The sequence below is a fragment of the Paenibacillus sp. J22R67 genome (assembly GCF_059692175.1).
In genome coordinates this window covers 461,373-576,715 of the sequence record NZ_JCAUAX010000002.1, presented here as the reverse complement: position 1 = coordinate 576,715, position 115,343 = coordinate 461,373, and the positions used below count along the sequence as shown (strand labels likewise).

The following is a 115,343-nucleotide window of genomic DNA, read 5'->3' as shown; positions in this document are numbered from 1 at the left end:
ATGCAAGTAAATCCTGAAACTGTCGAGGCGACTCGGCAGTTTTTTTATTGATAGAAAGAGGCTGAGAAAGCTTACTAACCTAAAGGTAAGTAAGACACGTTTTTTTCAGCTCTTTTTTTGTTGTCATGGTTCGCCTATACTGTACTAAGAAACCAAACTTTGGTGAAACTTTAATAGATACTTACAGAGTAAGTTTTCTATGGACATTTTGAAGGAGGACGTACGTACATGGTTTATCAAGCAAGTTCAACACGTTATGCAGAAATGAAATATAATCGTTCCGGAAAATCCGGACTTAAACTGCCAGCAATTTCATTAGGTCTGTGGCACAATTTCGGGGGACTAGACATTCACGAGAATGGACGAGCTATGCTGCTTCGTTCTTTTGACTTAGGAATTACACATTTCGATTTGGCGAATAACTACGGCCCACCTCCTGGATCGGCTGAAGAAATGTTCGGCAAAGTACTGAAAAGTGATCTTGGCGCTTACCGTGATGAAATGATCATCTCCACAAAAGCCGGTTACCACATGTGGGAAGGTCCGTACGGAGAGTGGGGATCTAAGAAAAATCTCATTTCTTCGCTGGATCAAAGCTTGAAACGTATGGGTCTAGATTATGTTGATATTTTCTACTCGCACAGACCAGATCCGAACACGCCTTTTGAAGAAACAATGGGCGCACTTGATCAAATCGTTCGTCAAGGTAAAGCCTTGTACGTTGGTCTTTCTAACTATACTGCGGAACAAACGAGAGAAGCGGTCACGATTCTGAAAGGTCTTGGAACACCGCTGTTAATTCATCAACCTTCTTACAGCATGCTGAATCGTTGGATCGAGGGTGGACTGCAAGATGTGCTGGATGAGTTCGGTGTCGGCAGCATTGCGTTCTGTCCGCTTGCTCAAGGCTTGCTGACGAACAAATACGTAAGTGGAGTTCCAAGTGATTCACGCGCTAGTGGGAAAAGTCAATTCCTGAATACGAAGGACATTACGGAAGAGAAGCTGAATCAAATTATTCAGTTGAACGAGCTGGCTGCTAGCCGTGGTCAAAGTTTAGCGCAAATGTCCTTGGCATGGGTACTGCGCGGCGGACGTGTCACTTCAGCGTTGATCGGCGCAAGCCGCGTATCGCAAATTGAGGAAAACGTTGCAGCATTGAATAACCTGGAGTTCGCTCCGGAAGAGCTCGAACAAATCGAAAAAATCCTGAAGTAAGCTTCAGGATTCCAATCGTTTATCAATCGCTTCGGACATGGTTCGATCGGTCAGATGCGCATAAATTTGCGTCGTCTCCGGTGAGGCGTGCCCAAGCTGCTCTTGCGTTTTGTACAAATCATTTTGTAAGTAGTAATCCGTGGCGAACGAGTGTCGCAGCTTATGAACGGACAAATAGGGTTTACCGAAACGCTTCGCGTATTTGATAACGAGCTCTTGTATGGCTCGCTTGGTCATACGAACGCCTTCTTTTTTGCCATTTGCAATGGCAAGGAAGAGGGCTTTTTCTTTTTTTAACGGCTTATATTGCGTTTGGCGAATAGCTAGATAATCCGATAGCGCCCCAATAGCATCCTGACGGAAGTAGACAGGCGTTTTGAACGTATCATCATTTTTACCTTTACGGTATACATGAGTGAGCTTCTTCTTCAGATCGATATCATCGACATTCAGATTAAAAACTTCTGACACGCGCAGGCCGGAATTCAAAATCAACGTAACGATGCAGATATCTCTAATTTTGTTGCGTTCATACGAGTAGATAGCCTGTTTATTGGACGCTACGTCATGCTCGTATCCGTTCTGGATATAGTCAATGAACTGGGCAATCTCCTCTTCCTGCAGCAGCTTACCTTCCAGCTTGGCGGCACTATCCTTGGGCCTATGGGACCGCTTAATTTCCACTTTGGCCATGACATTTCGTTTCAGCAGCGGGTAGAAATTCTCGTCTTCGGCAATTTGGCTTAAATAATGGAAAAGGGATCGGAGTGCGGAAAGCTTCCGGTTAATTGTCGTTTTGACATTAGCTTGTTCTCTCCGTGTAGCAAGGAACATGCGGAAGTTATCAACGCTGTCCATATGTAATTTCTCTAAATCTTCGATGGGTACTTGATTCATCGACGGGGCCGTGCTTAATCCTTCGGCTAGCAGCCAGGATAAGAAGATTTCATAATCGCGCACGTACTCCAGCAAGGAGGAAGGAGAAAGATCCGGCAGCTTATAATTAATAAATTTCTCTATATACCAAGGCATGGAGGGGATTCTTTTTTCTAATTCATGGCGGTCTTTGACTTTAATAATGTTCATAGGCTCTAGTCACCTCTCTTACGTATGCATGCTGTAAGTATAGCAGTGGGAGAAAGAAATTGGTAGAAGAAGGATGGCTCTGAGTCCTTACACCCTATGTTATGATAGCATGATCCAAACTTTATGACGCACTTATACGTCCTACCTCTTAGAAGACACATTTTAATTCGCGCGTATCAAAAGGAGCGTCTTTATACTCATGACCCTACATGCAAATCTGGAGAAATTGTTAATTACCTGTATAACGGAACATAAAGAACATGTCTACCGCTTGGCATACAGCTATGTGAAAAATCAGGAGGACGCGCTTGATATTGTTCAAGAAGCTATCCATAAAGCGTTTGCTTCGGCGGAATCGTTGAAAAGTACCGCATCCATGAAGAGTTGGTTTTATCGAATTGTCGTGAACACTTCGCTGGATTTCTTACGGAAGCACAAAAAGCTGCAAGTCGTGGACGAAACGATGCTGGAAGCGATGGACCCTGGCAGTGAAGATGTGTATGCCAATATGGACCTGGAAATGGCGCTGGAAGAACTTCCAACCATGTATCGCAGCGTGATTACGCTTAGGTATTTCGAGGATTTGAAAATCGATGAGATTGCCGAAGTGTTAAATGAAAATATTTCGACAATCAAAACCCGACTATATCAAGCGCTGCGGCTGCTTCGTATTCGTATGACCGAAGATAATCTAGAGGAGGTACTCTAAGATGGATAGGAAATTAGATGAGATGAAACAACAATATATGGATATCCCGATTCCAAATGAGCTTGATTTTATCGTAAATAAAGCCATCAAACAACATACGAAGAAAAAGAGTAGTCTCAAGTGGGTTACAGCTGCTGCAGCCGCGGTGATTATTCTGGTAACTAGCATCAATGCAAGTCCTGCTTTTGCTCATGCGCTGTCGGAAGTACCGCTGGTTGGAAATTTAATAAAGGTCCTCACGATTAGAGAATATATATTTAAAGAGCAAACTTATGAAGCTAAGCTGGAAGTACCTGTGATTACGGACATGAAAAATAAGGAACTACAGGAATCACTGAATAACAAATATCAGGAGGAAGCGAAACAGCAGTATCGTGATTTCATGACAGAAATGGATAGTATGAAAGCAGCAGGCACTGGAGGGCATTTGGGTGTAAACAGCGGTTATGTCGTGAAAACCGATAACGATCGCATTTTGTCCGTAGGGAGATACGTGGTTAACACGGTTGGATCATCTTCAACCACGTTTCAATATGACACGATTGATAAAAAGAATGAGATTCTTATTACGCTGCCCCGTTTGTTCACAGACGAACGTTATATCGATGTGATCAGCGAGAACATCAAGGCGCAAATGCTTGAGCAGATGAAACAGGATCAGCAAAAGATCTATTGGGTTGAAGGTTCTCCAGCACAAATGAGCGATGTCTTCCAGAAAATAAAAATGGATCAAAATTTCTATATCAACGAAAGCAGCCAACTTGTTATTTCGTTTCAAAAGTATGAAGTCGCGCCAGGTTATATGGGCGTTCCTGAATTCGTTATTCCGACCCAGGTGGTATCCGAACTTCTGGTCCATAATAACGAATATCTGCGATAAATCAAGTTGCTAAGGATGAGAGGAATAAGATCGGCCCATTTTACTAAAATTAATCTTGTATGGAAAATTCGAGCTGGGGGTTCTTTTATGCCACAACAAGGACAACAAAGTCAAGATAAGCAAAACATTGAACAAATTAAACAGTTTGCACAAAAAGCGGAGCAAGCGGCTGAACAAACCCTGCAGGTAGCTCAGGAGCTTCACTCCCAGGCTACCGCGGCTGCACTTTCGGAGGCGGAGCAGGAGATTCAGCAGCTGCAAACTCAAATTAAGGATGCGCAGCAGAAATCAGAGACCCTCAAGCAGGAGCTTGATACGCTACAGCAATCTGGGAATTAATTGAAAAAAGGTATTGTCGGTACATGACATGATGTGTTAAGATGTGGAAAATAAACGGAAGGGCTTCTAGGGATCCGAATCCACGCGGATGGCGAACCAAGCGAAGCCGACACGGATCAAGCCGTGTTACACCGTAAGGGATAAAAGACCTTCGGAAAGTTCCGCCTGCATAGGCGAAACTGACCGAAGGTCTTTTTTGCTGTAGTGAGAGAAAGGACGGTGGAGCTGATGGCGTCGATTCGCGTTGAGCAGTTAGGGAAGTCATTTCGCATGAAGAAGAAAGAAGAAGGATTTATTGGCAGTGTTAAGGCGCTCGTTAGACCGCAATACACGGAGAAAGTAGCCGTTGAAGGCATTACCTTCTCTGCTGCTCAAGGAGAAACACTAGCCTTCCTCGGTCCAAACGGAGCGGGTAAGTCAACGACGATCAAGATGCTGACAGGGATCTTGCATCCATCCACTGGGGAGGCGGAAGTGCTAGGCTGTTGCCCTTGGAAGGATCGAAACAAGCTTAGTTACCAGATCGGCTCCGTTTTCGGCCAGAAATCGCAGCTCTGGTATCACTTGCCGCCGATGGATACCTTTGAGCTGATGAGTCGTATTTATGAGCTGCGGCGAAGTGATTATATACAGCGGCGTGACGATCTGATCGAGCGATTCGAGTTAGGACCCTACTTGCAGACAACTGTTCGAAAGTTGTCTCTAGGCGAGAGGATGCGATGTGAAATCGCTGCTTCCTTGCTGCATCGTCCCCAGGTTTTATTCTTGGATGAACCAACTATCGGATTAGACGTTGTTGTGAAACAGCGCATTCGAGAGCTCATTCTAGAGTTGAAACGAGAAGAGGGGACAACGATCTTTCTGACCTCGCATGATGCTGGTGACATTGAGCGACTATGCGATAGAGCGATTGTGATCAATCATGGACGTATTGTGTTCGATGATCGTGTTCAAGTGATGAAGCAGCGCTTCATGACTCACAAGACTGTACGCCTTGTGTTTGAGGATGAACCAGGCGAGATGAATCTCGAAGGCGTGACTGTGCTGGAAAAGAGTGGCGCGAGGCTCTCCCTTTCGGTGGATACGGGACTAACGACGATTGAAACTGCCTTATCGCAGATCATGGCAGCTCACCGGATTGTCGATGTCACCGTAGAGGATCCGCCTATGGAGGATATTATCACTCGTATGTACGGGGACTATGGCAAGGGAGGGATGGAACATGAACTCCTGGAGCAAATCGGTTAAATATGTGTTTATCGGCAAAATCACACTGCGTAATCAATTTGCTTACATGGCGGATTTCCTAATTCGTTCGTTGTTCTTGATATTGATCCTATATATCTTCCTTCAGTTGTGGCAGACGACGTTCCATGGTGAAGGAACAGAAACGATTGCTGGCTATAGTTTCAAACAAATTATGTGGTATTTGGTCGTTACGGAATCGATGATTCTGGCTAGTCCCAGCTTGTGCACGCGGGTAGAAGAAGAAGTGAAAAGCGGCGATATTGTGTTTAAATTTGTTCGCCCGGTCAATTTTGTCGTGTTCCATTATGTCGAGTACATGAGTGAAGCAGCGATACGTTTTATAGTAAACTCCATACTTGGTGCCATTTTGGGACTGTTGATCATTGGCACACCACATTTCGGCTATGGTTTGTTATGGCTTCCGCTCATTGCGCTTTGCGGTTTAACCATCAATTTCTTGTTGAATATGGTATTAGCGCTCTGCGCTTTCTGGGTTGAAGAGACTCGGGGATTGGAGTTTGTGTACAATAAATTTCTATTTACCATTGGCGGCATGCTGATGCCGCTAGAGCTATTCCCTGATGCGCTGCAGCAGGTAGGACGCTGGCTCCCATTTCAAACGATTGTTTATCTCCCAGCCAAAACAACGGTCGATTTCGAAGCCTCCAAGCTGGCAGGAGCTATTACAACACAGCTTATTTGGATGCTAGTGATTGGTGTTATCGTCTTCCTCGTGTATCGGAAAGGAGTGACAAAACTTAATGTTAACGGTGGATAGCAGCAGTTTACCAACAATCAGTGAATATGGTCAGCCCGGGAAGATCAAGCGGATGCTTCGATTCGTGTGGGAGTGCTGGAAGCTCAATCTGGCGGGAGCTATGGAATTTCGCTTGAGCTTTCTACTTACAGCCGGGATGATGATCGTCAATAATGTGGTTTGGATCGTATTTTGGGGCATTTATTTTAGTCGGTTCCATGTTTTGAATGGATGGGGACTACAGGATGTGATGATGCTGTGGGCTATTGCAGCAGGTGGGTTCGGGGTGATGGCCACATTCTTCGGTAATGCGAGTCGGATATCGAATCTGATTGCAACAGGGCAGCTTGATATCTATTTAACTCAGCCAAAGCCTGTGATGCTGCATGTTCTCATAAGCCGTATGTCGGTTAGTGCCATAGGTGACGTGTTATTTGCACTGTTGATTTATGTTGCTTTCGGTGATAAATCGGGGCTTGGATTGTTTAAATTTGCACTGGCGATGGTGTTATCGACGCTGATTTTTTTATTTTTCACAGTCATTGTAAACTGCCTTGCTTTCTGGTTAGGGAATACGGAGGGACTTAGCTTTCAGTTGTATAATGCACTTCTAACTTTTACAACCTATCCAACCAGCATTTTTAAAGGTCTGGGTAAAGTAGTTCTATTCACCGTACTGCCAGCGGGATTCATTAGCTACTTGCCGATTGGTTTGTTACGCCAAGCTGACTTGCCGTTTATTTTAGCTGCCATTGGTATCGCACTTATACTTTGTATTGGCGCTATAAGCCTATTCTATGGGGGTCTAAGAAGGTACTCATCTGGTAATATGATGGGGCTTAGGCGATAAAAGGCATAGGATACGTTCGAGTTACGCATGCTAGTTAGGTGGCAGACATATTACGTAAAACAAAGGAGTCGATAGGAATGTCAAGACGCCGGCGCGGTCCCGTACCGAATCCGAATATGCAAAGCCAACCTAACGGTATGATGCAGTCATCGTTTCAACCATCGCCATCGTATCAGCCAAACATGCAACAAAACTTTATGCCGCAAGCGCGCAACGATCAATCTCAGTACCAGACTTATCAGGGCGGAATGCCTGTTCCCGGTTCTTCCGGCGACATGAATGCCCCTTATGGTCAACGAAACACTGGTATCAATCATGCGGATGCGCGCAATGTGGGGTTCCAAGGTGGATACACAGGTTATGGACCCAATGGTCAGCCTACACAGTACGGAACGTTCATGAGAGATGGGACGCAGTATGGGGCAGGACCTCATACCATTGATCCGAATAAGGCGATCATTCAGGCCGTTCATTATGGTGATGGAGCCATTAGCAGCGTACAATTTCAAGATGGCAGAGTCGTGGATATTGCGAATGCGATAGCGATGACGGAAGCTGGATTAATTGAAGATGTGAACACCGGGCGAAATCGAGAAGGGGAAAAGACGCTAAGGTCTTATCCTGATGGAGATCCAAGCAACAACTTATCGAATTTACCTCGGTTTTAAAAGGAATGGCATCAAGCAGTTTGCTCTCGAGCAAGCTGCTTTTTCATTTTCTTAAGATTTTTCCGAAAAAAATCTCTTGATGTGTCACATAATGTGAATGCCAGTTGTCTTAACAGTGGATGGTTCTGGACCGTTTTTTCATACAGAATGGTTTATTTGGATTTGTTTAATAATACTTAGAACAGATTGAATTCTATTCAAAGAGAAGAGGCTATTATGCAAAGTTATACCATGGACCCACAGATCAACAACATCGAAGATTTGTATATAACCTATAAACCTCATTTATTTTCAATTGCTTACCGTATGCTTGGTTCTAGCTCTGATGCTGAGGATATGGTTCAAGATTTGTTCATCGGCATGCATGGTTATCTGAATGAAAATATTAATAATATGAAATCGTACTTAAGCAAAATGATGATCAATCGGTGTTTGAATGAATTAAAATCTGCGCGTAAGAAACGCATAAGCTATGTAGGTAATTGGCTTCCAGAACCATTGGTACAACTGACCGAAGAAAGTCCACTTGATAGCGTTGAGCGTCATGACACGATTTCTTACGCCTTTCTCGTCCTTATGGAAAAACTTACGCCATTGGAACGAGCCGTGTTTATCTTAAGGGAAGTTTTTGCCTATGAGCATAGCGAAATTGCCGAAATGTTTAATAAAACGGAAGTTAATTGCCGTAAAATTTACAGCCGGGTCAAGAAAAAAGTGGATTTATCTACAGAAAAAAATGAATTCTTACGGACTCATCCCGTTGAAGAAAAGGAATTGGTAACTCGCTTTATCTCTGCACTTACGAATGGCAACGTTCAGTCCCTTGTGGACTTGTTAACGGAGGATGTCATCTTAATTGCCGACGGCGGCGGCAAAGTATCGGCAGCAGCTGTTCCTGTTTACCTAAAAGAACGTGTGCTTAAAATATTGCAGGCCCTATCTTCACGCTTTCCAGATACTAAGGCACAGCTGGTTGAAGTCAATGATCAACAGGGGATCTTGTTAACAAAAGACGGTTTGCCGACGGGCGTCATTTCTTTTGAGTGGGATTCCTATAAGACTGCCATCCAACGAATTTTCGTTATTGTGAATCCAGATAAGCTGAAACATTTATCGAATTTATCGATCTAAGTTTAGAAAAAAACAGCCAGGCGACTTAAGTTTGCCGTGGCTGTTTTTTGTGCTACCTTGAAAGCTTACGTCGCTGGCGTAAAGTGCTTAGTATCCATAAGATCAAGGGGATAAGAATATAGACGAAGGGGTACAAGAAAGCGTTAAGAAACGAATTTTTAAGCGTGTAGGAAATCCGAATATGATGTGTGCTGTAGATCACAAACAACAACAAGATGAAAGTCATTAGAGAAGCAATAAGCTTCCAATTCTTGATTCCAGTCCACTCGGATAAGCCATAGCTGAGGATAAATAAAGATACCGATAATTTAATAAAGGCACCAAGCAGCCAAAGTGGGATGAAAAAAGCATCGATATTCTGTACGAAATTTAATATGGACACAAACTTAGTTAGCGAGTAAACAGGGACTACCATTTCAGCTGCCATCTCGGGTCCAGTTATAAATAGAAGAACTAGCGTGGACAAGACACCCCATAACATAGATACTGCTGTTCCCCAAAGGATTGCTCTAGAGGCGGTTCGCTTATTCTCGGCGAAAAAGAACAGCATGAGAATGATGGAAGGATCTACCATGTAGTTGAACGAATTTAATGTACCTTTAAGGATTTGGGACCAGCCGGAGTCTGCATAGATAGGTAGTATTCTATTCAACTCCATGTCTTGGGGATTCAGGAATAACTGGACATATAGCATCAGTACGAAAATGGGACCAATGATCTCTGCACAGCGACTTACTGTCTTAATTCCCCCTGTGTATACAGCATATGCTACGAGAAATAACATACATAGCAGGATAGCTATCAAAGGTGTGTTATGTAGCAAAACTAAATTTACAAACTTAGACATTCCCATCGAGATCGTTGACATCTGCATGAACCAAACTAGGAAGTAAACCGTGACCATTATTTTGCCCAGAACAGTGCCTAGAAGATCTTTTATGAAATTGACTAACGTTTTATCCTTATTCTGCATACATATTCGCAACATCATCCAAGTGATGGCCATCATTATCAAGCCGCCAAGAAGGATCGAAATCCAGCAGTCCTGGCGCGATTGCTCCGCGGCTAACTGGATCGGAAGGTAGGAAAGCACAATGATGGAGGAGATAGTAACCAGCCAAAACATTTGATAACCGCTTACTTTCATACTTCGATCTCACTTCTTTCTCACATTCATTTTAACTTACCAGCTGTCACTCCGTTTGATATTAATTGAATATCTGATTGGATGGTAACCTCGATGCTCTTGAAATTCTCATCCCATTTATCTTTTTGTGACTTCCACCAGTATGGATTTTTACGGTGAAGATGAGCACCGATACCGAAAACGTCTGATCCCCACTGCTGTACTTTATCCATTGTATTCTGCAGTTCCTTTTGAACTTGATCGTTGAGATATTTCTGGACGGCATCCATATTATCTACCTCGGACATATCAAGTGAGGTTGTGTTCTCAAGAAGATAAGCTTGTGCTTTGACAGCTAATATAATCCGCTTAGGGTCATTATTATTAACAGAATGAATCTGGCGCTTAGCGTGGGCAAATCTAAATGATAAGGTGCCATTGCCATCCTTCCATGGAATTGTTATTCCTTGGAAAGTTTCTTTCCCCACCATCCAGCCTGCTTGCGACCCTTCAATATTATCGAGTAATCCGTTAACATTCAGATTTTTATTCAAGAGTGCGTACCCTGATAACATGGCAATCGGCTCCGTTTTTTTACTACTTATGTGGTGAGTTTTGATTTGGAGGATTGGGACCAGAGGCCTTATACCTTGACTAACACTTTCGACAATGAATTGCCTGGATGAGAACTTTCTCATGCCGTTGATATGAAGTTCTTTCCCAGCGGCAATAGTAGCCAGATGCTCCATTGGATGCTTAATCATTAGAAATTCCCTGGCACTATCGCCCCTTATCATTAGAATAATATCCCTTAGATTGTTCGCTGGGTCCCTGCCTAATTTATCAAATAACTTACTTACATCATTCTTATTGAAATATTCCTCGCTAATGGCTAGTAAGATCCGATGACTCGTCATTAATCTGCGGGACATTTCTCTTTGAATTTTCTGATTGGCTTCGAAAACATCTTTACCTATGGCCGACACAACTAAATAACTTTCAGAATCACCAGTGCTTCCTACTTTGCTCGGACCACTTAGTTTAGATGGGATTACGACCTGATGGCTAACTCGAATCGCTCCGTTCTCTGCATGATCAATCGCCGTGCCCAAAACGAAAGCCAATTGATTTGGTTCAACAAAATCCGTGCATCCAGAGGTAAATGAAATAAGAATTAGAGAGAAGATTGTTAAAAGGATCAATCGGATCATTTCTGACGCCCTTTCTTGTTTCGACCGTTCTTGATCCAGAAGGGATAACGGATGATTATGTCTTTAATTCGTTTTCCATTGAACGGAGCTATTGGGGTCAAGAATGGTGTCCCAAAGGATTCAAGATTTACAAGATGAATCAACAACAAAATAATTCCGAATGCAAAACCAACGAAGCCCAGAATACCAGTTATAAATAGCAAGAGGTATCGGATTATGCGAAAGGGGAGGGAAGCGCTATATTTCGGAATCGTATAGGTTGCAACGCCTGTTAAGGAAATAACGATGATGATTGGCGTGGAGATGATACCTGCTTCAACGGCGGCTTGCCCAATTACCAAAGCTCCAACAATGCTGACGAGCGGGCCAAGTTGGTTGGGAAGATGAACCCCAGCTTCTTGTAAGGCGTCGAATACAACCATCATGATAAACACTTCAATTACGGTTGGGAACGGCGAACTTTCTCTCGCCGTTGCGATGCCGATCATGAGGTAGCTTGGGATCATCTCTGGATGGAAAGTAGAAAGCGCAACATAGAGTGCCGGCAAAGCAAATGAAATGAAAGTCATAATGTAACGTATCATTCGTGTCAGAATGACGAAAACAAACCTCTCAAAGTAGTCCTCCGCCGATTGGAGTCCAGACCAGAAAGTAATAGGAAGAATTAAGGCATAGGGAGTTCCGTTCGTAATGAGAGCGACTTTACCCTCTAATAGAGAAGCCGTTACAACATCCGGACGCTCCGTATTATGGATTTGCGAGAAGAGGGAGAAGGAACTATTCTCTATCCACTCTTCGATATAGGCCGAATCGATAACGCCATCTAATTCGATGTCATCGAGTTTTTCTCGTACTTCGGATAATACTTTTTCATCGGCAAGACCCTTCATATAGGCAAGAATAACTTCCGTTTGTGTGTATTTGCCAATCGTAAAAGACTCCATCTTGAGAGAAGAGTGAATAATTCTTCTTCTAATCAACGAAGTATTCGTCCGTATATTCTCGACAAAGCCTTCCTTGGAGCCGCGCAAGGTCGCTTCCTTCAGGGGCTCTTGGATGCCTCTCGTCTCATAGCCTTGGACTTGTGCGATAAGCGCTGACGACTCACCATCCACCAATATCCCCAAGCAACCTTGCAAAATATGGTTGACCAGATCCTCTAGTGACACATCCGTTTTTACATTCGTTAATGGTAACCAATCGCGTCTGAACATCTCGGCAAGCGACTGTATTCGATCTATACCTTGTGGTAAGCCATTGAAAATAAGTGGCTTCAGTATGTTGTCCTCAATACTTTGTAACCGCGTCATCCCATCTAAATAAATGAGTAATAGGATGGTTTCATCATTTAGTTTGAAGGTTCGCAGGACAATATCTGAGCAATTATCAAACTGTTCTCTAAGATAAGCTTCATTCATTTTAATACTTCCACTTATTGAACCCATGTATGATCACCCCTGCACCAACGATCTCTTGGATATTATGGGCAAAGAGGATTATGGTTATTGATGCAGATTTTTGGAAATTCATATACACCTTATTTATGTCACACTTTGAGAACGCCAATTGTCTTCATTATGTCCAAACAAAACAGGAAGGAGTGATGACGAGGTGAGTCCCAGCAATTGTCCGGTTTGCTTGATAGGCGTTGTTGAGCCAATTGGATATGTCGAATTAAAAGAAGGCCCGCTTGTGTTCAAGACCGGACGAGTTCCTCCATCCAATAAATCGGCTATCACGATTACGATGTGCAGTAGCGAAACATGCAAGCATGTTGGTATGGGAACAGATCAGGGATCCCTGACTCAAGGTAAAAGATTATTACGCGAACTGATCTTATCGCTGCAAAAAAGAAGTCAAACCATCTCGCAATCTCCAATTAAAGAGACCCACATAAACGATGTCACACATTGAAGTCGCCAATTGTCTTCATAGTGTTAAGAAAATAACAAAACAACAGTGGAGGTACACAAAAATGACACAACGTATAAATTACATGCAACAATCACCGGAATTTACAAAAAAAATGATGGATTTCAGCAACGCAGAGAAGGAAAGTGCAATTGAAGAGAAGATTCTACATCTGGTTCACATCAGAGCTTCACAAATGAATGGATGCGGATTCTGCGTGGATATGCACGTCAAACAAGCCAAGATCCATGGTGAGAGTGAGCTTCGTCTCTATCACCTGCCGATTTGGCGGGAATCTACGTTGTTCGCGCCGCGTGAGCGCGCTGCGTTGGCATGGACCGAGATCCTAACCAAGCTGCCCGAACATGGTGTGCCTGATGAAGTCTATGACCGAGTTCGCGGCCAATATTCAGAAAAAGAGCTCTCAGATTTGACATTCTCGATCATGGCGATCAATGCGTGGAACCGAATTAACGTTGGTTTCAGAACAGTTCCAGGATCTGCAGACGCTGCATTTGGTTTAACGAAAGCTGGTCTTAACTAATTAATTCATATAAGTAGTTATTGTTTGTACGGACAACCCATCATTGAAATATTTGAGTCATAAAACTAGGAGGATATTAACATGAAAATTGTTGTAATTGGTGGTAGCGGACTTATTGGGAAAAAACTTGTAAACAACCTGCGTGAACTTGGTCATAACGTGGTTGCGGCATCACCTTCCTTAGGCATCAACTCCGTAACTGGTGAGGGATTGGCTGAAGCAATCAGCGGCGCGGAAGTTGTCGTTGACGTTTCCAACGCTCCTTCATGGGAAGATCAAGCGGTACTAGATTTCTTTGAAACGTCAACTCGTAATCTTCTTGAAGCTGAAGCTGCTGCTGGCGTGAAACATCACGTTGCGCTATCCGTCGTTGGTACAGATGGCCTGCTTGAAAGTGGTTATTTCCGCGCTAAGATGGCGCAAGAAGAAATGATTAAGTCATCCAAAGTTCCTTACACCATCGTTCGCGCAACTCAGTTCTTCGAGTTCGTTGAGAGCATTGCTCAATTCTCTACGGAAGGACAAACTGTCCGTATGCCGTCTGCCTTTATTCAACCGATTGTTTCCGATGATGTTGCTGCCGCGCTTGCGGACTATGCCGTCGAGGCCCCAGTGAATGGGCTTGTCGATCTAGCGGGTCCAGAACGCATGGGTCTAGACGAACTTGTACGTAGATTCCTGATCGCCAAAAAGGACACAAGACAGCTAGTCACAGACGAAAATTCACGCTACTATGGCGTGTTGTTGAAGCAGCATTCTCTCGTCCCACTGGGCGAAGCGCGCATCACTAAGACGCGTTTTGAAGATTGGTTAAATGCTTCGAACTAATCTGTCTAACTGCAGAAAAGGAGAACCGCTTGTAGGCGGGTCTCCTTTTTTTATTTTATCCAATAAATTGATCCTTCGATTATGTCACGTATTGTTGTCGCCAGTTGCCTTATAAGTGTCGATCCGAAATGCTTATACCATACACCAGGAGGATACCCAAATGAAAATAGCTATTATTGGCGGTGGATTAGCCGGATTAACAGCTGCGGCTTACTTAACTGAGAATCCACATATTGAAGGAACATTATTCGAACGCAGTCCACAATTAGGTGGTCGAGCTTTTACTTATGAAAAGAACGGATTTACATTGAACTATGGCGCACATACGATCTATGGCATAGACCGACATACATTGTCATCCATGGAACACGAGTTGCGTCTGACATTTTCCTCTAAGCAGGTTGATAAACGGAAAGTCGTTTATTCGAAACATAATCATCTGATAACGGCACCAATTGATGCTATTAATCTTTTAAAAACAGATTTATTAAGCACCAAGCAGAAAGTAAGATTTGTCGGCGAAATTACGGCGATTATTGCAAATATTCATAACTTGAAAAACTACAACACCCTCGGTGAGTATTTGGATGCATCCAAGGCGGATGATGATGTGAAAGAGTTATGGGAGCACTTGGTTTGTTCTAATTTCTTCATTGCTCCTGAAGATGCACGCCATGTATCCGGGGCGGTGATTAGTGAGTATTATCACAATCTCTTCCTATCAACCAAACCTGTCAATTATGTCCTAGGAAGTTGGTCCGTTATAACAAATCAATTGAAAGAGAAGATCACTAGTTCTGGACATTGGGAAATTGCCATGCAGGAAAGTGTTGAAGAGCTCCGATTTGAGGATCAGAAATTTATTCTGCAAACCAAAAATCGTCGTCAAGCCTTTGATAAAGTTATTTTTGCAATGCCGGTTCAACACGTCATTAAATTTCTCAAAGGCACAGCCTGGGAGCCATTCCTAGCTCCTTATGAATCCAATACGGCAACTGAAGTCATGATTTACGATGTTGGATTAAGTCAGGTTGTTGCTAGACCATTCACTTATATTAGCGACATGGACAACAAAGTTTTTATCAGCGATGTGTCCGCGACGGATCATACGCTTGTACCTGAGGGGGGACAGTTGCTGCAGGGAATCGCTTATTTGAAAGATCATTATGATAGCGAAGAGCAGCGTAAAACATACTTGGATGATAAGAACTCACAGATGGAAGCACTTTTCGATCAGCATTATCCAGGTTGGCGTGAAGTTACCTCGGTGAAACGCGTTTCCAAGAAAGCAATGGTCTCCAGCGTGAAAAACGTTACGACAAATACTTTACTGCCAACTCGTATAGATAATGTTCCTTTCTATTTTTGTGGTGACGGATGTGAGGGGAAGGGTGAGCTTGCAGAACGTGCTTTCTCCAGCGCTCGAAGTGTCGCATTATCTATCGTCAATGAAGTTCAAGAAGCCTTACAAACCGTTTGATCGTATCTGGTAATAGAAGATAGAGAAGAGATGTCACACTTCGAAGCTGCCAATTGTCTTCATAGTGTATATAAAAATGACACAACGTATAAATTATATGCAGCAATCACCGGAGCTTAACTAATGTACGGACAACCCATCATTGAAAAATTTGAGTCATAAAACTAGGAGGATATTAACATGAAAATTGTTGTAATTGGTGGCAGCGGACTTATTGGGAAAAAACTTGTAAACAACTTGCGTGAGCATGGTCATAACGTGGTGGCGGCATCACCTTCCTTAGGCATCAACTCCGTTACTGGTGAGGGCTTGGCTGAAGCAATCAGCGGCGCGGAAGTTGTCGTTGACGTTTCCAATGCTCCTTCATGGGAAGACCAAGCGGTGCTAGATTTCTTTGAAACATCAACTCGTAATCTTCTTGAAGCTGAAGCTGCTGCTGGCGTGAAACATCACGTTGCGCTATCCGTCGTTGGTACAGACGGCCTGCTTGAAAGTGGTTATTTCCGCGCTAAGATGGCGCAAGAAGAAATGATTAAGTCATCCAAAGTTCCTTACACAATCGTTCGCGCAACACAGTTCTTCGAGTTCGTCGAAAGCATTGCTCAATTCTCCACGGAAGGGCAAACCGTTCGTATGCCGTCTGCCTTTATTCAACCGATTGTTTCCGATGATGTTGCTGCCGCGCTTGCGGACTATGCCGCCGAGGCTCCAGTGAATGGCATTGTCGATCTAGCGGGTCCAGAACGCATGGGTCTGGACGAACTTGTTCGTCGATTCCTGATTGCCAAAAAGGATACAAGACAGCTAGTCACAGACGAAAATTCACGCTACTATGGCGTGCTGTTGAACCAACATTCTCTCGTCCCACTTGGCGAGGCGCGCATCACTACGACGCGGTTCGAGGATTGGTTAAAGCGCACTTCGAACTAAGATGGATAGCAGCAAATGAAATAACAAGGAGGCTCGCAGCTTGCGGACCTTCTTTTTTCATACCTCCTAAACCGGAACCAGCATTTATTTATAATTTAAAATTGACATCGAGTATACTCCAGGTACTATTCTTGGAACTGAGCGAAGGAGTTTACAACCTGCTGCTTAAAATTCTATGACCATGGAGGAATCTACAGATGCAGAAAAATATGAACGAAGTAACGATACAAGTTCCCTTACAATCAGGATTTGGCCCTAGAACTACGGCGCGAGAAGCGCTAGGGGGAGAAGATTTGAGTGGTAAAGTCGCCATTGTGACGGGTGGTTACTCAGGTCTAGGTCTTGAGACCGCACGCGTGCTTGCGGAAGCTGGGGCAACGGTTATTGTACCCGCGCGTACGCCAGAGAAGGCTCAAGCTTCAGTTTCCCATATCCCTGGTGTTGAATTAGAAACTTTGGATCTTCTAGATCCTGCTTCCATAGATGCTTTCGCCGAACGTTTCCTTGCTACCAATCGTCCCTTGCATATTCTTGTCGATAGCGCTGGGATAATGGCATCGCCGCTTGCGCGTGATGAACGAGGGTATGAAGCCCAGTTCGCTACAAACCATTTGGGGCATTTCCAGCTAGCAGCAAGACTGTGGCCGGCTTTAGTCAAAGCAGAGGGAGCTAGAGTCGTATCCGTATCTTCCCGTGGTCACGCGATTAGCGGCATTGACTTCGAAGATCCGTTCTTTGAAACTCGTGAATATGAAAAATGGACAGCGTATGGACAATCCAAGACAGCCAATGCCTTGTTTGCAGTCGAGTTGGATAAGCGAGGACAATCCTATGGCGTCCGTGCTTTTTCCGTTCATCCAGGTTCCATTGTAACTGATCTATCACGCAATTTATCCGATGATGAAATGCGTGCAATGGGTGCGCTGGACGAGCAAGGGCAGCGGGTCTTTAGCGAGTATAACGACGAGTTGAAAAATATTTCCGAAGGTGCAGCTACCATTGTCTGGTGTGCGGTGAACAAGCAATTAGAAGGCATGGGTGGCGTCTACTGTGAAAATGTAGATATTGCGCAGGCTGTTCCTGCTGATAACCCGCGGGGACCAGGAGTCAAGCCTTGGGCGACAAATCCAGAGTTCGCGAAGCAGCTTTGGCACCTTAGTGAAGAGCTGACAGGTATCAAGTTTCCGGTATAAGCAAAAATATATTGACCGTTCTCTGGTTTTCGAACCAAGAGGACGGTCTTTTTTGTCACAGAATGACACCCTCAATTGTCTTATTTATGTCTAGACCGTATAACTTTGCTCGATCTGCAACCATAAGCATACGGATCGGGAATAAACCATCTTAGAGAGGTGTCACATGAAAGGAAATTCCTATTACTGGCGCAAACTGCATTCATTACTCGGGGTGATCCCACTCGGAGGCTTCATTCTAGTCCATGTCCTGATTAACTTTCAATCATTCGAGCGCGGACCAGAAGGATTCATTAGCGGTGTACATTTGGTCAACAGCCTGCCCCTGAAACCTTTACTTGAAATCTTTGGAATCTACATTCCCATCCTGTTCCATGGCGTTTATGGACTGTATATGGCTTATCAATCCAATCTTAACCCTGGACAATACGCGTACAGCCGCAATTTGGCGTTTACCCTTCAACGAATAACTGGGGTGATTACGTTTATTTTCGTATTTTGGCATTTCTTTAATACGCGGCTTCAAGTCTACATGGGGACTATTACTCATGATGAACTTGGTTCTACGATGCATCAAATTGCCACAAATCCCACCTATTTCGTTCTATACGTCATCGGGGTATTGTCAGCGGTGTTTCACTTCAGTAATGGCTTATGGGCTTTTATGATTAGTTGGGGAATTACGGTTTCACCACGCGCGCAAAAAGTTTCTTCTAAAATTTGTATGGGAGTATTTGTCCTTGTTTCACTGCTGTTCCTTCTTTCACTCGTAGCATTCACTGGCGATGAATTTAAAGGAACAGCTAGTGCTGCTTTAGCTTTACTTTAAGCTGAAAAAAAGTAAAAATAGAAAGGGATGAAGGAGTGATTCGTAATGACAAGAGACGATTTGGCGAACCTAATCGAACGCCGTGAAGAAGGACGAGCCAAGCAAGACCAAGCGATCTTAAGCGAGGTCCGCGGTCAATTCATCGAATTGCTTGCCCATTACCCGAACGACGCCGAGATTAACTACCAAACTGGCATAGCACATGACAATTCGGGTTTAGGCCGCGAGGCTATTCCCTATTATGAGCGTGCTCTTGAATTAGGGCTAAGTGGTTCTGATCTAGAAAGATGTCTAATGGGTCTAGGGAGTACTTATCGGTACTGGGGAAATTATCAGAAAGCCGTGGAAACACTACAAAGAGGTATGAAAGAATTTCCTGAAAACCGAGCCATTCAAGTGTTTCTAGCCATGGCAATGTACAATAGCCAAAGCTACAAAGGAAGTGTTGAGCTGCTGATCCAAACATTAATGGAAACTACTACGGACGAAAAGTTGCAATATTTCAAACGCGGTATCTTAGCTTACAACGAAAACCTTGATGAAACAGCCGAATAACATCATAACGGGATAAAGTTGTTGTCACGGAACATGACAGCAAACTTTATCCCGTTTTTAATTCAAAATAATATAAGTTACGAGTTTTTACTTTGTACGATAGCGCGGTAAGGAAATGCTCAGTTTATGAATATTTAATATGTGGTTTAGAACTAGTTTATCTCCATTTATTATCTTATAGATACAACTATTACAGGGGAGATTACGGGATAATGAAATTGATAAACATGACACAGAAGAAGTGGCTACTGAGCTTGCACATACTTTTTTCGGCCATTATGCTCGGTACAAGTGTAACATTTCTTATTCTGAGCATAACGGCAGTGAGCTCCAGCGATTCAGGATTAATACTTTCCTGCTATAAAGCCATGCATGTTTTATCCAAAACTTCTGTGAGAGCCTCGTTTATTGGGACAATAGTGACAGGACTGCTTTTATCCGTATGGACTCACTGGGGTTTGGTGAAATATTATTGGATCATAGCCAAAGAAATACTTAGTTTGATTGCGCTTATCCTAGGACCGATCGGCATGTACATATGGACACTTCAAGGAATTTCGCTGATAACAGATGTGGGAGTAGGGGCAGCAAATCAAGGGGCTATGGTAGTAAACACGATATCGCTGTTCATAGGCATAGGTCTACAGATTGTTTCATTAGTTGCGATGTTTCTGCTTTCTGTTTTTAAGCCTTGGGGGAAGCGAAAACTAACGAAATAGCAATATGAGAATGTTGAACATTCATTTCATTTTTGTTGAATGTTGCAGCTGTTGTTGATCAGCTATCTGAAAATGAGATGTTCAATATCTGATTTTCGTATTATACAAGATAGAAGAATCGTTGTAAGATACATGAGCAGCCAAGAAACAAGAAAGTTCGATAGCGTCTAAGAAGAGGACGCATTTTTTTAACAAAATAAACTACCTTTTAATAGGTAGATACGGAGAGTGGAGAAAATGAGTATTCAAAGAAAAGTGGTCGTGATTACAGGTGGAAGCAGCGGAATTGGGAAAGCAGCAGCAATTGAATTAGTAAAAAGAGGAGCAAGCGTGGTCATCAATGGCCGTCGTGAGCAAGAATTAGTTAATGCTGCAAATGAAATCGATCCGACAGGTACGCATGTCGCTTATGTTGCTGGTGATATTTCAGATCCCAAAGTAGCTGAACGTTTAATCGGTGAAGGACTTTCGCGGTTTGGACGTATTGACACATTGATAAATAATGCTGGGATTTTTATAGCGAAACCATTCACCGAATACACGGAAGAAGATTTTGCATCGATACTTTCCGTCAATGTCGCAGGATTCTTCCACCTCACTCAGCGTGCGTTAATCGAGATGTTGAAAGAAGGTTCAGGCCATATCATCAACATTACAGCTAGCGGGTTTATTGAGCAGCCAATTAAAGCCATTCCAGCTGCACTGCCCGCTTTGACCAAAGGTGGCTTGAACGCGGCAACAAAATCGCTAGCTATTGAGTATGCGGACAAGGGTATCCGCGTGAACGCTGTTGCACCAGGGATTACAAAAACGCCAATGCATCCCGTTGAGACACATGATTTTCTTTCTAAACTACACCCTATGGGCCGGATGGGAGAAATGCAAGAAATTGTTGATGCAATTGTATATTTGGAATCAGCAAATTTCGTTACTGGTGAAATCCTTCACGTCGATGGCGGTCAAAACGCAGGTCAGTGGTAAGCAAGTCTAAGTAGCGAATCCGTGGATAGGATCGAACATAAAATATGAAGTTTGGAGCGATATCAGTGAATATATTTCAAAAATTGTTTAAAAAGGAGTCTACACAAGTGACAACATCAAAAGTGAATTTGGCAGTTATTTATTACAGTTCGAATGGTACCAATTATCAATTAGCGCAATGGGCCGCTGAAGGAGGACTTCAAGCAGGTGCAGAGGTCAAAGTTCTAAAAGTGCCAGAAACTGCGCCACAATCCGTTATTGATAGCAGTCCACCTTGGAAAGCTCATCTTGAGGAAACCAAGCATGTTCCTACCGTGTCTTTGGCAGACTTGGAGTGGGCAGACGCGATCATCTTTAGTATGCCCACAAGATTCGGTAATCTACCAGCTCAAATGAAACAGTTCATCGATACGACAGGAGGGCTTTGGGCACAAGGGAAAACAGTGAATAAAGTCGTGAGCGCAATGACTTCCGCGCAAAATCCGAATGCAGGACAGGAACAAACGATTCTTCAATTATACACCTCCATGTACCATTGGGGCGCGATTGTGGCTGCGCCAGGTTTCACGGATCCTTCGGTCTTTGTTGCAGGTGGGAATCCGTACGGGACAAGCGTAACCGTGGATCAAAATGGAGCGATTAAGGAAGATGCGCGCGCTACTGCCCAGCACCAAGCAAAACGCGCTGTGTCTGTTGCCAAATGGGTAAAGGTCGGTTTAGAACAATAATGTAGCAAAGTAATTATCTTTATATAATCCCAGTGCCGTATTGGCACTGGGATTATATGCGTTATTTCCTAACAATAACAAGGAGATCGCGATGAAGATGAGCTTACATCTTAGAATATTTTTGGTGAAAAAATGGGAAATTATAAATATCCGTGTTTTCTGTAGGAGGCTGTTCAGTGAAATGGTTTAGGAAATGGATGCGCACGAAACCTGGGTATCCAATTGTACTTGAGGAACTTCAATCTAAAGATGAAGAGAATCTCGGATTGACCAAGGATTTAGAGCACAATGAATTGATTCTTAAACGTATATTCCATAACAGCTCTGATATCGTATTCCGTAAAGTTCAAATGGCTGGACAAAATCACTGGCTTATCATCTATTTTGCAACCCTTGTTGAAGAAGAGTTGATTAATGATCATATTTTGAAACCAATGATAGCTAAATCTGAAAAACATGAAGATATAGGAAAGACAGAATGGCTGGACGATCAGAGTATCTCGATAGGTATGACGAGTGTTACATCCCAAATAACTGACCTTGTCAAGCAAGTGTTAAATGGCCATGCTGCCGTGCTTACCGTAGGAAACTGCGATGCGATGATGGTCAAAGTGAATGCTAAATCACAACGAAGCCTAGACGAACCGTCATCTGAACCTGTCATACGCGGTCCAAGGGTTGGATTTATCGAGAAAATTTCCACGAATATCGGGTTAATACGCGCCAAAATTAAAACTTCAAGGCTTAAAATGGAAGCCTTTACGATTGGAGAGCTTTCTCAAACCTCAGTTGTCATTACGTACATAGAAGGTATCGCTTCTGAATCTATCATTGATGAAGTTCGAAAAAGGGTATCTCGAATTCAAATTGACGGAATCATTGATTCAGGTTATGTTGAGGAATTTATTGAGGATAGTCCTTACTCCCCTTTTCCACTTGTTCACAGTACAGAGCGACCAGATGTAGTTGCTGCAGAGCTATTAGAAGGTAAAATAGCTATTCTTGTCGATACTTCTCCATTTGTACTAATTGTACCAATGACGTTCTGGACTGGCCTACAGGCAAGCGAGGATTACTATATTCGCTGGCCTATTGCAACTTTTGTCCGGTGGATTCGATTCCTTTTCATCAGCATCGCCATATTTGCTCCTCCTCTGTATGTTGCGATTACAACATTCAACCAGGAAATGATTCCGACTAATCTAGTGCTGAGTATTGCTTCCTCTAGAGAGCCTGTTCCTTTCCCAGCAGTGATCGAAGCTTTTATAATGGAAATTATATTTGAAGCATTACGGGAAGCAGGGATTCGATTACCCAAACAGATAGGGCAAGCGATTAGTATTGTTGGGGCATTGGTCATCGGCCAAGCGGCTGTGCTGGCGGGTATTATTTCCGCTCCGGTCGTCATTATTGTATCGATTACTGGTATTGCAGCGTTTACCATTCCACGTTATAGTTTTGCAAATGGAATCCGATTACTGCGATTTCCAATGCTATTATTGGCGGGTACGCTTGGACTTTATGGCATTGTACTTGGGTTAATGGGCATCGTGTTACATATCACGTCACTTCGTTCATTCGGTGTCCCATATTTCACTCCAGCAACCCCGTTGACACTTTCGGAATTGAAAGATGTCATCATCCGGGCGCCTATATGGTCTAAAACTCGTCGTCCTGGGGCAACAAGATCTAACGATTCAGTACGTGAGCCGGCAGGTCAAAAACCAAGTCCAGAATTTGGCGGAAAAGGGAGGGGAGCTTCAGAATGAAACCATTCCTTTATATTGGTTTGCTATTCACACTTTTGACCACCAGTGGTTGTTGGGATCGTACGGAGATTAATGATCTTGCATTTATTATGGGTACGGCATTTGACTTAACGGATGATGGGAACTATATATTATCACATCAAATTGCGATCCCTTCTTCCGCCCAGGGAGGTCCAGGGAGCGGTGGAGGCAGCAATGAGAAGTTTTTTGTTATATCTGCTGTTGGTAAAAATATTAATGAAGCGTTCTATAGGCTTCAGAAAAAAAGTTCACGCAGGTTGTTTACCGCACATCGCGTCGTTATTTTTATCGGTGAGAAGTTATCCAAACGCGGGATCCAAGATATTCTTGATATTTACACCCACGATTCGAAACAACGATTAAAAACCTATATGATGGTTGTGAAGGGGGGAGAAGGACGGGACATTCTGAAAGTAAAATACCCCTTTGAACAAGTACCCAGCGAAGCAATTAAAGAAATGGAAGGTTTAAAAAGTGAGTTGGCGATTACGTTGCGAGACTTTTTTTTAGCGTCTTCTGGAGAAGGGATCAGTCCCGTTTTGGGAGCCATAACGCCTGATGGAATAACCGAAGGAGTAAAAGAAGACCATATATTTAAGCTAGCCGGATCGGCTATTTTTAAGGATTTTAAATTAGTGGGTTTTCTAAATGAGAATGAAACAAATGGATTTCTGTGGGTTACAAATAGAATGAAGTATGGCAGTCTTAACGCCAATTTACAAGATAACGAAGGGACGGTTGGGATGATTTTGGCAAAAACCAATCGATTAATTACCCCGGAGATCAGTGGTGATAAGATCATATTTAAGATACAGCTACAAGGTGAAGGGAATATCTGGGAAAATAATACCAACTTAGATATCCGAAAGCCTGAGAATCTTAAACTTGTGGAGAAAGCATTGGAGAAATCGGTTGAAGAACAAGTCAGAGATTTGCTATCCAAAATCCAGAAGCAATACAAAGTAGATAGTGTGGGTTTCGGCCGAGAAATTTACCGTGATATGCCGAGGCAATGGAAAATGTTGAAGGGACAATGGGATTCTAAGTTTCAGGAGGTAGACGTTTCCCTTGAAGTTAAAATAAATATTTTAGGCAGCGGGATGGCAGGTCCTCCTTTACATTTGGAGAAAGAGGAGATCAAACAATGATCGTCCAAATCGTCTTATATGTATCATTTATGATTGTATGGTCTATTGTTAGAATCAGATCTATGCTGAGTATGCAAAAAAATAGGGAAGCAGTAGTTTTCGGCGTCATACTTGGCGTATCATCTATTGTCGGTTCTCTATTAATTGCCCGGGTTAACGTGCCGAGCATGGTTGTCCCATTCAAGATTATTTTTGAACCCATCGGAAAAATGCTTTTAATGCAGTGAACGGTACACTTTTCTTTTGATCGTGTCTATCAGGAGAAGTAACAATGGGATGAGGCTTTGTGTGACAAAACCTGCGCTAGGATAAATGAAAGTTAGATACGTTTGAAGCTCCGCACCATTCTTGAAAACCCAAACCGATCCAATGATGGTCAAAAGACTTAACGGAGCCACGAAATCACGATAATTTCGGATGCCGAAAATCTGGCTAACACTAAGACAGAGGATAAACAATGACACCGAAATTTTCGTGAAACTTCCAATCACCCATATCATAACAGCGATTGCTTCCAGACGTTCAAATGAGCCTTCAATACCAATATATTGCATAACGCTTAAATAGGAATAGTTCAATTGGGCTGTTAAGGAACCAAGGACCATAATCGAAGAAAATACAATGACAAAAATAAAAAGAAAAATACTTAAGAGCGCAATCAGGGAGACCTTGAGTGCTTTTTGGGGTTGATTCAGATAAGGAAGAATCCATCCCAATATAAACAATTGATTCATAAATGCTCCTGCCGGAAGGATTGCTCCTTGTAGTACCGGCAGAAATCCGTCTCCTAAAATTGGTTTTAGTTGTTCGGGATCTGCTGCCCCAATCGTCAGAATCAAGAGCGGAATCAAAAAAACCAATTTCAGTGGTGTAAGAAACTCAGCACATCTTCCGATGACCTCAATTCCCATATAAACGGCTAGACCGCAAAGGATCAATATCGTCAGACTTCCTACAATGGACGGACTTCTTGGTAATAGCAGCGCTTTAATGAAAAAGGTATGCTGTATGGTAATAATCGAAATAGACATAAACCAAAAATAAATGTAATAGACACCCAAACATGTACCTAACCATTTCCCGAGGATTTTTCGACTGTATTCAATGATTGTCAAACCCGGATAACGTTTCGCGAGCATGGTCATTACCCAAATACTTAATAATCCTGTTGTCATTGAGGGTATCACCGATATCCAAGCATCTTGCTTGGCATACATCGCCATCAATCCGGGAAGCGTTAAGATGATAGTGGAAGCGACAAAAGAGAATAGTAATATACCCAACTGGTTACTCGTGATTTTTTCTGTAGTTTGCATCTTCACACTCCCTCTCCTAACCTCACAGAGGTTGCTCCAAGTATTGACTTATCGCTATCCATTTATACGTTTAGTTAACTGAAGTGCGTACGCATCGCCGATAAGAAAGCTGACAATGCAGGTGTGATTAAAGCGTCCCTGCGCCTGATGAACACCGTTGTGACGATGGCATGCTTGCCTGGAATCGCATGGGTGCGGATTCGTCCTTGCTCTTCTGGTTCGGCTGCGATCGTCCTTGGCAAAAGTGAAATGCCTAGGCCTGCGCCGACACAACCGATAATCGTTTCAGGAGAACCGAAATCCATCAGTTTAACAGGGATTAGGCCTTCTTCTTTGAGCAGCAGATTTAATTTTGCTCGGTAGGCACAACCGCTGCGTAAGACAAGAAGCGGGCGATCTTGCACATCATGGACGGAATGGATGGGCGGGTGGGACGCTGAAGTGACTAGGACCAATTCTTCATCAATGACTTTTTCCTGTATCAGATCAGGGTGTTCTACAGGACCTGCCACAAATGCCCCATTAATCTCATAATGAAGCACGGCATGGAGATGCTGCTCCGTAGGACCCGTTGTTAAAGTGAAATCGACCGCGGGAAATTCCGTATGATATTTAGTGAGCAGCATGGGCAGCCGAGCGGAGGCGGTTGTTTCCATTGAGCCTATATGCAGGGGTCCCGCGGGCTCGGAGGAGTCTCCAACGGCAAGTCGGGCTTCCTGAATGACATGTAATATTTTCTCCGCATAAGAAACAAGAATTTGTCCAGAAGGCGTAAGCGTTATGCCTCGATTGTGACGATAGAAGAGCTGTGTCTGCAAATCAGCCTCTAGCTGTTGAATCTTATGCGTGACGTTGGACTGAGCAAAGTTTAATTTATTTGCCGCTTTGGAAATGCTGCCTTCGTGCGCCGTGGTAAAAAACACTTTGAGTAATTGAATATCCATGTAGACCTCCTGAATGATTGAACTAGCTATCTGAGATTGAGATAGTTCATGTTATTATTCTGCATTATACATGATAAAAGAATACCGTGCATGTTGACACACTACCTACCGAAAGATAGAATTTACTCATGAATAAAAATAAAAATACATCAGAGGTTATTTTGGATACGGCTCAGTCGCTTGTGCAGCAATTCGGATTTAACGGATTTAGCTATTCGCACATCTCAGACAAAGTAGGAATACGTAACGCCAGCATTCATTATTATTTTCCTAACAAAGAGGATCTGGGAGAAGCGCTGATTACACGGTATCAAAGACATTTTATCGCTAACGTCGCACAAATCGATTTTGAGACACAGAACAATTTGGACAAGCTCCGCAAATTTACGCTACTTTACAGTGGCCCTGTCCAGGAATATCGTACTTGTCTGAGTGTCATGCTTTCTACAGATCTAGGTACGCTGTCAGGCAAAGTACAAGATGGATTAGTTCAATTCTTCACATCGAATTTAGAATGGCTGGACCGTGTGTTGGAACAAGGACGGCGCGAAGGGCATCTAAAGTTTGAAGGAGCAGCAGATGTGCGAGCTCATCAATTCCTTGCTTCCCTCCAAGGTGCGCAACTTCTTGCAAGAAGCTTTAACGATGTTAGCAAGTTTGATTTAATTGTTGATGGTTTGCTATCCGCCCTTACTTGAAAAGGAGGCGGATTTTTTTTATTTTAAAAAGGTGTATCATTTTTTGAGAAATAAAGAAAAATAATGAAGGTAAATGTGCCGAAAATAAAAACTACAATCAATGATGAAATGAGGCAAATAAAATGAAAACTTTAGTCATCGTTACTCATCCGAACATGGAAGCATCCACATGGAATAAAGCATGGGTGAAGGCCTTGCAAGAGCAGAGTGATTACACCATCCATGAATTATATAAAACGTATCCAGACGAAAATATCGATGTTTCTAAAGAACAGAAGTTGATTGAATCGCATGACCGGATTATTTTCCAATACCCGTTATATTGGTACAGCACCCCTCCATTATTAAAAAAGTGGTTTGATACTGTCTTGCTATATGGCTGGGCCTATGGACCAGATGGCAGTAAAATAGCTGGCAAAGAAATCGGTGTTGCGATCTCGACATATGGCACCAAAGAGTCGTATTCAAAAAGCGGATTCAATCGCTTTACATTGGAAGAAATATTACGCCCGGTAGAGGCGCTTGCTCATTTCATCAGCGCTTCCTATCTGCCTCACTTTGCTCTAAACGATACTTCTAGCGTGACCGATGAACGAGTAGCACAAAGTGCACAAGATTACGTTCAGCATCTCAAAACAGTCAAACCAGGTGTGCTGGTTTAATTCAGATGTAGTAAAAAGGCTTTCGCCCTATTTGGGTGGAAGCTTTTTTATTTGTTGAATTAGGTGCGTTTCGAGACTCACAATTGTGCTACAATTATTTTCGTAATTATAATGAATCCTTAACAAAGAGAAAGGAGGGGGTTAAATGCTTATCCGATTGAATAAAACTCTCGAGAAAGCCATGCCTTTTGTCACGCCTACGGCTGTTGTTGTTGGGCTAATTTGCAGCGTTTGGCTGCATAATCTTAGCTTTCTAGTGCCATGGATATTTGCAATGATGACGTTCTTCGGAAGTATTGGCTCTAATTTCAAAGATTTACAGAAGGTGATGATGCATCCGCTGCCGATTATAGCTAACTTTATCATTCTGCATCTTGCCATGCCATTACTTGGCTGGGCAGCCGGCTCGCTGTTCTTCCCAGGTGATGATTTGACTCAAACTGGTTTCGTTCTCCTATTCGTTATTCCTACCGGCGTAGTTAGCTTGGTGTGGGTCACGATATACGGAGGAAATATAGCGCTTACCTTGGCGCTTATCTTGCTTGACACATTGCTATCGCCCTTTATTGTGCCACTTAGTCTATCACTTATCGTTGGAGCGAAAGTACATATGGACCAATGGGAAATTATGAGAGGGTTATTCTTAATGGTTGTAATTCCCTCATTGATTGGCACAATGCTTAATCAGTGGACCAAAGGTAGAGTTAAAACCACATGGGGACCACGGCTCGCACCTTTTTCAAAAATAGGACTTTTTGTGGTCGTCGCTATTAATTCTTCGGTCATTGCTCCTTATCTGAAGAACATGAATGGACAATTGGTTAAAATCATTGCAATCGCTTTCGCAAGCGCTGCCATCGGATATTTGGCAGGATGGTTGGTGTCACGGATGATGAGATGGGAACGCGAAGTTACGATAGCCTTAACGTTTAATTCAGGAATGCGAAATTTAAGTGCAGGAGCGGTGCTCGCTATCAGCTTTTTCCCACCCCCAGTAGCGCTTCCTGTTGTTGCGGGTATGCTGTTTCAGCAAATTCTGGCGGCCGTTTTTGGGCAGCGTCTGGCTAAAAGTTACGGAATAAACGGTCACACCGCAAAAGCTGCTTAATTGAGATGGTGCATGAAATTGAAAAAGCCTTCAGGACCACTCTCAAAGTGGGCTGGAGGCTTTTATTGATATTTGTTTTACTGAATCATTGTAAAAGAAAAATGCTGATCAAGTGCAAAATTAATGGCACCGAGTGCGCCTCCGACTTCGGGTAAAACGGCCGTGTCCACCGCTATTCCGGCAGAGAGGGCCAACATGGACCGCTGCTTCATGACTTTCGTAGCGGTTTGGACATAAGTGCTGCACATGCTAGGTATGGAGCCTCCAAGAATAATTGCCTCCGGGTTCAGCAAATTGACTAGATTGGCCAAAGCGATGCCGAGATAAGTGGCGGCGCGGTTGATGATGCGTATCGCCAAAGCATCGCCCTGATCTGCGGCTAAGCAAACGTCCTTAACCTGCAGCAGTTGGAGGTCATTTCCTGCTATTACATGATTAAGCAAACTTTCTTCATTTCCAGATCGGAGTTGCCTGCGCGCTTCCTGTTCGATGGCAGAAGCCGTCGAATAGAGGTGTAAACATCCATTATTTCCACATGGACATACAGGTCCATCCGGTTCTACGGTGATATGTCCGAGTTCACCTGCTCCGCCGAAAGAACCTGAAACCAACTGGCGATCATTGAAGATGCCAGCAGCAATACCAGAGCCAACCCCGACATAGATCATATGCTTATAGCTGTTTCCTGAACCAAATCGGCATTCGGCAAGTCCACGTGCACGGTGCCTGTTTATAGCTACAGTTGGCCAACCAAGCTTAGTACTTACCATTTCCTCAATCTCCACGTTCGACCAGCCCAGATCGGAAGCGCTTTTAATAATACCTCGTCTTGTGTCGACAAGACCAGGTACTCCTAGACCGAACAATTTGATAACACCGATATCCAATTCTTTAACAAACTTTGCAGTTTGATCCGTCAACTCTTGGATCGCGATCTCTGGAAAGGGGGAGCTGACAGGTATTTTCGTAAGATGAATGACATTCCCCAGTAAATCAAACACACCCAGCGTCCATACTTGATTATCTAAATCAGCGCCCATAATGCCAGGTGATCCTGGGACAAGTTCGAGTGAAATAGCAGGACGGCCTCCTGTTGACGGGGCTTTTTCTGTTTCTTTGACAAGATTACAATCCATGAGCTCCGAAATTGTGGAAGAGATCGTAGCTCTGCTCAGTTCCGTAACTTTCGTCAGTTTAATCCGTGGCATGGAGCCGTGCATGCGCAAAGCTTGAATGATGCTGGTTTTAGTACCCTTTTGATCGCTTTTATATGGACTTATCATGCGTCTCACCGTCGCTATTTCTTTATGTAATTAAAACGATTATACCTGAACCCATACGAATAAACCAATACGAATAGTGATAATGAGTTTACTTTAATAAAAATCAGAACAAAGATCAATGATTTTCTAATAAATACATACAGTAATATCAGATTATAGAACAACTTAATTTAAATCTTGACATAAGTTACGGATTTAAATTATGATATCCTCATACTATTGTAAGCGCTATTACGGAGAGGGTGGGATGAAAACGATGATCGTTTTAGGCGGTAATATGTATGATGATTCAACCATTGAGCATTTTTTGAAAGATGCAGCAGCTATTGGTTATGAGGGTGTCGAGATTCGAGGCGTTGGTGAATTAAAAGACGGTCATATCTCACAAGAACGAGCAGAGCAGATTAAAGGCTTGCTTGCAGGTTATCGTCTTACTCCGATCAATCTTTCGCTGTTTGTTGGGAATTTTGCCTGCAACACGGAAGAGGAAAATCAAGCGGAATTTCTGAAGTGGGAACGCTATCTCAATTTTGCATCAACCATTGGATGCGGCATGATGCGATTGAACCCTGGATTTCAACATTCCGATGAGGTGTCTAAGGAGGATTTTGCGAAGGCAGTTAAATGGTTTCAACAATGTGCCGATGCGGCAAGCAGTCGAAATATCCGGGCGGTTATTGAAATGCACCATGGCACGCTTTGTGATCATGCTGATTCCTCCATTGCTTTTGTAGAAGCGGTAGGTCGCAGTAATGTTGGGCTGATCCTAGATCCAGTCAATTTGTATCAGGTACCAACCGATTATGGGATAGAAACCATTAAACGTTTAAAACCATACCTCTTCAACGTACATATCAAGGATATTGTGAAATTGCAAGGTAACCAGTATCCCTGGGCTTTCGAATATAGCGATTATGTACCGCACATCGGCCGATACCATCGGGTCATTCCCAAGATAAATAAGCAAGAAGATCACTACTTTTGCCACCGGCTCATTAATCAAGGTGGGATCGATTGGTACGAAGTGTTCCGAGGGTTGGAACAAATCGGGTACAGCGGTTATCTCACCGTTGAAAGCGTGAGCAAGCCTGGCTCAGACCTTCCCGTACATACCGAATTAGCTCAGCAATGTTACAACGATGTGCAGCACCTGCTTAATGTCACCAAATCGAACGTTAACGTATAAAAAATTCATTGAGGGAGTGTAGGCTGCTGTGGAACAATCGGATAACCCTTATTCGTTTTCATTGTTTGTGAAACACTGGAAAGATTTGACGGCTCCCGAGTTGGCCAGCTTTGTAAGCCAGATTGGATTTGATGGCATTGAGCTTCCGATTCGAGCTGGATTTCAGGTAGAGCCAGAGACCGTTAGGAAAGAACTGCCGGAATTTGCAAAGAAATTAAGCGAGCAAGGTGTCAAAATTTACAGCGTTGCCGCTTCAACGGATGAATCGATTTTCGCCGCATGTTCGGAAGCCGGCGTACCGCTGATCCGCATCATGATCAACATCGATCAGGACGGCTATAAGGCGACGGAAGAGAGGACCAAGCGGAAGCTGGAAGAGCTTGTCCCGCTTTGCGCAAAGTATGGCGTGAAAGTAGGCATTCAGCAGCATTACGGAAACTATATCATCGATTCAAATGGTATTATGCAGTTGATGGATCATTTAAGCCCCGATCATATCGGTGTGGTCTGGGATGCAGCGCACGATGCATTCGCGGGACAGCAGCCTGAATACGGATTGGACATCGTTTGGTCCCATCTGGCCATGGTGAATTTGAAAAACGGCTATTTTATGCAAAGCAACGGACCCGAGGCCGAAACAGCGGAATGGAAGCGGCATTTTACGACGGGTCGGCATGGCATGGCGCACTGGCCGAGGATTGCTAGCTATGTGAAAGAGCGCAATTATGCTGGTGTCATCTGTTTGACAGCAGAGTATACGGATTTGGCCAACAAGGACCGCTACATCACCGAAGATCTTGCGTATGCGAAGTCGCTTTTTAAGTAGAAGGAGGTGCAGTGTGAATGGCAGCTCAGAGTGAATGGCATATGGGGAGTATCCCCGAAGCTGTCCCGCAAAGCAGATGGAAACATGTGCTGCATGGACTTAGACGAGATAAATTTCTGTATTTGTTAATTGCTCCAGGTTTATTATTTTTCTTGATATTCAAATATGTCCCTATGTGGGGAGTTGTCATCGCCTTCCAAGATTACTCGCCTTACATGGGAGTAACGGGCAGCCAGTGGGTCGGCTTTGAGCATTTTATCCGTTTTTTCTCAAACCAAGACTTTTACCTACTATTTCGCAATACGATGGCTATCAGTTTGTTGAGTTTAGTGTTCTTTTTCCCATTGCCGATTTTACTTGCTCTTTTATTGAACGAACTGCGCAATGCAGTCTACAAGAAATGGATTCAATCAATCGTCTATATGCCGCACTTTCTTTCGTGGGTCATTATCGCAGGGATTACTTTTTTATTGTTATCGCAATCATCGGGGATTATTAATAAGATGCTAGTCAGCTTAGGGTTCGCCAAATATGACTTTTTAACGAATGCCAACAGTTTCTGGATACTGCTTACGGTGCAGAACGTCTGGAAAGAGGCTGGATGGGGAACGATCATTTTCCTTGCCGCTATCGCGGGTGTCGATCCTGGACTGTATGAAGCGGCTAAAATGGACGGAGCTGGCCGTTTTCGGCAGGCTTGGCACGTAACGCTGCCCGCGATTCGAAGTGTCATTATTATTTTGTTCATCCTCAAGCTCGGGCACATTATGGACGTTGGATTCGAGCAAGTATTTCTGATGATGAACGGAGCCGTTTCGAGTGTGGCAGATGTATTTGAAACGTATGCTTACCGGCTAGGTATCCAGCAGGGACAGTTCAGCTTCAGTACCGCCGTCGGTTTGTTCAAATCTGTGGTTGGATTGATTCTGGTAATTGCAGCCAATAAGCTGGCCAAACGATTTGGTGAAGAAGGCGTATACTAATCTCCGCAAATAGGGAAACGGAGTGAGAATAATGAATCGAAGATTAGGCGACCGCCTATTCGATACGGTGAATATTATCGTGCTCGGCATCATAGCGATCATTACGATTTTTCCGCTTTATTATGTCTTTGTTGTTTCGTTTACAGATCCGGCAGAGTACATCCAGAAGCAAGGTTATCTCTTATTTCCGCAGAAGTGGACACTCGATTCCTACAAATATTTGTTGTCTACTTCAGCCTTTCAAAATGCAACGATGATCAGTGGTTTTCTAGCTACTGTTGGTACTGCGCTCAGCCTTGTGGTAACTGCAGCCCTTGCTTATGGTTTATCACGTAAGCGGTTGCAGGGCAGAAGACTGATCATGTTATTGATTCTTATCACCCTGTTATTCAGTCCAGGACTGATCCCGCCTTACTTGTTGGTTCGTGACTTGGGATTGATTAACAGCGTGTGGTCATTGATTCTACCGGTGCTGACAAGCGGGTGGTACGTCATTCTCATGAAAAGCTTCTTCGATAGTATTCCTGTTGAATTAGAAGAATCCGCGATCATTGACGGCTCAACGGATATCGGTGTTTTCTTCCGGATTGTCCTTCCTCTATCTCTTCCTGCACTTGCCGCATTTGGACTATTCTATGCAGTGGCGTACTGGAACACATTCTTTAGTGCGGTTCTATACATCAATGACTACACCAAGTGGCCGCTCCAGCTCGTGCTCCGCAATATGTTAATTGACTCATCGACTCAAGCTGGGGGAGCGGCTGCTGCACAGATGATGGCCGAACAAAGCATCCCTACCGAAACTTTAAAAATGGCAGCTGTCGTTATCGCGACGTTACCCATCCTGTGTGTTTATCCGTTCCTGCAAAAGCATTTTGCCAAAGGTGTGATGCTGGGTTCGGTGAAAGGATAATCTTTTTAAAATGAATGAGGAGGGTTCGTATGAAAGAAAATGAGAGGTCAATGACAAGCAAAGCAGTACCTGTATCTCTAGCCTTCATGATGGTAGCATCGGTCCTGTCGGCTTGCTCAAGTGGCGCAGCACCAGCTTCCACAACGGGAACAGGAACTGCTGCAGACAGCGGTCCACCAACAGAAATTAGTATTTTTACGGAGTTTAGCACACCGGAACCGCCAGCAGCTGATAATCCGGTAACCAAGGAGTTCGAGAAACGTACGAATACCAAGTTGACGATTACCTGGGCATCTCCTAACGCATGGGAAGAGAAGCAGAACGTTATGCTGGCTTCAGGCGATATGCCTGATTTGATGAAAATCAGGGATATGAAGCAAACGCAGGCGATCACCATGATCAAACAAGGGGCCTTTTGGGATCTGACGCCATATTTGAAGGATTATAAGAATTTATCCGCTTATCCAAAAGAGATTATGGACAGTGTGAAAGTAAATGGCAAACAATATATCCTGCCGTCGGTTCGTCCCCTTCATGGAAGCAGCTTCTTTAATATCCGCCAAGATTGGTTGGACAACGTAGGGGTGAAGATGCCACATACCATGGATGAGTTCTATACGGCCATGAAAGCTTTCGTCGAGAAAGATCCCGACAAGAACGGCAAGGCCGATACATATGGGTATAACGGAAAGAACTGGGAGAAAGTACTTGATATTTTTAATAAAAGTAATGGCAAGTGGAAAGAACAAGACGGCAAACTGGTAGATACCGATCTAGAACAGGGAACAAGAGAAGGACTCGTTTATCTTAACAAGATGTATAAGGATAAAATATTGCCTGAAGATTTCGTTGCTATGAAAACAACTGACTTTGAAAACATGGCGAAAGCAGGCAAAGTCGGTGTCCAAATGGATACCACGGAGGGTGTTTTCCGGGCTACAGAAGGTGCGCAAAAGCTTGATCCGAAAGCGGATTTTGTCGCTATGACTTATCTGGAAAGCTCAGCTGGCAAAATGGTTCCTACAGGTTCTGGATTCGCAGGGCTGTATGTGATTCCGAAAAAAGTTCCTGAAGCCAAAATGAAGAAAATCCTGGCTTTGATGGATTACGGAGCATCGGAGGAAGGTTTCGAATTGGCCTGTTATGGCCTTAAGGATATTCACTTCACTGTGGTGGACGGATTCAAAACGGCAACAGAGCAAGCGGTTAAAGACAGTGTATCACAAAGCTCGTTCGGTAAAATCTTCGAAAGATTCGATCCTTACTTATGGGCTTATCGCGTAGGGATGCCGAAAGCGACCTTTGAGCGTAATAAGAAAATTATAGATGAACGAGCAAATTATGGTGTATCTGATGTATCCATTGGTTTGATGTCCGATACTGACTTGAAACTGGGACCAGATTTTAAGAAGAAAATGGATGATATGAAGGTCAAAGTGATTATGGGGAAAGAACCAATTGAATCATGGGATGCAATGGTAAAAACGTTTAAAGCGGATGCCAATTACATGAAGATGATAGATGAGTTTAATAAATCCTATCAAGACAGGAAAAACGGTAAATAAAGAGAAAAAGGAGTGGAGCACTCATGCTGCGTAAATTGCGCTTAGCTGTTGTCGGATTGGGACGTGTGTCGAAGTCCCATCTTCCAGCCATACGGGAACTATCAGATCAAATTGAATTAGTTGCCCTTGTATCTCGCGATGAAGGTAAACTGCGTCTCGAAGCCGAAAAGTGGGAAGGGGTGCATACCTATACTTCCTATGACGACGCGGTAAATGATCCGGATATTGATGCTTTCTTGCTGCTTCTACCGCATGATATTCACGCAGAATATTCGATTAAGGCGCTTCGTGCCGGCAAACATGTGCTGGTAGAGAAGCCTATGGCGATGAATGTGCAGGAAGCTGAGCAGATGGCTGATGCGGCGGAAGCTAATCATGTTACTTTAATGATTGGGCAAAGCCGGCGTTTCTATCAACCGGTGATGGAATCAATTCGTCAGGTGAGAAACAAAGCAATTGGTGATTTGATCAACATCAATGCCATGCTTTTGGCACATATGGATAAGCCGGCAGCAGATTGGTGGAAGGATGAATCGAAAATCGGTGGATTTATTATTCCGCTGTGGGGAAGCCATATTCTTGATTACATTCAGTGGGCTTACGGCAGAGCGCCTAAGTCGGTATATGCGCAAGGACATTCTAATAACCCGAATTGGTCAGGTGAAGATGAAGTAGCCATTTCCATGAATTTTGGCGAGGGCCAAATGGCGAATGTGTGGATGTCATTTAACGCTGGCTGCCGCCCTACCGATGAATTGGGTCTTACTGGAAAGCGGATATGGTCGACGCAGAACAGTATTTATGAGCGATATTTAATTGGATCGAACGGTTTATTGCATCTGAAAGATGAATATGAACTTAGCCTGAATGGAGAGAAGCTGGAAACCTGTGAGTCTACATTCCCTAATTTCAAATGGCAGCTTGAGGAATTTGCCCTTGCCATTCGAGAGGGACGTGAACCGCTTGCTTCAGGCCGGGAAATCATCCAGGTCATGAGGGTCATAGATGGATGCTTTGAATCGATGCGTACTGGTCAAGTTGTGCAGCTTTAAGCCTTAGATTGCCTAAGGAAAACGAAGGAGGACTTATGCAATGAAGTTAAAAACATTGGTGCTTTCACCGCAATCTCGGTTGGATGAAGTTTGTTCGGAAGCGTGCCGTACACGTATAAATGATTATTTCGAACCCGTGTGGAATGAGACAGGACGTGACTATACACAGGAAGAGCTTTCAGAGCGGATTGCAGAGGCGGAAGTGATTATTTCTAGTTGGGGTTCCCCCAGCTTGACAGACGAAATGCTGCAGAAAGCCGTCAAGCTTCGTGCCGTCGGGCATGCGGCTGGAACTGTCAAGAACCTTGTTCCTAAGCAGATTTTCGAACAAGGGGTCAAAGTTTTCTCTGCAGCCCCAAGGATCGCACTAAGTGTGGGTGAATACTGCTTGGCAGCGCTGCTAACATCTCTTAGGTATTTGCCTGAATTTGATTCCGCCATGCGGGAGGGAAAATGGAAAATTGCTGGATTGAAGGGTAGAGAGCTCACTGGAAGCACGGTTGGCATTATTTCTGCCAGCTCAACGGCTCGCGCTTTTATCAAGCTCCTCACGCCTTTTCAAGTCAAAGTTCTCATCTATGATCCCTATTTGAGTGAAGAAGCGGCGGTTCGGCTGAATGCTAAGACGGCAACACTTGAGGAAGTTATGAGCTGCCCCATTATTTCGGTTCACGCGCCCAAACTTCCCGCTACGGAAAGAATGCTGACCCGTGAATTGCTGGCGCTTATTCCAGACGGTGCTGTCTTCATTAACTCTTCTAGAGGTCCTGTGGTCGATCAGCAGGCATTCATGGAAGAGCTTCAAAGCGGAAGATTCTTTGCTGCTCTAGATGTGTTTGATAAAGAACCTCTTGCTGTTGATCATCCCATACGGACTCTTCCTAATGTTCTTCTATCGCCTCATATTGCTGGAGCCTCTGTGCAGGGACATCTTGCGTTGATGGAGGAAGTGGTCGAAGACATCATCAGAGGCTTACAAGAAGAGAAGACGATGTATGAAGTGAACGAGAAAATGTGGGAAGTTATGGCCTAACAGCGTGCAGAAATCTTTTTATATAGGAAAGGAGAAATACGGAAATGGTTAGAAAAATGTCTGTTCCTCCCATGGAGTTGGTAGATTATGATGGCCCTGGAACACAGATGTGTGCGGTTATGGACGCAATTGGGGAGATTAGCGTAAGACGGGCCTTGATTCCAGAACCCAAGGAAGGCGAAGTAAGGGTTAAGGTCAAGTGGGTAGGTATATGCGGAAGTGATGTTGAGGTTTTCCGGGGTGCGCGCGAGCCTGAATTTATCTCGTACCCTACTAGATTAGGACACGAAGTTGCAGGGGTAATTGATCAAGTTGGCCCCAATGTGATTGGTGTCAAGAAAGGCGATCCTGTTGCGTTACGGTATGTTTGGGGCGCTTTTGCCGAGTATGTAGTCTGTACGCCTTTCTCGCTCAAGGTTTTGCCCAAAGAGTTGCCGTTAATCGAAGGCTCGCTCATTGAAGTGCTTCCGGGTATTATTCATGCAGCAGAATTAGGAGACATTTCACCGAATAAAAATGTATTAATTACAGGTCAAGGCGTCAGTGGTCTCGTGATGACACAAGTTATTCATATGTTCAGCCCAAGAAATTTGGTCGTAACAGATCTGTTTGACGAGAAACTGGCACTTGCACGCAAATATGGCGCAACCCATACGTATAAAATCCCTCATGAACATGCGGATACCATGGATATCGTGGGAGCCGACTTTCCAGGCGGCTTTGATGTAGTCATTCCTTGTCTCCTGGAAGGAGCGGGCATGGTAGATGCTATTAATGCAGCAGCACAGAATGGACGAATTGTCATGTATGGATGCATTGGCACTTGTCACAAGCCGGTTGATTTCTTCAAGGTGCACAAAAAACGGCTGGATATCCTTTCAACGGAGCCCAAGCGTGACATCGATAATCGGCGTTACTTCGATGAAGGACTGCGATTGGTACTCGACGGATTAGTTAACACCGAAGAGATGATTACTCACATCGTTCCACTTGCGGAAGTTGCACGGGCCTTCCAGTTGAGGAACGAACATAAAGGTGATACCATTCACGTTATGATTGACTGTGAAGTTAAGTAAATGATGAGGGGCTAAGCAGCTTGCAAGCTGCTTGGCCCCTTTTTTCAGGTGTAACGATGAGAAACAGCGTTACAGAGAGGTGTAGAGCTTGCAGAGGCATGAGGGAGCGGCTCTGAGAGCGGCGTGAAAGACGTACCGACCGGAGTGGTGCGCGAAGACATTTAACGGACCTCATTGCCGTTATTCTCGTTAAATCTCGCCGTTCTCAACTCTAACGGATTCCAGTGTCGTTATCCCACCAATTCAACCCCAATTGTCATACAATTATAGTGAATAGCTGCACTGGTGTCCGTTAGAATTTCGTAGAGCCATATTTAGTCCCAATAAGGTCTGCTCTGTCCGTAAGCAACTGTTCATCAGCGCCTAACAGCTTCAGCATTGCGGGCGAAACCCTGTTTTTGGCTGTGGTGCATAAATGGAACTTCTCCTGCTAATGGGGACGATTGAGTCGACATAATGGCAGGAAGTAACAGTTAGCGTCGTAAAACAAGCTTAAAAGTTGGTGGGGAGTGTGCAACCCCGGCAATTGTTAGCCGAAAGGATATTGTAACGTTAAAGTAGGCGCAGAGGGCAGGAAGTAACTGTAAGCGTGCAACGCCAGGCCGGCTGGTCGAAAATTTATGCAAGCGCTCACAATACTTTGATATACTGAGAGTAAATTCATCCAAATGGCTTAGAAGTATCAAGGAGGAAATTACCCATGCGTAAATGGCTTGTACCGGATACGAATGTCAGACATAAAGTTTTTATTCGTATGCTAATCCCTTATCTTCTATTTATCTGTATGCTGCTAGGCATAGGTTACATTGTCTACCGAGAAACGATTCATGTGATGGAGAAGGATGCCACGGAGAATCATAGGCTCGTTCTGGAGCAAAGCAGAGATATTCTCGAGCGAAGAATGGATGAGATTACCTCGATCGGACGTCAAGTTGCCGCCAATACAAAAGTCATTCAATTTATGACGGTGACGGATCCTTTTCAGGGGGCCAACACATATTCCGTCCTCGATACGAATAAGAGCTTGTATGATTTCAAGCTTTCAAATAATTTTGTCTTTAACTATTATATTCTTTTTAAAAATAGCGACCTTGTTCTAACACCGGGTTCTAGCTATACCATGGATGAATTCTTTAGCCGAATAGCTGTGTATGATGGCGGAGTTACAGAGAAAATGCGGAAAGATTGGATGCAGACCTACCATTCTCGTTCATTTCTCCCCTCTGAACATATGACTATTGGAAATAACTCTTACCAAATGATGACGTATTTACAATCACTAGGTCTGCCAGGTAATCCGCAGGCGGTTATCGCGGTTATGATCGATCAAGCTGAGATCCGCAAGTTATTTCAGGGACTCAACTTATCGGAAGGCGGATGGGCTTATATTTTGGATGATCAGGGGCGCATTATGAGCACGTTATCTGGCGAAAATACCGGACTTCCCATCCAATTGGCTGATCTGAAAGAAGACCATGGCATAGTTGAGAAAAAGCTGAATAATCAATCAATGATTATTACTTACACAAAATCAACCGTAAATGGTTGGACGTACGTTGTAGGCCAGCCGAAAGTCATTCTTTTAGGAAAAGTTCATTATATTCAAAAGATTATTTTCTCATTAACGTTGCTTTTTCTAGTTATTGGTGTTTCAATGGCCTATTTTCTTGCTTATCGGACTAGCAAACCGCTTCGAAACCTGGCTCAGTCGCTTAAAGAGCTCGTTGGAGGCGGAGTGAAACAGCATGATGTGTATGGCTTTATAAGTGAAGCTGTATCGGGACTGGCGATCTCTAATCGTAAGCTGCAATCCGAGTTGGAGCTGCAGGTGCCTTTATTACGTGCCTCGTATTTCAGAAGGCTTATGCAAGGACAATTTCTGTCTACACGGGATGCGGATATCCTGCTGAAGCATCTAGGTTTAGGCATGGAAGACGAAGATAGACAATATGTCGTCGTTCTCATTCGAATTCAAGGTTATGACAATGGATACAATGAGCTGCTGCTCAAAGATTTGGATCGCGTCCGCTTCGCATCCGCAGAGCTGATTAGGGAGCTTGTAGGCTCGGACGGATTTGCCTATGATGTGGCGCAAGATCAAATTGCCGTATTACTAAGTGTATATTCGCATGACGCCAACAAACATCGTGAGAACATAACGAAATTAATGGAACAGGTCTGCCAGACGATTAACTTGCGGTTTCAGATTGTATCTGATTGCGGCATCGGAGGTTTCTGTGATCGAGTGACGACAATCTCACGCTCGTATGAGCAGGCTAGAGAGGCTTTGTTTGCCTTAGTTCGATCAGACAAGGATGGATTGCAATGGTTTGATGAGCTCCCAGCGGCACTCAATGATTACCACTATCCACAGGACATGGAAGGACGGCTGATGAATGTGGCATTAGCTGGTGAACAAGATGAGGTTACACGTCTATTACAGGCATTGTATACGGAAAACTTTGAAAACCGGCATCTTTCGCAAACCGTGCTTCGATTATTCATTAGTGAGTTGTGGGGGAATCTCGTCAAGCTTCTACGACAATTAGGGATGCAAGCTGAGGATGTATATATCCAAATTCAGCGTATAGATGGGGCAGAGATTTCCTATGAGAGCTTGCAGCAGCATTTTGCAGCGATTCGTTTAGCTTATTCGAAAATTTGCCAGCATGTCATGGAACAGCGCTCAAGTCGTAACATCGAGTTGCTTGATAATATTCGCATGCTGCTTCAGAAAGATTTTGCAGACAAAGCATTATGTCTGGATGAAGCTGCTGATCGACTTCGGGTATCGAAGGTATATTTGTCACAGTTCTTCAAAGACCAAACGGGCATCAATTTCTCAGATTACTTGGAGCAATTACGCATGGAGCAAGCAAAACATCTATTGAGAAATTCGGATTACGCCATTCAAGAAATTGCAGACCAAGTAGGCTACTCCTCATCCAATACATTTTGCCGGGCGTTCAAAAGGCTGCATGGGGTAAGTGCAACGGTATATCAAAGGACTGTCGAAGTGAATTTATAGCGAAAAAATAACATTTGCACATCCATAAAGCGATTGCACATGCTCAAATCCTAAGGATTGCACAGGCAAGAAACGTTTTCATATATACATTCAACTAGGGGAGCCCTTACATTAAGGTTATACAACAACGAGGGGAGGTTACCCAATTGAAAACGGTGGCAAGTGTGAATACGTTGGCAAAAGCTAATACGAGGATTAAACGAATGCCATTCTTAAAGAAGCTGCATCGCAGCTGGCAGCTGTACGTTCTACTTGCACTGCCTGTTCTTTACATTATTGTGTTCAAGTATTATCCGATGTACGGCGCACAAATTGCTTTCAAAAATTTTATTGCTTCAAAAGGAATCACAGGCAGTGATTGGGTGGGATTCAAGCATTTCATCAGATTCTTCAATTCGTATGAATTCGGCACCCTTTTAAAAAACACATTAGTCCTTAATTTCTACAGCTTACTTGCGGGTATTCCTTTCCCAATCCTTCTGGCACTGGCCATCAATAACATCCAAAACAAGTGGTTTAAGAAATCGGTACAGATGATTACGTATGCACCACATTTCATCTCTGTCGTCGTTATGGCTGGGATTGTTCTCGTGCTTCTGGATCCAGAAAAGGGGATTGTGAATCTACTCCTTGGGGTGTTTGGTTTTGAGCCCATACACTTCATGGCGAAGCCAAGTTATTTCAGTTCTGTTTTTGTCTGGTCGGGGATATGGCAAAATGTTGGCTTCTCTTGCATCATTTACTTGGCAGCGCTTTCAGGTATTGACCCTTCTCAGCATGAAGCTGCGGTTATTGATGGTGCAAGTAAATTTAAGCGGATTTTGCATATCGATATTCCTGGCATTATGCCTGTTATCATCATTTTACTTATTTTGAACACAGGGCATATCATGGATTCTGGCTTCGAAAAGGTACTGTTGCTGCAAAATCAACTAAACCTTAGGACTTCGGAGGTCATTGATACTTATGTGTATAAGGTGGGTCTTGCTTCACAAGCTATGAATTACTCTTACTCAACGGCCATTAACTTATTCAAATCGGTTGTTGGACTAGCCATGCTCATTATTGTTAATCAAATTGCCAAACGTGCAAAGCAAGAAAGCTTATGGTAACGGGGTAGCAGGGGAGGTGCCGAAGATATGAAAGAGTCACATATTCTCGAATCACGAGGTGACAAATGGTTTAATGGGGTCAATATGCTGCTGATAGTGCTGTTTCTTGTGGTCATTTTGTACCCGCTAGTATTTGTTGTAAGCGCTTCTATTAGTTCTCCTGACGCTGTGATCTCGGGTAAAGTCTGGCTCTGGCCTGTACAACCAACCTTAGATGGCTATGCGGCTGTTTTTAAGCACAAATTGATTTGGAGCTCTTTTCGAAACTCAGTTTTTTATACGGTAGCAGGTACATTTCTCAGTGTTGTACTAACCATTGCTGCTGCATATCCACTTTCTAGACGAGATTTATTCGGTAAAAACTGGTTTATGCTGCTGTTTGTTTTCACGACCATGTTCTCCGGAGGGCTCATTCCTTCTTATCTATTGGTCAAAGATCTTGGGATGCTGAACACGGTGTGGGCCATGATTATTCCAAGTGCGATGAGTGTTTTTAACATTATCATTACACGAACCTATTTCAAAACGACACTGCCGGATGAAATGCTTGAAGCAGCCCAGATCGATGGTTGCAACGATTTCCGATATGTTTTTTCAATCGTCTTGCAGCTGTCAGGTCCCATTATCGCCGTAGTTGCGCTTTATTCCGCGGTTGGTTATTGGAATCAATATTTCAATGGTTTATTGTACCTTGATAGTCAGAAGTTATATCCATTGCAATTAGTCTTAAGAGAGATATTGGTGCAAAACGAAGTTGATGCTTCTATGCTGGACATGAAAGAAATAGCCGCTCAAGAAGGTTTACGCGCACTTTTGAAATACTCGTTAATTGTCGTTTCATCACTGCCATTACTGCTCGTTTATCCATTTGTACAAAAGTATTTCATTAAAGGTGTTATGATTGGCTCTTTGAAAGGATAAATAAGGGAGGTTGTTTTTGGAATGAAAAAAATATGGGGTATGGGATTAAGTGTTCTTATTGCGAGTGGGGTTGTGCTTGCAGGGTGCGCAGATAAACAAGCAGATGCACCTGCAGAAACAACAAAGGATCCGGTGAAAACCAGCAATGTCACAGCAGCAGGAGAACTGCCGATAACCAAAGAGAAAACGACGATTAAGGTATTAGTGAAAGGTTTCCCAGGTGTAAGTGATTATGCGAACAATGAGTTCACGAAATATTTGGAGGAAAAAACGAATATTCATATTGAATGGACCGTTGCTCCTGAGAAGTCTGCAGTGGAAAAACTGAACCTTGTACTTGGCAGTGGGGATCTGCCTGATGTCATCATGGGATTCGGGATTTCCCCAACCCAACAACTGATCTATGGCACGCAAGGAGATTTCCTAGATCTCGCGCCATATATTAATCAGTACGGCGTGGAAACGAAGAAAATGTTCGATATCGTTCAAGGGGTTAAGGATGAGATTACAGCACCTGGCGGTAAAATCTATGCTTTGCCTCAAGTGAATGAGTGTTATCACTGCTCGATGTCGCAGAAAATGTGGCTTTACAAGCCGTGGTTAGATAAGTTAGGTCTTCAAATGCCGAAAACAACAGACGAATTGTATAACGTATTGAAAGCATTTAAGACGAAGGATCCCAATGGAAATGGAAAAGCCGATGAGATTCCATTGTCGGGAGCAGCGGTTGGGCCAAACGTAAATATTGATTCATTTATTATGAACTCATTTGTTCTTGACTCTGGCATTACAACACGGTTATTTGTTGACAATGGAAAGGTCACGACATCGGTCAATACACCAGGCTGGAAAGAGGGTCTGACCTACCTCCACAAATTATACGCGGAAGGCTTAATTGCTCCGCAGTCGTTCACACAAGATCGGGATCAAGCGAAAGCGATGGGCGAGAACCCGGATATTAACATTCTCGGCGGCGAAGTTTCACAGCACAATGGCATATTCACGGCTTTTAACGGTCCAAGCGGCAGATGGTTGGAAGTTCAATCCGTTCCTTCCTTGAAAGGACCAGCAGGCGTACAAACGACACCGTGGAAATCAAGCGTACTGCAGGGATATTATGTCGTAACACGTACAGCCAAAAACCCAGAAGCGGCATTCCGATTAGGAGACCTGCTTTATAATACGGAGATGACGTTACGTCAAACGATTGGGCGGCCAGGAACAGAATGGGATTATGCAGCAAGCGGGGAGCTCGGCATCAATGGGAAACAAGCGATTTGGAAGACGCTTCCAAGTGCCATTCCAACTAATGCAGCAAATAATATCAATTGGAGCGGGCAATCCGCACCGTCCCTTCGTTCCAACGATTTCCGGCTTGGGCAGATGGCAGATCCGAAAAATCCACAGGAAGTTAAGCTCTTTACAGAGACTAGAAATAACTATGAGCCGTATAGACAAAAGCCGGAGTCTGTGCTTCCAGCGTTGTTCTTCTCGAACGACCAAGCTACAGAGTTAGCTGATCTAGAGAAGACTCTGACGGATTATATCAATCAGATGATCGCTCGTTTCACAACAGGTGACGCCAATATTGATAAAGAATGGGACGGTTATGTGAAGAAACTGAATGATATGAATCTGAAGAAATATCTAGACATCTATCAAGCCGCTTATGATGCGAAAATGAAGAAATAATGTTCTAGCGAAAAGCATGGAGCGATCCATGCTTTTTGAACTGTCCAATTCAAGGAGGAAAATGCGATGCATTCAAAACCAAACATTATTTATATCCTAGCCGACGATATGGGGTACGGCGATATTTCCTATTTGAACAAGAATTCCAAGATTAATACAGTACATTTTGACCGAATGGCAAAAGAAGGGATCGCCTTTACGGATGCCCATTCTTCGTCAGCTGTATGTACGCCATTTCGTTATAGTATCTTGACCGGAAGATATAATTGGCGTTCATCCCTCAAGAAAGGCGTTCTGAATGGATTCTCCGCTCCTTTAATTGAAGAAGGCCGAATGACAGTCGCTAGTTTACTTCGTGAACACGGATATAAGACGGCTTGTATTGGCAAATGGCATTTGGGCATGGAGTGGGCGAAGGCAGGCGACGGAGAGAGTGAAATTGATTATCGAGAGCCTATTCTTAAAGGACCGATAACGCATGGGTTTGACTATTATTACGGGCTTAGCGCATCGCTGGATATGCCCCCCTATGTCTATATCGAGAACGACCATGTTACCCAGTTGCCGGATCGCATAACCCGTAACGACGATCCGATGGCTTTTTGGCGTGAAGGGGCTACCGCACCAGATTTCGAGCACCAGCAAGTACTGCCTAAACTTACAACCAAAACACTGGAATGGATTGAGCAGTATAAAGATGAGCCATTTTTCATCTATTTCCCTCTGCCTGCTCCGCATACCCCGATCCTTCCATCAGAGGCGTTCGTTGGTCAATCTGGCACGAATGCTTACGGTGATTTCGTACTCATGTGTGACGATGTGATCGGTCAAATTATGAATAAACTGGATGAATTACAACTGTCCGAGAATACGATCGTGATTTATACAAGTGACAATGGCTGCTCGCCTAAAGCTAATTATGAGGAGCTTGCGACATTTGGACATAACCCTAGCTATGTTTTTCGCGGTCATAAAGCGGATATTTATGAAGGCGGTCATCGGATACCGCTGATTGTGAAATGGCCGCAGCGCATTCAAGCTGAGCGTATTAGCGATGAACCCGTCTGCCTGACAGATTTGCTCGCAACAGTTGCAGATGTATTGGAAGTTACTTTACCTCCGAGCGCAGGTGAGGATAGTGTAAGTAACCTGCCCATCTGGGCTAATCTTCCTTACGAGCAGCCCTTGCGAGAAGCCATTGTTCATCATTCCATTCAAGGGGCATTCTCTATCAGGCAGGGGAAATGGAAGTTGGAGCTATGCCCCGGCTCTGGCGGATGGAGCTTTCCAAAACCTGGTGAAGAGCCAGCAGGCTCGCCGCTGTATCAATTGTATGATCTCAGCGAGGATATTGGTGAAACCAATAATGTCATAGATGCTCATCCTGACATCGCCCAGTCTATGAAACTTATCCTTGAAAGGTATCAGGAATCAGGGAGAAGTACCGTTATTTCATCTAAATGACGATGTGACTATACGATAAAAAAAGAAAAGTAAGGATTCGGTAATTTTAACTACCCCGGAGAGAATGATTTGATTTATAATGAGTCTAATATTAAAGCGTTTTCCTAGGTTCTTTTAACTCAAGAGAAATCTGAATTAAGGGGTTATAAATCAATGAACGTATCTTATCACTTTGACGAAGTTGGCAGACTTCCTTTACCCGGAGATAATGTAGCAATTGCATTATGCCAATTGGATGCTGGCACTATCATTACCTATCAAGGCCAAAACCTGATCTTGGATTATACGGTTTTGGAAGGTCATCGCTTTGCTGTGAAATCCATTGCTCCCGGAGAAGCCTTATTATCCTGGGAGTTACCCTTTGGAGTGGCTTTGCAATCCATTGAGCCTGGTGGTTATGTAATCAACAAGACCGTGTTGGACGCGCTTCATGTTCGTTTGGTCAAATTCGCGCTTCCAGAGGCGCCTAATTTCTCGGATCAAATTCCTCCTTATGTTCTGGACGAGTCGAAATTCCAACCTGCACCGGGTGTACCCGCTTATACGGAAACGCGAACATTTCTAGGTTATCGGCGCAGCCAAGCTCGCGGCGTTGGCACCCGCAATATGGTTGTTCTGTTGGGGACAACCTCACTCACGGGGAGCTATGTCAAGCAACTAGCAGCTGGACTACAGAGCGAATTGAATACCTATACACAAGTCGAGGGTATTGTACCTGTGGCGCATACGGAGGGGGGAACGGAACAGCCCAACAATCTTGAACTGCTGCTGCGTACGTTGGCTGGTTTTATCGTTAATCCCAATGTGGGTGCAGTTCTAGTCGTAGATAATGGGGTTGACACCGTGACCAACCAGATGGTTGAAGCGTATTTACGGGAACACAAATATCCGCTAGGTGAAGTGCTGCATCAATTCCTCTCGCTGGATGGCAGCTTTCAAGAAAATCTGACGACTGGAGAAGCTATTGTTCGTAATTGGCTGCCAACGGTTAATGCTATGATGCGTACCCCAGAATCGATTAGCCATCTGAAAATTGGACTACAGTGTGGAGGCTCAGACGCCTTCTCCGGAATTTCCGCGAATCCGCTTCTGGGCTGGCTATCCCAAGAATTGATTAACTTCGGCGGCGCAGCCAGTCTGGCTGAAACCGATGAATTAATTGGCGCTGAGCCCTATGTCTTGCAGAAGGTGCGTGATATAGAAACAGCCCGTAAATTCTTAACGTTTGTCAATGAATTCAGGGAGCGCACAGCTTGGCATGGTTCTAACGCGGAAGGAAACCCATCCGGCGGCAATAAATATCGCGGCCTTTATAATATCTACCTGAAGTCGATTGGTGCTGCACGCAAGAAAGACCCAATCACCCGCCTTGATTATGCTATTGAATACGGAGGACCAATGAAGGAATCCGGCTATTATTTCATGGATAGCCCCGGCAATGATCTGGAGAGCATCGCCGGTCAGGTGGCTTCGGGCTGCAACCTGATATTTTTCACGACAGGTAACGGCTCGATTACTAACTTCCCTTTTGTGCCGACGGTCAAGGTAGTGACTACATCACGACGCTTCCAATTGCTTGCAAATGATATGGATATCAATGCCGGTCAGTACCTGGAAGGCGTTTCCATGGATGAACTGGGCAAACAAGCCTTTGAGCATTCGATACAAATAGCTTCAGGTCAGCGCAGTGTCGGCGAGAAAGCGGGCCACTCGCAGGTACAAATCTGGCGCAATTGGCGGCAAAGCGATGGAAGCAAGCTGGAAGCATTGCTCCATAAAGATTTACCGTCAGGGGAACCTATTGCGATTCAAATGGATGCAGCCGTGGCTGCAAGCTCTATCAGTTTCACCTTCACTCGTTACCAGGACCGCCGAGCAAGTGATCATATCGGATTAATTCTCCCCACGAGTCTATGTGCCGGTCAGGTTGCGAATATGATCGCGCAGAGGTTGAATAAACAGGGGCTGGGTCAGACAGATCAACTCTCACGCTTCATCTCCTTGGCTCATACAGAAGGATGCGGGACTTCGGATGGTCAACCCGAGCAGTTGTATACCCGAACAATGATGGGTTATGTGACACATCCGCTGGTCAAACATTGTTTGCTGCTTGAGCATGGTTGTGAGAAAACCCATAATGACTTCATGCGTCATGAGATGGAGGGGCGTGGAATTGACCCGGGTCGACTAGGTTTTGCAAGCATTCAACTAGATGGCGGAATCAATAAAGTGATTCAGAAAGTGGAAGCGTGGTTTGCTGAACAATTGTCTGCAGCAGGGCCAGTTACGAAAGAGACTGCGGGGCTAGAAGCTTTGCGTGTTGGGATCATAAGTGATGGTCCCATCCATGACAAGGTCGGTGAACAACTGGCGATTTTGACGAAAATGATTGTCGGCGCGGGTGGTATGGTGGTTGTACCCGAGAACAGCGGGTTGATTTCAACCTCAGCTTACTGTGAGGAATTATTACCTTCACTGAGCACCGAACCTTCATTAGCCTATGGGGAACATGCCTGCAACAACGGATTCCACATCATGGAAACACCAACCGAGCACTGGGTAGAGACGGTGACGGGGTTAGCAGCTACGGGAGTAGAGCTGATCATCGCGCTGATCCATCGGACTCCTATGCAGGCACATCCTTTCGTGCCAATGCTGCAAGTGGCATCGGACCTTGCAGCGGTACAAAGCTATGCGAAGGACTGTGATCTTGTGCTCACTGGAAATCCTGCTGCGTGGACAGATCAAATTCTGGATAGCTGTAAGCAGGTCATTGAGCATACCTATACACCGAAGCTTTATCAACAAGGTAATGTTGATTTTCAAATGACTCGCGGATATCTAGGCGTTTCGTTGTGATTGGAGTGGAAGAGATCGCCGCTGGCGGTCTCTTTTTTATAGGGCTGGCGGTAAATGAAATTTGATTTATTAGAACGTTCGTTCTATAATGGGCATACATCTTACGACAAAAGTGCAGCCACAATAACCTATAAAAAGGAGATAGAGGGATGACAGAATTCTGGGAATCCAGTTTTATCGAAAATCAAAGGATGTGGGGATTTCAGCCTGCGGACTCAGCCATCTTGACCAAGGACTTTTTCCTTGAGAAAAATGTCAAGGATATATTGATACCTGGTATCGGATATGGAAGAAACGCGAAAGTTTTTATCGATAACGGCATACAGGTAACAGGTATTGAGATTTCCAAAACTGCGATTGATTTGGGAAGGCAAGAAGGGCTCAATATTGATATTTTTCATGGATCAGTGGCTGATATGCCTTTTGAAAACAAGCTGTATGACGGCATATTTAGCTATGCGCTTATTCACTTATTGAATGAAGGCGAGAGAGCGAAGTTTATTCAAGATTGTTACAACCAGTTAAGGCCGGACGGGTATATGATTTTTACGACGATTTCAAAAGAAGCGCCCATGTTTGGAAAGGGCCAACAACTGGGTAAAGACTATTATGAGACCAACGCAGGTGTGAAAATGTTTTTTTATGATGTTGACTCGATCACCCAAGAATTTGGGAAATATGGGCTGATAGAAACCTCGGAAATTGTTGAGCCACATAAGAATGTGGAAAATAAACCGCCATTTAAATTTCTAATGATCAAATGTAAAAAAACGTCTGAATAGGATGTTTAATAAAGGTTTTTGAACGATTGGAGACGAATACACTTACTATCACTTGATTGAATTAGGGGATATTTACTCATGAAATTAAAAGAATACTTAATTGATTCCTTCATGAATTTAACATCCGATGGGATTGTAATCGTCGATATAAATGGAACTGTGTTAGAAGTGAATAAGAAGTTTGAAGAGTTGCATGGCTGGACGAGGGAAGAGGTTATTGGACAAGTATTGCCGACGACACCTGGTGACTTTAAAGAGGATGCTCTCCGATTGTATCAATCCTTAATAAACGGCGAGCAAATCAAGGACTTTGAAGCGATAAAACTTAGAAAAGACGGAACGACTTTTATTGCGAATGTGTCAGTCTCGCCTTTGAAAGATAATGATGGATGTATAGTAGGCTTTATTGGTTTGGAAAGAGACATTAGTGAGAAGAAAAGAGTGGAAGAGGAGCTTCTTGAACGAGAGAATCAGTATAGAAGACTGCTCAAGCTTAATCCGGAACCTATCGTTTTGCATAAAGACGGGCTCATCCAGTTTGTGAATGATGCTAGTTGCAAACTGTTTGGCGGAGCTTCATCCGAAGAGTTCATAGGAAATTCGATCTATGATTATTTCTGTCCAAAGGATAAGAAAGTGATCGTAGAGCGACTTGAAGAGATTATGCAGATGGATAACTACAGCGATTTTGTCGAGCGAAAGATGCGTAAGAAAGATGGCACTCTTTTTGATGCGGAAATATCTTCGATTTATGTTTACAAAAATATTGGCTATCCTGTCATGCAGAGCGTAATTCGCGATCTCACGGAGCGCAAGAAGTCGGAAGAAGCGATTATCCGATCAGAGAAGCTGTCGCTAATTGGTCAATTGGCAGCTGGAATCGCACATGATATCCGTAATCCACTAACTTCCTTAAAGGGGTTTGTCCATTTACTAAAGTCTAAAAATGCTGACTATGTTGATGTCATGATGGAAGAACTCGAACATATCAATTATGTCGTTAATGAATTTATGACGCTGGCCAAACCCCATCTGAATTATTACATGGAGAGTAATCCTGGGGAGCTTGTCCAAAGTGTCATTGGTTTTCTACAGCCCCATGCTCATCTGTATAACGTTCAAATACAAATGGACATGGATCCAGACATCCCCGTCATTTATTGTATTCCAGACCAAATTAAACAAGTCTTAATTAATATATTGAAGAATGCGATAGAGTCCATGCTTCATGGTGGATTGATACAGATATCAGTAAGAAATGATTCCAATCAAAAGTTGATTATTTGCGTCCAAGATCAAGGTGTTGGTATTTCTGAAGATAAGCTGACTCAGTTGGGCGAACCATTTTTCACGACAAAAGCTAACGGTACGGGTCTAGGGTTAATGGTCTGCAAACGTATTATTCATAGTCATGATGGCGAATTATCGATTCAAAGTGAAATTAACCATGGAACTACGGTGCAGATTGAGCTGCCAATAAAAAAATAAGCATAACATCCGGATAGAATCCCCTTCAGATAGACAGTGCGAAGCAAGGCACTGCCGTTTACTTGGAGGGGCTTTTTCAATTTAATCTAGCTTTACCTTCGTTTTAAGCCTGGTTGAACATTCCGCATTCTTGCTTTATCATATGAGGAAAGGAATGACAATGGCGATTTTGTAAGCGTTACCAATTAAGGTGAGCCACAATCCAGCCCTTATTTTACACGGAGAAAAGGAGATAACCATGCGATTCTTACAAGGTAACATATCGGCCAGGTTCAAGGTAATTTATGGTGTATTTTTCCTAGTCATCATCTCATCTACCGTGTGGCTGTCCTATTTAAGCTCGAAGGGAGGCATGGAGGATCAGCTGCGACGCACGAATACAGCGCTGCTTCATCTGAGTCAGCAGAAGATTGAAATGATGCTGCATGAAATTGATACAAGCACGATTAATTTCGTACAAGAGCCGGATGTCGAGTTTTTCCTGAATGGCAGATACGCGAGTGATGAGCTGCGGCTTAATTATTTCCGCATACTGAATGCTCGGTTTAAGACACTGATGTTTGCGAACAGCAATATTTCTTCGTTTTATTTGTATTCTTTAGCGAACAAGAGCTTGTTGACGGATGTGACGTATTCTGACGAGTCCAGCTTCTACGATATGGCTTGGCATGATGCTTATGTCAGCATGAAAGGCTACGGCGAATGGCTTGACACCAGGAAGGTGACGGAGATCAGCTCAGGACTGCAAATTGAGAAAAATATGATTACATTGGTGCGCACTTATCCGCTGATCAGTTTGCCGCAGTCTCGGAAGGGCGCCATTATTGTCAATGTCGCGGAAAGTACGCTCTCCAATCTGATTCAAGATGTAGATCAGCAAAGGGCAGGTCAAACGTTAGTCATTAATGACCAAGGGATGATTATTTCCTCGCAGAACAAAGAGCACCTGTTCCACTCCTTAAGCACGATTCCCGGCGCTCCGAAATTGAGTGATTTTAAGGGAAATGGGTATGTCACGTCGCATTCAAAAAGTGGAAGCTACACGACGTTTTATCTAACTTCTAATTACAATGGCTGGAAATACATCAGTATCGTACCTGACCCCGAGATGAATCGTCCACTAATGATCGTGCGCAATTTACTGCTAATCGTGACAGCGGGGATGTTCTTGCTAGCTATTGTGATTGTGTTTGCAGTAAGCAATTACACGTTCAGACCTCTTGAGCTTTTCTTCCACTCCGTAGCAGGTAAGAAATCAGTTCGTTCCGGTGACCTAACCTACATGGAGCAATTTTTCAAACAGATGGTATCAGACAACGAATCGTTGCAAAAACAAATGAATGACAGCTTGCCTGCGTTGAAATGGCGTCTGATCATGAGTCTGTTGATGGGGGATAAAACGAACTATGATCGGATGAAGCCATATTTCCATACGTTGGGTATAGATTTATATCATAAACAATTTATTGTACTCATCATTGAACTGGATCGCATCGAAGAGAATCACACTCCACGGGATGTGTACTTATTTACTTACGCGATTAGCAACGTTGCGGATGAATTAATTGCCGGCGTATGCAAAGGGACTTCGGTGGAACTAACCGATGGCCGAGTGACCGTCATTATGAGCTTCGAATCCGAGGATTCTCAAGGCAATCAAATTCAAGCTTTGCAGGTGGCTGATTTGGTGAAAAATTATGTGGGGATTCATTTTAAACAAACGGTAACCATTGGTGTAGGTAGTCCGCACTCGCAGCTGGAAGGTATCCAGTCTTCGTATGAAGAAGCGCTGAATGCGCTGAAATACAAGTTGATTATGGGCGATAACACCGTCGTCTCCATCGACGATATCGCGGGCAGCAATTATAATGAGAAATTTTACCGGATAACTGCGCTAATTGATTCTGTCGTCAACCTGGTTCGGGAAACGGATAAAATGAAGCTTCGTTCGCAGCTGGATAAAATTTTTGGCGAAGTCGTGGCAAGCAATGTTCCTCCTGAGTTAATTAAGCAGATGTGTATTCAGATCATTATGAAATCCATTAAGGTCATATCGGATAAGGGTCTTGAGATCAAAGAATTCCTAGATCCGAAGGAGAATATCTATGACCGAATTGAGTGCTGCATGAAAGTTGCTGAGTTGAAGAGTTATATGTCGGGCTTCCTGCATCAGCTCATTGTACGCACGGAGGAGAAGCGACTTTCCAAAGGGCACCACGATACCATTGGGCAGGTTCTAGCGTATGTGGAAGAACATTATATGGATAGCGATCTCTCGCTCAATCTGTTGGCGGCGCAATTCGAGTTAAGCGTTCCTTATTTAAGCAAGCTCTTCAAGGAAACGACGGAGACAAATTTCATGGATTGTCTGATTCAGATCCGTATGGAGAAGTCAAAGGAGCTGTTGCTGGGCTCGAAACAGAAGGTTAACACCATCGCTGAGAGCGTTGGGTACAACAATGTTCAGAGCTTTATACGTATTTTCAAGAAATATACAGGCCAAACACCAGGCGATTTCCGGGAAAATCTTAAAAAAGGCGAAGATGATAAAAATGGCGAATTGGAATCCGGTTAAAAAAGGTGTGTGTTTTAAAAAGTGTCTATATGCGAAATAACCATAAAAGCGCTACCATGAAGGTGCAAGTCATCGACCTGAGAGGAGGTAGGACATGAAATCACGAACCGTCGGGGCCACCACCGCACAAGCGAATGCCGGAAAGAAGGAGCAAACGACTAAGCTTAAACTGGCTTGGAAGTATCTGAAGCGGGACAAATACTTGTATCTATTGCTTCTTCCCATCTTTGCTTACTATGTCACATTTAAGTATACACCGATGTTTGGTGAGATCATTGCCTTCAAGAATTATCGTTTTGCTGATGGGATATGGGGGAGTCAGTGGGTTGGCCTGAAGCATTTCAACAGATTGTTCACGAGTCCAGATTTCTTCGTTGTATTAAGGAATACACTTTTGCTGAATGTGTACAGTATCGTGTTCGCTTTCCCCGTTCCGATTGTACTGGCTATCCTTCTAAATGAAGTCCGATTGGAATGGTATAAGCGAACGATTCAGAATCTTCTGTACATTCCGCATTTCATTTCCTGGGTAGTGCTTGGCGGCATTGTTATCGCGCTGCTGTCTCCATCCACGGGAATCGTCAACATTGCTTTGGTGAAGCTGTTCGGCATTGAGCCGATCTATTTCATGGCAAGCACCTTCTGGTGGCCGATTACGTTCATCCTTTCCGGGATATGGCAGAATGCAGGTTGGGGAACAATTCTCTACCTCGCGGCCATGGCTGGCATTGACCCTCAGTTGTATGAAGCAGCGAAGATAGACGGAGCGAGTAAGCTTCGGCGCATCTGGCACGTGACACTGCCGGGCATCCGATCTACAATCGCCATCCTGTTGATCCTGCGTGTGGGTCAGATGATGGATGTGGGATTCGAGCATATCTTCGTGCTGCAAAATAAAGCGGTTTCAGAGGTCGCTAACGTAATTAGTACCTATGTGTACCATGTTGGTTTAGAAGGATCGCAGTACAGCTATACGACAGCGCTTGGCCTTTTTCAATCCATTATTGGCTTGATCTTGGTTGTAAGCGTGAATCGATTAATTAAAGCCTTAGGCGAGAATGGGCTATGGTAGGAGGGGAATGCAGTGTCCGGAAGTCATAGCTCGTCAGCAAAGCTGGTTTATGGTGTCATCTATGTGTTTCTAGCGGTACTTGCCATGTTGACGTTATTCCCATTCATTCATGTGCTATCTACCTCATTAAGCAGTTCTCGGGCCATTATGTCAGGTGAGGTCTTTTTATGGCCGAAGGAAGTCACATTCACTTCTTTTAAAAACCTCATTGAAGACGGCCAGCTGTTTAATGCCATGAAGAACACAGTACTCATTACAGTTGTAGGGACTTCCATCAACATTGTAGCAACGATCATGGCGGCCTATCCGTTAAGTCGCAAGCGGCTCAAGGGTAGGAATGTTCTGCTAATGATCATAACGTTCACCATGCTGTTCGGCGGAGGGATCATTCCTAACTATATCCTCATCAAAACGCTGGGCATTATGAACACCTACTGGGCACTCTGGCTGCCTGGGCTGATCAGCACGTACAATTTTTTCGTCATGAAATCTTTCTTTGAAGGGTTGCCTCCGGAACTGGAGGAATCTGCTGCGATTGATGGAGCTAATGATTTGTACATTATTTGGAAAATTATTCTTCCGCTCTCCATGCCGATTATTGCGGCGCTAACGTTATTTTATTCAGTAACCTGGTGGAATTCGTATATGAATGTTCTCATGTATATCACGAATTCAGGGAAGCTGTCTTTGATGGTGAAGCTGCTGCAAATGATTGATACGACAAGCCAGAATCTGCTCAATACGAATGCGACCAACGGGAGCGAAGGAGCTTCTATACAAACGATGGTAACTCCAGAGGGATTAAGGGCTGCTGCGATCATTATCTCGGTGCTGCCGATCCTATGTGTCTATCCATTCTTACAGAAGTATTTTGTAAAAGGTGTCTTGATTGGTTCGATTAAAGGTTAATAGAAAATCCATTCTTATTGCAGGAGGCGAAGATTTGATGATTAAACAAAAGCACGTAGCTCTAACGCTAGTCGCTTCTTTATTCGCAATTGCAGCTTGCTCCTCACCAAGTAGCTCAGATAAGGAAGGCAAGGCTTCAGGAGAGAATAAGAAGCTCGAGGTCAGTGTATCCATCCTTGACCGCGGCCAAGTGGCGAGCGACGAAGGAACTTATGAAAGTAACCGGACTACCAAGTACATCAGTGAGAAATCGGGCATTAATGTGAAGTGGGTTCCGATCCTGCGGACAGAATCTACGAAGAAGTTAAACACGCTCATCGCTGCTGGCGAAGCGCCCGATATGATGTGGGAATTCGGCCGTGATTACATGGCGACATTGAAAGAACAGGGAGCTATTCAGCCAATCGACGAATACATAGAGAAATACAGCACCTCTTATAAAGCTTATTTGAAAGCGCATCCAGAGCTGAAGCCATACACCATGTTTGATGGCAAAACCTATATGGCGACCAGCGCGCGAGGCATTGACGCGATTGCCAATCACGGTATGTGGATCCGTCAAGATTGGCTCGATAAGCTGGGCTTAAAGGCGCCAACGACGATGGATGAGATGGTCGAAGTGATGCGTGCTTTTAGAGATAAAGATCCTGATGGTAACGGTAAAAATGATACGTTGGGGGCTTCTTTCAATTATAACTACGCAGGCATTATTCAAGCGATGTATGCATCTAACAAAAGCAACTGGTATCTTGAAAATGACAAAATAGTGTACGGTGGATTAACAGATCGCTATACAGATGTACTTGCTCAGATGAAACTCTTCTTCGACGAAGGGCTAATTGACAAGGAATACATTACAGACAAGAACTTCCAGAAGGAAAGACAGCTGTTCGTGACAGGTAAAGCAGGCATCTATTTCGCTAGCTGGAATATTGGTGCAGAATACCGTGAGTTGAAGCAAAATGTTCCTGCGTCAAAGCTCGTGCCTTTAGAGCCGGTATCAACCAAGTATGGGAAGTTCGGCTTGTATCAAGAGCCGCCTGCAAACCGTTTGATTGTGTTTAATAAGGATATGAAAAATCCGGAAGCAGCAATCAAGTTACTAGACTGGTGGATCGACAAAAACTGGTTCGATGTCAGGTTCGGCACGGAAGGTACGCATTACAAGCTGGTTAATGGTGTTCCTCAAACGATAGATGCCGAGAAGAATAAGAAGGAAACGATCTATGCGCCAGAGTATGCCGTGCTCGATCAATGGAGTCCAAAACCTGAGGACTTCGCGGTAATGGCAGCGACGGATGCCATTTCTCAGGAATATGCCAAAGTGCAGGGTGAATCGCTCAAGGTAGCTATGAAGAACAAATACAGACGCGATATTCCGTTTAACCCTACGTTCCCTGAACTGAGCGAGACTTCCACTTCATTCGGCCCCTTGTCTGATGATATCGAAACGAAGGTTATTACAGGCGGTGCTCAATATTCGCCGCAATGGGGGTTGGAGCAGCTTCGCAAGGAATGGAAACGTCTCGGCGGCGATAACGTTGACAAGTTAGCGCAAGATTGGTATCAGAACAATGTGAAGGGCAAGTAAATTTTCATAGACGGCTAAACAGCCTCCCGATTCGAACAGGAGTCGGGGGGCTATTTCATACGAATAAGGAGTGTAATTTCACAATGACTATTGATCCGAAGATGATGCTGCTCGAGCAGCTTGGTAACTGGCATGAGGAATATACGCCTGAGCTGCGGATGGTTCGCAAGCCTTTCCGTACACCGGGATATCACAGCACACTGAAAAATGTAGCGTTTACTCATCCTACCTTGGCAGCTTGTGTCTATGCGCTGGGACTACTGGATAGCCGTCAACCTCTTCATGTTGAAAGAGCACAAGGAATACTTGAACAAGTGATCAGTCTGCAAGACCAGAATCCCGAGAATGCTACCTTCGGCATCTGGTCTTGGTTCTACGAGGAGCCGCTCGAAATGATGGCTCCACCGGACTGGAATTGGGCGGACTTCTGTGGGAAGCGGCTGGTGCTAGCGGAGCAGCGGCATTCCGATTTACTAAGCTCGGAGCTGCGCGAGCAAATTCGGCATGCACTTTTTTGTGCGTGCGACGCCATTATGAAGCGTAATGTTGGTCCTAGCTATACGAATATTGCGATTATGGGCGCTTTCGTTACTTTGCTCACAGGTGAAGTCTATAGTGAAGAAAAGTACTTGAATTACGGTATGGAGCGGCTGCGACTCTTTAGCGAGTACACGAAGCAGCTGGGAACTTTCCAAGAGTACAATAGTCCGACGTATACGATTGTTGCGATACAGGAATTGTCCAGCATACATACGGCAACCCAAGTTGCGGAAGCGAAACAGCTCAGTTCTGAACTGCTGGATGTCGCATGGGGTCTGGTAGCTGAGCACTTCCATGCCCCTAGTAAGGAGTGGTCTGGCCCGCATAGCCGTGCTTACAATACGCTCATGACGCCAGAAATTTTATCTTTCGTACAGATTGCAAGCCACGGTGAGTTGAGCTTCATGCCAGACGATCAGCTGGCGTACAATCTGGACTGGTACGGGAATGACATTTGGTGTCCTGCGAAGTACATACCGGCTTTCAAGCGAACAGAGACAATGGAACTTGTACAGACGATTAGTAAAGACGAGGCCGGCCATATCGTTAACCAAGCAACTACGTATATGGAAGGGCCAGTTAGTGTGGGCACATTCAGCAAAGATGTGATGTGGAATCAGCGTCGCAATTTGTTAGCCTATGTACGCAGTGGTGACGCATCCACCTATGTTCATTTGCGTCTTCTGAACGAAGGTTACGACTACTCTTCCGGTATCTATTCCAGTGTTCAAAAGGGGAAAGATGTGCTTTTCGGAATCGGCTTTTGCACGAATGGCGGCAATACGCACATTGGACTTGATCCAATTGACGGGACTATCGAATCAGCGGACTTAAGAGTTCGCTTCGAGATTGGAGGAAGCCTGCATGAGGTGAGGGCAGAAGCTGTCTCGCGTGAAGCCGAATCAGCCGTCGTACTCATAGCCAAGCAGAAGCTGCATGTGAAACAAATTTTCGCAGCCTTTGATGGGGAACAGCCTGGCTGGGAGCTCGGGGAGGAACAGAATAAACTGTTCCTTGATTATGTCATCTACGCTGGTGAGCGGAAGAGGTTTGATTTTGTTGGCATGCAGGAGGCGCTTCTGCTGTTTGCATGGCGTCTGGGCGAAGAGAGAGATGAGCTCGAAGCTACGGCTGCGGTCATACAAGCAGGAGAGAGCTCAGAGGTTCAAGCAGAATTCCATGCTCCGAACCGTGCCGATCTTCAATTGTCGCTGCCGCTCAAACCTGCAGAGAAGGCGAAAATGCTGCGACCTCGGCCCTAACTTTTACTGATAAGAAATGGAGTGATCACTGATGGCTAAAGGATCTACGATTCGTAATGAGTTCCATCCATTTGAAGATGCGTACACGGGCCGTGTTATGACTCGTTTGACAGCGCCGGAGCAAGTGAATCATCATCCTTATTTTTATTATAAAATGATCACAAACGATAACCGCTACCTCATTTATGCTAGTGAGCGTGAAGGAACTCGTCAACTTTACCGGATGGATCTGAACGATGGATCGGCTATGCAATTAACGGAAGGGCCGGATATTCATGATTTCAGCTGCAGTCTGACGAGTGACGATAACTACTTGATCTATTGCAGGGATCAGCGGATCATGCGATTGGATATGACCACGCTGAAGGAAGAGGTCTTGTACACGTCACCATCAGGGTGGAAATCGAATGCGAATCCCGGTCTCAGCTCAGACGACAAATATCTTGTTATGGTCGAAATCAATGAAAAGGATATCGTGCCAAGTAAAGGGGATTGGTCTAACTTCGAGCCTCAATGGGCAGCGAAACCGCACTGCCGAATCGTCTACTTGGATATTGAACAGCGGACTAGCCATATCGCGCATGAGGAGCAGAATTGCTGGCTGGGGCATCCGCAAATTCGCCCGAATGACCCATCGACCATTTTATTTTGTCATGAAGGTCCTGGGCATCTGATCGATGCCAGGCTCTGGCTGGTCCAAAAGGATGGGACGCGGCTGCGCTGCGCGAAGGAACAAACGCATGATGAGCTCATCACACATGAATATTGGCTTGCAGATGGCTCCAGATTTGCTTATGTGTATCGGCATAAGGACGATCTCTACCACGAGAGCATTCGGTTCATGGACTCGGATACGTTGGAGGAAGAAGTCTGGATGAACTGCTCCAAGTATTGCCACTTTATTTCGAATGCTACTCATACGCAGATCGTAGGGGACGGGCAACTACCTGAGCAGCATTTCATTTATTTAGTGGATGTAGCATTGAAGCAAGAAGAACGGCTATGCTCCCATGGAACTAGCTGGAAGTCTTACGGCCATACACAGGATGCCCACCCGCATCCGACTTTCTCGCCAGATGGCTCGTTTATTATATTTACCTCTGATATGGAGGGAGTTCCCTGTATATATAAAGTGGATTTGGTATCATGAGTTTTATAAGAACCTAGTTATGTGAATGCGCAAGAAAACGATAAAACGGCTGCTGTGAAGCAGTCGTTTTTTATTTATGGCGAGTTCAACAATGATGTCAGGACGTCCCCCACAAAAAATAATTGCGTAACGAACTCTATAATATACCAATTTTTGGGATTATGTCTTTCGAAGGAGGCGAACGTCGTGAATTCGATTTGGGCCATTCGAACAGGAATTCGGGACTTTATTGAGGCTATCCTTGTGATTTGCCAAGCATGGATAGAGAAATATCCGGTTATGAAAAAGGCTTATACGATTTTTTCTTGGTTGTCGCTAATTGTGTTTGTTCTGAGCTTATTTTTCGCAAAAGAATCACGTGCCATGATGGTTCAGTATGTATGGTCGATGTATGTGCTGCTGCAATTTTGGTTTCTATGCCGAAGCAAAACGATGCCGTGGAAGCAGGTCGTTCTGTTCGTATTTGCAGGTGTTTTCATCGTCGTACCATTCACAACTCTTACGGTCAATGCGTTCCACGTGCTTTTCGGCGGAAGAACGTCAGAGACTTGGTCCATGGCCGTTATAACACCCATTTTCGAAGAATTATGGAAACTCCTTCCCCTGGGGATCTTCCTATTCTTCTCGCGACGAGCCTCCGCTCTAAGTTTAGGAGATTATACGCTTATCGGTGCAGCAACAGGTGTCGGCTTTCAACTCATGGAGGAGCTTGCCCGAAGGTGGTTAAATTCCGGTATTCTTGCTAAAAAGTTTGGCTATAGCTTTACGATGCTAGGCGGCGAAACGATCCATTGGGACTTCTTCTCGTTGTTTCCAGGACGCTTCGAAGAAAGTCTGTTTCCGACGATGATGACCGTCGGTCATCCGGTACATACTGCTATGATTGCACTAGCGTGCGGGATTGCTTATCGGCTGTGGCCTAGATTAACGAAATGGGTCATTCTATTCCCTGCAGCTATATTACTTTGGTCTATCCTTGATCACGCGGCGTATAATGGGCAGCACAAGCTACCGGGATGGGTTTTCCAGCTTCATGATTGGACTGGCAGCGGTTATCAAACGCAGCCTGTCTTCCTGCTGATGCTGGCTGCATCGCTCATTGCTGATTATTTATCGCTGAATAAAGTACGTCAACGCCTGCCAACCCTGCCGAACGAGCCGTTTCTCAATCCGTTCTCTGAGCTGTGGAACATCTTATCTTCCCTGTTCCTAGAGCGGGGGAAATTCGGTTATTGGCTTGATTTCTACCGGCACAGGCGTGAGCTTGGATTTAATTTGCTTTATGGCAATGAGGAAGCACTCGGTAGACAGGAGCACATCCAGAAACGGATGAAGGTTCTGTATCAGGTACTCACTGGACTTGCTGCGTTTCTGCTTGTGGCTGCTCTGTATAAGGGTATGGAGGGCTACTACTTAGGCGGCGATCGACTAGCTTGCTTTGCTTGTATGTTCGATTCGTTACAAAATTGGTGGGATCGGTTGTCGTGGTTCGAGCAAGGTGCAATTATTCTTGGGACTATAGCGTTGTCGTTGCTGTTTGTTGGGTTCTGGCCTGCTGTCGGGTTCGCGTTGACTACGACTGGAATTGCCGGCAGTGGGCATGAGATTGCAGGGTATATACGTGATCCAAAGAAGCTGCTGACACCCGAAAATGCGCTCGCCGTTGCTACAGGTATTATATTAAGCCGAATTCCATTCGGCAGAGCTATCGGCTGGTTGGGGAAGAGAGGGCGGCGCTACGCCCGCAAAATTCTCGACAAGCTGGGTTCCCGAAAGCTGGATATTGACGTGCCAGGTAAGCTTAAAATTGAAGAGGTTATTGCACCGCAGAGTGGGAAAGCCATTAAGGTCTATACAGATGGAGATACGATAATACCCGTAGATAAAATTGAGAAATATTTGAGAGGCAAGGTCAATGTTAACATTCAAGACGTGAGGGAACAGATCCGAGATTTAAAGAGATTAAAACAAACCCAAAGAAAAGTATTTGATGCAGACCCTCATAATGCCGAACAGTTAAAAAGACTTGAAAAGATGAAACATAATTTTGATCGCTCAGATGATATGCGGCAAAAACTCGAATCGATAGGATTAAGTGATACAATAGAGAATAACCAATCCATTGCCAATCATTTATTAGAAGTAGGAAAACAAATAAGACCTGAAAATACGTTGGATTTCCCAAGCATACTAGAAGGTCCTAATGGTAAACTCAAAGTACTAACAACGTGGAAGATGGTTAATGGACAGCCGTATCTTTCAACAATAAAGTTAATCCCAACGACCATTTAAGTATGGAGGTATAGAATGGATAATAAGAAGCAAGATGAGAAAGCAGCAGCATTGGACAGGATCGTTAATTATGAAACATACATCTCCAATATGGATACCGATCAGTTAATTGCGATTCTAAACAGTTTAGACAATGTTGAGGAAGTCACTACAGCGTTAACTGAACTGTCCATAAAGGATAAGGAAAAAGCATCACCTTTCTGCTCGAAGATCCTGGAAGAAAATTTAGGGGATGCGTATCTTCAAGCCGTTGCATTTAATTTGTTATATGAAGATAATCCTGCAAAAGCAGTAGAGATAGTTAACAATCAGGTAGGAAGTGCTCCTGCGGCACTACTAGGGGCAATTATGGACAGTTTATCCGCTGACAGTTTACAACCTCAGGGACAATCATTCTCTTCAGAAATGCTGAAATCCATTGTAGACAGATATTTAGATTTAAGTGATGCGGATAAGGAACGTATTCTTGACAATTATGAGTGGTTCCAAGAATCCTACGAGAGTAAGCTTTTGTGATTAGACTTAAGGCAGCCGGCCAATTGGAACGGCTGCCTTAAATTTATATTTGACATTAGTTTGACGTCAAACTATAATCGAGATATGAAACCAAGAGATGCTGTATCACTTATATCCAAAATTAGAGAAAAGACGAATCGGTTTATTATATCCGAGATGGCGAAATACGGGGTCGAGGATATGGCTATTTCACATGGAGATATTATCTTTGCACTGTTTCATGCGCCTAGATTGACTATGGCGGATATCGCCAAGAGAATTGATAAAGATAAGTCTACTGTGACTGCACTCGTTGACAAATTGGTGCGTATCGGCTATGTGACTAAGGAAAGGGACAGCGAAGATTCAAGGGTCGTATATGTTGCCTTAACGCCAAGAGGGGAGGAACTGAAGCCTGTATTTGAAACCATATCCCAAGAAATGTTAGACGTATTTTACTTTAATATCTCGGATCAAGAAAAAGAAGAATTGCTGCGAATTCTAATGAAAATTTATCACAATTTTTAATTTTTTTTGTTCTAATAGTTTGACGTCAAACTAAATAACGAGGAGGAGCTTTTCATGAGAGATTATACGAAAGATTTGCCAGATCATAGGGTGAAATACATCGGAGAAAATGATCTATTCTTAGAAGTATTCGAGGGAGATGACCTTCCAGAGGCAAATCCAGAAAGACCTCCACTTTTATTCGTACACGGTGCTTACACGGGCAGTTGGATGTGGAGTAAATACATTCCTCACTTTATAAATAAAGGATGGCAATGTTATGTTATGAATTTAAGAGGACATTACAAGAGCAGAGTGCTCGATTTGACAAATGTATCCTTCGAAGATTATTTGGAGGATATGTTGGAGGTACTGGCTGAATGTGGTGTTCCTCCGATTCTCATTGGCTTTAGTATGGGTGGAATATTGAGCCAGAAGCTGGCTGAGACGGTTGAACTCGTAGGCTTGGTGGTGATTGATACAAGTATAAGCAAGGAAGTTTATGAATCTGTACCTTACAAAGAAATAGGACAAATGACACTGGGAAGCATCATGCCTGCCCCAACCCGAGAAGATTATTCAAGTATAGATGAATCGGTAGATGACATTGATTTTCAGAGAAAATATTTGGCTATGGAGTCGTTAAAAGCATTTAACGCTTTTTATTATTCATTGGGATCAAACGGTGGAATTTCGATAGACAGCAGGTTGATAGATATGCCAAGTTTGGTTATTAAGGCAGTAAATGGTGAGGAGGATGACATGCGCGGGAAGGTGACGGCTGAGCATCTCCATGCTGAATATACGGGGCTTTGGAATACAACGCACACCGGCCTGCTAGTCGGGCAAAGATATAAGGAGGTAGTAGATCGAATACTAGTTTGGTTGAAAGGCATGCATGACTAATGACATAGCAGATATAAGAAAATATTACTATTGCTTCTCTTTAAACATTGGAGTAAATTGATAAAATACGCTTAATTCTTTAGATTAAAGAAGCGGGGGAACCAAGTTTCCTGGGGTGAGTACACATATATTGTGTTAGGGTTAACTTTCAACCCGAATCCGTCAGCTAACTTCGTCAGCGTAGAAAGAAAAGGTTAGAAACATTAATTGGAACCCTGTTACATGAGGTTCTATTCCCTCGCTTCCTTTTTCTCTTCTAGAGAAAATAGGAGGAACTAGACATGCTGCTTACGAGAGTAACCAATGGGTTGAAGAATCTTATTCAAGTGAAGAGATCCAACGATTCTTTACAACGTCAACACGAGATTCTTCATTTAAAACAGCGGTTAGAGGAATTCGACATTCAATTTCCGAATTTGGCTTACCAACCATCAGGCGTCGAAACACAGACATTAATGGAAATAAGCAAAACGGTCGCTCAAAACAATGAGCTGCTCAATCAACTAAGTTCCGAAAAGGAATTAGCGGTTGAACAATCACTAGCCAGTCGTGTCGGTACTTCCCCGCAAATCCTGGAGGATCATCACAATTTTATCGTAACTATGGCGCATATCCTCAGTGGTCCGTATCCTTGCCTCAGAGAGTACATTAGCAGCAGTACTATTTAACTATCTTCAACAATAGAGAAGGAGCTTGCCTGCGGGCAGCTCCTTTTTTGTTAATTTAAGTAACGGAACTTCAAGTATAGATACGGCCAAAAAAGCGCTTGATAAGCTCGGAAACATGCTGGCTTTGTTCTTCGAGAACAAAATGCCCTCCACATAAAAAATGAGTTTCCACACATTTCAATAATTTTCCAAAGGTTAGAGCCCCTTCTATCGTAAATATAAAATCATTTTTGCCCCAGGTTATCAGGGTAGGAGGTTGATACGTTTGCAAGTATTGCTGCCAAGCGGGATATTGTTCTACGTTTTTGCGATAATCGTAGCCCAGTTCCAGCTGGATTTGGTCATTGCCTGGGCGATCCAAGAATAATTGGTCCATTAAATAACCATCGGGGCTAATCAGATAAGGCTGGCACACGCCAGTAACATATTGCATTTTGGTAAAATCAAAGGTTACTAGCTTGGCAAAGGCTGCCTCTGTTGCAGGACTTCGATCGGCCCAGAGTGCTTTGAAAAGATCAAAGGGTTTTCCTAACCCGTTTACACTTACCACGGCATTCTGAATAACGAACCCAAGAATGCGCTGTGGATTACGAATAGCCAGTCTGAATCCGATAGGACCCCCATAATCATGGGTGTACAAAATATAATGAGAAATACACAGATTATCAATAAGCTTTTCAATCATCATAGATAGATTCTCGAAGGTGTACGAATAGTCTTCTACGGTAGGCATGCTGCTATTACCAAATCCAAGATAGTCAGGAGCAATGACGTGAAATCGGTCTGATAGTAGAGGAATTAAATCCCTGAACATATGGGATGAGCTTGGAAAACCATGAAGTAGGATGATTGTTGGATTGTAAGGACTTCCGGCTTGGCGAAAAAATAGATCCCAACCATCAATCTTCATTTTTTTATAATGTACCATGATTTCAACTTCCTCTCCGGCGAGCTCATACTATTCCCTAACAAAAATATGTGAATTTGACGTATTTAAGTACTTAGGAGCTAGAGGACGTGGTACAATTTAGCATAAGGTAGCTAGTTAGTTTTCACATTCATTAAACCGGTATTCATCCAAATGAGAGGGAGAGACCAGACATGAAACAAGAACTACTAAATGAGCAATCGAGAAACCAGACTTCCCGTACACCAATTATTACCGAACTTAAGGTTATTCCAGTTGCAGGGCACGATAGTATGCTCTTCAATCTTAGTGGGGCTCATGCTCCATTCTTTACACGTAATATCGTCATTCTTAAGGATAGTGCAGGGCATACGGGCGTAGGTGAAGTACCAGGCGGTGAGAATATTCGTAAAACGCTTGAAGATGCGAACGCACTGCTTATCGGTCAATCGATCGGTCAATACAATAACATTCTTACCAAAATTCGCAAGCAATTCGCTGATCGAGATATGGGTGGACGCGGTTTGCAGACTTTCGATCTTCGCATCACGATACATGCCGTTACGGCTTTGGAAGCCGCATTGCTTGATCTCTTGGGACAATTCCTTGGTGTTCCTGTTGCTGCACTTCTAGGAGAAGGTCAACAGCGCGATAAAGTAGAGATGTTAGGCTACTTGTTTTATATAGGTGATCGGAATCGAACAAATCTCCCGTACCTGGGGGCAGAGGATGCTGAGAACGAGTGGTTTAGACTGCGTCATGAGGAAGCGCTTACACCAGAGGCCGTTGTGAAACTAGCCGAAGCGGCTCATGAGCGATATGGATTTAATGATTTTAAGCTGAAAGGAGGCGTACTGCGCGGTGAGGAGGAGATCGAAGCGGTCACAGCACTAGCGGAACGTTTCCCTCAAGCCAGAATTACACTTGACCCTAACGGGGCATGGTCTTTAGCTGAGTCGATTCACCTATGCCGCGATAAGCATCATGTATTGGCTTATGCCGAAGACCCATGCGGAGCAGAAAACGGTTATTCCGGCCGTGAAATTATGGCTGAGTTCCGGCGTGAGACAGGCCTTCCTACGGCAACCAACATGATCGCTACCGATTGGCGCCAGATGGGGCATACGATTCAGCTGCAATCTGTCGATATTCCGCTAGCCGATCCACATTTCTGGACGATGCAAGGCTCTGTTAGAGTAGCTCAGATGTGTCATGAATGGGGACTGACGTGGGGATCTCACTCGAACAATCATTTTGATATTTCACTTGCGATGTTTACCCATGTGGCAGCCGCAGCACCGGGGAAAATAACGGCGATTGATACGCATTGGATATGGCAGGACGGTCAGCAGTTGACTAAGGAGCCGTTTCAGATTGTTGGGGGCATGGTGGATGTTCCGACCAAGCCGGGTCTGGGCGTAGAAATTGACATGGACGCTATTGAAAAAGCGCATCAGCTTTACAATAAGGAAGGTTTGGGAGCGCGTGATGATGCGTTGGCTATGCAATTTTATGTCCCAAATTGGAAATATGATCATAAACGACCTTGTCTTTTGAGGTAGGTGATCTACATAACATAAACCCTGACGGACTTTGATCCGTCAGGGTTTTTTCATGCAAGATGCCATTAATTTGTAGATGTAACACCTTTGCTAATAGCAGTGGGCTCCATTTTGTCATTGAAAGCTAGTGCATACCATGGTTCAGTCGCCGACTCAGCAGGCACTTGAACTTCAATTTCCCATGGAGCTTCATAACTGACGCCAAGAAGCTGATTGCCTTGATAAATGGCGATAGCAAATGGAGGTTCACCTCGCTCATTCTCAAGCTTAGGGTTAACAATAACCGTTTGTTTTCCAATGGGAAGAGATTGGCCTAGAACTGGCGCATACCGATATTGAATAGGGTCAACACCTGACTCGACCTTGCTTAGGAACCAATCGGATGTGATTAGCCTTTGATATAACCCGTCCATGAAGGGATTCTCCCCGATATCGTAGACATAAGTCCCATTCGTTCGAATCGCTTGCGCGCGGCTGAAGTTAAAGTAGGTGATCGCTTTAACCTGCGGAAACAATCGCGGCAGCAAACCGTACATGTACCCCATTTGGCCTTCGGCCCAGCTCCAATATGTTTGGTTAGTCGGCAAATAGGTATGAGCAATTGCCCCCTCTGAAATCATAATAGGTTTATGACTATAACGCTCATAGAGAGGTGCGAAGGTATCGATTACGCTCCCTTTGAGCTGTTCTTTATCTGCTGAATAGGGAGTATTGTACAAGGAGAAACCAACCCAGTCTACGTAGGCGTCGCCTGGATAATAGTCATCGATCGTATCCGCTGGCGAGAAATTAGGCGACCAAACCATCGCGACATTAGGTGCTTCTTCGGCCATAATATCGTGAACAAGGCGGAATTTCTCCACGTATTGCTGAGGATTACCATGCCAAGGCACCCATGCGCCATTCATCTCTGAAGCATAACGCAAGAATATTGGAATGCCGGAAGCCTTGGCTTCCCGCGCAAACCGGCGGACGTATTCGTCATCCTGCACGTCGTCCAAGCCATAGCGCGGTTCCCAACCGATCTGGAGTGCGCCGCCCAGCTCCTTTACTCTTTCGGCTGTCCGTGCCGGGAAATACGTGTTCGTATCGGTCTGTACCTTCCGCCATCCGACATAAGCCAAATAAAGGGCGTGCTTTCGTCCGTATACATCTTCAATCTTCGTAACATCATAGCCGACTCTGCGATCTGCCCCTAGCATACCAATATAAGTCCCTGATGCTGGCTCGTGTTTTGCAAGACTGGAAGATTCCGCTATCGAAGGGACGCGGTGATAGAGCTCCATTTTCGCTGAAGGAGATTGAATGCTAGGCCAATTATGAGTTAGTGGCGATATCGAAGGAAGCCCGGCTGAGTAAGCCGCGATCCGATCTTGGTAGGCAGCAGCGGCATCAGAATATCCGGATTGTGCGGATTTCTTCTCTTGGTTCTTCCAATAGGTAACTATATCCGGCTGTTTGGGCTTGGGAGTTGGGGAAGTAACGGTGGGATGAGTCCATATAGCAGCAGGTTCTGATCGGCTATGCTCGAGGTCATTTATTTGCGTATCGATGACAAAAAAAGTGACCGCGATGCAACTTGCCAAGCCGATGGCACCTATTGTCCAGACAACCTTTTTAAACATGATAGAGGTTCCTCTCATAGGGAAGTTGTAAGCCTCCGCGGATTCAATAAGTTAATTGTATGCCCAAACTTGGGAGGCGGTCAATGGAAGTGTCGCTACCAATAGGGAGATAGCTTCTTAATAAATCTTAAGGTTTACTTACAATACTCTTTAAAATTTACCCTTAATATAAAAGATGTCGTCGACGACACAACAACCACGAAAAAGGAGATTTAAAAATGAAAAAACTAATTCTATCAGCATCTCTTGCAACACTAATCCTAACAACCGCAGCCACTGCCTATGCCGCAACAAATACTGATCATTCGGCAGCACCTGTAGTTCCATCTGTTCAAGCGCAAACGAATGATTCGAATGTCATTGGATATATTTATGAGGTAGAGAACGATGGGAACTATAAGAAAAAACCACTGACACTAGGAGAATTCAAAAGTACTAGATTAGAGCAAACGCTCGGAATTTACAGCAAATCGATCAGCTTAGGCCAAGTGTCTCAACAACAATATGATGAAATTAGTGCCCGATTAAAAACGGAATTCGCGAAATGGGACGGGAAAACAAATACAATTTCCTATGTTGGCATGGATGGAAAAACCTATACGGTGCCGCCATTTAAACAGTGGAATCCAGGAGATCCAGGGGTCGGCTAACGATTCGTAGGTTGACAATAACAAGGACGCAGGGAAATCAACTGCGTTCTTTTTTATATAAACCTTAAGAAAAACTTATGAATTAGTTAAAAGAAAATTTAACTTTTGGTGTTACCCTAACGTTAACAAATAGGTAAGATCGGAGAATTAGAAGGATGAAAACGATTTTGGTTGTAGATGACGACAAGGAAATTGCCAATTTGGTTTCGATTTACATGCAGAATGAAGGGTTTCAAATCTTGCAGGCGTATAACGGTGAACACGCGTTAATAGCACTGGAGGAGAATGCGGTTAGTTTGATTATCCTCGATGTCATGATGCCGGGCATAGACGGAATGGAGGTGTGCCGAAAAGTGAGGGAGAACAAAACGATCCCCATTCTCATGTTAAGCGCGAAGACACAGGATATGGACAAGGTGCTGGGGTTAATGAGCGGTGCCGACGATTATATGATAAAACCTTTTAACCCATTAGAACTAGCTGCAAGAGTGAAATCGCTTCTTCGTCGTTCGTTTCAATATAACGCTGTACCTCATACGGATCCTGAACATGTGTTGAAAATACATGCCATTGAGATTAACAAGGCGAATCATAAAGTGACCGCGGATGGCAAGGACGTTCCCTTGACGAATCGGGAGTTTGAGATCCTTCATCTCTTGGCCGTTCATCCAGGGAGAGTTTTCAGCGCGGAGGAAATCTTTCAGCTCATTTGGCAGGAGAACTATTATTTCTCCAATAATACCGTTATGGTGCACATTAGCAATCTTCGTGACAAATTGGAAAAAGAGCTAGGGTATAAGTTGATACAAACCGTATGGGGAGTCGGATACAAAATTGAAAAATAACCTGTACAAACAAATCGTTACTAAACTCATCATTATGCTTACAATCAGCGCGGCGAGTACGCTACTCTTTCTTTTTTGCATCTATATGACTTTAAGAATCTTATTGAACTACGGTGTTAGAGCCCTTTGGCTATATTTCAATATTATTGATGAAAAAATCGGTATTCAAAGCTGCTATATCCTTTTAGGATATCTATTTTTCATTGGTATTACGCTAGTCTTGAGCTTTAAACCTATTCATTCCTTTATGCGAATCATAGAGAGTGTTAAGGAAATTGAAGCAGGTCATTTCGATCACCGGATTGCGATAAAATCAGATGATGAGTTAAGTCAATTGGCTATGGGGATTAACCGGATTGTTGATAAGCTGCAACGTTCTCAGCTAGATGAGCTAAAAGCGGAACAAACAAAAAGTGAACTGATTACGAATGTGTCCCACGATTTACGTACGCCGCTTACCTCTATACTTGGATATTTGCGATTAATCGGTGAGGATCGTTACAAGGATGAGGTTGAGCTAAGGTATTACACCGACATCGCATATGCAAAGTCACGCAGACTAGAACGAATGGTGAATGGTTTGTTTGACTATACGCAAATGAGTTATGGACCGAACAGATTAAATCGCTCAAAAATCAATATTACCGATCTCATCGGACAGTTAGCGGCAGATTATTCGTTCCAGCTGCGCGAAGCGAAGATGGAAATGCGATTGTCGTATCAGGAGGGAATCGCTATGATCCTTGCTGACGGAGATAAGCTGATGCGCGCTTTGGAAAACCTGATATCGAATGCGATTCGGTATAGCAAGTATGGGAAGTTCATTGATGTCAGTGTTAAACAGAGTGCGAAGCATGTTATTTTACACATCATGAATGATGGAATGCCAATTTCTGGTGCTGATTTACCTTATATATTCGAACGCTTCTATCGGGCAGAAAAGTCTCGCTCGGAGCACACTGGCGGTTCTGGGCTTGGTCTAGCTATTGTAAAAAGCATCGTAGATGCACATGAGGGAACGATCACTGTTTCTAGTAATGAACAACGTACGGTGTTTGAGATTCAGCTGCCTATGTACGTATAAATCACGAGTTTCACCTTATATAAGAGCTGTTCCAAAGGTTGTGAGAACCTAGGAGCGGCTTTTTTTGCCTTTACAATTACTTATCTTGCTGCTAACACAGCAATAATATTTCTAAGTTAAATTAAATGTGTGGGAACGGTCTCACATACAGAAATGAGGTCACAGCATGGAACATACGATTAAGGAAATTGCCCTACGCGCCGGTGTATCCAAATCAACTGTATCTCGGGTGATATCTGGCAAGGGTTATACCAGCTTGGAAGTACGCAATAGAGTGCTGCAGCTGATAGAAGAATTACAATATAAGCCCAATGCCGTAGCAAGGGCTATGGTTTCACAAAGAACACATAACATTGGCGTTCTGATTTATCGGAGACATCATCCAATTGCGTCCCATCCGTTTTATGGGAAAATCCTTGATGCTATTCTAATGACAGCCGCAAGCATGAATTACTCGGTCTTCGTTACGACGGATCATGAAATGTCGCTTCGATCGGCAGATTTTCTGATGGAGAAAAGGGTGGACGGGCTGATCCTTATTAGCCGTTTGCAGCAAAATGTCATTGATTACATCGCCAACTTCGGAGTTCCCTATGTCATGGTGAACGGCTCCACGGATGTCGATGGGGTCATGCACATTGTGAATCAAGACGAAGAGGGCGGCCGAATGGTTGCTGAGCATCTCACCGATCAGGGTCATCGACACATTTTCGTGATCGCCGGACCACAGACGCATCGCAGCCACAATTTAAGACTGAAGGGCTTCAAAAATCATTTGAAAGAATTGGGAATAACGTTCTCAGCAAGTTCAATCCTGCAGGCATCAACATCCACCTTTGGAGAAGGGTACGAGTTAATGCGTGCTCACTGGGAGGAATTTCGCGCAGGCGGTTATACATCGCTATTCGCCACCAACGATATGATAGCGCTAGGCGCTATGAAGTTTATGCTGGAACAGGCGATCCGCATTCCAGATCAAGTCGCGGTTGCAGGCTTCGACGATATCGACTTTGCCGCTATGTTTTCGCCCTCATTGACAACGATTAGAGTCAATACGGAGGAAATGGGGACTGAGGCCTTCAGCTTGCTGGACAAGCTTATCCGTCAGGAAGCAAACATTGAGAATCCCAAACAACTGGTACCCAAACTTATTGTCCGTCAATCGACCCAAATATTATCCAATGAAAGGAGTGGTTAGTCCGCATGCGTTGGTATTTAAAAGCGATAGGTCCACGTAAAATCGTGGAATTTCTCATCCTAGTTATATTCGTCATCTTTTTCTTGGGCCCACTGCTTAATCTGGCCATTCTGGCTTTCACCGGCAAATGGACGTACCCCGATATCTTACCGCATGAGTGGTCGCTGAAATGGTGGGCATTTGTGTTCCAGCAAGAAGATATTGCGAAATCGATTGGCTTGTCTTTTGTTATCGCAACGATTGTAACGGCACTTTCCATTGTACTCTGCATTCCAGCGGCGTACGCGTTTGCACGCATACGATTTCCACTTAGTAAGTTTTTCTTGTTCTCATTCCTTCTAACACATGCTTTTCCGAAAATGGGACTTTATGTTTCGATTGCTGTGCTGTTCTTCAAACTCGGACTGATGAACACGTTAATAGGTGTTGTTTTGATCCATATGATTAACGTGCTCATGTTCATGACCTGGATTCCAACGGCCGCTTTCCGTAATGTGCACTTGGCTCAAGAGGAGTCAGCCAGGGATGTAGGAGCGAGCCCGTTTCGAGTGTTTCGCAGTATTACGCTGCCCATGGCTATGCCGGGAATTATCGTAGCATCAATCTTTACATTCCTTAATTCGCTCGATGAAGCGCAGGGTACATTCCTGGTGGGCATCCCTAACTATAAAACGATGCCGATTGTTATGTATTCGATCATTAGCGATTATCCGGCTTATGCGGGTGCGGTATTTTCCATTATTTTAACAGCACCGACGATCATTCTCTTGCTGGCTGCACAACGTTTTGTGAGCGCAGATATTATGTCCAGCGGTTTCCAACTCAAATGACGACAGATCCATTCATAAATAGAAGGGGGCACACATGGACATTCAGCTTTCAGTACAACAATTGACGAAACGCTATAAAACAGGCGAAGGCGTAACAGGAATTTCTCTTGATGTTCGTAAAGGTGAGTTAATCACATTGCTTGGCCCATCAGGCTGCGGCAAAACAACTGTTCTTCGCAGCATCGGAGGATTCTTAGACCCAGATTCAGGCGACATTCTCATTGAGGGGAAAAGTGTCCTTCAAGCGCCTCCCGAGAAACGTCCTACGTCCATGGTTTTTCAAGGCTACAATCTATGGCCGCATATGACGGTGTATGACAACCTCGCGTTCGGCCTTAAAATACGCAAGTTCAAAAAGGCGGAAATCGATAAGGCCGTGAACGAAGTGCTGCAGCTGGTTCGCTTGCCTGGAGCCGAGAATAAATATCCGGGAGAACTCTCCGGCGGCCAGCAGCAGCGTATTGCGGTTGCAAGATCTCTGCTCCTGAAACCGGCTGTTCTTCTGCTCGATGAGCCATTCTCCGCACTAGATGCTAAGCTTCGTCACGAGATGAGGGAAGAGCTCAGGGAAATTCAATCGAAAACAGGCCTTACGATGGTATTCGTCACCCATGATCAGGAAGAAGCATTATCGATTTCAGATCGTATTGTCGTTATGAATCAAGGGAATATCGAGCAAATCGCTTCACCGCAAGAAATCTACGATGAACCAAGCAGCTTGTTCGTTTCTCAATTTATCGGCAAAATGAACTTTTTGAAAGGGGTGATCGCTGCCGAACGCGTTACGGTTGGGCATCTAAGTTTTCCAAATTCAAAAAATCTGTCCGGGCATGTACATCTTGCCATCCGACCTGAAGACGTGATCATAGAAGGTGAAGCAGGACAAGGCCTTCCGGGTGTGATCAAACAGGTGATGGTGCTTGGCCATTATGCCGAAGTATCCATTGATTTACCTCAATACGGAACAATCCGGGCGTTTCAACCAAGGGATTCTGTCAAGGATCTCCATACAGGGCAACAAGTAAAAACAAATTTTGCAAAAGTAATTGCATTTTCAGAAAATTAAACCCAATCCAAGGAGGCAACATCATGTTACAGAAGAAATCCGCGATTACGCTTGTAACTTTAATGACCGCTACGGCCGCTTTCATCTCTGGGTGTGGTAATTCTGCGACAAATGCAGGTTCTGCAGCTCCAAGCAGCGCTCCTGTTAAAGCAACGGCAGATAGCAAGCAACCCGTCGAATTTAACTTCTATTTTACCGGTTCGCAAAATGTTAAAGATCTATGGGATACGTTGATTCCAATGTTTGAGAAGCAAAATACAGGCGTAAAAGTAAAACCGGTTTATATTCCTTCAGGTACTGGCGCACAACCAACTTATGACCGTATTATGGCTGCCAAACAAGCGAATAAAGGGTCTGGCGACATCGATTTGTATGAAGATGGCTTGTCTAATGTTACACGGGGACAAAAAGATGATCTGTGGGATTCCTTAGCAGCTGACAAAATTAAAAATCTAGCTAATGTCGATGAGAAAACGTTAAAAGATATCTCTAATCTCGCTATTCCTTATCGTTCATCTGCCGTTGTACTCGCTTATAACAGCGATAAAGTAAGTGCTCCTCCAAAAACGTTGGATGAACTGTACGATTGGATCAAGAAAAACCCGTCCAAATTCGCCTATAACGATCCATCCACAGGTGGTGCTGGTAACTCTTTTGTGGCAACTGCTCTGTATAAATTCTTGCCAGAAGAAGCGATTCATAATTCCGATCCAAGCGTTGAAAAAGGTTGGGATCAAGGTTTTGCTCTGCTTAAGGATCTCGGGAAATCCGTGTATGGAAAAGGCATTTATCCTAAGAAAAACCAAGGTACTCTAGATTTGTTAACAAGCGGTGAAGTCGATATGATTCCAGCTTGGTCGGATATGGTGCTTGAGCAAGTCGCGAAAGGACAACTTCCGAAATCAACAAAAATGACACAACTTACGCCTGGATTTAACGGCGGACCAACCTACTTAATGGTACCTAAGCTGTCTGAGAAAAAAGACGCTGTTTACAAGTTCCTGGATTTCGTTCTTTCACCTGAGGCACAAGGTGTAGTTGTAGACAAAATGCATGGCTTCCCAGGCATTAAGCTTTCTAACATGTCCAAAGAAGTGCAAGATTCATTCAAAGGTGCATCCGAAGGATTCCGCTCGTTCAATATCGGTGAACTTGATAAAGATATGACGAAGCGCTGGCAAAGTGATGTTGCTGCACAATGAGTAAACAAATGAAAATGGGGATATTCGGATTACTTCTGGTTATCCCCTCTTTTTTATTACTCTTCGTCACTGTCGTCATTCCGATTATCATTTCCTTTAAAGAAAGCTTGACCAATAAATCCGGCGGTTATGATTTGTCCAATTACACGTATTTATTCACGGATAAGCTGATGCGCTCCAACATTATTTTCACCCTAGAAGTGACGATTGTTTCCGTTATCCTCGTACTGATTATCAGTTACGCTTTAGCTGCTTATATGAGATTCAACACAGGCACGATGGTAAAATGGATACGTAAATTGTATATGATTCCAATCTTTATCCCATCTGTTATCGCTACCTATGGCTTAATTCAATTGCTCGGTAATCATGGTTGGGTTTCCCGTATGCTGCTTCTAGTTAACGGTGGGGAGATGCCGCGTATTATTTTCGACATGAAGGGGATTATCATCGCGAATTTGTGGTTTAACATTCCTTTTACGACGATGCTGCTCGGATCAGCTTTATCCGCGGTTCCTAATTCTATCATTGAAAGCGCGAAGGACGTAGGAGCACGTAAACTGCAAATCTTTGTACGGTTCATCTTGCCGCTTACCTATAAAACATTGCTCGTAGCCGTTACATTTGTATTCATGGGTGTAATTGGATCGTTTACGGCTCCTTTCCTAATTGGACCTAACGCTCCACAAATGTTAGGGGTTTCTATGGAACAAGTTTTCGGTGTGTTCCAGGAAAAGCAATTAGCTGCGGCAATCGCCTTCTTTACGTTCTTGCTTTGTTCTGTGATGGGGTACTTTTACATTCGCAGTATGATCACGGAAGAGAGTGCTAGGACTAGATAAATCAGCATAATGAGGAAGAGGAGGTGCGCAGCATGAAGGATAGATTTCCACTCATTACTGCCCATAGCGGCAGCATGAACACACTAGATCATACGCTGCATTCCGTGCAAATGGCACTTCAGAACGGTGCAGATGTCGTAGAGGAAGACATCAGAGTGACCAAAGATGGCATTCCAGTACTGGCTCATGATGATGAATGGATGACCATAGAAGGGGCCCAAATTTCCCTTTCACGATTGACTTATGGTGAATTGAAAGAGCTGCGGTTTGAAGTCACGCAAGGGGAACAACGGGAGATGATTCAAATCTGCAAGTTGGAAGACATACTTCCGCTTATCCAAGTATCAGGTAAAAAGGTGAACTTGGATTTGAAGGTAGATGAAAGCATTGAACCGACGGCAGCGTTAGTGAAAAAATACGGGATGTTGGATCAAGCTTATTTATCCGGGTGTGAGGCAGATCGTGCGCTGATGGCTCAGCAGTTGAACCCGGAAATGCGTAGACTGCTGAATACCAACCATAACCTGTTTCGAACACTTCCATATAGAGATGCTATGGTGCAAACGTGCGAAGAAGCTCGCGCAGCTTCTTGTTTTGGGATCAATTTTCACTATAGTATCGTTAATCAAGAACTAATGGATTATACAACTTCCTTAGATCTACCTGTTTATGTGTGGACTGTGAATGAAGAAGAGGTAATGCGCAAGTATGCCAGCCTAGGCGTTGCATCGATCACGACGCGAAATCTTGCCGCTTTAGTACAATTGAAGAGCAACTGGAGACCATAATACATGGATGATCAGAAACTCATCGCTCTGTTCCGAAATCTTACACGCAAGACAAAGTGGGAACAAAAAGAACAAATTGAGCTGCAATTCAACAATTATCACTCCCAAGGGATGGTTCGAATCGGCGACCTCTTTTATATGTCATCGGTTGAACTTATCGAATCGCCAAGGAGAATTGACGAGCCGAATCACCGTTATGATCGTACACCTGGCAAGGGGATCGGCCACTTATTCGTCTTTGATTACCAAGGGAAGCTTGTGAATGAGATATCGTTGGGTGAAGGTGAAATTTATCATCCTGGTGGTATTGATTATGATGGCACTCATATTTGGGTGCCTGTCGCTGAATATCGACCTCACAGCCAATCGATTGTTTACAAAGTAGATCCAATCACTTTGAGAGCAGAAGAATCGTTCCGAGTTCAGGATCATATCGGAGGAATAGTGCGTGAGGGCCAGAATGGAAAGCTAATCGGCAACAGCTGGGGTTCTCGCAAATTCTATGAATGGAATCTAGGTGGGCAGCACCTGCTTGAGAAAGATAATACGAGTCATTTTATCGACTATCAAGATGGTCATTATGTAGGTGACGGAAAAGTGATTCTGAGCGGTATCTCTGAGTTAGTCAATCCTGCTAGCAAAACCAAGCCTTACGAGTTGGGTGGATTAGCCTTGATCGATCTGAGGACGCTAAAGTCGATTCATGAAATACCTATGACTGAATTTTCTCCGCAAGGTCATGTGATTACCCGTAATCCGGTGTTCCTTGAGAGCGCTGGTGAAGAGATAAGACTTTATGCCGTTCCTGATGATAATAACGGGTCACTTCTCATATATGAAACATGTCCTATCCAAGTAACAAAATGAAGAAGCACTCATCAGGGTGCTTTTTTCATTTATCAATAGGATTTGCAATCTGGATTTCGCTTATGCGCTGTGAGCACAGGTATCTGAAATTGAGATGCTCAGTATCACGATTCTATATTATGCATGATGACCTTGATTATAGTATGATGAGTGGGCGGTTGAATATCAGAGAAAGAGAGGAGTTGAGAATCTATCTACTAAAAGGTAGAACGCGATGAGCAATCATAAAAATACCGCAGAAATTATTTTAGACACAGCCCAGTTCATAGTGCAGGAAGTCGGATTTAACGGATTCAGCTACGCACATATTGCAGAAAAAGTCGGGATACGTACGGCCAGCATTCATTATCATTTCCCTAACAAAGAGGATTTGGGAGAAGCGCTGATCACCCGGTATCACAAACATTCTATGACTGCAATTGCACAAATCGACGTCGAAACACCGAACAACTTAGAGAAATTGCGTAAATTCATTCTCATTTTCGATGGCCCAGTCCAGGATTACTGTACTTGCTTAAGTGTCATGCTTTCTACTGAATTGGCTACTTTGTCAGAGAAAGTACGTGACAGGTTAGCACAATTTTTCACCGCAAATTTAACATGGCTGGAACGCGTATTGGATCAGGGACGCCGGGAAGGGCATATTAACTTTGAAGGTGCCGCGAGTGTACAAGCCCATAAATTTCTGGCTTCTCTTCAAGGAGCACAATTACTGGCTAGAAGCTTTCGGGATAAAAGTAGGTTTGAAGTGATTGCCGAAGGTTTAATTGCGGGTCTAATCTAAAAAGAAATCATTTTTCTTTTAAATACTTACCTACCTTTTAATAGGTATATGGCACGAATGAACAAACACTTTCTACTAGGAGGCGTCAAGGATGATATATGAGCTGCGGATTTATGATGTTAATCCTGGCAAGATGAAGGTTATTTTAGATAGATTCAGGGATCATGTTATTCAATTATTTAGCAAACATGATATGAAAATAACGCTTTTCTGGGAAGATTTAGATGAATCAAGTAACCGACTCTATTATATTGTTGAACATGCCTCCATGGAGGAACGTAACCTGAATTATGATAGATTCCGCAACGATCCTGAGTGGATTGAAGTAAGACGACTCTCAGAACTTGATGGACCGCTTGTTAAGAAACAAGAAAGTATATTTATGAAAGATGTCCCATTTTTCGCAAACAAATAATCTAACTATGAATAGGAGCAAATAAAAATGAAAATTTTAGTTATCGTAACTCACCCGAACATCGAGGCATCCAATTGGAACAAATCATGGGTAAAAGAATTGCAAAAACATGACGATATCACGATCCATGAATTACACAAAGAGTACCCAGACGAAAATATCGATGTGGCTAGAGAGCAACAGCTGGTTGAGGCGCATGATCGAATTATTTTCCAATACCCGCTATATTGGTACAGCACACCGCCATTACTGAAAAAATGGTTTGACACTGTCTTGCTATACAACTGGGCATATGGACCTGAAGCAACGAAAACAGTGGGTAAAGAAGTTGGCTTTGCAATTTCGGCGTATGGAACGGAAGAGTCTTATCAAACAACCGGGTCCAACCGTTTTACAATCGAAGAAATTTTGACACCTATGCAGGCACTCACTCGCTTTATTAGTGGCACATATCTGCCTCACTTCGTTCTAAACGACACTTCCGACGTGACGGATGAAAGATTAGCACAAAGTAGCAAAGACTTCGTAAATCATATTAAAACTGTGAAACCAGCTGAGGTGTTGACGAAATGAATGAATTGCTGATTGACGTTTATATGGACACCAGTTGCCCTTGGTGCCGCATGGGAACGACTAGTCTGTTAACCGCTCTAAAGCAATTGCCAGAAGGTAAAAAGGCAACGGTTCGTTGGAATGCTTTTCAGATTAACCCTGGAATTCGTGCTGAGGGAGAAGATTATCGTCAGGTGATGATTGGCCGCTTAGGCGGGGTTCCTCAATTCGAAGCTAGAAAGAAGCAATATAACGATAACGGGAAAAATTTTGGACTTCAATATAATATGGATCTCGTTAAATATACGCCGAATACAGTGTTATCCCATCAGTTAATAGCGATAGCACCAGAGCACTTAAAAGTGCAATTAATTGAGAAAATATACACGGCTTATTTCGAAGAGGGCGTTAATATCGGCGATGTAAATGAGCTTGTGAAAATAGGAGCAGCCATCGGAGTCGGTGACGCCGCGGACCTGAAGGAACGCCTTACACAAGGTGAAGAGCTAGATAAAGTTGAATTAAGTCAAGCTACTGCGCAGAAACTCGGTGTCAGAGGGGTTCCATTCTTCGTTATTAATGAAGAAGTCAGCTTGTCTGGTCTGCAATCACCTGCTGACTTTGTGAAAATGTTTGAACAAATGTAAGTCCACTTGAGCTATCAACATCCAGAAAATCATAAAGGAGAATAACCAATGACGATACAAGGAAAAGTAGTAGTGATTACTGGCGGAAGCAGCGGTCTCGGGAAGGCTATGGCAATTGAGATGGTGAACCGTGGTGCGAAAGTCGTCATCAATGGGCGCCGCGAAGAGGCATTAGCTGAGGTCGCGAAAGAAATCGATCCAACAGGAAAAAACGTGAAGTTCGTAGCTGGTGATATTGCCGATCCTAAGGTCGCGCATCGTTTAATCGAAGAAGGATTAACTCACTTTGGACGCATCGATACACTTGTTAACAATGCAGGTATCTTCATGTCTAAACCGTTTACGGAGTATACGGAAGAGGATTTTGCAACGTATTTATCCACGAATGTCGTTGGCTTCTTCCATGTTACGCAGCGTGCGGTGACCGAGATGCTGAAACAAGGATCAGGACATATCGTGAATATTACGACAAGTCTGGTTGATCAACCGTCAGTGAACGTTCCTTCTGTACTTGCCTCGTTGACGAAGGGGGGCTTGAAGTCAGCTACCAAATCATTGGCTATCGAGTATGCGGCTAGTGGTATTCGCGTGAATGCCGTTTCGCCGGGTGTAATTAAAACACCTATGCACGCTGTAGAAACACATGAAGCGCTTGCTAGTTTACATCCGATTGGTCGTATGGGCGAGTCCCAAGACATCGTGGATGCCGTCTTGTATCTGGATTCTGCCAACTTCGTTACTGGTGAAATCCTTTATGTGGATGGTGGACAAAACGCAGGTACTAAGTAAATCAAGCCAATCTAATAGCAAATTAGAGATCTATTTTTAATAGGAATGGGGAGAATATCGATGCCGATCGTAAATATCCAAGTGACCCGTGAGGGCACTACGCCAGATCGTCAGTCTGTCACTGCAGAAGAGAAGGCCGCGCTTATTAAAGGGGTCAGTGAGGTCTTGCTCAACGTTTTGAACAAACCATTAGAATCTACTTTCGTTGTTATTGAAGAAGTTGACACCGATAATTGGGGTTGGGGTGGACTACCTGCCTTAGAATATCGCAAGAAACTTGCTGAGAAAACGAAGTCATAACTATAGTTGACTGTATATAGTATCCAAAACATCGCCAATGAAACCGGCGGTGTTTTTACTTTTCGAACATGACGTGTAAGATTTACAATAAATCAAATCCTTTTTTACACCGGGTGAACAAATACAAGCTAAGATATAGAAGATCACCCGAGAAATTGAAGGAGGACTATTCATTGAATATCAACACGTACGCATGGGAAAAAATGATGTCTCAAAATACAATGAAATATGATCAAGTTATGAAACCTGAAAAAATAAAAGTAGAAAATGAAACGAGCTTTTTCACTAAATTGCTGCCTAAAAGCATCATTGGTTAATGCAGTGAAAACTAGCATAATCGAATACATAATCCCCGAAGATTAACTTCGGGGATTTTTTGCCTAATTTTACCTCATTAGCAGGTGTATCCTGTAGAATGACGAATAGGTAACCCAAATACGAAGTTAGGTGGTGTCAGTATATGAAAGTTCTTGTTACCGGTGCCGCGGGCAATGGTGGTCAAGCTGTCTGCAGAGCCTTAATTCAAGCAGGTTATTCGGTTAGGATGGCAGACATTGTGCCTCCCAATGCGGATGATTTGAGAGAACACGAATTCGTTAGATGCGACACGAGATCCCCAGGTGATGTTCGATTAGCCGTACAAGGAATGGATGCTGTTGTTCATCTAGCAGCATGGCATTGCGCACATAATCCGCCTGTAAGTGATGAAACTATTTTTGCTGTGAATGTGGATGGTACATTTCATGTGATGGAAGCCTGTTGAAAGCTCGCGATGAACAAGGTATCGATGTAACCAACTTGAAGGTGCCTTCTGAAATTCCACCCATGTAATACCGTCGGAGAAAATAAAGAGACCGGGATCTTATGAAGCAAGAGGTCCCGGTCTTTCATTTAACCGATAACGGTGTCAATAAATTTTTCTAACGGAGAAACATCCGTCAAGTTCTTATTACACTCATGGCCATTCATACATAAATAGTTACCGACTGCTTTATAATAATCAGGCGTCGTGTGAGCTGGCCTTTTTTTGGAGATTGCCGTAAATAAAGCGAGTTCTTCATACCTATTGCATAAAAAGCAAAAGCTTTTCTTGTTAGTCGGGGTATATTTGCCCTCAATACCAACAAATTGCCCGTTTAGCTGATAAACAATGAATAGCTTATTCGTGGATATATCGATCCAGCTAAGATAGGTGACATATCGATAGTCTATGGCTAATAAATCAGGCAGCTTTAGTTTTTTATTTTTGGGGAATAGTTTCAGAATTTGCTTTGCACTAATTGGCGGGAATTCCACTAAATACGGCTCTAACGCCTTCAGATGTTTTTGAAAATCGTCTGCTGTCCGCAGTTTGAAAATGGTTTCCAGCATTTGTTTCTGGTTGTCTGTAACGTCTGGAAAAAGTTCAGAGATTTTCGATTCGGCGCTATATCTGACGGATTCCAACACTTTCGGATCTGCGTTCGTCCGTAGCGCATGCTCCAGAAGCCCTGCTTGTTTCTTAATAAAATTGAATTGATGATTTCTTATGAATGGTTCACACATATGGAACAGCCCCTTATTTTTTAATAGCAAAACCAATAAGGTGCAAAGCCAAATCGTGGAACCGATAGATGCTTTATTAGGCGATTTTCCTATTGCTCAATTCTCGCCCATGCAAAGTATCGCCTCCGAAACAGGCTTTGCATGAGACTGTGCCAATCTGGCAATCGTTTATTGCCATCGATACCAACTCCTTATAGCTGCGATAATGTCTATTATAAGAAAAACAGCCCAGTTAATCAAAGGAAAGTCCAGTATAATTAAAAATTACCCGATAAGGGACGAAGGAGCTGCCACTGGGCAGCTCCTTTTTTGAAATTATAGGTCATGGAGGGAACTAGAGTCCGCTATTTCTCTGAATAGGAACATTTTCAAGTGCAGGGGGAACTACGTTCCGCTATTTTGCTGATTCCACCTGAAAAACGGGTATGGGAGGACAAATAAGATCCTGTAGTTCCGATTGAGGAGGAAAAAGCTCGATTTCTCCAAAATAGTGGACTCTAGTTCCCTAAACAAACCCTTCGGATTATGGAGACCCCACAACTCCACCATAGTTCTATTGTGAGAGTTTGGAGGTGCTATTTTTGCTGCTTCCTTTTCAAAATTAATGGTTCACTTCCTATATTGATCAGTGGTAGTACAGATTTTGATGATGAGTTTGGGTTTTGATGATTTATTCTTTGTAAGGGTTTACATATGATGTGTCTATTGGCTTTCACGCTAGTTAGCATTGATGCCTAAGAGATCCATGAGTTCCATGATGAAGAAGGGGTGATGTAAATTTGAACAAGGTATTCAAAGTATCTTTGAAGCGGAAGATCAGCTTGGTGCTCGCAGCAGCTTTACTATTCTCGGGGCTGCCCACGGGTTTCTCCCAAGCCGATGCGATGGGTGAGGCGACGGGAACGCCTGGCGGCGTAGATGCCAATTTGTTGAAATTGTGGCTGAAAGCAGATCCATCGAGTATGACCCTCACCGGGAGTGGTGAAGTAACGAAATGGAAGGATAGCAGTCCGCAAGGCAACGATTTCATCAACGACGGGACGGTCGGTGACAAGAGTCCGCGAACGAAGCCGAAGTATGTGGCATCCAATCCAGCGCTAAATTTCCAGCCATCTGTACAATTCATCCGTTCAGGCAACGGAAGTCTCTTATTGGATAAAGACGGCTTGTTTGCTCAGAATGAACAGGTTGCACAGGCGAGTGCTTATGTCGTTGCAGGCGGGATTACGTTATCTACTCAGACATCGCAGATCTTCTATGAAAATTTACAAGGAACAGGAAGGTTCGGGGCTTATATTCCATTCTTTTCGAGTACTTCGCAAATCCTATGGGATTCGGGTTCGGTTACCTCTGGTAACCCACGCCTAACGACGGGATATCAGGTTCCGCCACTTTCGTACAACAGCTGGGGCTTCCAATATGAATCGCGTCCAACTGTATCTAATAGTGTCTATCAAGCTATTACATTAGATGGACAAACGATTGCCAAATCATCGCAGACTCGCCTCGCCATGGTTGGCAACGGAAGCAACCCGATGTCCCTCGGTTCAGCGGTCACCGGAGGATCTGGGTATGATGGACAAGTCGGCGAGATGATCGTTTTTGGTGAGACACTTAGTGACGTCCAGCAAGATCAAGTACAAACGTACATGGCTCTCAAATTTGGAACGCCGCTGAAAGGAAAGAACTATGTGTCGGCTGGATCGTCGCATCAGGTTGTATGGCCAGCAGCGGCTAATGCGGCATTTGGTAATTATGTAGCAGGGATTGCTCGAGATCAGCAAGGTGCATTGACTCATGAGTCAAGCCGAAGCAGTGAAGGCCCAGCAGCTTCCCAAGTCATTATTAGCGCTAAAGGAACTTTAGCAGATAAGCAGTACCTTCTCTGGGGAGATAACGGAAGTACCTCGCCATCGGTACCTTACGGGTCTGGTTTCAAGCAGTCGGCGCGGACGTGGAAGATCCAGAATACCGGCAATGTCGGGACTGTGCAAGTCGCTTTTCCAGAGGGGATGCTCCCGTTAGGGGGATTGCTGTTATCGAGTGCGAGCGGTGATTTCAGCGATGCGATACCACTGCCTTTGACTCCGGTGGAACTGCATGGAGGAACCTATTATGCGGCGGATACGGAGCTGCCAGACGGATCCTTCTTCACTTTTGCAGAGAAAATGCCGGAAATCCAGTTGACGAGCCTTGATGTTTGGGCGGGCAGCCAGGAGCTAGGGATGAATACACCATTTTCACCTTCCAAGATGGACGGATATGAGGTAATTGTCCCACAGGATGCCAATCCTGTCCGGTTAGAGATGCAAGCTGGCGTCGGCATTTCGACAACAGTGACTCTAACGAATAACAGTGGATCGAATCAACCAGTGGGTGATTTTGCAAATGTGCCGCTAGCACCTGGCTTGAATAAGATCAATATTCGTTTATCAAATGGCGATGCAACGAACACTTATACACTTCAAGCCTACAGGCTATCTGGCAAAGGAACGAACGGTCAAATACCGATGAACGCAAGCACGGTTACAGCCAGTTCCTATCAGCCGAACACAACGAATATTCCCGCGAATGTGGTGGACGGTACTTGGAATAATGATGTCCGCTGGTCGGCTTCGGGACAAGGCGAGTGGCTGCAGTTCGATTTGGGTCAACCAGAGAAGATCACTTATTTGAATATTGCTTTCTTGAATGCGCTCGACCGTCAAACTCACTTTGAGATCCTAGGTTCGAATCAAGCGGATTTCCAGAATCCGACCGTGCTGCTCCCTAAGCGGACAAGCCGTGTTCTTAAAGTCAGCGATGACATTATCCAGCCTTATGTGTTAAGTAACCCGGCATCTGTACGGTATTTGCGGCTGGTCGGCTATGGCAATACAGCTTCGGGAAGCTCGGGCAATTGGAATAGCATTACGGAAGTTGAACTTTACACAGGCACAGCGCCAAATGTAGAGGAGCCCACTACGCCTAGCGGACCGCCTCAGGCAGGCGATAGGCCGGTGGAGCCGCTTCCACCCGTTCAGGTGATAAAAGTCAATACTTCGGACCATTTGCAGGCTGCGCTGGATCAAGCTACTAAAGGTACGACGATCGAATTGCAAAATGGTACCTATCAACAAGCGGGTCCGTTCGTGATAAAAGATAAAAAGGGGACGGCTGCACTTCCGATACGGATTGTTGCTGCGGAGCAAGGCAAGGTAGTTATTGCCGGCGACAGCTACATGCATATCGAAAACTCCGAATATATCGAGGTTGAAGGGCTTACGTTTCACTCAGGCGGCGGGTCAGATCGTGGTGAGGATACGTTACGGAGCAGAGCAGTACCAGAAGACAGAATTGCCAGTTTGACTGGCCTGCATCCTGGTGTGCAATTGTACGATTCCAGCAATATCTCTATTTTGCGAAATACATTTGCTTTGGATGAAACAGGTCAGAAATTCCGCTTTACGAAGGTTGAGAACAACATCAGCAAGCAAATCTGGTGTGTCATCGGCGTGGAGAATAGCTGCCGTTATGGCACCAATTATGACCCAAATGGAGCCGTCTATACGGGAGAAACATCGCAAACGCCGAACTCTACGCTGCTCACGGACAGCGGGACTGACCGACATTATATTCGGGTTGAGGGGACTAGCAGTCACAACCGTATTGCGTATAATGATATTGGACCGAAAACCGGCTTTGGTGCCGTGATCACCTATGATGGCAAGGACGCGGTCTCGCAATACGATGTAATTGAATACAATCACTTTCATGATATCGGCCCGCGAGTGACTAATGGATTGGAAGCGATCCGTCTTGGGCTCTCCGGATTATCTTTGGCCCCCGGACATGTCACGGTTCAATACAATTTGTTCGACGGATTAAACGGTGAGGACGAAATCGTCTCGGTGAAGAGCAGTGACAATACGATCCGCTATAATACGGTCCTCAATTCTTACGGAGGGATGGTCGCCCGCCACGGTCATCGCAACAGCTTCTATGGCAATTTCATCATCGCAGATGGCAAGAAACCAGGTACTAGCGGTTTCCGCATTTATGGCAATGATCACAAAATCTATAATAATTACATGGAAGGACTTACCGATGATGCTGTTCAGCTGGATGGCGGAACGGAAGACGCTGGGCCGGATGGGGGCACGAATCCTGTTATTCGCTGGGGCACCGGGGAGAACGATTTCGCGGAGTTGAGGAGCCTGTCACCCGAGAGACAGCAGGAGTTGTTGCGCGGGCATTGGAGACAATACGATGTGCAGATTTATCATAATACATTTGTAAATATAAGTAATAAAGCATCGGCTGTAAAAATTGCACAACGCACGTTCCAGCCAACTGGAACACAAATTTATAATAATCTGATTTTCAGCAATGCAGGGACTATTTTCAATGAGACGAAAGATATTACAGACGCAGGCCGACCAACTTATGTCGGCAATATGACCGATGGGCTCGCTGCGGTAGCAGCGAATGCAACCGTTGTAAGTGCCACTTACAAAGGCGATTTGAAGCTGGTACGCAGCAGCGACGGATTAATCCGATTATCGCCGTTAAGCCCAGCGGTTGATGCAGCTAGAGGTGCTTACATGGCTTCAGATGACATGGACGGTCAAAGACGGATACATACCGCTGATGTTGGCAGCGATGAGTACGAACCGGCCAGCGAAATGGTGCTTCGTCCGCTTACTGCTGCTGACGTCGGGCCTGCGGCTGGGCGGAACCTGCCAACAGAAGAGGGGACGCCGGATTTAAGCAGCCTTCAAATTAGCACAAACCTGACATTCACGCCGGCGTTCCGTTCGGATGTCACTTATTACACGGTCATGCTCCCTATGGGAATGAACAGCTTGAACATTACACCAACATCGGCAAGTCAGTTGGCTGAAATTCAAGTGAGTGTTGACGGCTCTATGCGGCAAACAGTTCGCAGCGGAAGCGAGAGCGGATCGCTTACAATTGCCGGTACCGGCAGTGTTTTGCTGATAGATGTGTTGTTGCCTTCAGGTGCTCATAAAACTTATAGCATATTCGTGCAACGACCATCAGTCAGCGGTTCATCTTCGGGGAACTCCTCGTACGGCGATAGTACGGGACCTGCGCCAACGCCTGTGCCTTTGCCGAATCCAGTACCAGAACCGATCAACCCGTTGCCTTCGAATCCAGCAACAAGTGCACCGCCGCAGGAATCCTTTGCGGATGTGTCGAAACATTGGGCAGCGGATGCAATCTCCCAAGCCGCTATCAAAGGCATCGTGAACGGCTACTCGGATGGGAGCTTCAAGCCTGACGAACCGATGACAAGATTGCAATTTGCTGCAATGCTGGTTCGTGCTCTAGGCTTAAAGGCTCAGCCATCGAAACGGACATTCACCGATCAGTCGGATATTCCAGGATGGGCGGAGGGAGAACTAGGCGCAGCATTGGAAGCTGGAATTCTCAAGGGGTATGAAGACGAGTCATTACGCCCCAATGCCTTCATTAACCGGACAGAAATGGTTGTTATGTTAATAAGGGCCTACTCACCAAAAGGAGACATGTCAGTCCCAACCACATTTAGTGACAGTTCTCAGATTCCAGACTGGGCAGTAACAGCGGTTTCGCAAGCGGTCTTCTTAGGGCTTATAAACGGTCGAGAGAATCAAACCTTCGCTCCGTTTGTTACAGCGACAAGGGCGGAAGCTGTTACAATCGTCATGCGGATGTTGGATCGAAAGTAGTTTCTGCTTATAAACGGCACATGGTATGCAGCAGATTTGGCCTCCCGGAATTCCGGGGCTGATCTGCTGCATTTGGTGCTTTATACATTTGAATGAAAAGGAGCATGGGATCATGAAAGGTATTTGCCAACTAAACAAAGAGAATTGGGGCAATGATTTGGATTTGAAAGCGATTGTCCAAGAGGCTGAAGCTGCATTGATTTCTCTGAGTGTACATATCACAGAAGCGAGAGCTTCGCAGAGCCCCGGGAGTGCGCACGATTATTATTCAAATGGCGATTACTGGTGGCCGAATCCTCACACACCAGATGGGCTGCCGTATATTCGCCGGGATGGTGAAAGCAATCCGGATAATTTCCATGAACATCGGACCCTGCTAAGACGGATGCGGACTTTGGTCGCCTATTTGACTTCCGCTTACCGCATAACGGGAGAGCAGCGGTATGCATCGAAGGCGGTACAGCTGTTAGACGCATTTTTTCTAAACGAGAACACACGAATGAATCCTCATCTGCTGTATGCTCAGGCGATACCTGGGGTATGCAATGGACGAGGGATCGGGGTCATCGATACTCTGCATTTGATTGATGTGGCGGCGGCTGTTCATATGCTAAAAAGTGAAAACACCTCCTTGCCGGATCAAGAGGTTCTTCATAAGGTCACCTTATGGTTCGCTGACTATTTGCAATGGATGAACGAGCATCCGCAAGGGGTGGAGGAAAGAAACGAACCCAACAACCACGGGATCTGCTGGTTCGTTCAGGCTGCTGCGTTCGCGAAGTTGACCGCTCATCATGCATTGCTGGATTGGTGCAGAAAAGAATACAAAAGCCGATTGCTCGTGGAACAAATGAATGCGGATGGTAGTTTTCCAAAGGAATTGTCTCGTACGAAGCCATATGCCTATTCTCTGTTCACGTTGGATAATTTTGTGACGCTTACTCATATCCTCTCCACGCCGGAAGATAACCTATGGGAGTTTCAGCTTTCAGATGGCCGAGGTGTTCGGAAAGGAATCCATTTTCTCTTGCCCTATCTGGAAAATAAACAAATGTGGCCCTATGGAGCTGATGTAGAATACGATGAGGATTGGCCGGTCGCGATGTCGTTCTTATTGTTTGCTGGGCTTGCTTATGGTTCTGAAAGGCTGCTTGCTTTATGGAGAACACTGGATCAAAACCCACAGCAAGCAGAAGTCAGACGAAATATGGCAATTCGGCAACCGCTGCTTTGGCTATGAGTTGATATAACGACAAGACGGGTCCACCTATTTTCGATATAATAAATGAAAGCAGTTACATCATGGCGATAAGGGGTTAGTGCTAATGAAGTTTAATCGGATCCGGTTCAATAAACGCAGTGTCATCGTTACTTGGCTTACTTCTTATATTTCGGTTCTTCTCGTTCCGATTATCATTAGCGGAATTTTATATGCGGCTTCCTGGCATGTGGTCGAATCGGAGGTGAATCGCGCCAACAATAACGCACTGAAGCAGATGGAATTGGCGATCGACAACAGCCTTGGCGGTATTGAGCGATTGAGTTTGGAAATTTCGCTCAATAAACAAGTGAACGCTTTTATCAATACTTCACAACCGCTTACGGATAACGATTACTACGATTTAGTCACGATCTCCAATGATTTGCGGGTCTACCAGACTGCTAATGAGTTCATTGAACAAATCTATCTGTATTACAAAAATAGCGATACGGTGATATCCACACGTAATCGGACAGATAGCCGCCAGCTATTTCAAATGTTGGACGGCCAAACTCTTAAGGGCTATGAGGCGTGGAAGACCTATTTGGATAAACGTTACATCCAGGAATATACACCGGTTACGATAACGGAAGATGACAATGCGTATAAAGCCGTTCTGTTTGCCAAATCCGTTACGTTGGCGAATCGGGATCAGCCTGGAGCGGTGCTCCTGTTTGTCATGAAAGATTCCAAGCTTCTCGCCAATCTTCCGCCATCCGAAGCGACATCTGTCGCTGTACTCGATAAAGAGAATCGGCTAGTTGCTTCCAGCGGACTTGCGCAAAGTCCTGACTTTCTCACCTATGACAAGTTCACGGGTGAAAACGGACTTTTTTACGGCGATGTAGCTGACGAACAAGTCGCTATATCGTATACGACCTCGGCTAGGACAGGATGGAAATACATATCCATGATTCCTGCCGAGCGCTTCGACGATAAGATGAAGTACATGAAAAGTTTAGTGTATGCGAGCATTATTCTTAGCCTTCTTCTAGGAGGGTTGATAACGTTCTTGTTCCTGCGTAAAAATTACAATCCGATTCATCTGCTCATTCGAAGTTTCTCGATGAAAGCGGGGATATCGTTTGCGGAGGGGACGAACGAGTATGGCTTTTTGCAAGATGCGCTCAACAATACTTTTGCGGAAAAAGAACAGGTTGATCGCCGGCTGCACCAGCATCGTGACGCCATTCGCTCCCATTTCTTGCAAGGGATGCTGAAGGGGAACCTGGAACAGGACATTCCCGTGCATGAATCGCTTTCTGCTCACGATATACGGTTGGATTCCCCGCATTTTGCCGTGCTTTTGTTCCATATTGATCATTTCGGCAAATTTCAGGAAGATGTAGCGATAGATCCGCAGAAAGTAAAATTGATGCAGTTCATTCTGATGAATGTAGTCGAAGAAGTGATTGGCCTTCAGAACAGAGGCTTCACGACGGAAATTGACGATATGCAAGCATGTATTTTTAATTTTGGCGCTCAAGAACCCGATACGGATGAGCTGCAGCGAGTTGCTGAGTCAGTGAAATTATTCCTTCTTGATCATTTTCATGTGCATTTGACGGTGTCGATCAGCTCTATCCATGAAGATTTGTTTGGTATTGCCGAGGCGTATCAAGAGGCTCTTTCAGCAATGGCTTATCGACTTGTTAAAGGAAGCGGAGCCATCATTCGTTACGATGAATTACCGAGCACCGAGGCTGTCCGGCAGGCCGGGAATTACTATTATCCGCTGCATGTCGAGCAGCAATTGATTAATTTCGTCAAGACAGGTGATTATGAGAAGTCGAGCTCGATCATTGAGCAAATTATTGAAACAAATGTATCCAATTCCGTTTTGTCAGTGTCACTGGGCAAATGTCTGATGTTCGATCTTGCCAGTACGATGCTGAAAACTATGAATGAGATCGGTTCGCAAGGTAATAAAAAGTCCTTCATGGATCAATTTAACCCTGTAGAACGGTTATCCGAATGTGAAACAATCAAAGAAATGAAAAGGGAAATTCTCTCGATCCTCGAACAGGTCTGCCAGTCCATTCAAGCTGACCGCAAACAGGAGTACAGTCCACTTGGCGAGCTTGTTAGTGCTTATGTTAAGGCCAACTATGCCGAAGAAAACTTGAATATTTCAATGATCGGAGAGAAGTTCGGCATCACACCTTCCTATTTATCCAAGCAATTTAAAGCTCAAACCGGTGACGCGCTGCTAGATTTCATAAGCCGGACACGTTTGGAAGAGGCCAAAAAGCTGCTAATCGAACAACCCCTGTCCATTATGGAGATTGCGCGGAAGGTCGGGTATAACGATATCAATACCTTTAACCGGACGTTTAAGAAATTCGAGGGCATTACGCCAGGTAAATACAAGGAACTGAAACCATTGTGATCTGATTTGTGGAAGTCGTACAAGCTTGCTTGCGCGGCTTTTCATTTTTTGCATAGCTATTTTGAATTCTGATGATTGTATTTTACGGATTTTAAAGGGGCATTTGCAGTTTTGACGATATTCAAATCGGCGGTTTACCATCCATACTTAAGGCATGGTGCTGTGAGACGAGAATTTGCACTAGATCATACGAGGGGGATTACCTATGAGGAAACATTCCAAAAGAAAGTCAATTAGTCTGGCGCTAAGCGTTGTTGTAGCATCCAGCATGTTCGTCGCGTGTTCGAAAGTGAATACAGGAGCGCCAAGTGAAACGGGAGCTGCTAAGACGACAGCAACACCTTCCAGCGCAGCAGGCCAATACCCGATTACAACACAGGAAACGTTAACATCCTGGGAACAGATCGACACGAATCTGGCGTCATTCGTCCCCAACTTGGCTGAATCGCCGTTCGGTAAGCGTTTGGAGAGCGAAACAGGCGTTAAAGTTAAGTATACGCACCCGGCAGACGGTCAGTCGAAGGATCAATTCAACCTGCTGATCGCTTCGAACAATTTGCCGGATGTGATTGAATATAATTGGGGCGGTGGCGGAGCGGCAGCGTATCCGGGAGGACCTGAGAAAGCCATTACAGACAAGGTCATTCTTCCTCTGAACGATTTAATCGATAAAAGTGCGCCAAATTTAAAGAAATTGCTTCAGCAGGACAAAGAGCTGGACAAAATGATCAAGACGGACAATGGCACTTATTACGCATTCCCTATGATTCGACCCGACAATGGATTAGTTTTCAGGGGACCGATGATCCGCAAAGACTGGTTGGATGAGCTGAACCTTCAAGTGCCTACAACGATCGACGAGTGGTATACGGTACTCAAGGCTTTCAAAGAGAAAAAAGGGGCAACAGCGCCGTTTTCAGCTCAGTACAGCAATGAATTGAATATCCAAGATGCCTTCATTGGTGCTTTTAAAACAGCAAATCGCTTCTATATCGACGATCAGGGCAAAGTGAAATATGGGCCTACAGATCCTCAATTCAAGGATGCACTGGCATTGCTGCACAAATGGTATGCCGAAGGCTTGCTGGATAAAGACTTTGCGCTTAACACAGACTCCAAATCGCTGGATACCAAATTGATGAGTGATGCCTCTGGTGCAACTGTTGGCTTATTAAGCGGAGGTATGGGCAGATGGATGGATACCGGTAAGAAGAAAAATCCGAAATTCCAACTCGTTGCGGCTCCATATCCTACGTTGAATAAAGGCGAACGCGCTTTCATCGGTCAACGTGACTTCAAATACAATCCTGCAGCAAGTAAAGCGGTTTCGGGTGATTCCAAACATGCGGAGCTGGCAGTCAAATGGATGGATTACGCGTATAGCCCAAAAGGCAGCATGCTCTTCAACTTCGGTATTGAAGGCGAAAGTTACGCCTTGGATAATGGTGTACCTAAATTTTCCGAAAAAATCACGAAAGATCCTAAATATAACCTGCAGCAAATGGTTTCCCAGTACACGAAGCCGAATGGTCCATTCCTAGGTGATAGCCGGAAAAGTTTCAATACGTTCAAGGAACAAGATGAAGCAATCAAAATTTGGGAACAAACGGACGCTGTCAAGCATGTGATGCCGCTTTTCTTGACGCCGACAGCCGAGGAAAGCAAAGAATTGGCCAAATTAAATACAGCCATTACGAGCTACAAAGAAGAGATGTTTGTTAAATTTGTGATGGGTAAAGAGCCGATCGACAAATTCGATGACTATGTGAAACGGATTAAAGAGATGGGGATCGACAAGGTAACCCAAATCTATCAAGGCGCGCTAGATCGATACAATAAGCGATAATGAATCTGCGGCGATTCTAACGGAGGAAAGGACGTTCCGTTCCGACCCTCCGTAGAATAGCGCCATGGATGGAGAGGGTGATGCTATGAACACCATGATTTCCAAGACCAAGCCGATGACAACCCTTGGAGAAAAAAGGAAATTGAACTTTGGAATTTTTCTGGATATTCGCAAAAACAAACTGCTCTATGTCATGCTGCTTCCTGTTCTGCTCTATTATGTTGTGTTTCACTATGCGCCCATGTATGGCGCCATCATCGCATTCAAGGATTTCTCTCCGAGACTTGGCATTTGGGGGAGTGATTGGGTCGGATTCGAGCATTTCCGTGAATTCTTTACAGGTCCTTACTTTTGGAGAACCATCAAGAATACGGTTTTGATCAGTTTCTATCAATTGTTATTTGGATTCCCGGCGCCCATTGTCTTAGCGCTTTTGCTGAACGAATTGAAGCATGCTTTGTTTAAAAGAACCGTGCAAACGATAACGTACATGCCGCATTTTATCTCCTTAATCGTCATTTGCGGGATTCTCAAAGACTTCACATCTAGTGAAGGTGTGATCAACGACGTTGTCGCTTTCTTCGGCGGAGAGCGGTTGACGTTCTTGCTCGAACCCAGCTTGTTCCGTACCGTCTATGTATCTTCAGGCATCTGGCAAAATATCGGTTGGGGGACGATCATCTTCCTGGCTGCTTTAACCGGAATCGACCAAGAGCAGTACGAAGCTGCCAGAATCGACGGCGCAGGCCGATGGAAGCAAATGACACATGTCACACTGCCGGGACTTATGCCAACGATCATTATTCTACTTATTCTCGATATTGGCCGGATGATGAATGTCGGCTTTGAGAAAATTATTCTATTGTATAATCCAGGTACTTATGAAACAGCGGACGTTATTTCCTCTTACGTCTATCGCGTTGGTCTGCAAGATTTTAACTATAGTTTCAGTTCAGCGGTGGGCTTGTTTAACTCGGTCATTAATTTTGTCCTGCTCATTTCATCCAACTGGTTAAGCCGCAAATTTAACGATACGAGCTTGTGGTAAAAAGGAGAGAGAGATATCATGCTGAACAAAGTGAGCGTCTCTGAGAGATGTTTTGACTATATTAATACGGTGCTGTTGCTCCTGCTGATGGTGCTTACCGTATACCCGCTGCTTTATGTAGCGTTTGCTTCAGTCAGTGATGCCGGAAGCCTGATGGGGCACAAAGGGATCTTATGGCGTCCCATCGGCTTCTCGCTTGATGCCTATACGAGTGTCTTCCGCAATCCGATGATTTTGAAAGGTTATGGAAACACATTATTTGTCGTACTCATGGGCTTGGCACTTAATATTACTCTGACCGCATTCGGAGCGTATGCTCTCTCGCGTAAGAGCTTACAGTATCGCAAGCCGCTTATGTTGTTTATCATCTTTACCATGTTCTTTAGCGGAGGGTTGATTCCTCTCTACTTAACGGTCAAAGGAGTGGGACTCGTTGATTCCTTGTGGGCGCTTATCATTCCGCAGGCTGTTAACACATTTAACTTGATTCTGATGAAGACCGCATTCGAAGCCATTCCAGATGCGCTTGAGGAGTCGGCCAAAATGGACGGAGCGAATGATTTCGTCATTTTATTCCGAATTGTGCTGCCACTTTCCATGCCCGTGATTGCCGTGATGCTGTTGTACTACGGTGTGAGCCATTGGAACTCCTGGTTTAATGCGATGATTTTTCTGCAGGAACGTTCGCTCTATCCGCTGCAATTAGTGCTCCGGGAAATCCTGCTGCAAGGGGAAGCCAATGCGAATACAGGCGCTTCAGATGGGGATGCGGCTATGCTTGCCGCTACATTGAAGTATGCGACGATTATTGTTGCAACAGTTCCGATTTTGTTCGTTTATCCATTTTTGCAGAAATATTTTGTCAAAGGTGCTCTAATTGGTGCCATCAAAGGATAAGGGAGGAAACTTGGCGTGAAAGAAAGCAACAGCTCGGCGGTTCACTTGGATGTTGATTGGGAACGTTTCATGGCAGCTAACGATATGGAATGGGTAGTAAAGCCTGTTAGCTGGGATGAAGGGGCATTTCTTGGCAACGGTTTACTAGGCACGATGGTATATGGGGAGGAACATGCGAGCAAACGGCATGTGCTCCGCATGGTTACCGGGCGCACGGATGTGACGGCAAGTCGAACGGACAAACCTGGATTTCCACCACGTGTTCCGCTTGGTGAATTGGATCTGGAATTGGCAGGGAGAATCTATCATCCCACACAAATGCGGGTTAGCTTATGGCATGCTGAATTGCAGGCAACGCTTACGACAACGAACGGAGAGGTCAAGCTTCGCTCGCTTGTACACAGTCTCTACCCAGTGATAGCTGTAGAGATCGAGACGACAGCCGGTGAAAGCGGCGCCCGGTGTGCATGGTATGCTTATCCGGAAGTTGATCCCGTGCTGAAAAATGCAGACGGCGTGAATTTGAATCAATACATTCCGACGACTGAAGTGGAACACACGGAACTAGAGGACGGAATACATGTGTGCACGCAGCGCTATTCCGGCGAGGATGGCTGTGTGACTGCCTGGAAGGATGTACAGGTATCACCGAATCGCCGCATCTATTGGCTATCCATTGCGAGTGGGCACAATGAAACATCGGTTGCTGAAGCGGTAGAGGCTGTGAGGCAGGCATCGGCTGCAAATTTTGAAGAATGGGTGCAAGCCCATCGTGATTGGTGGCACCAGTATTATCGCCAAAGCTTCGTTTCGCTGCCGGATGGCCGTCTGGAAAGCTTTTACTGGATTCAGATGTACAAATTGGCATCGGCAACCAGAGCAGACGAGCCATTGATCGATAATCAAGGGCCGTGGCTCACCTCCACACCATGGCCAGGTGTCTGGTTTAATATGAACGTGCAGATGAGCTATTCGCCGGTCTATACGGCCAATCGCTTGGAAATGGGAGAATCGCTTGTTCGTTCACTTACTGATAACTGGGACAATTTGATTCTGAATGTCCCGGAAAATTACCGGCATGATTCGGCTGGGTTAGGGCGCAGCTGCAGTTTCGATTTACGGGCTCAAGTAGAGGATGAGGTCGGAAATCTAACTTGGATTTGTCATAGTATTTGGCGGCATTATCGATATTCCATGGACCAGAAAATGCTTGGAGAAGTCTTATTCCCGATCTTAAAACACAGCGTAAACTACTACAGGCATTTGTTAGAGGAGGGAACAGACGGCTTCCTTCATTTGCCGCCAACGATATCACCGGAATACGGCTCATTCATGCGGACTACCGTCCGGGATTGCCATTATGATCTTTCCTTGCTCCGCTGGGGATGCGAGACATTGCTTCATAGTTGCCAAAGGCTGGCGATGCAGGATCCACTGATCCCGGTATGGGAAGACATATTGAAGAAGCTAGTTCCGCTTCCCGTCGATGAGACGGGTTATATGATTGGACAAGATATGCCGCTTGCTTACGGTCATCGTCATTTCAGCCACTTGCTGGCGATTTTCCCGCTGCATCTTATTGAGGGTGAAACGGAAGAGGAGCATGCCTTAATCGCAACTTCTTTGCGTCATTGGCTAGCCAAAGAAGGTGACCTTCGTGGATTCAGTATGACCGGGGCAGCCTCAATAGCTGCTGTTCTTGGTTGGGGTGATGAGGCAATGCGATTGCTGCAATCGCTTTTGCTAATCATCAAGCCGAATACGATGTACAAAGAAGCGGGACCGGTTATCGAAACACCGCTAGCTGGTGCCGAGTCGATACAAGATATGCTGCTTCAGAGTTGGGGCGGCAAGCTGCGAGTGTTTCCCGCAGTGCCAGAAGCTTGGACGGAGCTGGCGTTCCATGATTTGCGTGCGGAAGGAGCCTTCCTGGTCAGCGCTGTTCGCAAAGATGCCGTCACGAAGTGGATCAGGGTGAAGAGTTTGGCTGGAGAGCCATGTCTGATCAAAACAGGGTGGAAGGGGCTTGTGCACTGGAACATTATCGGTAGTGACCAGGCGATTCGAGTGTCTGGTGAAGCGTTCATCGAAGATGAAATATCGATTGAGTTGGATGCCGGTGAAGAAGTTATTTTTTATCAAAGCGAAGTTGTACCGGATCTGAAGGTGCGTCCAGTCGAAGGAATAGACAAGGTAACGCGTTATTTTGGGGGGCACAAGCCTTGGCGGCTTTATGGATTTCATTCCGGCCAATCATGATAGCTAGCGGACATCACTGTTGTTATTAACGGGTAAAAGACCTTATTGCATGTCTAACGGACTCCAGGGTCGTTAATAGCTCAATAACTAGCCTAATGACGCACGAATACCATGAATAACTGCTATGGAGTCCGTTAGAATTTTTCTAGCCGTCTTCTCCTTCAATTAAAGGCTACGGTGTCCGTTAGCGCAAAAAATCCCGACGAGCTCTTTCTCGCCGGGATTTTTGTGATTATATTTATCGGCCTGCTTGTACCATTTTAGAAGCGATCAAAACTTACGAACTCTCCTACAGGCTTGCGGTAGCCACGCGGTCTGCGTTTCTCTAAGTCTTCTTTCCCTATCGTGAGAAGTAGGGCTGGAACATAATTTTCTGGAATATGCAGAATTTGACGCATTATTTCGGGGTCAAAACCGATCATAGGGCATGTATCCCAGCCCTTTTCTTTGGCAGCAAGCATGAAGAGTTGTGCCGAGAGGCTGGCATTCCGGATCGCTTCGTCGCGCTTAAAGTCGTCACCCCGATTTTCATAAAAATTCGTGACATCTTCCACCGTCATATCATATTCCTGTTTGCTGATGACCCCAAGCTGGAGTAATCCTTCGTTCAATCTAGCTGCGTCTTTATACGCGTCAAGGTTACCCAAGACGAGAATAACAGCTGAAGCCGTTTGAACTTTATACTGTTTATAAGCCGCTTTGTAAACCTCATCTTTTGTAGTTGGATCTTTTACAATTATGTAGTGGGTATGTTGCAAGTTAAAAGCAGATGGGGCAAACTTCACCGTATTCAGGATCTCATTCAAATCTTCACTCGGGATTTCAATATTTGGTATGAATTTATTGGCCGATCTACGTTCTTTAACAATTGTTAAAAAATCACTCATTGATGTATGCCTCCTATATGATCTGCTAGACTTATGTATATACGAATCATATGCCTATATTTGCATGAATGTCAATCGACTAAGTAACAATTATGTGGAGGAGAACGTCTATAAGAGAAAGGGGGCGAATGTTCGTGAATAAAATGAAGACGATGTTAGTAGCGACCTGTTGTATGGTTTTTGTTGCAATGTTAATAGCAAGCTGTGAGGAGCGAAATCGAGTGAGTGGAAGTGGAGATGTACGGAAAGACTCTAACAAGAAAGTGGAGTCCGTATCTAAAGATCATTTAGATACTTATATGAATCTCATCCCCACACTCAACTCCGTTTTCGAGAGTCATCAAGTAAAGTTTCTGTCTTCATACAGTGACGAGGATGAGGGAATCTTAGAAATTCGCCGGATAGGGGATCACACAAGTGCACTTTCGGATGAAGAGATTGCAGCCATAAAACAAGACGTGTATAAAGCTGTCGGAGCAGAGTTTCCATTAAATATTAGAGTAAATACAATCGCAGGGCAGTCAGGAATGGCTGGTAAAATCAACGCAATTGACAAGCAGGGGAGATTCCTGGTCGTCTCTTCAGATAAATTCTTAGACACTGAAAAGAAAATGCCGGATGCCGCTTGGTACGGGATGGTGGACGATGCAGACATCACTTTTGAAGGGAAACCTATCCCAAAAAAGGACGTTCCTATCGGCTCATCCGTCAAAGTATGGTCAGAGGGTGTGATGCTGTCGAGTTACCCAGGTCAAACTTCGGGTTTACGACTTGAAATAACAGCATGGGACGATGGAACTGGAGATGCGAGCGGCAGAGTTACTGGTTTGGAGAAAACAGGTGAAGGGGTAAACGAAGGGCGTAATATTGAAGTGGATGGGGTGAAATATCAGCAACTTCCTATTGCACAAGTTTGGATAAAAGGTGAAATGGTGAGCATTAACGACTTAAAAGTCGGAGACCGTGTGAAAATTTGGTTTGCTGGGTATGAAATTGGACCCGATAAAATGGTGGCAAAAGTCGTCATAGACCGATAAGTGACTGTTACGTTTTATAGTGGAACAGCTGTGCGTCGTAGTTCTAGAAATGAGGTGACTTTTTGTGAGGATTTGGATGTGTGTACTGGCCCTGCTCGTGGTAATTCTTAACGGACACTCTAGGCTTGATAGGAACTCAATTCAGGGAAACGCCGAGATCGATTGGGTTGATTTTGTTAAAATATCAGGAAATTCCTACACTGGTTTGTTTGAAGATGTGATAAATGATCCAAATGATATCACCGATGAGGTGGTAGGTGAAGTTTATTTTAAAGTGGGGGATGTCGTTACTAATCCCAATTATCAGACGAAACCAGGAGATGCTGCATTTCTGGAGATTGGTACGAAACTTTACAAAGTCAAAGGGTTTGAGATCAATCAATTAATAGCTGCAAGAGATGAGACGAGAGTTGGTGGATATCGATTATATGCAGGGGATGACTTTACTAAATCTTTGAGACGAAACTATAAAGATATTCCTAAAGAAAAGATAGAGCGAGTGGGGCTCTATCAACTTGGTGAAGTAGTACCCTACAAAACCTTATATAATAGCGAGAAAGAACAATTTATGAAGTTATTAGAAAATGGGACAGATACGGAAAATTATTACCCTCAGAACAAAATAGGCGATCCGACATATTATCATTTTGTTATCTACACGAACGAGCCGATTGCCTATTCCTCTCTATTAACCGACGATGGAAGTCATGTTACTTTCTCCACAACGAATACAAGAATTGTTGACAATGAAATTCGCAAATTAATTTTGCCACCAACATGACAATGTAGAATTAATTTTAATAACTAGGGGGATAAATAGTGTATCAAATTAATAATTGGAATATTAAATAGAAGCCTCCCCATCAACAACCCCCTAGCTTTTTTGTTTATATTGCTATAAGCCTAATCTTTTAGTAAAGGGCAACTTTCTTTACCCCTCCCTATTTTTTCTCCCATATGAAAAAACGTTTCTCTAGACCCACACAAACTTCGGTTGATATTATTAACAAGCACAACGAAAAGCCGAGGGGAGTCCAGCGGAATGATGGAACAAGAGATGAGATATGAGAATTTAAAAATGGGAGAACGGGGAGCTACCATCAGCATAGTGGCCTACATATGCCTTTCCGCCTTGAAGCTAATCGTTGGACATATATCAGGTTCGGAAGCTTTAAAAGCGGATGGTTTAAACAACGCGACGGATATTGTGGCATCCATTGCCGTGTTGATCGGATTAAAATTGGCTCAAAAACCAGCAGATGAAGATCACCCGTATGGACATTGGAAATCCGAGACGATTGCCTCTTTAGTCGCATCCTTCATCATGATGGTCGTCGGTCTGGATGTATTTATAACAGCCATCAAATCGATGTTTCAAGTGAACGAGCAAGCGCCGGATCTCACTTCCGTGTGGACAGGGACTTTCTGTGCGGCTGTCATGTATGTTGTGTATCGTTATAATAAAAATCTTGCCCAAAAAGTGAAAAGTCAAGCCGTTATGGCCGCAGCGAAAGATAATTTATCCGATGCTTTTGTAAGTATCGGGACCGTCATTGGCATCATTGGTTCCCAATTTAGTTTGCCGTGGCTTGACCCTTTGACCGCGGTACTAGTTGGATTTATTATATGTAAAACCGCATGGGACATATTCCGTGAAGCCTCTCATCATTTATCAGATGGTTTCGATGAAACAGCTATTCAAGCTTTTAAAGATACCGTGCTGCAAGTCGAAGGGGTTGAAAGTGTACAGGACCTCCGCGCTAGAAATTACGGAAGTAATGCGGTTGTTGATGTTGTTCTTTCGATAAAGGCAGATTTGGACTTTCAAAAGGCCCATGATATTGCAACAAAAGTAGAAAATGAACTAAAGAAGACATCAGAAGTTTTTGAAGTCCATGTTCATTACGAACCAGCTAAATGATTCAAGCAAATAAAAACCACACGCGAACCGCCGCTTTTATTGTTAATTGCCCAGGCTCAATAGGATTTTCAACCGCGCTTGCAGCAAATTTGGCCGTCATATAGGGCACAGGACCTGCTGTCCGCGAAGGTTCCTGTACGTGAGAAGGAACCGCGCCAAGGGTCACACCTAGTGTATTAGCGATGGTATAGGCTTTTTGACGAGCGTTCTGGATGGCAAGCGACAATGCTTGATTCTCATAAATTTCTGGATGTGCTATAGTAAACTGAATGCTAGTAACATTATTCGCACCATTTGAAACGGCAGTATCAACAAGGTTTCCTGTCTGAGCTACATGATCCGTCGTGATTTGTAGCAGATGGGTGATTTTATAACCTCGAAAGATTTGTTTGCCATCCACATAATCATGAACGATTTCGATACGATAATCATGCGTTTGTATCTTTTCTCGGGGGATGTTTAGGCTCATCAAGGATTGGATAATGTTGCTTATGGCTTTGGCATTTTCCGTCTGAATGGCCTGCAAGTTAGGACCATCTGTAACAACGCCAAGCACGATCACAGCCCGGTCAGGTGCTGCGGTCACGTTACCCTCCCCTAGGACTTCTATGGTAGATGAATGGTTTGAACGCGTAGGGGATGCTGATCTGTTAATTGGATACCCGTACATGGAAGGACTCCTTTCTAGTGGCAGTCATTACCCAATGTATGAGGAGTTCACCTGAAACATAACGGGACGCTAGCGGGGGCTTCGTAGAGAAATGATCATTAAATTTGGATTGACAATGTCAACGTGTGTTATCATGATATCTAGCTACGAATAAGTTAAATGCTAAACGATTACTTGGAGGGAGAATTCATTAATAACGTCGTCCTGAATGATGCAATGACCATGTTGAAGGAAACAAGCCGTACTTTTTATATACCTATAAATAGTTTGGATTTAGGCTTGAAGGAGGCTGTAACATCAGCCTATCTGTGTATGAGAGCTATAGACGAGATCGAAGATCATGATGAACTCGCAGATTCATTGAAAGTTGAATTATTAACCGGGATACATAAGGCATTTCAATCCCCACAGCCAATCGCTGATATACAAAATTTATTATCGCCGTATAAGGCGGTATTACCAGCAGTTACGATGCAACTTGATGAGTGGGCGCAACTCTGTCCATCTACGGGAGCACCCATTGTATTTTCTTACATCGCAAAGATGTCTTTCGATATGGCCAATTGGGTTCAAAACGGGTGGAACATCCATACGGAAGAGGATTTGGACCGCTATACGTATAGCGTTGCAGGTATGGTCGGAGAAATGCTTTCCGAACTATGGCTTTGGCATGACGGGACGCAATCCGATCGAACGAAGGCAATTGGCTTCGGAAGAGGACTACAGGCGGTAAATATCCTCCGCAATAGAGGAGAGGATCTTAAACGCGGCGTTGACTTTTTTCCAGACGGCTGGGGATTCAAGGAAATGCAGCAGTACACTCGTCGCAATTTACAACTTGCCGATTCTTATATCGCGGACCTAAAGGAAGGTCCTGCATTGAGATTTTGCAAAATACCATTAGCACTTGCACATGCTACGGTTAACCTCATCGCTGTTGGCGGAAACAAATTAACAAGAGATGCGGTTCTGAAAATTGTGAGTCGAGTATCTGGCTAAACGGATTCATTAGAGGGTAGAAAAAAAAGACTACATTCACCAGGAGGAGGAAGGTGAGTGGAGTCTTTTTTGTGTTTGCATTTAAGTCAACTTATTAACGTTGGAAACCTTGCAGTTGTTGCTCAGCCATTTGGACCAATCTTTTTGTAATACTGCCACCAATAGAGCCTGCGTCGCGAGTCGCGAGATTCCCATTGTAACCATCTGGTGAAAGCGGAATTCCTAGTTGTTGAGCTACTTCGTATTTCATTTGATTTAAAGCTGCTTTTGCTTGAGGAACCACTAATGTACTATTGTTTGCCATGGATAAATCACTCCTTTTTTTGGTGTACTCCTATCATGCGGAGGGAAAGGAACTATTATGCATGCATCTTTTGCAAAGATGATTGGTAATTTTATCCTTCAACTTATTTTCTAAATGTAAAATAAATTTCTTGATATAAATAAAAATCGTGTGCTACACTATTTCCATAATATCTCAATTTTATCCCATTATCTGTTAGTAAGGGTAGGTGAACATGGCATGTCAAACCAGTTACGCATTGGAGTGGTCGGTGTCTACCATGAAACGAACACTTTCGCTCCTGTCCAGACGCATTGGCTTGATTTTCAACATTGCTTCACGCTTGGCAGGGATGCCTTCATGGATTTATTTGAGCATACCCGAACGACGATGGGAGGCGTTATCGCGGCTTCGGCGGAGGAGAAAGTTACACTTGTTCCAGGTCTGTACACGTCTGCTACACCGAGCGGCATCGTATCGGAAGACGCCGTTCAGCTGATTTTGGAGCAGTTAACGCGTTCAATTGCACCTGATCTTGATGGAATGGTCGTTATTCTTCATGGAGCTATGGTTTCCGAGCAGTGTTTCGACATGGAAGCTGCCATACTGGAGGCTATCCGCAACATTATAGGTGAGCAAATTCCTATAGCGGTTACTGTAGACCTTCATGCCAATCTTGGTGAGAAGATGACTCCATTATGCAACTTGCTCGTCGGATACGATACTTACCCGCATATTGATGCCTATGAACGTGGAGAAGAAGCGCTGCATCTGTTGGCTCGTCAGATTCGCGGCGAAATTCAGCCTGTCATGGCCATTGTCAGACCCAACATGCTCGTTGTACCGCAAAAAATGATCACGACAAAAGGGATCATGAAGACGATCATGGATGAAGCCTTTCATATGGAGAAGAATCCTGAAGTGCTTAACGTAACCGTCTGTGGTGGATTTCCATACAGCGATGTGCCATTCGCAGGAATGGCTTTTGCGGTAACGACCCATAACAATGAAGTTTTGGCACAAAATTATGCAGAGAGATTAGCTAATCTTGCATGGTCACTTCGAGATGAGTTTTTGGTTCAAGAGCTTGAAGTTGAGCAAGCGATAAAACTTGTCAAGGATGCCAAAGAGGGACCCGTCATTTTAGTTGAAGCATCGGATAATGTAGGCGGAGGAGCCCCGGCCGATGGAACTCATTTGTTGCCTGAGCTATTAAAACTTCCATGCCAGAGTTTAATCGTTATTCGTGATCGGGAAGCTGTTTCAATCGCGTGCCAACAAGGTGTGGGCAATGAAATTTCATGCGACATAGGTGGAAAAGGTGACAGCTTGCACGGAAAACCAGTCCCAATTGAGGGTAAAATTAAGCTCCTTTTCGATGGGATGTATACACATAGAGGCCCATATATGAAAGGTACAGTGGCTTATATGGGAAAAACGGCTGTCATTGAAGTCAATCAAGTTACGATTGTTCTCACAGAAGAAAGAGTCCCCCCATGGGATATTGGACATGTCGAATCCATCGGCTTAAGTCCGAAAGATTTTCATCTCATCGTGGTTAAATCGGCCGTAGCCTGGATTAGTGCGTTCGGTCCTATCGCCAAGCAAGTCATCGAAGTAGATACCCCAGGATGCTGTACCACCTCACTTCATCGTCTAACTTACCAACATGTCCCACAATCCATCTTTCCACTTTATTTCCTCGAAAAGGAGCATACCCAATGAACCGATACTTACAATCCATAGAGAGATTGCAAGAAGCGAGAACTTATGTGGCGGGAGGTGTGGCAAGCAGCCTGCGAGCTTCAATGAAACCGACGCCATTGTATGTGCAAAAGGCATTTGGAGCAAGAATTCTGGACGTGGACCATCATGAATATATCGACTATATGCTGGCCTATGGGCCTTTGATCCTCGGACATGCACATCCGGCTTTTAACGAGCAACTTTATGAAGCGATGCAAAATGGAAGTGCATACGGTTTACAGCATGATGGTGAAATCCGCTTGGGCCAGCGCTTAACCGAAATACTCCCTTGCGCAGAACAAGTGGCGTTCAGCGGTTCGGGGACAGAAGCGGTGATGTTAGCGCTGCGATTAGCTCGAGCTTATACGGGCAAGACCAAAACGGTTCGTTTTTATGGTCATTATCATGGTTGGTCCGATGCGATTTTCACTTCCTTTCCGAGCCCTGATTTCTCCTCAACTGGCCATACAGCAGCTGAAACGGGGATCTTCCAGGGAACTGGAGGTCAGAGCCAGAATAGCCTGCAGGATCTGATTTTGCTGCCATGGAATGATCCTGCAGCTTTGGAAGAGACATTAACGAAACATCATCATGAGATCTCAGCCGTTATTACGGAGCCGGTTATGTGTAATTCGGGATGTATTTCACCTTTACCGGGGTACATGGAGAAGATGAGGGAATTAACTTCAACATTCGGCATCGTATTAATTTGGGATGAGGTGATTACTGGATTTCGGTTAGGTTTGGGCGGCGCTCACGAGCGATTCGGCATTGATCCAGATCTTGTAACGATCGGCAAAGCGATGGCAGGAGGGATTGCCTTAAGCGCGGTGGCTGGTAAGAGAGACATTATGCGTCTAATCGAAGAAGGAACGGTTATGCATCTTGGTACTTTAAACGGCAACAGCCTGGCTATAGCCGCGGGACTCGCTGTGATCCAAGAGTTGTCGAAATCTGAGGGGCAAGCATTCAAGGACATGGAGCATATTGCGTCGATGCTGACAGAGGGAATTCGCTCGATTCTTAAAACTAATGGACTTCAAGCCGTTGTGAATCAACAGGGGCCAGTGTTCCATCTGATGTTCATCGATCGAACAGAAGTAGCTGATTTCGATACATTCAACCTTCGAGATTCACAGCTTTATACACGATTCGCCGAAGAAATGTTGCACGAGGGTATTCTCGTTCGTCCGAATGGGCTTTGGTATGTGTCTACCGCACATGAGGAGAAGGAAGTTCTAGATACACTTGCTGCTGTAGAGCGTGTTGCACAACGAATCGCTGCTCATCGCAGGTGAGTAGACGGGGGAAAGAAGGAGGCGGGAGCAAATGTTGTATGTGAGCCAAACTTTAACGGAGCCTCATCAGTTTACATCAGGGATTGAAGGGCCAGCTTGTGATCAACAGGGGAATTTGTATGCCGTGAACTATGCAAGGCGACATACGATAGGGAAAGTAACGCCTGAAGGGGTCAGCAGTCTATTTCTTGAACTACCTGCAGGTGCTACAGGGAATGCGATTCGCTTTGATCGAGGTCACATGTTCATCGCCGATTATACAGGGCACCGAATTTTGCGAGTGGACATGCAAACTCTTCACATTCACACATTTGCCGAGCAGCCCGCCATGAACCAGCCCAATGACTTAGCTGTTACGAAAAATGGCATGTGGTTTGCCAGTGACCCGAATTGGAAGCAATCCAATGGGATGTTATGGCGTATCGATCAGAACGGCAAATCAACCATGTTGGAAGCGGGAATGGGCACTACGAATGGCATTGAGGTCAGTTATGACGAGCGGAGCCTGTTTGTGAACGAGACCGTTCAGCGGCGGATTTGGCAATATGATTTCACGAGCGGATATGATGTTGGCAACAAACGGTTATTTTACGAATTTACCGATTATGGGTTAGACGGTATGCGCTGTGATATCGAAGGGAATGTGTATGTCACGCGATACGGAAAAGGAACGATTGCCGTTCTTTCCCCGCAAGGTGAATTGGTGAGGGAGGTTGCTCTTAACGGCAAACTATGTACAAATGTAACATTTGGCGGAGCAGATGGACGTACCTGCTATGTCACCATGGCGGATACGGGAACGATTGAAAGCTTCCGAACAGATACACCAGGAAGATGCTGGGCTCTTTGGAACGATAATCATGGAAGGAGTGGTGAAAATTGAAACAACCTATTGCAACGGATGGTGCAAGTGGCAAGCCCTTTTCTTCCGCGATAGAAGCGGGAGGTTTCGTGTTCGTGTCCGGTCAAGGAGGACTGGACCCTGCAACCGGCCAAGTCGTAAGCACGGACTTAAGGGCTCAGACCTTGCAGACACTGGAGAACATTCGACATATCTTGGAAGCAGCAAATGCCACATTAGAGAATGTGGTGAAAGTGAACGTGTATTTAAAAGAACGATCCCATTATGAAGCATTCAATGAAGTGTATGGAAGCTATTTTGCCTATCCCTATCCGGCTAGGACGACCATCTATTGTGATTTAAATTTTGATATTTTGGTAGAAATCGATGTCATCGCACTTTCTCCAGTAAGGAAGGATCATTGATGAGTATAACAGATAAAGCGAGCCAAACCGTCAAATCAGCTGACCGCGTGCTGGATATTTTTGAATTGTTCGGGGAAGTTGAAGCACGAGAATTAAGCTTAATGGACATCACACGCCAGTTGGAACTCCCAGCGAGCAGTGTATTTAAGATTTTGCAGAATCTGGTTCATCGTGGTTATTTGGACAAGGACGAGAACGGCAAGACGTTTCGACTTGGTTATAAAATCTTTCAAATTGGTGCCAAATATGCCCAGCAAACGAACTTAACGACAGAGTTTCAATATATTTCCGGGCAGATCGTTTCGGAAGTAAATGAAGCCGTTTATCTAGCGATTCGGAGCGATAGGAATATCTTGTATATTGCTGAAAGACAAAGTACGCACCATGTGCGTTTTATCTCGCATCTGGGTATGAAGCTGCCGCTTCACACTACAGCGATGGGTAAGTTATTTTTAAGTGCAATGAGTGATGACGATGTCGTGCAGCTATACAGAGAGCAAGAACTTGGTCTTCTGACCGATCATACGATTTCTGATCTCGAGAAATTAGTGGAGCAGTTAAAGGAGATTCGCCGGGTAGGAGTGGCTTACAGTGAGGGGGAAGCGGTACAAGGTATCCGTTGTGTAGCCGCCCCGATCTATAATGCTAATCAAGAATTGATAGCTGCGATAAGTATTTCTATTCCGACAACCAGGTGGAAGGAAGAAACATGGAGCCAAATGACTGATCTAGTCATCCAAGGGGCGAAGAAACTTACTTCGATTCATTATTATCAAGCTACCTAACCATCCGTGAATTGTTTCCTTAACTCTAGCGGCGTGAATCCGTTCATTTCCTTAAATACTTTATCAAAATAATTCACATTACAGAAACCAGTGCGCTCTGCAATTTGCGTGATGGTGAGGTCTTTTTCGATCAGTAATCGTTTGGCCATGTCTACCCGATAGCGATTGATATAGTTCATCGGGGTAAGTCCAGTGACCTTTTTAAACAAACGGGTAAAATGAAAAGGGCTCAAATTTACCAGCCCACCGAGGGTGTCAGTATAAATCTTTTGCGCATAACAGGATTCTATGAAATCAATGGCAGGTTTGAGACGTTTATATTGATCAAAGCTTTTGTTCAAGTCTTTCGATAGAGACAACTCTTGCTGAAAGCCGCGAAGCATAGGAATCATCATGCGATATAGGGACGATTTGATGATGAGCTCACAGCCAATATCTTGTGCCGCGTACTCTTTGTAGGCTAGTTCAAAATGGGTCGTCAGCTCGTTCCACAACGGATGTGAGGGGAGGATGGGCTCCAGGATGGGAGCAGTCTGTATGAAGCGGGCGAATAAATGCTGTAGCTCGGAATGCTCAAATGAACCAGATAACAAAGACATATCGAAGATCATCCCGTGGATGGTGCTGCTCTTGCCGTTAAGGGACTGCATCGAATGAATCTTGCAACTATTAATAAATAAAATAGCCGGTGCTCGCACGATAAATGTTCGATTATCGATAAGTATTTGAGCTTCACCTTCAATTAATTGTATAAACTCGAGGTGATCATGCCAATGGGGTCTTACCAAGTGAAAACAGCTAATGACTTCGGTCATTCGTAAAGGGAAGCGCCTACCTTCGAAGGGTTCAATTTTCTTCAAAGCATCCAATGCTGCTCACCTGCCTTATCTATTAGATGATTCTGAGTATATCATAGTCTATACCGCTTCGAAACGATGAAAAGAGCAAAATCTTGTAAGGAAAGCGCAATTTCTTCTATAGAACCCGATGTCTAAAATACGCGATAATAAAATCAATAAATGGGTTCATAGAGGAGAGAGCAAATTTGACGGGCAAGATGGCGCTGCAAGTTCAGAAACATTTACCAGATCTGTGGAAAGAGGGAGCACTGTTTGCTTTCTCTGGATATGACGGACAGACGGATTCGAATTCGCAATTCGTAGCAACGGTGGGCGCAAATGAGATCAGCCTGCTATTTCATACACCAAAGCGCAGATGGCTGCAATTTGATGTGCCCCATTCAGGAGAGATTCGCATCGCAACAGGAGACGTTATGTTAGCTGAACTGGACGAAGGCCCACTGCTGGCGGTTTATCAGAGCTGGCATACACTTGTTGGGCTTGCTCCATTGTCAGTCGATATCCAGTTAAGCTTTGAAGAAGACGAGGGAGGCAAAGCTTGGGCGAAAGATACTCTTTTCATCACGGAGGCAGCAAACGGTAGGGATGTTATCGTGCTGCTCAGAGACAAGGAACGATGGGCATTAGCTTACGGAAGCCAGCTAGATGAGGCTGTCAGCCGGGTAATGAAGGGTTTGACATACGATGCCTGGGAAGAAACGGAAGCGAGACTGCAATTTTATCAGCGTGTTCCCAGACTGGATGACCCGATGAAGGAGCGGCTGCTTCTGAAGTGTTGTAGCGTGATGAAAGTCAACACACTGGCACCTGAAGGGGTCATTCGGCAGATTTGGTCCACGCCTGACCGTGTTCCTCACCAAGCGATGTGGCTGTGGGACTCCGTATTTCATTCGTTTGCGATGAATGTGTTGAACCCTGAGTTGTCATGGGATTATCTGAAATCCGTCTTAGATACACAGCGTGAAGATGGCATGATTCCTCACACAAGCAAAGTTGATGGATCAGGTTCTAACATGACGCAGCCTCCCTTACTCGCATGGGGTGTCTGGGAGAACTTCCTGCATACGAAGCAAAGCACCTATTTACGCTACGCGCTCCCGATACTGGAACGTTATCTAAATTGGGATATCACGAACCGTGACCGTAACGAGAATGGACTGCTCGAATGGATGATCGAAGGCAATCCGCTTTGCCGCTCCGGTGAATCCGGTATGGACAACTCCCCTCGGTTTGATCGTGCGGCGGTATTGGATGCTGTTGATTTCTCTGTCTTCGCCGCCCAGGATGCTCATTTCCTCGGATTAATTGCTTTTGAGCTCGGAGAGACGGAAACAGCAGAGCGTTGGCAGCGAAAAGCGGCTGATCTGAACGATCAGATTCAAAATCTGCTCTGGGATGAGAGCGAAGGATTCTATTATGATCGAGATATAGACGGAAACTTCTCTCGGGTGAAGGCCGTAAGTGGATTCTTACCACTGCTCCTAAATCATATGCCTCAAGAACGTACAGATCGTCTAGTCGCCATGCTGCAGGATCCAAGTCATTTCCAAACCAGATTCCCTATTCCAACAACAGCCGCCTCAGAAGATATGTACGGCACAGATATGTGGAGAGGTCCTGTATGGATGAATATGAATTACCTTGTCTATATCGGCCTTAAGAAGCAGGGGAAGCAAGCGGAAGCAGATCAACTTGCTCAGCAAAGTATCCAAATGGTGCAAAAATACTATGAACAATACGGTGTTATTTTTGAGTATTTTGATTCTGCGGACCTCGTACCTCCTCCAGAGTGCGATCGTAAGGGTCCACCGACAGGCAGGTATAATATTCGTCAAAAAATGGACGTTGTCAGAGATTTCCATTGGTCGGCTGCTTTGACAGCTTGTCTATTGATGGAACAGGCATAGGGGGAACAAGTGTGGCGCAGTTAAGCGGCAAAGTGATTTTAGTAACAGGGGCGCTTGGCAAGCTGGGATTGTCAGCCGTTAGGATGTTTCTTGAGCGAGGCGCCAAAGTCGTAGCAACGGATCTTGTTACGCCCGAGGATGCGAAACAAAGGTTGAACGATCCAGCCATCGCTTCTTTTCTCCCAGATGAATTATTGTACATCCAATCCGATGCGCGAGATGAGAAACAAGTCACAACTGCGTTAGCAAGCGTTCAGAATCGATGGGGCCGCTTGGATGGTTTATATCATAATGCCTATACACAAATATCTAAACCTGCTCTACAGCTCTCTTTAGAGGAATGGAATCAAGTACTTTTAGGAACATTGACAAGTACCTTTCTGATCAATAAACATGCTCTTCCACTCCTGATTGAATCGGGAGGAGGCGTTATTCTTAATGCTTCCTCTGTCTTAAGCCATAAGGTGAAACCGGCCTGTCTAGCTTATGGTGCTGCGAAAGCAGGCGTCAATCAGATGACACGTGTCATAGCTGCTGACTACGCTCATAAGGGTGTTCGAGCTAACGCTCTGCTCCCGGGTGATATTAAGACGGAAGAGGCATTAACCACACTTCCCTCTTCCTTCAAAGAAGCCGTTGCCAAGATGACCCCGCTTGGCCGCTCGGGAACGCCTGACGAGGTTTCGGAATTGGCAGCCTTTTTACTATCCGATTCCGCCTCCTATATAACAGGCGCATTACTTACTATTGATGGGGGATTTGCGCTATGAACGATTTCTTGTTTCACCACGGAACACGCGAAACGTTAAAGCGTCAAGCAGAGGAGGGGTATGCGGTTGTCGTTCCACTTGCGGCGACGGAGCAGCATGGGCCTTATCTTCCGGTATTTACCGACAGTTTGATAGGTGAGCATCTTGCGTTTGAAGCCTGCAAGCAGGCTGCGAAGTCCACGAAG

Annotated in this window: 104 protein-coding genes and 1 riboswitch (1 of these 105 only partly in view); of the genes, 90 read left to right on the top strand and 14 right to left on the bottom strand. The window is 44.5% G+C overall.

Annotated elements, in window-relative coordinates:
• The first annotated feature begins 228 nt into the window (after positions 1-228).
• Positions 229-1,218 carry an L-glyceraldehyde 3-phosphate reductase gene (gene mgrA, locus AC58VC_RS08690; protein WP_497368436.1) on the top strand — a complete coding sequence of 330 codons (990 nt, stop codon included), beginning with the start codon at positions 229-231 and terminating at the stop codon, positions 1,216-1,218.
• A 3-nt stretch (positions 1,219-1,221) separates the two neighbouring features.
• Here the strand turns inward: mgrA and xerS are convergent, their stop codons facing one another.
• Entirely contained in the window at positions 1,222-2,304 is a 1,083-nt protein-coding gene (gene xerS / locus AC58VC_RS08685) for a tyrosine recombinase XerS (RefSeq protein WP_497368435.1), read from the bottom strand.
• Positions 2,305-2,503: 199 nt separating this feature from the next.
• On the opposite strand from xerS, the gene sigV reads away from it, so the two are divergent.
• The 8 genes from sigV (at position 2,504) to AC58VC_RS08645 (ending at position 8,886) form a co-directional block, all read left to right on the top strand.
• Positions 2,504-3,013: an RNA polymerase sigma factor SigV gene (gene sigV / locus AC58VC_RS08680; RefSeq protein WP_497368434.1), complete on the top strand. Its 510-nt coding sequence runs from the start codon at positions 2,504-2,506 to the stop codon at positions 3,011-3,013.
• 1 nt (position 3,014) lies between these two features.
• Positions 3,015-3,893 (top strand): anti-sigma-V factor RsiV, encoded by an 879-nt coding sequence (gene rsiV, locus AC58VC_RS08675; RefSeq protein WP_497368433.1) that lies wholly within the window; start codon positions 3,015-3,017, stop codon positions 3,891-3,893.
• Positions 3,894-3,980: 87 nt separating this feature from the next.
• Entirely contained in the window at positions 3,981-4,232 is a 252-nt protein-coding gene (locus AC58VC_RS08670) for a hypothetical protein (protein WP_161405762.1), read from the top strand.
• Positions 4,233-4,460: 228 nt separating this feature from the next.
• Entirely contained in the window at positions 4,461-5,480 is a 1,020-nt protein-coding gene (locus tag AC58VC_RS08665) for an ABC transporter ATP-binding protein (protein WP_497369000.1), read from the top strand.
• A complete protein-coding gene (locus tag AC58VC_RS08660; protein WP_497368432.1) occupies positions 5,455-6,258 on the top strand; it encodes an ABC transporter permease in 804 nt (267 codons plus the stop codon). The genes AC58VC_RS08665 and AC58VC_RS08660 overlap by 26 nt, the downstream gene beginning before the upstream one ends.
• Positions 6,242-7,087: an ABC transporter permease gene (locus tag AC58VC_RS08655; protein WP_497368431.1), complete on the top strand. Its 846-nt coding sequence runs from the start codon at positions 6,242-6,244 to the stop codon at positions 7,085-7,087. Before AC58VC_RS08660 ends, AC58VC_RS08655 begins: the two co-directional genes overlap by 17 nt.
• A 77-nt stretch (positions 7,088-7,164) precedes the next feature.
• Positions 7,165-7,755, top strand: a complete 591-nt coding sequence (locus AC58VC_RS08650; protein WP_497368430.1) for a DUF3892 domain-containing protein — start codon at positions 7,165-7,167, stop codon at positions 7,753-7,755.
• A 216-nt stretch (positions 7,756-7,971) separates the two neighbouring features.
• Positions 7,972-8,886, top strand: coding sequence for an RNA polymerase sigma-70 factor (locus AC58VC_RS08645; RefSeq protein ID WP_497368429.1), 915 nt, complete (start codon positions 7,972-7,974; stop codon positions 8,884-8,886).
• A 52-nt stretch (positions 8,887-8,938) separates the two neighbouring features.
• On the opposite strand, the gene AC58VC_RS08640 is transcribed toward AC58VC_RS08645, so the two are convergent.
• Genes AC58VC_RS08640 through AC58VC_RS08630 form a run of 3 tightly spaced genes read right to left on the bottom strand, consistent with a single transcriptional unit; the run spans position 8,939 to position 12,668 of the window.
• On the bottom strand, positions 8,939-10,033 hold the full coding sequence (locus AC58VC_RS08640) for a GerAB/ArcD/ProY family transporter (RefSeq protein WP_497368428.1): 1,095 nt from the start codon (positions 10,031-10,033) through the stop codon (positions 8,939-8,941).
• A 26-nt stretch (positions 10,034-10,059) separates the two neighbouring features.
• The gene (locus AC58VC_RS08635) at positions 10,060-11,223 is read right to left on the bottom strand and encodes a Ger(x)C family spore germination protein (RefSeq protein ID WP_497368427.1); all 1,164 of its coding nucleotides are present in this window, start codon (positions 11,221-11,223) and stop codon (positions 10,060-10,062) included.
• Complete coding sequence (locus AC58VC_RS08630; RefSeq protein WP_497368426.1) at positions 11,220-12,668, bottom strand: spore germination protein; 1,449 nt, start codon at positions 12,666-12,668, stop codon at positions 11,220-11,222. The genes AC58VC_RS08635 and AC58VC_RS08630 overlap by 4 nt, the downstream gene beginning before the upstream one ends.
• A 166-nt stretch (positions 12,669-12,834) precedes the next feature.
• Between AC58VC_RS08630 and AC58VC_RS08625 the strand changes: the two genes are divergently transcribed.
• The 13 genes from AC58VC_RS08625 to AC58VC_RS08565 all read left to right on the top strand — a co-directional run bounded on the left by AC58VC_RS08625 (position 12,835) and on the right by AC58VC_RS08565 (position 24,859).
• Positions 12,835-13,137 (top strand): hypothetical protein, encoded by a 303-nt coding sequence (locus tag AC58VC_RS08625; protein WP_497368425.1) that lies wholly within the window; start codon positions 12,835-12,837, stop codon positions 13,135-13,137.
• 61 nt (positions 13,138-13,198) lie between these two features.
• On the top strand, positions 13,199-13,678 hold the full coding sequence (locus AC58VC_RS08620) for a carboxymuconolactone decarboxylase family protein (RefSeq protein WP_497368424.1): 480 nt from the start codon (positions 13,199-13,201) through the stop codon (positions 13,676-13,678).
• 81 nt (positions 13,679-13,759) lie between these two features.
• Positions 13,760-14,506, top strand: coding sequence for an SDR family oxidoreductase (locus AC58VC_RS08615; protein ID WP_497368423.1), 747 nt, complete (start codon positions 13,760-13,762; stop codon positions 14,504-14,506).
• Positions 14,507-14,666: 160 nt separating this feature from the next.
• Complete coding sequence (locus AC58VC_RS08610) at positions 14,667-15,986, top strand: FAD-dependent oxidoreductase (protein WP_497368422.1); 1,320 nt, start codon at positions 14,667-14,669, stop codon at positions 15,984-15,986.
• A 180-nt stretch (positions 15,987-16,166) separates the two neighbouring features.
• Positions 16,167-16,916, top strand: coding sequence for an SDR family oxidoreductase (locus tag AC58VC_RS08605; RefSeq protein WP_497368421.1), 750 nt, complete (start codon positions 16,167-16,169; stop codon positions 16,914-16,916).
• A gap of 197 nt (positions 16,917-17,113) precedes the next feature.
• On the top strand, positions 17,114-18,109 hold the full coding sequence (locus AC58VC_RS08600; protein WP_497368420.1) for an oxidoreductase: 996 nt from the start codon (positions 17,114-17,116) through the stop codon (positions 18,107-18,109).
• 166 nt (positions 18,110-18,275) lie between these two features.
• Positions 18,276-18,938, top strand: coding sequence for a succinate dehydrogenase cytochrome b558 subunit (locus tag AC58VC_RS08595; protein ID WP_497368419.1), 663 nt, complete (start codon positions 18,276-18,278; stop codon positions 18,936-18,938).
• Positions 18,939-18,983: 45 nt separating this feature from the next.
• Positions 18,984-19,493, top strand: a complete 510-nt coding sequence (locus AC58VC_RS08590) for a tetratricopeptide repeat protein (protein ID WP_497368418.1) — start codon at positions 18,984-18,986, stop codon at positions 19,491-19,493.
• Between the two features lie 212 nt (positions 19,494-19,705).
• Entirely contained in the window at positions 19,706-20,212 is a 507-nt protein-coding gene (locus tag AC58VC_RS08585) for a hypothetical protein (RefSeq protein WP_497368417.1), read from the top strand.
• A gap of 237 nt (positions 20,213-20,449) precedes the next feature.
• The gene (locus AC58VC_RS08580; protein WP_497368416.1) at positions 20,450-21,193 is read left to right on the top strand and encodes an SDR family NAD(P)-dependent oxidoreductase; all 744 of its coding nucleotides are present in this window, start codon (positions 20,450-20,452) and stop codon (positions 21,191-21,193) included.
• A 65-nt stretch (positions 21,194-21,258) separates the two neighbouring features.
• Complete coding sequence (gene wrbA / locus AC58VC_RS08575; RefSeq protein WP_497368415.1) at positions 21,259-21,921, top strand: NAD(P)H:quinone oxidoreductase; 663 nt, start codon at positions 21,259-21,261, stop codon at positions 21,919-21,921.
• A 197-nt stretch (positions 21,922-22,118) separates the two neighbouring features.
• Positions 22,119-23,690, top strand: coding sequence for a spore germination protein (locus AC58VC_RS08570; protein WP_497368999.1), 1,572 nt, complete (start codon positions 22,119-22,121; stop codon positions 23,688-23,690).
• The gene (locus tag AC58VC_RS08565; RefSeq protein WP_497368414.1) at positions 23,687-24,859 is read left to right on the top strand and encodes a Ger(x)C family spore germination protein; all 1,173 of its coding nucleotides are present in this window, start codon (positions 23,687-23,689) and stop codon (positions 24,857-24,859) included. Before AC58VC_RS08570 ends, AC58VC_RS08565 begins: the two co-directional genes overlap by 4 nt.
• A 215-nt stretch (positions 24,860-25,074) precedes the next feature.
• On the opposite strand, the gene AC58VC_RS08560 is transcribed toward AC58VC_RS08565, so the two are convergent.
• Complete coding sequence (locus tag AC58VC_RS08560) at positions 25,075-26,175, bottom strand: GerAB/ArcD/ProY family transporter (protein WP_497368413.1); 1,101 nt, start codon at positions 26,173-26,175, stop codon at positions 25,075-25,077.
• A gap of 74 nt (positions 26,176-26,249) precedes the next feature.
• On the bottom strand, positions 26,250-27,119 hold the full coding sequence (locus tag AC58VC_RS08555; protein ID WP_497368412.1) for a LysR family transcriptional regulator: 870 nt from the start codon (positions 27,117-27,119) through the stop codon (positions 26,250-26,252).
• A 128-nt stretch (positions 27,120-27,247) separates the two neighbouring features.
• Here AC58VC_RS08555 and AC58VC_RS08550 point away from each other — a divergent pair, with 128 nt between their 5' ends.
• The 3 genes from AC58VC_RS08550 (at position 27,248) to AC58VC_RS08540 (ending at position 29,587) form a co-directional block, all read left to right on the top strand.
• Positions 27,248-27,817, top strand: coding sequence for a TetR/AcrR family transcriptional regulator (locus tag AC58VC_RS08550; RefSeq protein WP_497368411.1), 570 nt, complete (start codon positions 27,248-27,250; stop codon positions 27,815-27,817).
• 122 nt (positions 27,818-27,939) lie between these two features.
• Positions 27,940-28,479, top strand: a complete 540-nt coding sequence (locus tag AC58VC_RS08545; RefSeq protein ID WP_497368410.1) for an NAD(P)H-dependent oxidoreductase — start codon at positions 27,940-27,942, stop codon at positions 28,477-28,479.
• Positions 28,480-28,624: 145 nt separating this feature from the next.
• Positions 28,625-29,587 carry a bile acid:sodium symporter family protein gene (locus AC58VC_RS08540; protein WP_497368409.1) on the top strand — a complete coding sequence of 321 codons (963 nt, stop codon included), beginning with the start codon at positions 28,625-28,627 and terminating at the stop codon, positions 29,585-29,587.
• A 77-nt stretch (positions 29,588-29,664) separates the two neighbouring features.
• Here the strand turns inward: AC58VC_RS08540 and AC58VC_RS08535 are convergent, their stop codons facing one another.
• Positions 29,665-30,870, bottom strand: a complete 1,206-nt coding sequence (locus tag AC58VC_RS08535; RefSeq protein ID WP_497368408.1) for an ROK family protein — start codon at positions 30,868-30,870, stop codon at positions 29,665-29,667.
• Positions 30,871-31,117: 247 nt separating this feature from the next.
• On the opposite strand from AC58VC_RS08535, the gene AC58VC_RS08530 reads away from it, so the two are divergent.
• The 27 genes from AC58VC_RS08530 to AC58VC_RS08400 all read left to right on the top strand — a co-directional run bounded on the left by AC58VC_RS08530 (position 31,118) and on the right by AC58VC_RS08400 (position 66,817).
• On the top strand, positions 31,118-32,056 hold the full coding sequence (locus tag AC58VC_RS08530; protein ID WP_497368407.1) for a sugar phosphate isomerase/epimerase family protein: 939 nt from the start codon (positions 31,118-31,120) through the stop codon (positions 32,054-32,056).
• A 28-nt stretch (positions 32,057-32,084) separates the two neighbouring features.
• The gene (locus AC58VC_RS08525) at positions 32,085-32,882 is read left to right on the top strand and encodes a sugar phosphate isomerase/epimerase family protein (protein ID WP_497368406.1); all 798 of its coding nucleotides are present in this window, start codon (positions 32,085-32,087) and stop codon (positions 32,880-32,882) included.
• 17 nt (positions 32,883-32,899) lie between these two features.
• Positions 32,900-33,865 carry an ABC transporter permease gene (locus tag AC58VC_RS08520; protein ID WP_497368405.1) on the top strand — a complete coding sequence of 322 codons (966 nt, stop codon included), beginning with the start codon at positions 32,900-32,902 and terminating at the stop codon, positions 33,863-33,865.
• A 31-nt stretch (positions 33,866-33,896) separates the two neighbouring features.
• Positions 33,897-34,778, top strand: coding sequence for a carbohydrate ABC transporter permease (locus AC58VC_RS08515; protein ID WP_497368404.1), 882 nt, complete (start codon positions 33,897-33,899; stop codon positions 34,776-34,778).
• 29 nt (positions 34,779-34,807) lie between these two features.
• A complete protein-coding gene (locus AC58VC_RS08510) occupies positions 34,808-36,343 on the top strand; it encodes a type 2 periplasmic-binding domain-containing protein (RefSeq protein ID WP_497368403.1) in 1,536 nt (511 codons plus the stop codon).
• Between the two features lie 23 nt (positions 36,344-36,366).
• On the top strand, positions 36,367-37,395 hold the full coding sequence (locus tag AC58VC_RS08505; protein WP_497368402.1) for a Gfo/Idh/MocA family protein: 1,029 nt from the start codon (positions 36,367-36,369) through the stop codon (positions 37,393-37,395).
• A gap of 40 nt (positions 37,396-37,435) precedes the next feature.
• Positions 37,436-38,428, top strand: a complete 993-nt coding sequence (locus tag AC58VC_RS08500) for a hydroxyacid dehydrogenase (protein ID WP_497368401.1) — start codon at positions 37,436-37,438, stop codon at positions 38,426-38,428.
• A 44-nt stretch (positions 38,429-38,472) separates the two neighbouring features.
• Positions 38,473-39,504: a zinc-dependent alcohol dehydrogenase gene (locus AC58VC_RS08495; RefSeq protein ID WP_497368400.1), complete on the top strand. Its 1,032-nt coding sequence runs from the start codon at positions 38,473-38,475 to the stop codon at positions 39,502-39,504.
• Between the two features lie 700 nt (positions 39,505-40,204).
• Positions 40,205-42,532 (top strand): helix-turn-helix domain-containing protein, encoded by a 2,328-nt coding sequence (locus tag AC58VC_RS08490; RefSeq protein ID WP_497368399.1) that lies wholly within the window; start codon positions 40,205-40,207, stop codon positions 42,530-42,532.
• A 119-nt stretch (positions 42,533-42,651) separates the two neighbouring features.
• Positions 42,652-43,644, top strand: a complete 993-nt coding sequence (locus tag AC58VC_RS08485) for an ABC transporter permease (RefSeq protein WP_497368998.1) — start codon at positions 42,652-42,654, stop codon at positions 43,642-43,644.
• Positions 43,645-43,671: 27 nt separating this feature from the next.
• Positions 43,672-44,565 carry a carbohydrate ABC transporter permease gene (locus AC58VC_RS08480; protein ID WP_497368398.1) on the top strand — a complete coding sequence of 298 codons (894 nt, stop codon included), beginning with the start codon at positions 43,672-43,674 and terminating at the stop codon, positions 44,563-44,565.
• A 21-nt stretch (positions 44,566-44,586) separates the two neighbouring features.
• Positions 44,587-46,257 carry an ABC transporter substrate-binding protein gene (locus AC58VC_RS08475; RefSeq protein WP_497368397.1) on the top strand — a complete coding sequence of 557 codons (1,671 nt, stop codon included), beginning with the start codon at positions 44,587-44,589 and terminating at the stop codon, positions 46,255-46,257.
• Positions 46,258-46,323: 66 nt separating this feature from the next.
• Positions 46,324-47,721, top strand: a complete 1,398-nt coding sequence (locus AC58VC_RS08470) for a sulfatase family protein (protein WP_497368396.1) — start codon at positions 46,324-46,326, stop codon at positions 47,719-47,721.
• Between the two features lie 153 nt (positions 47,722-47,874).
• Positions 47,875-50,580 (top strand): UxaA family hydrolase, encoded by a 2,706-nt coding sequence (locus AC58VC_RS08465; protein WP_497368395.1) that lies wholly within the window; start codon positions 47,875-47,877, stop codon positions 50,578-50,580.
• A gap of 149 nt (positions 50,581-50,729) precedes the next feature.
• A complete protein-coding gene (locus AC58VC_RS08460; RefSeq protein WP_497368394.1) occupies positions 50,730-51,362 on the top strand; it encodes a class I SAM-dependent methyltransferase in 633 nt (210 codons plus the stop codon).
• Between the two features lie 78 nt (positions 51,363-51,440).
• The gene (locus tag AC58VC_RS08455) at positions 51,441-52,850 is read left to right on the top strand and encodes a PAS domain S-box protein (protein WP_497368393.1); all 1,410 of its coding nucleotides are present in this window, start codon (positions 51,441-51,443) and stop codon (positions 52,848-52,850) included.
• 238 nt (positions 52,851-53,088) lie between these two features.
• Positions 53,089-55,425 (top strand): helix-turn-helix domain-containing protein, encoded by a 2,337-nt coding sequence (locus tag AC58VC_RS08450; protein WP_497368392.1) that lies wholly within the window; start codon positions 53,089-53,091, stop codon positions 55,423-55,425.
• Between the two features lie 94 nt (positions 55,426-55,519).
• Complete coding sequence (locus AC58VC_RS08445; RefSeq protein ID WP_497368391.1) at positions 55,520-56,497, top strand: ABC transporter permease; 978 nt, start codon at positions 55,520-55,522, stop codon at positions 56,495-56,497.
• A 12-nt stretch (positions 56,498-56,509) separates the two neighbouring features.
• Positions 56,510-57,406: a carbohydrate ABC transporter permease gene (locus AC58VC_RS08440; protein WP_497368390.1), complete on the top strand. Its 897-nt coding sequence runs from the start codon at positions 56,510-56,512 to the stop codon at positions 57,404-57,406.
• Between the two features lie 37 nt (positions 57,407-57,443).
• On the top strand, positions 57,444-58,997 hold the full coding sequence (locus AC58VC_RS08435) for an extracellular solute-binding protein (RefSeq protein WP_497368389.1): 1,554 nt from the start codon (positions 57,444-57,446) through the stop codon (positions 58,995-58,997).
• Positions 58,998-59,080: 83 nt separating this feature from the next.
• The gene (locus AC58VC_RS08430; RefSeq protein WP_497368388.1) at positions 59,081-60,799 is read left to right on the top strand and encodes a DUF8769 domain-containing protein; all 1,719 of its coding nucleotides are present in this window, start codon (positions 59,081-59,083) and stop codon (positions 60,797-60,799) included.
• 31 nt (positions 60,800-60,830) lie between these two features.
• A complete protein-coding gene (locus AC58VC_RS08425; protein WP_497368387.1) occupies positions 60,831-61,949 on the top strand; it encodes an oligogalacturonate lyase family protein in 1,119 nt (372 codons plus the stop codon).
• Between the two features lie 186 nt (positions 61,950-62,135).
• Positions 62,136-64,241 carry a PrsW family glutamic-type intramembrane protease gene (locus AC58VC_RS08420; protein WP_497368386.1) on the top strand — a complete coding sequence of 702 codons (2,106 nt, stop codon included), beginning with the start codon at positions 62,136-62,138 and terminating at the stop codon, positions 64,239-64,241.
• A 15-nt stretch (positions 64,242-64,256) separates the two neighbouring features.
• A complete protein-coding gene (locus AC58VC_RS08415; RefSeq protein ID WP_497368385.1) occupies positions 64,257-64,757 on the top strand; it encodes a hypothetical protein in 501 nt (166 codons plus the stop codon).
• A gap of 84 nt (positions 64,758-64,841) precedes the next feature.
• Positions 64,842-65,264, top strand: a complete 423-nt coding sequence (locus tag AC58VC_RS08410; protein WP_497368384.1) for a MarR family winged helix-turn-helix transcriptional regulator — start codon at positions 64,842-64,844, stop codon at positions 65,262-65,264.
• A gap of 54 nt (positions 65,265-65,318) precedes the next feature.
• Positions 65,319-66,149 carry an alpha/beta fold hydrolase gene (locus tag AC58VC_RS08405; protein WP_497368383.1) on the top strand — a complete coding sequence of 277 codons (831 nt, stop codon included), beginning with the start codon at positions 65,319-65,321 and terminating at the stop codon, positions 66,147-66,149.
• 58 nt (positions 66,150-66,207) lie between these two features.
• Positions 66,208-66,344: riboswitch (cyclic di-AMP (ydaO/yuaA leader) on the top strand.
• 86 nt (positions 66,345-66,430) lie between these two features.
• Complete coding sequence (locus AC58VC_RS08400) at positions 66,431-66,817, top strand: hypothetical protein (protein ID WP_497368382.1); 387 nt, start codon at positions 66,431-66,433, stop codon at positions 66,815-66,817.
• Positions 66,818-66,887: 70 nt separating this feature from the next.
• Here the strand turns inward: AC58VC_RS08400 and AC58VC_RS08395 are convergent, their stop codons facing one another.
• A complete protein-coding gene (locus AC58VC_RS08395) occupies positions 66,888-67,727 on the bottom strand; it encodes an alpha/beta fold hydrolase (protein WP_497368381.1) in 840 nt (279 codons plus the stop codon).
• Between the two features lie 191 nt (positions 67,728-67,918).
• Between AC58VC_RS08395 and gudD the strand changes: the two genes are divergently transcribed.
• A complete protein-coding gene (gudD, locus tag AC58VC_RS08390) occupies positions 67,919-69,286 on the top strand; it encodes a glucarate dehydratase (protein ID WP_497368380.1) in 1,368 nt (455 codons plus the stop codon).
• A gap of 65 nt (positions 69,287-69,351) precedes the next feature.
• Here the strand turns inward: gudD and AC58VC_RS08385 are convergent, their stop codons facing one another.
• Entirely contained in the window at positions 69,352-70,911 is a 1,560-nt protein-coding gene (locus AC58VC_RS08385; protein WP_497368379.1) for a glycoside hydrolase family 26 protein, read from the bottom strand.
• A 218-nt stretch (positions 70,912-71,129) separates the two neighbouring features.
• Between AC58VC_RS08385 and AC58VC_RS08380 the strand changes: the two genes are divergently transcribed.
• From AC58VC_RS08380 to AC58VC_RS08295, 18 genes are all read left to right on the top strand, one after another.
• On the top strand, positions 71,130-71,561 hold the full coding sequence (locus AC58VC_RS08380; protein ID WP_497368378.1) for a hypothetical protein: 432 nt from the start codon (positions 71,130-71,132) through the stop codon (positions 71,559-71,561).
• A 155-nt stretch (positions 71,562-71,716) separates the two neighbouring features.
• Positions 71,717-72,406, top strand: coding sequence for a response regulator transcription factor (locus AC58VC_RS08375; protein ID WP_497368377.1), 690 nt, complete (start codon positions 71,717-71,719; stop codon positions 72,404-72,406).
• Positions 72,396-73,490, top strand: a complete 1,095-nt coding sequence (locus AC58VC_RS08370; protein WP_497368376.1) for a sensor histidine kinase — start codon at positions 72,396-72,398, stop codon at positions 73,488-73,490. Before AC58VC_RS08375 ends, AC58VC_RS08370 begins: the two co-directional genes overlap by 11 nt.
• Before the next feature lie 166 nt (positions 73,491-73,656).
• Positions 73,657-74,688: a LacI family DNA-binding transcriptional regulator gene (locus AC58VC_RS08365; RefSeq protein WP_497368375.1), complete on the top strand. Its 1,032-nt coding sequence runs from the start codon at positions 73,657-73,659 to the stop codon at positions 74,686-74,688.
• Between the two features lie 5 nt (positions 74,689-74,693).
• Positions 74,694-75,518 (top strand): ABC transporter permease, encoded by an 825-nt coding sequence (locus AC58VC_RS08360; protein ID WP_497368374.1) that lies wholly within the window; start codon positions 74,694-74,696, stop codon positions 75,516-75,518.
• A gap of 34 nt (positions 75,519-75,552) precedes the next feature.
• Complete coding sequence (locus AC58VC_RS08355; protein WP_497368373.1) at positions 75,553-76,584, top strand: ABC transporter ATP-binding protein; 1,032 nt, start codon at positions 75,553-75,555, stop codon at positions 76,582-76,584.
• 23 nt (positions 76,585-76,607) lie between these two features.
• The gene (locus AC58VC_RS08350) at positions 76,608-77,786 is read left to right on the top strand and encodes an extracellular solute-binding protein (RefSeq protein WP_497368372.1); all 1,179 of its coding nucleotides are present in this window, start codon (positions 76,608-76,610) and stop codon (positions 77,784-77,786) included.
• Positions 77,783-78,628: an ABC transporter permease gene (locus tag AC58VC_RS08345; protein WP_497368371.1), complete on the top strand. Its 846-nt coding sequence runs from the start codon at positions 77,783-77,785 to the stop codon at positions 78,626-78,628. The genes AC58VC_RS08350 and AC58VC_RS08345 overlap by 4 nt, the downstream gene beginning before the upstream one ends.
• A 32-nt stretch (positions 78,629-78,660) precedes the next feature.
• Positions 78,661-79,416, top strand: coding sequence for a glycerophosphodiester phosphodiesterase (locus AC58VC_RS08340; protein ID WP_497368370.1), 756 nt, complete (start codon positions 78,661-78,663; stop codon positions 79,414-79,416).
• Between the two features lie 3 nt (positions 79,417-79,419).
• On the top strand, positions 79,420-80,283 hold the full coding sequence (locus AC58VC_RS08335; protein ID WP_497368369.1) for a DUF6454 family protein: 864 nt from the start codon (positions 79,420-79,422) through the stop codon (positions 80,281-80,283).
• Positions 80,284-80,497: 214 nt separating this feature from the next.
• Entirely contained in the window at positions 80,498-81,067 is a 570-nt protein-coding gene (locus AC58VC_RS08330; protein WP_497368368.1) for a TetR/AcrR family transcriptional regulator, read from the top strand.
• 91 nt (positions 81,068-81,158) lie between these two features.
• Positions 81,159-81,482 carry an NIPSNAP family protein gene (locus AC58VC_RS08325; protein WP_497368367.1) on the top strand — a complete coding sequence of 108 codons (324 nt, stop codon included), beginning with the start codon at positions 81,159-81,161 and terminating at the stop codon, positions 81,480-81,482.
• Between the two features lie 27 nt (positions 81,483-81,509).
• Positions 81,510-82,055, top strand: coding sequence for an NAD(P)H-dependent oxidoreductase (locus tag AC58VC_RS08320; protein WP_497368366.1), 546 nt, complete (start codon positions 81,510-81,512; stop codon positions 82,053-82,055).
• Complete coding sequence (locus tag AC58VC_RS08315) at positions 82,052-82,681, top strand: DsbA family oxidoreductase (RefSeq protein WP_497368365.1); 630 nt, start codon at positions 82,052-82,054, stop codon at positions 82,679-82,681. Before AC58VC_RS08320 ends, AC58VC_RS08315 begins: the two co-directional genes overlap by 4 nt.
• Positions 82,682-82,729: 48 nt before the next feature.
• Positions 82,730-83,470 carry an SDR family NAD(P)-dependent oxidoreductase gene (locus AC58VC_RS08310; RefSeq protein WP_497368364.1) on the top strand — a complete coding sequence of 247 codons (741 nt, stop codon included), beginning with the start codon at positions 82,730-82,732 and terminating at the stop codon, positions 83,468-83,470.
• 60 nt (positions 83,471-83,530) lie between these two features.
• The gene (locus AC58VC_RS08305) at positions 83,531-83,770 is read left to right on the top strand and encodes a tautomerase family protein (protein WP_145656181.1); all 240 of its coding nucleotides are present in this window, start codon (positions 83,531-83,533) and stop codon (positions 83,768-83,770) included.
• A gap of 173 nt (positions 83,771-83,943) precedes the next feature.
• The gene (locus AC58VC_RS08300; protein ID WP_497368363.1) at positions 83,944-84,087 is read left to right on the top strand and encodes a hypothetical protein; all 144 of its coding nucleotides are present in this window, start codon (positions 83,944-83,946) and stop codon (positions 84,085-84,087) included.
• 143 nt (positions 84,088-84,230) lie between these two features.
• Complete coding sequence (locus AC58VC_RS08295) at positions 84,231-84,533, top strand: NAD-dependent epimerase/dehydratase family protein (RefSeq protein WP_497368362.1); 303 nt, start codon at positions 84,231-84,233, stop codon at positions 84,531-84,533.
• Positions 84,534-84,661: 128 nt separating this feature from the next.
• Here AC58VC_RS08295 and AC58VC_RS08290 read toward each other — a convergent pair whose 3' ends face one another.
• Positions 84,662-85,315: a FusB/FusC family EF-G-binding protein gene (locus tag AC58VC_RS08290; RefSeq protein ID WP_497368361.1), complete on the bottom strand. Its 654-nt coding sequence runs from the start codon at positions 85,313-85,315 to the stop codon at positions 84,662-84,664.
• A 779-nt stretch (positions 85,316-86,094) separates the two neighbouring features.
• Here AC58VC_RS08290 and AC58VC_RS08285 point away from each other — a divergent pair.
• The 7 genes from AC58VC_RS08285 to AC58VC_RS08255 all read left to right on the top strand — a co-directional run bounded on the left by AC58VC_RS08285 (position 86,095) and on the right by AC58VC_RS08255 (position 100,729).
• Positions 86,095-91,029 carry a chondroitinase-B domain-containing protein gene (locus AC58VC_RS08285; protein WP_497368360.1) on the top strand — a complete coding sequence of 1,645 codons (4,935 nt, stop codon included), beginning with the start codon at positions 86,095-86,097 and terminating at the stop codon, positions 91,027-91,029.
• Between the two features lie 112 nt (positions 91,030-91,141).
• Positions 91,142-92,269: an alginate lyase family protein gene (locus AC58VC_RS08280; RefSeq protein WP_497368359.1), complete on the top strand. Its 1,128-nt coding sequence runs from the start codon at positions 91,142-91,144 to the stop codon at positions 92,267-92,269.
• A gap of 85 nt (positions 92,270-92,354) precedes the next feature.
• Positions 92,355-94,679 carry a helix-turn-helix domain-containing protein gene (locus tag AC58VC_RS08275; protein WP_497368358.1) on the top strand — a complete coding sequence of 775 codons (2,325 nt, stop codon included), beginning with the start codon at positions 92,355-92,357 and terminating at the stop codon, positions 94,677-94,679.
• 205 nt (positions 94,680-94,884) lie between these two features.
• Positions 94,885-96,525: an extracellular solute-binding protein gene (locus AC58VC_RS08270; RefSeq protein WP_497368357.1), complete on the top strand. Its 1,641-nt coding sequence runs from the start codon at positions 94,885-94,887 to the stop codon at positions 96,523-96,525.
• A 115-nt stretch (positions 96,526-96,640) separates the two neighbouring features.
• Complete coding sequence (locus tag AC58VC_RS08265; RefSeq protein ID WP_497368997.1) at positions 96,641-97,573, top strand: ABC transporter permease; 933 nt, start codon at positions 96,641-96,643, stop codon at positions 97,571-97,573.
• A gap of 18 nt (positions 97,574-97,591) precedes the next feature.
• Positions 97,592-98,470 carry a carbohydrate ABC transporter permease gene (locus AC58VC_RS08260; RefSeq protein ID WP_497368356.1) on the top strand — a complete coding sequence of 293 codons (879 nt, stop codon included), beginning with the start codon at positions 97,592-97,594 and terminating at the stop codon, positions 98,468-98,470.
• Between the two features lie 15 nt (positions 98,471-98,485).
• A complete protein-coding gene (locus AC58VC_RS08255; protein WP_497368355.1) occupies positions 98,486-100,729 on the top strand; it encodes a glycosyl hydrolase family 95 catalytic domain-containing protein in 2,244 nt (747 codons plus the stop codon).
• 260 nt (positions 100,730-100,989) lie between these two features.
• Here the strand turns inward: AC58VC_RS08255 and AC58VC_RS08250 are convergent, their stop codons facing one another.
• On the bottom strand, positions 100,990-101,616 hold the full coding sequence (locus AC58VC_RS08250) for a nitroreductase family protein (protein WP_497368354.1): 627 nt from the start codon (positions 101,614-101,616) through the stop codon (positions 100,990-100,992).
• A 134-nt stretch (positions 101,617-101,750) separates the two neighbouring features.
• Here AC58VC_RS08250 and AC58VC_RS08245 point away from each other — a divergent pair, with 134 nt between their 5' ends.
• The 3 genes from AC58VC_RS08245 to AC58VC_RS08235 all read left to right on the top strand — a co-directional run bounded on the left by AC58VC_RS08245 (position 101,751) and on the right by AC58VC_RS08235 (position 104,574).
• Complete coding sequence (locus tag AC58VC_RS08245) at positions 101,751-102,653, top strand: hypothetical protein (RefSeq protein WP_497368353.1); 903 nt, start codon at positions 101,751-101,753, stop codon at positions 102,651-102,653.
• Between the two features lie 64 nt (positions 102,654-102,717).
• On the top strand, positions 102,718-103,434 hold the full coding sequence (locus AC58VC_RS08240) for a hypothetical protein (protein WP_497368352.1): 717 nt from the start codon (positions 102,718-102,720) through the stop codon (positions 103,432-103,434).
• A gap of 264 nt (positions 103,435-103,698) precedes the next feature.
• Positions 103,699-104,574: a cation diffusion facilitator family transporter gene (locus AC58VC_RS08235; RefSeq protein ID WP_497368996.1), complete on the top strand. Its 876-nt coding sequence runs from the start codon at positions 103,699-103,701 to the stop codon at positions 104,572-104,574.
• 1 nt (position 104,575) lies between these two features.
• Here AC58VC_RS08235 and AC58VC_RS08230 read toward each other — a convergent pair whose 3' ends face one another.
• Positions 104,576-105,244: an SIMPL domain-containing protein gene (locus AC58VC_RS08230; RefSeq protein WP_497368351.1), complete on the bottom strand. Its 669-nt coding sequence runs from the start codon at positions 105,242-105,244 to the stop codon at positions 104,576-104,578.
• A 216-nt stretch (positions 105,245-105,460) separates the two neighbouring features.
• Between AC58VC_RS08230 and AC58VC_RS08225 the strand changes: the two genes are divergently transcribed.
• Positions 105,461-106,243 (top strand): squalene/phytoene synthase family protein, encoded by a 783-nt coding sequence (locus tag AC58VC_RS08225; RefSeq protein ID WP_497368350.1) that lies wholly within the window; start codon positions 105,461-105,463, stop codon positions 106,241-106,243.
• Between the two features lie 94 nt (positions 106,244-106,337).
• Here the strand turns inward: AC58VC_RS08225 and AC58VC_RS08220 are convergent, their stop codons facing one another.
• Entirely contained in the window at positions 106,338-106,547 is a 210-nt protein-coding gene (locus AC58VC_RS08220; protein ID WP_127450781.1) for an alpha/beta-type small acid-soluble spore protein, read from the bottom strand.
• Positions 106,548-106,766: 219 nt separating this feature from the next.
• On the opposite strand from AC58VC_RS08220, the gene AC58VC_RS08215 reads away from it, so the two are divergent.
• The 5 genes from AC58VC_RS08215 to AC58VC_RS08195 are packed head-to-tail and all read left to right on the top strand — an operon-like array spanning position 106,767 to position 111,621.
• Complete coding sequence (locus AC58VC_RS08215; RefSeq protein WP_497368349.1) at positions 106,767-108,251, top strand: M81 family metallopeptidase; 1,485 nt, start codon at positions 106,767-106,769, stop codon at positions 108,249-108,251.
• Positions 108,248-109,570 carry an aspartate aminotransferase family protein gene (locus AC58VC_RS08210; RefSeq protein WP_497368348.1) on the top strand — a complete coding sequence of 441 codons (1,323 nt, stop codon included), beginning with the start codon at positions 108,248-108,250 and terminating at the stop codon, positions 109,568-109,570. Before AC58VC_RS08215 ends, AC58VC_RS08210 begins: the two co-directional genes overlap by 4 nt.
• Positions 109,571-109,601: 31 nt before the next feature.
• A complete protein-coding gene (locus AC58VC_RS08205; RefSeq protein ID WP_497368347.1) occupies positions 109,602-110,453 on the top strand; it encodes an SMP-30/gluconolactonase/LRE family protein in 852 nt (283 codons plus the stop codon).
• Positions 110,450-110,836: a RidA family protein gene (locus tag AC58VC_RS08200; protein WP_497368346.1), complete on the top strand. Its 387-nt coding sequence runs from the start codon at positions 110,450-110,452 to the stop codon at positions 110,834-110,836. Before AC58VC_RS08205 ends, AC58VC_RS08200 begins: the two co-directional genes overlap by 4 nt.
• Positions 110,836-111,621 (top strand): IclR family transcriptional regulator, encoded by a 786-nt coding sequence (locus AC58VC_RS08195; protein WP_497368345.1) that lies wholly within the window; start codon positions 110,836-110,838, stop codon positions 111,619-111,621. Before AC58VC_RS08200 ends, AC58VC_RS08195 begins: the two co-directional genes overlap by 1 nt.
• Here AC58VC_RS08195 and AC58VC_RS08190 read toward each other — a convergent pair.
• Complete coding sequence (locus AC58VC_RS08190; RefSeq protein WP_497368344.1) at positions 111,618-112,436, bottom strand: helix-turn-helix domain-containing protein; 819 nt, start codon at positions 112,434-112,436, stop codon at positions 111,618-111,620. The two genes, AC58VC_RS08195 and AC58VC_RS08190, sit on opposite strands and share 4 nt — an antisense overlap.
• A gap of 230 nt (positions 112,437-112,666) precedes the next feature.
• On the opposite strand from AC58VC_RS08190, the gene AC58VC_RS08185 reads away from it, so the two are divergent.
• The 3 genes in view from AC58VC_RS08185 to AC58VC_RS08175 are tightly spaced (at most 11 nt apart) and all read left to right on the top strand, a layout consistent with a single transcriptional unit that may run on beyond the window.
• Complete coding sequence (locus tag AC58VC_RS08185) at positions 112,667-114,388, top strand: amylo-alpha-1,6-glucosidase (protein WP_497368343.1); 1,722 nt, start codon at positions 112,667-112,669, stop codon at positions 114,386-114,388.
• Between the two features lie 11 nt (positions 114,389-114,399).
• Complete coding sequence (locus AC58VC_RS08180) at positions 114,400-115,158, top strand: SDR family NAD(P)-dependent oxidoreductase (protein ID WP_497368342.1); 759 nt, start codon at positions 114,400-114,402, stop codon at positions 115,156-115,158.
• Positions 115,155-115,343, top strand: the beginning of a protein-coding gene (locus AC58VC_RS08175) for a creatininase family protein (RefSeq protein ID WP_497368341.1). 597 nt of this gene lie beyond the right edge of the window; 189 of the gene's 786 nt are visible here — the first part of the coding sequence; the start codon lies at positions 115,155-115,157; its stop codon lies beyond the right edge, outside the window. The genes AC58VC_RS08180 and AC58VC_RS08175 overlap by 4 nt, the downstream gene beginning before the upstream one ends.

Bases quoted from the DNA above. Each gene is read 5' to 3' on its own strand.
- mgrA (WP_497368436.1), top strand. From the start codon at position 229: ATGGTTTATCAAGCAAGTTCAACACGTTATGCAGAAATGAAATATAAT.
- xerS (WP_497368435.1), bottom strand. From the start codon at position 2,304: ATGAACATTATTAAAGTCAAAGACCGCCATGAATTAGAAAAAAGAATC.
- sigV (WP_497368434.1), top strand. From the start codon at position 2,504: ATGACCCTACATGCAAATCTGGAGAAATTGTTAATTACCTGTATAACG.
- rsiV (WP_497368433.1), top strand. From the start codon at position 3,015: ATGGATAGGAAATTAGATGAGATGAAACAACAATATATGGATATCCCG.
- AC58VC_RS08670 (WP_161405762.1), top strand. From the start codon at position 3,981: ATGCCACAACAAGGACAACAAAGTCAAGATAAGCAAAACATTGAACAA.
- AC58VC_RS08665 (WP_497369000.1), top strand. From the start codon at position 4,461: ATGGCGTCGATTCGCGTTGAGCAGTTAGGGAAGTCATTTCGCATGAAG.
- AC58VC_RS08660 (WP_497368432.1), top strand. From the start codon at position 5,455: ATGAACTCCTGGAGCAAATCGGTTAAATATGTGTTTATCGGCAAAATC.
- AC58VC_RS08655 (WP_497368431.1), top strand. From the start codon at position 6,242: ATGTTAACGGTGGATAGCAGCAGTTTACCAACAATCAGTGAATATGGT.
- AC58VC_RS08650 (WP_497368430.1), top strand. From the start codon at position 7,165: ATGTCAAGACGCCGGCGCGGTCCCGTACCGAATCCGAATATGCAAAGC.
- AC58VC_RS08645 (WP_497368429.1), top strand. From the start codon at position 7,972: ATGCAAAGTTATACCATGGACCCACAGATCAACAACATCGAAGATTTG.
- AC58VC_RS08640 (WP_497368428.1), bottom strand. From the start codon at position 10,033: ATGAAAGTAAGCGGTTATCAAATGTTTTGGCTGGTTACTATCTCCTCC.
- AC58VC_RS08635 (WP_497368427.1), bottom strand. From the start codon at position 11,223: ATGATCCGATTGATCCTTTTAACAATCTTCTCTCTAATTCTTATTTCA.
- AC58VC_RS08630 (WP_497368426.1), bottom strand. From the start codon at position 12,668: ATGGGTTCAATAAGTGGAAGTATTAAAATGAATGAAGCTTATCTTAGA.
- AC58VC_RS08620 (WP_497368424.1), top strand. From the start codon at position 13,199: ATGACACAACGTATAAATTACATGCAACAATCACCGGAATTTACAAAA.
- AC58VC_RS08615 (WP_497368423.1), top strand. From the start codon at position 13,760: ATGAAAATTGTTGTAATTGGTGGTAGCGGACTTATTGGGAAAAAACTT.
- AC58VC_RS08610 (WP_497368422.1), top strand. From the start codon at position 14,667: ATGAAAATAGCTATTATTGGCGGTGGATTAGCCGGATTAACAGCTGCG.
- AC58VC_RS08605 (WP_497368421.1), top strand. From the start codon at position 16,167: ATGAAAATTGTTGTAATTGGTGGCAGCGGACTTATTGGGAAAAAACTT.
- AC58VC_RS08600 (WP_497368420.1), top strand. From the start codon at position 17,114: ATGCAGAAAAATATGAACGAAGTAACGATACAAGTTCCCTTACAATCA.
- AC58VC_RS08595 (WP_497368419.1), top strand. From the start codon at position 18,276: ATGAAAGGAAATTCCTATTACTGGCGCAAACTGCATTCATTACTCGGG.
- AC58VC_RS08590 (WP_497368418.1), top strand. From the start codon at position 18,984: ATGACAAGAGACGATTTGGCGAACCTAATCGAACGCCGTGAAGAAGGA.
- AC58VC_RS08585 (WP_497368417.1), top strand. From the start codon at position 19,706: ATGAAATTGATAAACATGACACAGAAGAAGTGGCTACTGAGCTTGCAC.
- AC58VC_RS08580 (WP_497368416.1), top strand. From the start codon at position 20,450: ATGAGTATTCAAAGAAAAGTGGTCGTGATTACAGGTGGAAGCAGCGGA.
- AC58VC_RS08570 (WP_497368999.1), top strand. From the start codon at position 22,119: ATGCGCACGAAACCTGGGTATCCAATTGTACTTGAGGAACTTCAATCT.
- AC58VC_RS08565 (WP_497368414.1), top strand. From the start codon at position 23,687: ATGAAACCATTCCTTTATATTGGTTTGCTATTCACACTTTTGACCACC.
- AC58VC_RS08560 (WP_497368413.1), bottom strand. From the start codon at position 26,175: ATGCAAACTACAGAAAAAATCACGAGTAACCAGTTGGGTATATTACTA.
- AC58VC_RS08555 (WP_497368412.1), bottom strand. From the start codon at position 27,119: ATGGATATTCAATTACTCAAAGTGTTTTTTACCACGGCGCACGAAGGC.
- AC58VC_RS08550 (WP_497368411.1), top strand. From the start codon at position 27,248: ATGAATAAAAATAAAAATACATCAGAGGTTATTTTGGATACGGCTCAG.
- AC58VC_RS08545 (WP_497368410.1), top strand. From the start codon at position 27,940: ATGAAAACTTTAGTCATCGTTACTCATCCGAACATGGAAGCATCCACA.
- AC58VC_RS08540 (WP_497368409.1), top strand. From the start codon at position 28,625: ATGCTTATCCGATTGAATAAAACTCTCGAGAAAGCCATGCCTTTTGTC.
- AC58VC_RS08535 (WP_497368408.1), bottom strand. From the start codon at position 30,870: ATGATAAGTCCATATAAAAGCGATCAAAAGGGTACTAAAACCAGCATC.
- AC58VC_RS08530 (WP_497368407.1), top strand. From the start codon at position 31,118: ATGAAAACGATGATCGTTTTAGGCGGTAATATGTATGATGATTCAACC.
- AC58VC_RS08520 (WP_497368405.1), top strand. From the start codon at position 32,900: ATGGCAGCTCAGAGTGAATGGCATATGGGGAGTATCCCCGAAGCTGTC.
- AC58VC_RS08515 (WP_497368404.1), top strand. From the start codon at position 33,897: ATGAATCGAAGATTAGGCGACCGCCTATTCGATACGGTGAATATTATC.
- AC58VC_RS08510 (WP_497368403.1), top strand. From the start codon at position 34,808: ATGAAAGAAAATGAGAGGTCAATGACAAGCAAAGCAGTACCTGTATCT.
- AC58VC_RS08505 (WP_497368402.1), top strand. From the start codon at position 36,367: ATGCTGCGTAAATTGCGCTTAGCTGTTGTCGGATTGGGACGTGTGTCG.
- AC58VC_RS08500 (WP_497368401.1), top strand. From the start codon at position 37,436: ATGAAGTTAAAAACATTGGTGCTTTCACCGCAATCTCGGTTGGATGAA.
- AC58VC_RS08495 (WP_497368400.1), top strand. From the start codon at position 38,473: ATGGTTAGAAAAATGTCTGTTCCTCCCATGGAGTTGGTAGATTATGAT.
- AC58VC_RS08490 (WP_497368399.1), top strand. From the start codon at position 40,205: ATGCGTAAATGGCTTGTACCGGATACGAATGTCAGACATAAAGTTTTT.
- AC58VC_RS08480 (WP_497368398.1), top strand. From the start codon at position 43,672: ATGAAAGAGTCACATATTCTCGAATCACGAGGTGACAAATGGTTTAAT.
- AC58VC_RS08475 (WP_497368397.1), top strand. From the start codon at position 44,587: ATGAAAAAAATATGGGGTATGGGATTAAGTGTTCTTATTGCGAGTGGG.
- AC58VC_RS08470 (WP_497368396.1), top strand. From the start codon at position 46,324: ATGCATTCAAAACCAAACATTATTTATATCCTAGCCGACGATATGGGG.
- AC58VC_RS08465 (WP_497368395.1), top strand. From the start codon at position 47,875: ATGAACGTATCTTATCACTTTGACGAAGTTGGCAGACTTCCTTTACCC.
- AC58VC_RS08460 (WP_497368394.1), top strand. From the start codon at position 50,730: ATGACAGAATTCTGGGAATCCAGTTTTATCGAAAATCAAAGGATGTGG.
- AC58VC_RS08455 (WP_497368393.1), top strand. From the start codon at position 51,441: ATGAAATTAAAAGAATACTTAATTGATTCCTTCATGAATTTAACATCC.
- AC58VC_RS08450 (WP_497368392.1), top strand. From the start codon at position 53,089: ATGCGATTCTTACAAGGTAACATATCGGCCAGGTTCAAGGTAATTTAT.
- AC58VC_RS08445 (WP_497368391.1), top strand. From the start codon at position 55,520: ATGAAATCACGAACCGTCGGGGCCACCACCGCACAAGCGAATGCCGGA.
- AC58VC_RS08435 (WP_497368389.1), top strand. From the start codon at position 57,444: ATGATTAAACAAAAGCACGTAGCTCTAACGCTAGTCGCTTCTTTATTC.
- AC58VC_RS08430 (WP_497368388.1), top strand. From the start codon at position 59,081: ATGACTATTGATCCGAAGATGATGCTGCTCGAGCAGCTTGGTAACTGG.
- AC58VC_RS08425 (WP_497368387.1), top strand. From the start codon at position 60,831: ATGGCTAAAGGATCTACGATTCGTAATGAGTTCCATCCATTTGAAGAT.
- AC58VC_RS08415 (WP_497368385.1), top strand. From the start codon at position 64,257: ATGGATAATAAGAAGCAAGATGAGAAAGCAGCAGCATTGGACAGGATC.
- AC58VC_RS08410 (WP_497368384.1), top strand. From the start codon at position 64,842: ATGAAACCAAGAGATGCTGTATCACTTATATCCAAAATTAGAGAAAAG.
- AC58VC_RS08405 (WP_497368383.1), top strand. From the start codon at position 65,319: ATGAGAGATTATACGAAAGATTTGCCAGATCATAGGGTGAAATACATC.
- AC58VC_RS08400 (WP_497368382.1), top strand. From the start codon at position 66,431: ATGCTGCTTACGAGAGTAACCAATGGGTTGAAGAATCTTATTCAAGTG.
- AC58VC_RS08395 (WP_497368381.1), bottom strand. From the start codon at position 67,727: ATGAAGATTGATGGTTGGGATCTATTTTTTCGCCAAGCCGGAAGTCCT.
- gudD (WP_497368380.1), top strand. From the start codon at position 67,919: ATGAAACAAGAACTACTAAATGAGCAATCGAGAAACCAGACTTCCCGT.
- AC58VC_RS08385 (WP_497368379.1), bottom strand. From the start codon at position 70,911: ATGTTTAAAAAGGTTGTCTGGACAATAGGTGCCATCGGCTTGGCAAGT.
- AC58VC_RS08380 (WP_497368378.1), top strand. From the start codon at position 71,130: ATGAAAAAACTAATTCTATCAGCATCTCTTGCAACACTAATCCTAACA.
- AC58VC_RS08375 (WP_497368377.1), top strand. From the start codon at position 71,717: ATGAAAACGATTTTGGTTGTAGATGACGACAAGGAAATTGCCAATTTG.
- AC58VC_RS08365 (WP_497368375.1), top strand. From the start codon at position 73,657: ATGGAACATACGATTAAGGAAATTGCCCTACGCGCCGGTGTATCCAAA.
- AC58VC_RS08360 (WP_497368374.1), top strand. From the start codon at position 74,694: ATGCGTTGGTATTTAAAAGCGATAGGTCCACGTAAAATCGTGGAATTT.
- AC58VC_RS08355 (WP_497368373.1), top strand. From the start codon at position 75,553: ATGGACATTCAGCTTTCAGTACAACAATTGACGAAACGCTATAAAACA.
- AC58VC_RS08350 (WP_497368372.1), top strand. From the start codon at position 76,608: ATGTTACAGAAGAAATCCGCGATTACGCTTGTAACTTTAATGACCGCT.
- AC58VC_RS08345 (WP_497368371.1), top strand. From the start codon at position 77,783: ATGAGTAAACAAATGAAAATGGGGATATTCGGATTACTTCTGGTTATC.
- AC58VC_RS08340 (WP_497368370.1), top strand. From the start codon at position 78,661: ATGAAGGATAGATTTCCACTCATTACTGCCCATAGCGGCAGCATGAAC.
- AC58VC_RS08335 (WP_497368369.1), top strand. From the start codon at position 79,420: ATGGATGATCAGAAACTCATCGCTCTGTTCCGAAATCTTACACGCAAG.
- AC58VC_RS08330 (WP_497368368.1), top strand. From the start codon at position 80,498: ATGAGCAATCATAAAAATACCGCAGAAATTATTTTAGACACAGCCCAG.
- AC58VC_RS08325 (WP_497368367.1), top strand. From the start codon at position 81,159: ATGATATATGAGCTGCGGATTTATGATGTTAATCCTGGCAAGATGAAG.
- AC58VC_RS08320 (WP_497368366.1), top strand. From the start codon at position 81,510: ATGAAAATTTTAGTTATCGTAACTCACCCGAACATCGAGGCATCCAAT.
- AC58VC_RS08315 (WP_497368365.1), top strand. From the start codon at position 82,052: ATGAATGAATTGCTGATTGACGTTTATATGGACACCAGTTGCCCTTGG.
- AC58VC_RS08310 (WP_497368364.1), top strand. From the start codon at position 82,730: ATGACGATACAAGGAAAAGTAGTAGTGATTACTGGCGGAAGCAGCGGT.
- AC58VC_RS08305 (WP_145656181.1), top strand. From the start codon at position 83,531: ATGCCGATCGTAAATATCCAAGTGACCCGTGAGGGCACTACGCCAGAT.
- AC58VC_RS08295 (WP_497368362.1), top strand. From the start codon at position 84,231: ATGAAAGTTCTTGTTACCGGTGCCGCGGGCAATGGTGGTCAAGCTGTC.
- AC58VC_RS08290 (WP_497368361.1), bottom strand. From the start codon at position 85,315: ATGTGTGAACCATTCATAAGAAATCATCAATTCAATTTTATTAAGAAA.
- AC58VC_RS08280 (WP_497368359.1), top strand. From the start codon at position 91,142: ATGAAAGGTATTTGCCAACTAAACAAAGAGAATTGGGGCAATGATTTG.
- AC58VC_RS08275 (WP_497368358.1), top strand. From the start codon at position 92,355: ATGAAGTTTAATCGGATCCGGTTCAATAAACGCAGTGTCATCGTTACT.
- AC58VC_RS08270 (WP_497368357.1), top strand. From the start codon at position 94,885: ATGAGGAAACATTCCAAAAGAAAGTCAATTAGTCTGGCGCTAAGCGTT.
- AC58VC_RS08265 (WP_497368997.1), top strand. From the start codon at position 96,641: ATGACAACCCTTGGAGAAAAAAGGAAATTGAACTTTGGAATTTTTCTG.
- AC58VC_RS08260 (WP_497368356.1), top strand. From the start codon at position 97,592: ATGCTGAACAAAGTGAGCGTCTCTGAGAGATGTTTTGACTATATTAAT.
- AC58VC_RS08250 (WP_497368354.1), bottom strand. From the start codon at position 101,616: ATGAGTGATTTTTTAACAATTGTTAAAGAACGTAGATCGGCCAATAAA.
- AC58VC_RS08235 (WP_497368996.1), top strand. From the start codon at position 103,699: ATGGAACAAGAGATGAGATATGAGAATTTAAAAATGGGAGAACGGGGA.
- AC58VC_RS08230 (WP_497368351.1), bottom strand. From the start codon at position 105,244: ATGTACGGGTATCCAATTAACAGATCAGCATCCCCTACGCGTTCAAAC.
- AC58VC_RS08225 (WP_497368350.1), top strand. From the start codon at position 105,461: ATGACCATGTTGAAGGAAACAAGCCGTACTTTTTATATACCTATAAAT.
- AC58VC_RS08220 (WP_127450781.1), bottom strand. From the start codon at position 106,547: ATGGCAAACAATAGTACATTAGTGGTTCCTCAAGCAAAAGCAGCTTTA.
- AC58VC_RS08215 (WP_497368349.1), top strand. From the start codon at position 106,767: ATGTCAAACCAGTTACGCATTGGAGTGGTCGGTGTCTACCATGAAACG.
- AC58VC_RS08210 (WP_497368348.1), top strand. From the start codon at position 108,248: ATGAACCGATACTTACAATCCATAGAGAGATTGCAAGAAGCGAGAACT.
- AC58VC_RS08205 (WP_497368347.1), top strand. From the start codon at position 109,602: ATGTTGTATGTGAGCCAAACTTTAACGGAGCCTCATCAGTTTACATCA.
- AC58VC_RS08195 (WP_497368345.1), top strand. From the start codon at position 110,836: ATGAGTATAACAGATAAAGCGAGCCAAACCGTCAAATCAGCTGACCGC.
- AC58VC_RS08190 (WP_497368344.1), bottom strand. From the start codon at position 112,436: ATGACCGAAGTCATTAGCTGTTTTCACTTGGTAAGACCCCATTGGCAT.